Below are 115,343 nucleotides of genomic sequence, written 5' to 3'. Positions count from 1 at the left end.
CTGAAGTCACCGAACTTGTCTACCATCGCCGGCCACGACCCGGTTCACCACCTGCGATTTGCCGGCGTCCCGGTCAGCCCGTCCCGCGGTTCGCGTCATCGTCGAGCAGCCGCTGGTTTCGCGGCAACAGATCCCAGACGTGCTCGGTGGTGTTGACCGCGGCGACCGTCGCCTGACCGGACCGGGAGAACAACAGTCGCGTGACCGATGCATAGTCGACGGGAAAGGACAGCAGTCGCGCCGTCCCGAGGATCTCGTGCAGCAGCACGTTGATCACCCCGCCGTGGCTGAACACCGCGACCGTGTCTTCGGGTTCGGCGCTCGCGACGAGGCCGTCGACCGCGGCACGTACCCGGGCACGAAACGCATCCTCGTCGACCGCGCTGGGCAAATGCCCCTGCGCCAGGCGCGCCCACTCCTCGGGCATCTCCGCGCGGATCTGCTCGACGGGGATGTACACCGGAAGGTCGCGGTCATACTCGGCGAAGCGGTCGTCGATCTCGACGGTCAGCCCCCGATCCGCCGCGACCGGTTCGGCGGTCTGGATGGCCCGGCGCTGCGGGCTGCTCACCACCCGCGAGATGGGAAACCTGGCGAGCCCCTTGGGCAGTCGCTCGATTTGGGCCAACCCCTCCGCCGACAGGTCCGGATCGGAACCTTGGCCGTGTTCGCTGCGCAGCGGCAGGGCGTGCCGGACCAGAAGCACTTGCATATTTCTTCCTGTCGTTCGAAGGTGGCAGCGCCAGTTTCTCATCGCGTCCGTGCCGCCGATCCCCAGGAGGATTCTTTATGACCCAACCGGATCGGGATTGGGACGCCGCCTACCGGCAGGCGGCGCCGCCCCCGTGGAGCATCGGCCGGCCCCAACCGGAGCTGGCGCGCCTCATCGATCAGGGCCTTGTCCGAAGCGAGGTGCTGGACTCCGGCTGCGGCCATGCCGCACTTTCGCTGGCGCTCGCGGCGCGCGGCTACACCGTCGTCGGCCTCGACGCGAGCGCGACCGCGGTCCAGGCGGCGGCCGCCGCGGCCGCCGAGCAGGGTCTGAGCACCGCGAGCTTCGCGCAGGCCGACGTCACCACCTTTCGTGGCTATGACGGCCGCTTCTCCACCATCCTGGACAGCGGCCTTTTCCACGCGCTGGCGCCGGAACGGCGCCAGGATTACGTGCAGTCCATCTTTCGGGCCGCGGCGCCCGGGGCGGCGTTGTACATCCTGGCCTTCGCCGCGGGGGCGTTGGACCAGGCCCACCCGGACCGGCCGGGCCCGCCGGGCTTCACCGAAACCGAATTGCACGACGCCGTCTCGACGCTGTGGCGGGTCGATGACATTCGCGTGGCCAAGGTCTACGGCAAGGACGAGTCTTCGGACGGCTCGCTGGCACACCTCGAACACGACGACGAGGGCCACTTCATGGCGCCCGGCTTCCTGCTGAGCGCTCACAAACCCGGCTGAGCCTTGCCGCCACCGTGGAGAATGCTATTCTCCCTACGGAGATTGGGGTGTGCAGCGATGGCCGAGCGCGTGACTGAATCGGGGCTGGATGCGGACGTCCTCGCCCGCTGGCTGGACGCGAACGACGCACCCGGTGGTGGCGAACGGCCGCGGCTGACCCAGCTGAAGGGCGGCTCGCAGAACACCCTCTATCTGGTGGAGCGGGGCGGGCAGCGGATGGTGTTGCGGATGCCCGGCGCCCGGGCCGACGCCGCGCGCATCGACGGCCTGCTGCGCGAGATCCGGCTGGTGCGGGCGCTGTCCGGTACCGATGTGCCGCACGCGGCGCTGATCGCCGCCGACGACACCGGCAGCGTGCTCGGCATGCCCTTCTACGTCATGCAGGCGATCGAGGGGTGGAGCCCGATGGACGGCGGCTGGGCCCCGCCGTTCGACATCGATCTCGCCGCCCGCCGCGGCCTGGCGTTCCAACTCGTCGAGGGCGCCGCCAGGTTGGGCCGGGTGGACTGGCGCGCGCAGGGGCTCGAGGGCTTCGGCCGCCCCGACGGATTCCACGAGCGGCAGGTCGATCGCTGGCTGGCGTTCCTCGACGCTTACAAGGTGCGGGAGCTGCCGGGCCTCGACGAGGCCTCGGACTGGTTGCGCCGCAACCGCCCGGCGCATTACCGGGCGGGCATCATGCACGGCGACTACCAGTTCGCCAACGTGATGTTCGCCCACGGTTCGCCGGCCCGCCTGGCGGCGATCGTGGACTGGGAGATGACGACCGTGGGCGACCCGCTGCTCGACCTGGCGTGGTGCCTGCTGGGTTATGACGGTGAAAACCCGCGCGAGGACGGGTTTTATCTCGACATGCGCGGCATGCCCTCGCGCAGCGAGCTGTTGGAGCACTACGAAACCGTCAGCGGGTTGGCGACCGAGAACATCGACTACTACCTGGTGCTGGCCAACTGGAAGCTCGGCATCGTGCTAGAGAAGACGTATGCGGCCGGCGTGCGCACCGGACCCCAAAAAGGAGGGGTCGACCCCAAGATCACCGACGCGTTCGGGCCGATGATCCTTTCGCTCATCGCCACCGCGGCCGACCTCGCCCGATCGCTGACGACCTAGGGGATGCTGAGATGGGTTATGCCGACCAGCTTTTCGATCTGACCGGCCGGGTCGTCCTGATCACCGGCGGCAGCCGCGGGCTGGGACGTGAGATGGCGTTCGGCGCGGCCCGCTGCGGCGCGGACGTGGTGATCGCCAGCCGCAACCTCGACAACTGTGTCGCCACGGCCAAGGAGATCGAGGCCGAGACCGGCCGTTCCGCGATGCCGTATCAGGTGCACGTGGGACGCTGGGACCAGCTCGACGGGTTGGTCGACGCGACATACGAGCGGTTCGGCAAGGTCGACACGCTGATCAACAACGCGGGCATGTCGCCGCTGTACGACAAGCTCACCGACGTGACCGAGAAGCTGTTCGACGCCGTGGTCAACCTGAATCTCAAGGGCCCATTCCGCTTGTCCGCGTTGGTCGGTGAGCGCATGGTGGCGGCGGGCCGGGGGTCGATCATCAACGTGAGCACGGCCGGATCGCTGCGTCCGACGCCGGACATCATTCCCTACGCCGCGTCCAAGGCCGGGCTCAACGCCATGACCGAGGCGCTGGCGAAGGGTTTCGGGCCGGCGGTGCGGGTCAACACGCTGATGGCCGGGCCGTTTCTCACCGACGTGAGCAAGGCGTGGAATCTCGACCAGGCGACGGAGAAGCCCTTCAGGCATCTCGCGTTGGAGCGCGCCGGCGATCCGCGCGAAATCGTCGGTGCCGCGGTGTTTCTCGCCTCGGACGCCTCGAGCTTCACCACCGGATCGATATTGCGCGCCGACGGCGGCATTCCTTAACACGTGGCGATCACAAGCGCGGCGAGGCCGGGCGCAGTGGGTCGCCACCAATGAACGAGTAGGAGCATTCGATGTCTTGGGACTTTTCCACCGAACCGGAATTCGAAAAGAAGCTGGAGTGGATCCGCGAGTTCGTGCGCGAGGAAGTGGAGCCGCTGGAGGTGTTGTTCCCCGGCTGCGAATTCCTGCCGCTCAACGACGAGCGGCGCAAGATCGTCGACCCGCTCAAGCAGCAGGTCCGCGACAAGGGTCTGTGGGCGCCGCATCTGGGGCCCGAGCTCGGCGGGCAGGGCTTCGGCGCGGTCAAGCTGACGTTGATCAACGAGATCCTAGGCCGCAGCCCGTGGGCCCCGATCGTGTTCGGAACGCAGGCCCCCGACACCGGCAACGCCGAAATCATCGCCCGCTTCGGAACCCAGGAGCAGAAGGACCGCTACCTGTCGGGGCTGCTGTCGGGTGAGATCTTCTCCTGCTTCTCGATGACCGAGCCGCAAGGCGGTGCCGACCCGCGGGTCTTCACCACCCGCGCGGTCCGGGACGGTGACGACTGGGTGATCACCGGCCGGAAGTACTTCTCCTCCAACGCCTCCGTCGCCTCCTTCTTCATCGTCGTCGCGATCACCGATCCCGACGTGCCGGTGCACACCGGCGCATCGACGTTCCTCATCCCGGCCGGCACCGAGGGACTGGTCCTGGAAGCCAACCACCACCTGGTCGGCGCGGATCCGCACGAGCCCGGGCATTCCCTGGTGCACTACAACGACGTGCGCGTGCCCGCCGACGCCCTGCTGGGCGAGCCCGGTCAGGGCTTCCTGATCCTGCAGACCCGGCTGGCCGGCGGGAGGCTGCATCACGCGATGCGGTCCATCGGGATGGCCCAGCGTGCTGTCGAGATCATGTCACGGCGGGCGAAAAGCCGCTTCACGCAAGGCAGTCTGCTGGCCGACAAGCAACTCGTGCAGGAGTTCGTCGCCGATTCCTACACCGAGTTGATCCCGTTCCGGCTGACGGTGTTGCACGCCGCCTGGCTGATCGACCAGGGCGACGAGCGCGGCGCGCGGGCGGAGATCGCCGCCTGCAAGATCCTGGCCTCCCAGGTGCTCAAATCGATTGCCCTGCGCGCCATCCAGGTGCACGGCGCGCTGGGGCTCACCGACCAGCTGCCCCTGGTCAACGTGTTGCTCGGCGGCATCGCGCTCGGCCTGGCGGACGGCCCTACCGAGGCGCACAAGGTCAACCTGGCGCGGATGCTGCTCAAGGGGTACGAGGCCGAAGAAGGCGACTGGCCCAGCGAGATGCTCGACGTGCGGCGGGCGGCCGCCCGCTCCAAATACGGTGAGCTCGTTGACCTCTAACCGGGTCGCCGCGGCCGTCGAGCGGGCGCTGGACGACCGCCAGCGGGAAGCCACCGAGGAGGTGGAACGCATCCTGGCGGCGGCGGTGCGCGTCATGGAACGCGTGGCGCCCGAGCCGCCCCGGGTCAGCGACATCGTCGCCGAGGCGGGTTCGTCGAACAAGGCGTTCTACCGCTATTTCGCCGGCAAGGACGATCTCATCCTGGCCGTCATGGAACGCGGGGTGGCCATCGTCGTGTCCTACCTCGAACATCAGATGGCCAAGGAGTCCGAGCCCCGCGACAAGGTCGCGCGGTGGATCGAGGGCACGCTGGCGCAGGTGGCCGACCCGCATCTGATCAGCATGACCCGAGCGGCGGCCGGACAGATGTCGGCCGGCACGGGTTGGCGCGCCGCCGACCAGGAAATGATGCGGCCGCTTCGCGCGCTGCTCGTCGAACCCGTTGCGGCGCTGGGTAGTAGCGACGTCGAACGCGACGTCGAGGCGGTGTTCAGCTGCACGGCGGCGACCCTGCGCCGCTACGTGGGCTCGGCCGACGAGCCGGGGCCCGACGACATCGCACACGTGGTGCGGTTCTGTTTGCGTGGACTGGGGGCCAATTGATGCGCGCGGTGATCTGCCGTTCCTACGGCACGCCTGAGGACCTGGTGATCGACGACGTGGCCGACCCCGTTCCGGGGCCCGGCCAGCTGCTGGTGCGGGTGCGCGCGGCCGCGGTCAACTTCCCCGACGTGCTGTTCATCGCCGGCAAGTACCAGGTGAAGATCCCGCCGCCGTTCATCCCCGGCAACGAGATCGCCGGCGAAGTCATCGCCGCCGGCGACGGCGCGCCGTTCCGTCCGGGACAGCGCGTGTCCGGGACCACCTTCGGGGCGTTCGCCGAGCTGGCGCTGCTCGATGCGAGCCAGGCCGAGCCCGTGCCGGACGACGCCGACTTCGCGTCGGCCGCCGCCTTCGGGGTGACCTACCGCACCGCCCATCACGCGCTGCGCTCGACCGCCGCTGTCGCGGAAGGAGATTGGGTCGTCGTGCTCGGCGCCGCGGGCGGCGTGGGCCTGGCCGCCGTCGATCTGGCCGTGGCGATGAAGGCGCGGGTGCTGGCCGCGGCGTCGAGTCCGGAAAAGCTGGAGCTGTGCCGGCGGCGCGGCGCCGAGGCGACCGTCGACTACGACCGGGAGGACCTGAAGTCGCGGATCCGTGAACTCACCGGCGACAGCGCCCGGGTCGTCCTGGACCCGGTCGGTGGATCGTATTCGGAACCGGCGCTGCGCGGGCTCGCGCGTGGCGGCACCTTCGTCACGCTGGGATACGCGGCGGGCGCGATCCCGGCCATACCGCTCAATCTCATTCTGCTCAAAGACATCTGCGTGCGGGGCATGGAGATCCGCACCTTCATGAGCGATTACCCCGACAATGCCGTCCGCGACATCAAGGAGCTGTCGCGGATGTTCGCCGCCGGCACGGTCCGGCCATACATCGGCGCGCGATTCCCGCTGTCCGAGACCGCCGCCGCGCTGCGGCACGTCGCCGACCGCAAGGTGCTGGGCAAGGTAGTGATCGACGTCGGGTGACGCCGTGTCACGGTGTGACGATGTTGAAACTCGGGTCCGGCCCGTCGAGCACATCCAGCAAGGCCTGCAGCGCGCCCCGGTCACCGGATAGCTCCAGACCGGCTGAGGCGAAGTCACCCGCCGCCAGGCTCAGGAGCCGAATCTTGCCGGGCAGCTTGACCGTAACGGATGCCGTCGCGGGGTCGGGCGCCGCCTTGCGGTGGACGAGCACCCCGTTGCGCAGCGCGAGCCGATAGTTGACCGCCGTGTCGGCCAAGGTGACGTCGACGGCGACGTCGAGATCCCAGCTGCGCGGGCCGTTGACCCGGATGGACAGGCTGTCGAAGATCTGCTCCGGGGTCAGCTGGGTCAGCATGGACGACGACGTTGTGGTGGTGGCCGTGCCGACGTTGCCGTCGCGCAGCTCCATCGCCCCGCTCAGGAAGAAATTGCGCCAGGTCGCGTTTTCGGCACCGTAGGCGAGTTGCTCGAGCGTGTCCGAGTACAGCGCACGGGCGCCGGCATGCGCGCTGTCGGTGAAGACCGCATGATCCAACAATGTTGCGGCCCAACGGTAGTCACCGAAGTCGAATGCCTTTTGCGCAAGGTCGACGACCCGGTCGATGCCGCCCATCGCCTCGACATACCGGGGCGCGAGCGCCTCGGGAGGGTGGGGCCACAGCCGGGCCGGGTTGCCGTCGAACCAGCCCATGTAGCGCTGATAGACGGCCCTGACGTTGTGGCTCACCGAACCGTAGTAGCCGTGCGTGTGCCAGGCACGCTCGAGTGCCGGTGGCATCTGGAACATTTCGGCGATCTCGACGCCGGTGTAACCCTGGTTCAGCAACCTCAGCGTCTGATCGTGCAGATATGCATACAGATCGCGCTGCAAGGACAGGAACTCGACGATGCTGTCGCGCCCCCAGGTCGGCCAGTGGTGGGAGGCGAATACGACGTCGGCGCGGTCGGCGAAGGCGTCGATCGCCTCGGTGAGATAACCGGACCAGGCGTGCGGGTCGCGCACCACCGCGCCGCGCAGGGTCAGCAGGTTGTGCAGGTTGTGGGTCGCGTTCTCGGCCATGCACAGCGCGCAGAAACGCGGGAAATAGAAGTGCATTTCGGCGGGCGCCTCGGTGCCGGGCGCCATCTGGAACTCGATCTCCACGCCGTCGATCGTGTGCGTTTCACCGGTAGTTGCGATGTCGACGGTGGGGACGATGACGGCGACCTCGCCGGTGGACGGCGCCTGGCCGAGCCCGCAGCCGACCTGACCCATCGGCCCGCGCGGCAGCAGGGTGCCGTACATGTAGGTTGCCCGCCGCGTCATTGCCGGTCCGGCGTAGACGTTTTCGGAGACCGCGTGCTCGATGAAGCCTTCCGGCGCCAGCACCGCCACCGTGCCCGCATCCACGTCGGCCTGCGAGGTGACGCCCAGGACGCCGCCGAAGTGATCGACATGGCTGTGGGTGTAGATCACCGCGACGACGGGCCGGTCGCCGCCGCGATGCTCGTGGTAGAGCGCCAGTGCCGCCGCGGCGACCTCGGTGGAAATCAGGGGGTCGATGACGATGATGCCGTTGTCGGTTTCCACGAACGTCACGTTGGAGATGTCCAACCCGCGGACCTGGTAGATGCCCGGCACCACTTCGTAGAGGCCTTGTTTGGCGGCCAGCGTCGACTGCCGCCACAGGCTGGGATGCACCGACGTCGGCGCGGGTCCGTCCAGGAAGGCGTAGGCATCGTTGTCCCAGACGATTCGGCCGTCTGCCGCCCGAATCACGCACGGCGACAAGGCCGCAATGAATCCGCGGTCCGCGGCGCGGAAATCGGCGTCGTCCTGGAAAGGCAGGACCTGTCCGCGGTGGGCGGACTCGATGACGGGAGTGGGAGGCTTGTGATCCACCTTCTCCACCTTGCCATTGATGCTGCAGGCCCCGAAAGCATTTCACCGACGAATAATGAATACAGCAACAATTTCTCGGGGTTCTGGATTCTCGGTCCAGTTAACCCGCATACTGCCCAGACGGCCCTCAATGCCGAGGACCGCAACTATCGGGCAAAAAGGAGAACAGGTGAAGCGTCAATTGACGGTCGCGGTGGCCGGGGCGGCGATTCTCGCCGCGGGCATTTCCGGATGTTCGGGTGGTAACAAGTCGGGAACGAGCGCGAGCAGTTCCGCCAGTAGCTCGGGTACGAGCGCGTCGGCTAGCACCGGCGGCGCCGCCGGCACGAAGGTCACGATCGACGGCAAGGACCAGAACGTGTCCGGTTCGGTCGTGTGCACAAATGCGGGTGGCACCATCAACATCGCGATCGGTGGCGCAGCGACCGGCATCGCCGCCGTGCTCAGCGACGGCAACCCCCCGCAGGTGAAATCCGTTGGGCTGGGCAATGTCAACGGCGTGACGCTGGGCTATACCTCGGGCACCGGGCAGGGCAATGCAACCGCCAGCAAGGATGGCAACAGCTACAAGATCAGCGGCACCGCCACCGGGGTGGACATGGCCAACCCCATGCAGCCGGTGAACAAGCCGTTCGAAATCAATGTGACCTGTAACAGCTAGCTAGGCCGATGCGGGCGGTTGCCATCCGTTGGGTGGCAACCGCACCGTGAACTCGGTGCGGCCCGGTGAGCTGTCGACCGCGATCGTCCCGTTGTGCGCCCTCACCACGGCCGAGACGATCGCCAATCCCAGCCCGGTGCTGCCTCCCTTGCGCGAGCGCGAGGAATCACCGCGGGCGAACCGTTCGAAGACCTCCGACTGCAGCGCCGCGGGAATGCCGGGCCCGTTGTCGATGACCTGCAGCACGGTGTGCGACGGCTCGGTGCTCAACCGCGTCGTCACCACGGTGCCCGCGCCGGTGTGGACGCGGGCGTTGGCAAGCAGATTCGTCAGGACCTGGTGGAGCCGCGCCGCGTCGCCGGTGACGACCACCGGTTCTTCGGGGAGGTCGAGTTCCCACTGATGATCCGGTCCCGCGACGTGCGCGTCGTTGACCGCATCCACCGCCAACCGCGACAGATCGACCGATTCGCGTTCCAGCGGCCGGCCGGAATCCAGGCGGGCCAGCAGCAGCAGGTCCTCGACGAGCCGCGTCATCCGCTCGGTCTCGGACGCCACTCGGCTCATCGCCTGCGCCACCGCCTCGCGGTCGTCGCCCATCCGTTGCGTCAGTTCGGTATAACCGCGGATCGCGGCCAGGGGCGTGCGCAGTTCATGGCTGGCGTCGGCGACGAACTGGCGAACGCGAGTCTCGCTGGCCTGGCGCGCCGACAGCGCTTCCGCGATGTGGTCGAGCATCCGGTTGAGCGAGGCACCGAGCTGTCCCACCTCGGTGGAGGGGTTCGCGTCGGATTCGCGTACGCGCACAGGCAATTCGACCTCGCCGCGCGACAGCGGCAGATCGGCGACCTGGCCCGCGGTTTGGGCGACGCGGCGCAACGGCGCCAGCGCCCGCCTGATGATCACGACCCCGGCGATCGTCGCGGCCGCCAGCGCAACCGCGGTGACGATCCCGAAGATGACGAGCATCCGGATCAGGGTGGCGTCGATGTTGGACATCGACAGGCCGGTGACGATGATGTCGCTGCCGTTTCGGCTCGGCGCCGCGACGACGCGGTAGCGGCCGAGGCCGTCCAGGTTCAGCGTGACCGGCGCGCGGTTGCCGGCGATCTGTTCCAGTTGGGTCTGGGCGGTCGGGGTCAGGTCATCCCTGGTGCCGCTGCTGGTCAGGTAGCCGGCGTCAACCGTCTTGCCGTGGCTGACCACCGCCGCCACCATGCCCGCCGGCTGACCCGGGGCGTCCAGGAACCGCGGGCCGGGGCCCGGCCTCGGATAGTAGGAGTGCTGGTGGTGGTGCCATCCCGGGTGGTTCGGCTCGGGGTACATCAGCGCCGAGCGGAACGAGGTCCCGGCGAGTTGGCCGTCGAGCTGCTTGACCAGGTGATGGTTGAGCGCCAGTTCGGTCACCGCGGTGATGCCGACGCAGACGATCGCCAGGACGACGATCTGGCCGACCAACAGCCGCAGCCGAAGGGACCAGACCCTTCGCGGGTCAGCGGGCCGGCTTGAGGACATAACCCGCGCCGCGCAGTGTGTGGATCATCGGATCGCGACCGTTGTCGATCTTCTTGCGCAGGTAGGAAATGTAGAGCTCGACGATGTTGGAGCGGCCGCCGAAGTCGTAACTCCATACCCTGTCCAGGATCTGGGCCTTGCTCAGCACCCGCTTGGAGTTGCGCATCATGAACCGCAACAGCTCAAATTCGGTCGAGGTCAACGAGATTGGCTCCCCGGCGCGGGTGACCTCGTGGCTGTCCTCGTCGAGCACCAAATCCCCGACCACCAGCTGTGCGCCGCTGTCCACGGTCGTCACCCCGGTGCGGCGCAACAGCGCCCGCAACCGCAGCACGACCTCTTCGATGCTGAACGGCTTGGTGACGTAGTCGTCGCCGCCGGCGGTCAGGCCGGCGATGCGATCCTCCACCGCATCCTTGGCCGTCAACAGCAGCACCGGCAGCTGTGGGATCTCCCCGCGCAGTTTGTGCAGGACGTCGAGGCCGCTCATGTCGGGCAGCATCACGTCGAGGACGACGACGTCCGGACGCTGGTTGCGGGCGGCCGCGATGGCCGATTCCCCGTCCCCGGCGGTGGAGATGTTCCAGCCCTCGTACCGCAGCGCCATCGACACCATTTCGGCCAGGACGGGTTCGTCGTCTACGACCAGCACGTTGATGGGGTTGCCGTCCGCTCGGCACATGACAACCCGCTCTACAGAGGCTCGGGGCTGCGTCACAAGCTCCAGTATCCGTCACCGACTGAGCCCAGACTATGACGAACCTATGCGCGCCCTGTGAAACGAAACGCGCGACTGCCGGAGCAGTCGCGCGATCGTGGTGTTCGGCCGTAGCGGTTAATACCAGTAGCGCCGGCCGGCGACCGGACGGCCGATCGAGCCCAGAATCCAGAGGATCGCGCCGATCACCAGCAGCACGATTCCCAGCGTGGTCAGCACGGGTACGTGGAAGAAATACCCGAGAACAAGCAGGACAATTCCTAAGATAACCATTTCGACTTCCTTCGGGTGAGGGTTAGAGGTTGACCGATTGCATTGAACTTGGTTGCGGCAGATGGCAATCCGTGACTTTCGGGTTGACCCCGAAGTAATTCAGGGGTCCGGCGATCACGGTCACCGCAACCGTGCCCGCGGAGGCGCATGTCGTCTGGTCGTTTTTGAAGTAATCCCGTTGCCACGCCGCGAAGGCTCCGATCAGCAACCACACCAAAGCAACCGTTCCGATGATCCCGCTGCCACGCATCGTGACCTCCATTGTGAGCGAGAAGAAGTTTTCTCGTGGTGCTGAAGTTACCCATTCGACTTATGCCTAAACATGCAATGGGTTATGCGGCAGCGCTTGTCGGCACATCCCGGCACGTCAGAGGCGGTCGAAGCGGCGGCCGGCGACCCGCGCTCCCACGGCCGGGAGGGCCGTGCCCGCTGGATTAGCTCAGCTAACTCGAGGACCCGCCCCGATTCGAGGCGTTCCTATCGAAATGGCGTGCCTGAGCCGCTAAATTAGCAGCGGCACTTTCGATCTCGGCGTTCGGTCAGCCCGGCCGCCGCTGTGCGGACACATAGAGGGTGGGCGGCATCGAATCCTCCGCACCCTGCGGGATCCGGCGGTCATACCGGGCCATCAACTCGGCGAACGTCGCGGTCGTGACGTCCCAGCCGCGGCCGCGCAGCCAGCCGTCGACGGGCGTGCGCTCCTCCGGGTACCACAGGTCGTCGAAGTCGGTGATCTCGGCGTTGACCAGCTTGGCTGCCGCCGCCCGCATGCGCCGCATGTCCTCGCGCTGGCGTTGCACACGGTCGGGGTCGGTGAAACCCGATTCGGGCACGTTGGACGCCAGCCAGCTGCCCTCGGCGCTCAGCGAATCGATCCGCTCGAACAGCAAGTCCTGGGCCTGCGCCGGTAGATAGCGAACGAGCCCTTCGGCCGACCACACCGCAGGTCGCGAAGCATCAAACCCCGCTTCCCGCAACGCTTTCGGCCAATCCTGGCGCAGGTCGATCGGCACGTTGACCAGCTGCGCGGTCGGCTCCGCGCCGTGTTCGCGCAGCGTGTTGGATTTGAATTCCAGCACCTTGGGCTGGTCGAGCTCGTAGACGACCGTGCCGTCGGGCCACGGCAGCCGCCAGCTGCGCGCGTCCAGTCCGGCCGCCAGGATCACCACCTGGCGCACGCCGGCGTCGGCCGCGCCCAGGAAGAACTCGTCGAAGAATGCCGTCCGGGTGGCCATGAAGTCGACCATCAGCTGCAGCCGCGCCCGCAGATCGGGCTCGATGTCGGCCGCCTTGGCCAGCAACGCCGGGTTGGCATAGATGCTCCACATCCCCTCGCCCGCGGCGTCGACGAACACCCGCGCGAACGGGTCCTTGATCAGCGGGTTGTCACTCTCGGTCTCCGCGGCGCGAGCTGCGGCGACGCCGAGCGCGGTGGCGCCGACGCTTTGGGTGATTTCCCAGGAATCGTTGTCGGTCCGCGGCATGGGCAGTTCCCTTCCCCAGAAAGTAAGTTATGCACACTATTCTTCCAGCCGCCGCCACCGGCCGCCTCCCGTCGCCCCTGCCCTAGTCTTTTTCCCAGACGGTCCACAGGTTGCAAGGGAGTGCCATGACGCCCACCCCGTCGCGTACGCCGCAGGAAGTGTTCGCCCACCACGGCGCCGCGCTGGCCGCGGGAGACCTTGACGAAATCCTCACCGACTACGCCGAGGACTCCGTGCTGATCACGCCCGCCGGCGTCGCGCGCGGCAGGCAGGCCATCCGCCGGGTCTTCGCGCAACTGCTCGCCGATATCCCGGATGCCAACTGGGACTTGAAGACCCAGCTCTTCGACGGCGATGTGCTGTTCCTGGAATGGGCCGCCGATTCGGCGGCCAGCCGGGTCGACGACGGCGTTGACACCTTCGTGTTCCGCGACGGCGTGATCGCGGCGCAGACCGTCCGATACACGCCACACCCGAAGGGCTGAGCAGTGGACTCCGTGAATCTTCAAGCCGTAGCGGAATGGATGTCCGGGCAGGGGCTCGGCGAGGGCCCGCTGGAAGGCGTCTCCAACGTCACCGGCGGAACGCAGAACGTCATGCTGCGGTTCAGCAGGGCCGGGCGGCCCTACGTGCTGCGGCGCGGGCCCCGGCACCTGCGTCCGCGCAGCAACAGCGTGATCCTGCGGGAAACGAAAGTCCTTGCGGCGCTGGCAGGTTCCGATGTGCCGCATCCGCACCTGATCGCCGTCTGCGAGGACCCCGCCGTGCTGGGCGACGCGGTCTTCTACCTCATGGATCCCGTCGACGGATTCAACGCCGGCGAGGGTCTGCCGCCTTTGCACGCGGGCGACGCGAAGGTGCGACACGGCATGGGGCTGTCGATGGCCGACGCGTTGGCCAAGCTCGGTGCCGTCGACCATGTCGCCGTCGGCCTCGCCGAATTCGGTAAGCCGGAGGGCTTTTTGGAGCGCCAGGTGCCGCGCTGGCTTTCCGAGCTCGAGTCCTACAACGACTACGAGGGTTATCCCGGGCCGCAGATCCCCGGCATCGAGGAGGTGTCGACCTGGTTGGACCGGCACCGGCCGGCGCACTGGACGCCGGGCATCATGCACGGCGACTACCACGCGGCCAACGTGATGTTCTCCCGCACCGGGCCGGAGGTGGTCGCGATCGTCGACTGGGAGATGTGCACGATCGGCGATCCGCTGCTGGACCTGGGCTGGCTGCTGGCCACCTGGCGCCAGCCCGACGGCTCCAGCGTGTTCAGCCACGCCCTGGGCGGCCAGGACGGATTGGCCAGTACCGACGAGCTTTTCCAGCGCTACGCCGCCAACACCACCCGCGACCTGTCACACATCACCTGGTACACCGTGCTGGCCTGCTTCAAGCTGGGGATCGTGATCGAGGGGACGCTGGCCCGGGCCTGCGCGGGAAAGGCGGAGAGGGAGGTAGGCGACCAATTGCACGCCGCCACCGTGCATCTGTTCGAGCGGGCGCTGCGCCTCATCGACAACGAGGGCTGACCTACTAGCATTCGTCTCGTGCCGCCCTATCCCGAGGAACCGGATTACTACTCCGAGCCCACCGCGGCCGCGCGGTACGGCGGCGGCTATTACGACGCCGCGCCGGAGCCGCCCGAGCCCCCGACGCCCTGGTACCGCCGCCCGGCGGCGCTGGTCGCAGCAGGCGCCATAGGGGCGCTCCTGCTCGGCGCGGTCGTCTTCGCGGCGGTCAAGCTCGCGAGCAATTCGCCGGCGCCCAGCCCGGCAACCACGACGACGCCGGCGCCGTCCACCACCGCGCCGGTGACCACCACGACGACGGAGCCACCCCGGCACCACGGCGGCGGCGGTGGCGGCCCGACCGAGACGGTCACCGAGACCGTCCCGCCACCGAGCACCGACACTCCCACGACGACCGTCTCGCCCAGCACGGTCACCGTGACGCCGAGCACCGAGACCAGCACCGTCACCCAAACGGTGACCGAGCCGCCCCGTCGGGGGCCATTCGGCGGACCGTTCGGCGGACGCTAGCGGTCGGCGCGGGTGTGCCCGGGTTCCGTCAAACCCGAGGGCACAACATAATTCGGCCGCTTACAACAAGGTGCAAGTGGTGACACCTGCTGCGCTTGTACTGCAACCGCATGCAGACGTCAGCAGGGCGCTGGAGGCGATTACCAGGGCGGCGAGGATTTTGGTGACACGGGACATGACTCAACTCCGATGTTCGCACGGAACTGAACTGAGGCCCGAGGCCGATGATATTACGCGCAGACCGCGCTGCCTGTGACACGTTTGACGCACGAAAAATGGCTGAGCGCGCCCGAAGGGATTCGAACCCCTAACCTTCTGATCCGTAGTCAGATGCTCTATCCGTTGAGCTACGGGCGCCTGTTCTTCAGTTGTCGTTCCGTGTTCCGTTCAGGACCCAGCGGAGGCGAGAGGATTTGAACCTCCGGTCCCCTTTGAGGGGGACAACTCATTAGCAGTGAGCCCCATTCGGCCGCTCTGGCACGCCTCCCTTTTGGACTTTCTGAGGGTACCGACCCCTTTCCGGTCTCGCGGAACCGGCCATACTGTACACAGTTGAGACATAAACTGTCGAAGTGACCGCCCGTCTACGCTCCGAACTGGCCGGACTGCCAGTGTATGTGCCCGGCAAGAACGTGCCGGGCTCGATCAAGCTGGCCAGCAACGAGACCGTTTACGGCCCGCTACCCAGCGTGCACGCGGCGATCGAGCGGGCCATCGCCGTCGTCAACCGCTACCCGGACAACGCCAGCGTGGACCTCAAGGCGGCGCTGGCCATGCACCTGGGTTCCGACGTCGCCCCCGAGCACATCGCGGTCGGCAGCGGTTCGGTCACCTTGTGCCAGCAGCTCGTTCAGATCACCGCCGCGGCCGGCGACGAGGTGATGATCGGCTGGCGCAGCTTCGAGTGCTACCTGCCCATCATTCAGGTGTCCGGCGCGACGACCGTGCGGGTGCCGCTGACCGATCACACGCATGACCTCGACGCGATGCTCGCGGCGATCACCGACCGCACCCGGCTGATCTTCGTCTGCAACCCCAACAACCCGACGTCCACGGTCGTCGACCCGGACGCGCTGGCCCGATTCGTGGACGCCATTCCGTCGCACATCCTCGTCGCCCTCGACGAGGCCTATGTCGAGTACGTCCGCGACGGCATGCTGCCCAACAGCCTCGAGCTGGCCCTCACCCGCAGCAATGTCGTTGTGCTGCGGACCTTTTCGAAGGCGTACGGGTTGGCGGGCCTGCGGGTCGGCTATGCGGTCGCCCACCCCGACCTGATCACCGCCCTGGACAAGGTCGTCATGCCGTTTGCGGTGACGAACGTCGCGCAGTCGGCCGCCATCGCGTCGCTGGACGCCTCGGCCGAGTTGATGGCCCGCACCGACGCACTGGTCGGCGAGCGCACCCGCGTGAGTGACGCCCTGCGCGACGCCGGGTTCGAGCTGCCGCCGTCGCAGTCGAACTTCGTCTGGCTACCACTGGGGTCGCGCACCATGGACTTCACGGAGCAGGCCGCCGAAGCGCACCTGGTGGTGCGGCCGTTCGCGGACGAAGGCGTTCGTGTCACCATTGGTGCTCCGGACGAAAATGACGCTCTGCTGCGTTTCGCCCGCGATTGGATAGCCCGCACCGAATCCTGAGGAGAGCCGTGGACCTCGCCCGAAAGAAGTTCACCGAATTCAAAGAGCGCAGCGGCGACATCGCGGATTCCGAGCTCGACGAATTCTGGGCCGAGCTTTCGCCCGCGACCCTCGACGGGATGCTCGGCGAGTGGAAGGGCGGCGAGTTCCAGACCGGCCACAAGATGAACGGCCAACTGGAAAAAGCCGGGTGGTACGGCAAGACCTTCAAATCCGTCAGCGACGTGCAGCCGCTCGTCTGCCTGGACGCCGACGGCAACAAGTTCTCGAACGTGGAAATGGGCAAGGGCGAGGCCAGCCTGTGGCTGGAGGACTTCCGCGGGGAGGTCACCGCCACCATGGTCTACGACGGCCAGCCGGTGCACGATCACTTCAAGAAGATCGACGACAACGCCGTGATGGGGATCATGAACGGCAAGGGCGTTCGGGACAACGGCAAGTACTACTACTTCTACCTCGAGCGCGTCTAGCGTCTCGACCGGCGAGCCGTCGAGTGTGAACTGGCGGCTTTGATTGTGCGTCCACGCCGACGACACGCCGCGCGGACCCGACGCGGCTTCACACCCAAAGCCCACGCTTCACACTCGACGGGCGAGAGCTGAAGGGCGGGCTACCGCGCCGGGTTGCGGCCGGTGAACGCGACCAGCTGCTCGAGGGCGCCGGCGTCCTCGGGCACATCGACCGGGTCGTCGAATCCGGCGCCGCCGCGTAGCTCCGGCCTGATGATGTGGCGGGCCAGGCCCAGCACGTATTCGGACAGCGGCTCGGGGGCGTCGACCTCGCGCTTCGTCGCGGCCGCGTAATCCCAGGCGTGCACCAGGAATTCGATCGACAGGACGGCGCACGCGCTCTTGGCGGGCATCTCGCCCTTGCCGAACGGCACCGTCCCGCCCAGCCCGTGCCGGTGCCAGGCGTCCAGCGCCGGCCGCGCCGCGGCCACCACCTGGCGCTCCACCGAATCGCCTTCGGCGGGTTCGGGAACGTCGGCGCCCACCATGCCCCCGAGGGCTTTGATCGAATTCAGCAGGTGCCCGGTCAGCTGCGCGACGTCGAAATCCGCGCAGGGCGTCGGCCGCGACAGGTCGTCGTCGGCGATGGTGTGCAGGACCCGCTGCAGCACCCCCAGGGTGTCCTCGGCGCTGTGCAGCTCGTCGGTCGGCGGTGAATGCGGGCCGGGTCGCAAGTCAGGAGCCATATTCGCCACGCTACGGTCTCGATATGGCGCAAGCATACGAATCCGTCACCGTGGAGAAGAAAGACCATGTCGCGCAGGTGACGCTGATCGGGCCCGGCAAGGGCAATGCGATGGGGCCCGCCTTCTGGTCCGAGCTGCCCGAGCTGTTTCCGGAGTTGGACGCCGACCCCGAGGTGCGGGCCATCGTGCTCACCGGTTCGGGCCGCAACTTCAGCTACGGCCTGGACCTCGCCGCGATGGGCGGGACGCTGTCCGGGGTGCTGGGTGAGGGCGCCTCGGCGCGGCCGCGTGCCGAATTTCACCGAACGGTGCTGCGCATGCAGGGCGCGATCAACGCGGTCGCCGACTGCCGCACCCCCACCATCGCCGCGGTGCACGGCTGGTGCATCGGCGGCGGCGTCGACCTGATCTCGGCGGTGGACATCCGCTACGCCAGCGCCGACGCCAAGTTCTCGGTGCGCGAGGTCAAACTCGCCATCGTCGCCGACGTCGGGAGCCTGGCCCGCCTCCCGCTGATCCTCAACGACGGGCACCTGCGTGAGCTGGCGCTCACCGGCAAGGACATCGACGCGGCCCGCGCCGAGAAGATCGGGCTGGTCAACGACGTGTACGCCGACGCCGAGGCCACGCTGGCCGCGGCCCACGCCACCGCCACGGAGATCGCCGCCAATCCCCCGCTGACCGTCCACGGCGTCAAGGACGTCCTCGACCAGCAGCGCATCGCGGCGGTCTCCGAAAGCCTGCGGTACGTGGCGGCCTGGAACGCGGCGTTCCTGCCGTCCAAGGACCTGACCGAGGGCATCACGGCGACCTTCGAGAAGCGCCCACCGCAGTTCACCGGGGAGTAGTCCGGCGGCACGTACCCTCGCTGAGGTGACTCCTGACGGCAAGATCCGCGTCCCGGCCGACCTGGACGCGGTGACGACGATCGGTGCGGAAGACCACTCCGAAATCGACAGCGCCGCCATCGACCGGATCTGGCAGGCGGCGCGGCATTGGTACCGGGCCGGGTTCCAACCGGCGATCCAGTTGTGCCTGCGGCAGCACGGGCGCGTGGTGCTCAACCGCGCGATCGGCCACGGCTGGGGCAACGCCCCGAGCGACCCACCGGACGCCGAGCGGATCCCCGTCACGCCCGATACCCCGTTTTGCGTGTACTCGGCGGCCAAGGGGATGGCGGCGACCGTGGTACACATGCTCGCCGAGCGCGGCGTCTTCTCACTCGACGACCGGGTCTGCGACTACATCCCCACCTTCACCAGCCACGGCAAGCATCGGATCACCATCCGGCACGTGATGACGCACAGCGCCGGCCTGCCGTTCCCGACCGGCCCGCGGCCGGACGTCACGCGCGCCGACGACCACGAGTACGCGCAACGCAAGCTCGGCGAATTGCGGCCCCTGTACCGTCCCGGGCTGTTCCACATGTACCACGCGCTGACCTGGGGTCCGCTGGTGCGCGAGATCGTGTATGCGGCCACCGGCAAGGAAATTCGCGAAATCCTGGGCACCGAGATCCTCGACCCGCTCGGCTTCCGCTGGACCAACTTCGGCGTCGCCGAGAAGGACGTGGCGCTGGTGGCGCCGAGCCACGCCACCGGGCGGACGCTACCGCCGGTGGTCGCCCAGATCTTCCGCAAGGCGATCGGCGGAACCGTGCACGAGATCATTCCGTACACGAACTCCAAGTTGTTCTTGACCACCATCATCCCGTCGTCCAACACGGTGTCGAACGCACAGGAGATGTCGCGGTTCGCCGAGATCTGGCGTCGCGGAGGCGAACTCGACGGTGTGCGGGTCATCAGACCGGAGACCATGTATGGCGCGATAGCCGAATGCCGAAGGCTGCGACCGGATTTCGCGGTCGGGCTACAACCGGCCCGCTGGGGCACCGGCTACATCCTCGGCACCAACCGGTGGGGACCCTTCGGGCGCAACGCGCCGCACGCCTTCGGGAACCTCGGCCTGGTCAACATCGCGATCTGGGCCGACCCCGCGCGCGGGCTGGCGGCCGGCGTGGTGAGCAGCGGCAAACCCGGGCGGGATCCCGAAGCCCGCCGGTACACGGCCCTGATGGACACGATCGCCGCCGAAATCCCCACCGGTTAACGGCCACGGCAGTGGGAACCCTGCCGGCATGGCTACCTATCGAGTGCTCAATCCGAAAGGCGAGGTCGTCGCGACGAAAGACATCGACAGCGCCGACGACGCACACGCATGGTTCGTCGACAACAAGGCCGACAACAGCGAGCTCGGCTGGCGCATGGAAGTCGAGCACGACGGCGACTGGCATTTCTTCGACGACAGCGAGGGCGATCGAAGCTGACGGTGTTTGTGCTCCGGCTCGCGGGGCAACCAACAAGGCATGGACTCGCAACGCTTCCGCAAGCTGCTGGACGCACCGGGGCCGTTCGTTTCGGTGTATTTCGACGACTCGCACGACACCCATGACGCCGAGGCTCAACTTGAGCTCAAGTGGCGGGCGATCAAAGAAGACCTCGAACGCGCACACGCCGACGCCGCGGTGATCGCCGCGATCGAGGACGCGGCCATGAACCTGCGTCCCCCGATCGGCCGAAGTGGACGGGCGGTGATCGCCAGCGCCGACGGTGTGGTGATCAACGAGCACCTGGCCCGCGGCCCCGCCGCGAGCGTGGTCCGGGTGTCCGAATTGCCTTACCTGGTACCGATTCTGGAGCAGAGCTTCGATCACCCGGACTATGTCCTGGTGGTCGTCGACCACAGCGGCGCCGACATCACGACCCACCTCGGCGGGACGCTGCGCACCGAGACGGTCGACGGCGGCGGCTACCCCGTGCACAAGGCCGCGGGGGCCGAGACCGCCGGATACGGCGACCCCCAGCTGCGCACCGACGAGGCCGCCCGCAAGAACGTGCGGGCGGTCGCCGATCGCGTCGCCGAACTCGCCGACGACAAGGCGATCGAGGTGATCTTCGTGGTCGGTGAGGTGCGGTCGCGCTCCGACCTGCTGGCCGCGCTGCCGGAACGACTGCACGACCGCGCGGTGGCCCTCGAGGTCGGGGCGCGGCACAGCGGGCATGACTTCGGCGAGATCGAGCAGGCCATCGAGGACGAGTTCGTCAAACGCCAGCTGCGCACGATCGACGATGCGGCGCAACGGTTTACCGCCGAGATCGGGCGGCAGTCCGGGCTGGCGGCCGAGGGGCTCGGTCCGGTGTGCTCGGCGCTGCGCCAGGGCGCGGTGGAGACGTTGATCATCGGTGACATCGGCGACGCCACCGTGGTGGCCGACGAGAACCTGACGACCGTCGCCCCCGATGAGAACGTGTTGTCCGAGCAGGGCGCCGCTCCCGCCAAGACGCTGCGGGCCGACGAGGCGTTGCCGGTATCGGCGATTTCGGTCGGCGCGGCCCTGGTGCGCACCGACGAGCGGATCTCGCCGGCCGACGGGATCGGTGCGGTGCTGCGCTACGCGCCGACGCTGCACCAGAGCGTCGAGTAACTTCAGGGCGGTGGCGGAGGGATTTGAACCCCCGGACGGTTTTAGCCGTCTCTCGCTTTCAAGGCGAGTGCATTAGGCCGCTCTGCCACGCCACCACGGACAAGGGTAACGGGGGCCGGTAGCGTGGCCGCCATGCGAGCCATCGTCGCCGAATCCTCCGATCAACTGTCCTGGCAAGAAGTGGCCGACGTGTCCGCTCGGCCCGGCGAGGTCGTGGTCAAGGTGGCCGCCGCCGGTGTGAATCGCGCCGACGTGCTGCAGGCCGCCGGTAAGTACCCGCCGCCGCCCGGCGCGAGCGAGATCATCGGCATGGAGGTGTCCGGTGTCATCACCGAAGTCGGCGACGGTGTCACGGAATGGTCTGCGGGCCAAGAGGTTTGCGCGTTGCTGGCGGGCGGGGGGTACGCCGAGTACGTCGCCGTTTCCGCCGGCCAGGTGCTGCCGATTCCGTCCGGTGTGGATCTCGTCGACGCGGCCGGGCTGCCGGAGGTGGCCTGCACGGTGTGGTCGAACGTGGTGCTCATCGCGGGCCTGAGCGGGGGCCAGCTACTACTCGCGCACGGCGGGGCCAGCGGCATCGGCAGCCACGCGATCCAGATCGCGCGCGCGCTCGGGGCCCGGGTGGCGGTCACCGCCGGCTCGGCGGAGAAGCTCGACTTCTGCCGCGACCTGGGCGCCGACATCACCATCAACTACCACGACGAAGACTTCGTCGCGCGGCTACAGGAGTCCGGCGGTGCCGACGTGATCCTCGACATCATGGGCGCGGCCTACCTGGATCGCAACATCGACGCCCTGGCCAGCGACGGGCAGCTCGTCATCATCGGCATGCAGGGCGGCGTCAAGGGCGAGCTCAACATCGGCAAACTGCTCGCCAAGCGGGCGCGGGTCATCGGCACCACGCTGCGGGGCCGTCCGGCCACCGGGCCGAACAGCAAAAGCGACATCGTGCAGGCGGTGACGGCCTCGGTGTGGCCCATGGTGGCCGACGGACGGGTGCGGCCGATCATCGGCGCCCGCTTGCCCATTCAGCAAGCCGGCGACGCGCACCAGCGACTGGTGGACGGCAAGGTGACCGGGAAGATCGTCCTGACGGTCTAGCCCAGGGAGGCCAGCGCGCGCACCAACTGGTCGACCTCGGCCGTCGTCGAATAGTGCGCCAGCCCGACGGTGACCGCGCCGCCGATGTCGTTGACGCCCAGCACGTCGAGCGCGCGGGAGCTTTCGTTGGTGACGGCCAGAATCCCGTTGTCCGCCAACCGTTGCACCACCCGTTCGGCGGGCACGCCGTTCAAAACGAAGCTGACCACCGGGATCCGCACCTCCGGGCGGCCGATGACCATCACCAACGGCAACGAGCGCAACGACACCATCAGGTAGTCGTAGATTCGATTCAGGTACGAGGTGGCGGACTGCATCGACACCGCCAGGCGTTCGCGCCGGGTGCCGCGGGCGGATTCGTCGAGCGACGCCAGGTACTCGATGCTGGCGACCACCCCGGCCAGCAGCCCGAACTGGTGCGCACCGATCTCCAGGCGCGCCGCACCCGTGGCCTTGGGGTCGGCCGAGATGGAATGGAACGAGTTGAGTAGCACCGGATCGCGGAACACGATCGCGCCGATCGGCGGGCCGCCCCATGCGGCGGCGTTCACCGCCACCACGTCGGCGTCGGTTTCCCTCATGTCGAGCAGCCGGTAGGGCGCCGCGGCGGAATGGTCGACCACCACCAGGCCGCCGACGTCGTGCACCAGCTTGGTCATCGCCCGCAGGTCGGTGACCGTGCCCATCGTCGCGGACGCCGAGGCGACGGCGACCAGCCGAGTCGACTTCCCGATCAGGCCCTCCCACTGCCACGTCGGCAGCTCGCCCGTCTCGATGTCGATCTCGGCCCACTTGACCTTGGCCCCGTACCGGTGCGCCGCCCGCAGCCACGGGGCGATGTTGGCTTCCTCGTCCAGGCGGCTGACGATGACCTCGTAGCCCAGGCCGGCGCGCGACGACGACGCCTCGGCCAGCGCGGACAGCAGGATCGCGCGATCGGCGCCCAGCACGACGCCGGCGGGTTCGACGTTGAACAGATCGGCCACGGCCGCCCGGGCCGCCTCCAAGATGGCGGCGCTGCGCTGCGCCGAGGGGTGCGCCCCCACGGTGGTGGGCGCAGACCTGCGGAAAGCCGTCGACACCGTCGTCGCGACGGAGTCGGGAATCAGCATCCCGGCGGGAGCGTCGAAGTGCACCCACCCGTCACCCAGCGACGGATGCAGTCCGCGCACCCGGGCGACGTCGTATGCCATGTGGGCCACCTTAAAGCTTTCGCGTTTTTGCGAAACTGCGACGGTAGCGGGTGCCTTGAAAGGGTCCAAGCCGTTCCGGCCAGTCGGTGGCCTCCCGAGCCAGGGCACCCGGCCAGCCATACTAGTCGAGTGGGGCTCTGGTTCGGAACGCTCATTGCATTGTTTTTGCTGATAGCGCCCGGGGCGATCATCGCACGTATCAGTCAGTTGACTTGGCCGGTCGCTGTTGCGGTGGGCCCGGCGCTGACCTACGGCGTGGTTGCGCTCGCCATTATTCCGTTTGGTGCCATCGGAATACCGTGGAACGGCTGGACCGCGCTGGCCGCGTTGGTCGTCATGTGCCTGGTGATGACCGGTTTCCAACTGCTGCTCGGCCGCTACCGCGACCGCGACGCCGAGACCCGCAGGATCGGCCGCTGGCCGGCGATCACGGTGGCGGCCGGGGTGGCGCTGGGGGCCCTGCTCATCATGTGGGCCGCCTACCGCGGCCTGGACGGTCATTGGCAGACCATCCCGAGCACCTGGGATGCGGTGTGGCACGCCAACGAGGTGCGGTTCATCCTCGACACCGGCCAGGCGTCCTCCACCCACATGGGCGAGCTGCGCAACGTCGAGACGCACCACACGCTGTACTACCCGTCGGTGTTCCACGCGCTGACCGCGGTGTTCTGCCAGCTGACCGGGGCGGCGCCGACCACGGGTTACACGTTGAGCTCGGTCGCCGCATCGGTGTGGCTGTTTCCGACCGGCGCGGCGATGCTGACCTGGCGGGTGCTGCGCCCTAGCTGGGGCGAATGGCGCAGCGCGGGGGCCGCGGCGACCGCAGCCACGCTGGCCGCGTCGTTCACGGCGGTCCCCTACGTGGAGTTCGCCGTCGCCGCGATGCCCAACCTGGCCGCCTACGGCGCCGCGGTGCCGGCGTTCGTGCTGATCACCTCCACGTTGCGGCACCGCGACCGCATCCCCGCGGCCGTGCTGGCGCTGGTGGGTGTCATGTCGGTGCACATCACCGGCGGTGTGATCGTGCTGCTGTTGCTGCTGGCCTGGTGGCTCCTCGATGCGCTGTGGCGTCCCGTGCGCGGCAGGCTGGCCGATGTGGCGGCCCTGGCGTGCGTCGCGGTGGTGTCGGGGTTGATCCTGTTGCCGCAGTTCATCAGCGTGCAGGAACAGGAAGACATCATCGCCGGGCACTCGTTCCTCACCTACCTCAGCAAGAAGCGGGGGCTGTTCGACGCCGTCTTCCAGCACTCCCGCCACCTCAACGACTTCCCGGTCCAATACGGGCTGATCGCGCTGGCCGCCATCGGCGGCGTCATCCTGCTGGTCAAACGGATCTGGTGGCCGCTGGCCTTGTGGCTGCTGCTGATCGTGGTGAACGTCGACGCAGGAAATCCGATCGGTGGCCCGGTCGGCGCGGTGGCCGGGATGTTCGGCGAGTTCTTCTACAAGGATCCGCGCCGGATCGCGGCCGCCACCACCCTGCTGCTGGAGCCGATGGCCGGCATCGCGTTGTTCGCGATCGTGATGGGCGTCGTGGCCGGGGCCCGACGGCTGTCGGACCGGTTCAAACCGCTGCCCGCCCCGGTCTGGGTGTCGGTCACCGCGGTGCTGCTGGTGGCGACCACGGTGCTCAGCGCGCGCCACTACCTCTATCGGCACCTGTGGTTGTTCGGCGACAAATACGACTCGGTGATGATCGACCAACGCGATCTGATGGCCATGGCGTATCTGGCCAAGCTCCCCGGGGCCCGCGAGACCCTGATCGGCAACGCCAACACCGACGGCACCGCGTGGATGTACGCCGTCGCCGATCTGCACCCGCTCTGGACGCACTACGACTACCCGCAACAGATGGGGCCCGGTCCCAACCGCTACATCTTCTGGACCTCGGCGCGCCGGGGCGATTCCGATCCGAGGGTCCTCGAAGCGATCAAGGCGCTCAATATCCGGTACATCTACACGAGTGCGCCGACTGTCCGGGGGTTCGCCGTACCCGACGGACTAGTGTCGTTGGATAAGTCGAAGTCGTGGGCGCTGATCTACGACAATGGCGGCGCCCGAATTTATGAATGGCGACCAAGCGGCACGACGCCACACCCATAGTCCACGAAGGATGGTGAAGTTTTGAGTACCCGCAACGATGACGACGACGTCGAAATCATCGGCGGCGTCGACCCGCGGATGATGGCGATCACCGACGATGACTCCGACGAGCGCTCCCTGACCGATCTGGTCGAGCAGCCGGCAAAGGTGATGCGGATCGGGACCATGATCAAGCAACTGCTCGAGGAAGTGCGCGCAGCGCCGCTGGATGACGCCAGCCGCAACCGGCTGCGCGAGATCCACGCCACCAGCATCCGGGAACTGGAAGAGGGCCTGGCGCCGGAACTGCGTGAGGAACTCGACCGCCTCACCCTGCCCTTCAACGAGGACGCCGCGCCGTCGGACGCCGAATTGCGCATCGCCCAAGCGCAGTTGGTGGGCTGGCTGGAGGGGCTGTTCCACGGCATCCAGACCGCGCTGTTCGCCCAGCAGATGGCCGCCCGCGCCCAGCTGGAAAAGATGCGCCAGGGCGCGCTCCCCCCGGGCGTCGGCAAGGCGGGCGGCGCGCCCGGGCACGGCCAGTACCTGTAAGCGACCTCGAGTAGTTCACGGTGTCGGGTCCTCACATCAAGACGCACAACGCGTGGGTCGAATTTCCCATCTTCGACGCCAAGTCGCGTTCGTTGAAGAAGGCCTTCTTGGGCAAGGCGGGCGGCACGATCGGACGCAACAACTCCAACGTGGTCGTCGTCGAAGCGTTGCGGGACATCACCATGTCCCTCGAGCTGGGCGACCGGGTCGGCCTGGTCGGCCACAATGGAGCGGGGAAATCGACTCTGCTGCGCCTACTTTCGGGCATCTATGAGCCCACCCGGGGCTGGGCGCAGGTCACCGGGCGGGTGGCGCCGATCTTCGACCTCGGCGTCGGGATGGACCCCGAGATCTCCGGCTACGAGAACATCATCATCCGCGGCCTGTTCCTCGGGCAGACCCGAAAGCAGATGCAGTCCAAGGTCGACGAGATCGCCGAGTTCACCGAGCTGGGTGACTACCTGTCGATGCCGCTGCGCACGTATTCCACCGGCATGCGGGTCCGGCTGGCGATGGGCGTGGTCACCAGCATCGATCCCGAGATCCTGTTGCTCGACGAGGGATTGGGCGCGGTGGACGCCGACTTCATGAAGAAGGCGCAGTCGCGGTTGCAGGGGCTGGTGGAGCGGTCCGGAATCCTGGTGTTCGCCAGCCACTCCAACGAATTCCTGGCCCGGCTGTGCAAGACGGCGATGTGGATCGACCACGGTGTGATCCGCATGACCGGCGGCATCGAGGACGTCGTGCGGGCGTACGAGGGGGAGGATGCGGCCCGGCACGTGCGCGAGGTGCTGGCCGAGACGGCCGGACAGCCATGAGCGACACCGTCGTCGCCGTCGTCGTCACCCACCGGCGCCCCGACGAGCTGGCCAAGTCCCTCGATGTGCTGAGCACGCAAACGCGGCTGCCCGACCACCTCATCGTCGTGGACAACGATTTCTCCGGTGACGGCCGTGTCCGCGAACTGGTTGCGGGACAACCCATTCCGACGACCTATCTGGGATCGCGACGCAACCTCGGCGGAGCCGGCGGTTTCGCGTTGGGCATGCTGCACGCGTTGGCCCTGGGCGCCGATTGGGTGTGGCTGGCCGACGACGACGGGCGCCCGCAGGATTCGCATGTCCTTGCCACCCTGCTGGCGTGCGCGGACAAGCACGGCCTGGCCGAGGTGTCACCCATGGTGTGCAACATGGACGATGCCGAGCGGTTGGCGTTTCCGTTGCGCCGCGGCCTGGTATGGCGCAGGCGCGCAAGCGAATTGCGCACCGAAACCGGGCAGGACCTGTTGCGCGGCATCGCCTCGTTGTTCAACGGCGCGCTGTTCCGGGCCGCCACGCTGGAATCGGTCGGCGTCCCGGATCTGCGGCTGTTCATCCGGGGCGACGAGGTCGAAATACACCGGCGGCTGGTGCGTTCCGGCCTGCCGTTCGGAACCTGCCTGGACGCGGTCTACCTGCACCCGTGCGGATCCGACGAGTTCCGCCCGATTCTCGGCGGCCGGATGCACACCCAATATCCCGACAACCCCACCAAGCGGTTCTTCACCTACCGCAACCGCGGCTACCTGCAGTCACAGCCGGGGCTGCGCAAGCTGGTGGTTCAGGAATGGGTCCGGTTCGGCTGGTTCTTTCTGGTGACCCGTCGCGACCCCCGTGGCCTGGCCGAGTGGATCCGGTTGCGGCGCTTGGGGCGTCGTGAACAGTTCGGCCGGCCTAGTGGCGATCGCGAGCGCGGCGGAGCCGGGCGAAGCGGGTCGCCACCATCGATACCTAGTGGCGATCGCGAGCGCGGCGGAGCCGGGCGAAGCGGGTCGCCACCATCGATACCGAGTGGCGATCGCGAGCGCGGCGGAGCCGGGCGAAGCGGGTCGCCACCATCGATACCTAGTGGGGATCGCGAGCGCGGCGGAGCCGGGCGAAGCGGGTCGCCACCATCCAGACCGGGAGGAGCCCGATGACGTTCCTTGACGCGGCGGCGCAGTCGCGGACATTCACCCGGGCCCGCCGCGACCTGGTCGACGGTTTCCGTCGTCACGAGCTCTGGCTGCATCTGGGCTGGCAGGACATCAAGCAGCGTTACCGGCGCTCGGTGCTGGGGCCGTTCTGGATCACCATCGCGACGGGCACCACCGCCGTGGCCATGGGTGGCCTGTACTCCAAGCTGTTTCACCTCGAGCTGTCCGTGCATCTGCCGTACGTGACGCTGGGCCTGATCATCTGGAACCTGATCAACGCCGCCATCCTGGAGGGCGCCGACGTGTTCGTCGCCAACGAGGGGTTGATCAAGCAGCTGCCCACCCCGCTGAGCGTGCATGTCTACCGACTGGTGTGGCGGCAGGTCATCCTGTTCGCGCACAACATCGTCATCTACGCGGTGATCGCGATGATCTATCCCAAGCCATGGTCGTGGGCCGACCTCGCGGTGCTCCCGGCGCTGGCGCTGATCGTGCTCAATTGCATTTGGGTGTCACTGTGTTTCGGCATCCTCGCGACCCGCTACCGCGACATCGGTCCGCTGCTGTTCTCCGTCGTGCAGTTGCTGTTCTTCATGACGCCGATCATCTGGAACGACGACACCTTGCGCCAGCAGGGCGCCGGGCGGTGGTCCCGCATCGTCGAACTCAACCCGCTGCTGCACTACCTCGACATCGTTCGCGCGCCGCTACTCGGGGCGCACCAGGAGCTGCGGCACTGGGCCGTGGTGCTGGTGTTGACGGCCGTCGGTTGGGTGTTCGCGGCCTTCGCGATGCGCCAGTACCGCGCCCGGGTGCCCTACTGGGTTTAGCGTTTCCCTGACTTGTCACAGGGCGGCGCTATCATCGAACGTATGTTCGAAGCAGTGCCGCGTGACCTGGCGTTTCAGGGCGTCGACGACGCCGGTGTGCTGGACCGCGTCACCGCGGCGGCCCGGGCGCGGAACGCGCACTGCGCGCGCGAGTTGGCGGCGATCGGCGAGCTGTATGCGCGTCGGGCGCCGGACGACGACGCCGACCGTTTCAATTGGGCGGTCGACGGACACGAGAACGTGGTCGCCGAGGTGGCGGCCGCGCTGGGAATCAGTCGGGGCCGCGCGTCCGGGCGCTTGCACTATGCGATCGCGTTGCGCGAGCGGCTGCCCCGGGTCGCTGAGGTCTTCGCCCAGGGCCACATCGATTTCCGGTTGATGGCGGCGGTGGTGTACCGCACCGAGCTGATCGAGGACCCCGAGTTGATCGCCCGGCTAGACGCCGCGGTCGCCCGGCACGCCCCGAAATGGATGCGGCTGTCGGGGCCGAAAATGGCCGAGCGCATTGACATGTGGGTGGCGCGCATCGATCCCGTAGGGGTGCGCGTGCCGGGGATGCGCAGTCAAGATCGCCGTGTCGAGATCGGGCCCCTCAGCCCGGGGCTGGCCGAGATCTCGGCGAGGGTGCGTCCCACCGATGCCGCCGCGGTGGACCGCGCGCTCGACGCGTTGGCCGATTCGGTGTGCCGGAACGATTCCCGCACCAAGGCGCAGCGTCGCGCCGATGCGATGGGCGCGATGGCCGCCGGGCAGACCGTCTTGCGCTGTGACTGTGGCAGCCCGGATTGCCCTGCGGCGCAGCGGCCCCCGGGAACCAATGTCGTGGTCCATGTGCTGGCCGAGCCGGCTGCGGTCGGCGGCGAGGCGCGCGCGCCGGCGCTGCTGCCGGGGTTCGGTCCATTGCCGACGGGCTCGCTGCGCGAGTTGGCCGGTGTCGCGAAGACCAAGCCGCTCTCGCCGGCGCCGGACCGGGCGGAGCCCGGGTACCGGCCGTCGACCGCGCTGGCCGAATTCGTCCGCTTCCGCGACCTGACATGCCGATTCCCCGGCTGCGACGCTCCGGCCGACGTCTGCGACATCGACCACACGGTGCCGTTTCCGCTCGGCCCCACCCATCCGTCCAACCTCAAGCTGCTCTGCCGCCACCATCACCTGCTCAAGACGTTCTATACGGGCCCCGACGGCTGGCGGGATCGCCAGCTGCCCGACGGCACCGTGGTGTGGACGTCGCCGACGGGACATACGTACATCACCAAACCTGGTGGCAGCCTGTACTTTCCGGCGCTGGCGGTCCCGACCGGGACGCTGACACTGCCGGCCGTCGCGCCCGCACCCTCGCAGAACCGGGGGGTCATGATGCCCGTCCGGCAGCGAACCCGCGCCGAGGATCGCGCCGCCCGGGTCCGCTGGGAGCGCGGCATCAACGAGGCCCGCATCAGCGCCGAGGCGGCGCGTCCCGCCGAGCGGTCGGCGCCCCACAACAACGACCCGCCGCCCTTCTGATGTCCGGTTCTCCCGCAGATGGTGGCGGGTCGCTCATCGTGGTGTCACACTGGTACGCCACCTGAGCACACCGGGCGAAAGGTCCACGGACGTGAGCAAGAAAGCCCCATCGGCAGCGGACGCCGCGCGGAACAACCTCGAAGCCGAGCTGGACCGGCTGCGGCAGCGGCGCGACCGCCTCGAGGCCGAAGTCAAGAACGACCGCGGGATGGTGGGCGATCACGGCGACGCGGCCGAGGCGATCCAGCGCGCCGACGAACTCGTGGTGCTTTCCGACCGGATCAACGAACTGGACCGGCGTCTGCGGGCCGGGCCGCCGGACTCGGACTCCTCGGCGACGCTGCCCGGCGGCACCGAGGTGACACTGCGGTTCGCCGACGGCGAAGTGGTCACCATGCACGTGATCTCGATCGTCGAGGAGACGCCCGTCGGCCGGGAGGCCGAGACGCTGACCGCGCGCAGCCCGCTGGCCCAGGCCCTGGCCGGGCGCAAGCCGGGCGACACGGTGACGTACTCGACGCCCCAGGGCGAGAACCAGGTCGAGTTGATCGCGGTCAAACTGCCCCGCTGACGCTGCCCGCCGGTGCCCGGCGGTCCCGTTAGACTCCCCCAATGCTTCCCCCCGAGTCCCCGGCCGCGCCGGCGCGCCTGAGTCTGACGACACAGGTCACGCGCTTCGTCGTCACCGGCGGCCTGGCGGGGATCGTGGACTTCGGGCTCTACGTGCTGCTGTTCAAAGCGGCGCACGTACAGGTCGACGTGGCCAAGTCCATCAGCTTCATCGTCGGCACCATCACCGCCTACCTGATCAACCGCCGGTGGACCTTCCAGGCGCCCCCCAGCACCGCCCGGTTCGTCGCGGTCATGGTCCTCTACGCCATCACCTTCGCCGTGCAGGTCGGGCTGAACCACCTGTGCCTGGCGTTTCTGCACTACCAAGCGTGGGCGATCCCTGTCGCGTTCGTGATCGCGCAGGGCACCGCGACGGTGATCAACTTCGTCGTGCAGCGGGCCGTGATCTTCCGCATCCACTGAGCCGCCTCCGGCCCAGCCCGGATCGCCCGCCTCCTCAGCGGGGCGCCTGCGTCCCGCATCGCCGCCGGAGCAGGCGGTACCCTCTTTGACGATGTCGAGCACCGATCCCGTGACCAAGCCCACCCGGCTGATGGGCTTTGGGCGCACCGCACCGTCGGTGGCCCAGGTGCTGTCCACCCGTGATCCGGAGGTGATCGCCAAGGCGGTGGCCCGGGCGGCCGGCTCGGGCGGCCGGGGCGTGATCGCCCGCGGGCTGGGCCGCTCCTACGGCGACAACGCGCAAAACGGCGGCGGCCTGGTGATCGACATGACCGCGCTCAACCGCATTCACTCGATCAGCGCCGACACCCGGCTGGTCGATGTCGACGCCGGGGTCAGCCTGGACCAATTGATGAAGGCGGCGCTGCCGTTCGGGCTCTGGGTCCCGGTGCTGCCGGGCACCCGCCAGGTCACCGTCGGCGGGGCGATCGCCTGCGACATCCACGGCAAGAACCATCACAGCGCGGGCAGCTTCGGCAACCACGTGCGGTCGATGGACCTGCTCATGGCCGACGGCTCCGTGCGCACCATCACCCCCGACGGCGACGACGCCGAGCTGTTCTGGGCCACCGTCGGGGGCAACGGCCTGACCGGGATCGTGCTGCGCGCCACCATCGCCATGACGCCCACGGAGACGGCCTATTTCATCGCCGACGGCGTGGCCACCAAGGATCTCGACGAGACGGTGGCCGTGCACCTGGACGGCAGCGAAGCCAACTACACCTACTCCAGCGCGTGGTTCGACCTGATCAGTCCGCCCCCGAAGCTCGGCCGGGCCGCGGTCAGCCGCGGCAGCCTGGCGAAGCTGGACCAATTGCCGAAGAAGCTCGCCAAGAACCCGCTGAAATTCGATGCGCCGCAGCTGCTGACGGTGCCGAACGTGTTTCCGGTGAGCGCGATGAACAAGCTGTCGTTCATGGCCATCGGCGAGACGTATTACCGGCTGGGCGGAACCTACTCGGGCAAGATCCAGAACCTGTCGCAGTTCTACCACATGCTGGATCTGGTCAGCGGCTGGAATAACGCCTACGGCCCAAGGGGTTTCGCCCAGCATCAGTTCCTGGTCCCGCCGAACGCGATGGACGAATTCAAGGACATCATCCGCTGGATCCAAACCACGGGCCACTACTCGGCGCTGAACGTGTTCAAGCTTTTCGGCCCGGGCAACCGCGCACCACTGAGTTTCCCGATGGCCGGTTGGAACGTCGCGATGGACTTCCCCAACAAGCCCGGGATCAACGAGTTCCTCAACGAACTCGACCGGCGCGCACTGGAATTCGGCGGACGGGTCTACACCGCCAAGGACTCCCGTGTCAGCGCAGAAACCTTCCACGCCATGTATCCGCGCATCGACGAATGGATCGCGGTACGCCGCAAGGTCGACCCCTTACGGGTGTTCGCCTCGGACATGGCCCGACGTTTGGAGCTGCTCTAGATGGTGCGCCAATGGTTTTAGACGCCGTGGGGAATCCGCAGACGATCCTGCTGCTCGGCGGCACCTCCGAGATCGGGCTGGCCATTTGCGAGCGCTACCTGCAGAACGCGCACGCGCGAATCGTGCTGGCCGCCATGCCCAACGACCCGGGCCGCGACGCCGCCGTGGCGCAGATGAAGGCCGCCGGTGCGCGGTCGGTGGAGCTGATCGATTTCGAGGCCACCGACCCCGACACCCACCCGAAGATGATCGATCAGGCGTTCGCCAACGGTGATGTCGATGTGGCCATCGTCGCCTTCGGCATCCTCGGTGACGCCGAGGAGCTGTGGCAAAACCAGCACAAGGCCGTGCTGGCCGCCGAAATCAACTACACCGCAGCGGTTTCGGTGGGCGTGCTGTTGGCCGAGAAGATGCGGGCGCAGGGCTTCGGCCAGATCATCGCGATGAGTTCGGCGGCCGGTGAGCGGGTGCGACGGTCCAACTTCGTCTACGGCTCCACCAAGGCGGGCCTGGACGGCTTCTACCTGGGGCTAGGAGAAGCGTTGCGCGAGTTCGGGGTTCGTGTCCTGGTGATTCGCCCCGGCCAGGTGCGTACCCGGATGAGCGCGCACGTCAAGGAAGCGCCGCTGACCGTCGACAAGGAGTACGTCGCCAACCTCGCGGTCACCGCGGCCGCAAAGGGTAAGGAATTGGTTTGGGCACCAGCAGCATTCCGTTACGTGATGATGGTGTTGCGACACGTCCCGCGTCCCATCTTCCGCAAGCTGCCAATCTGATCATGCGCAACGCGCTGGCCACCCTCGGCCAGATGGCCTTGGCGGCGCTGGTTGCGGTGGCCGTCGCGGTGGTGTCGCTGATCGCCATCTCTGGCGTGCAGTGGCCGGCCTTTCCGTCGTCCAACCAACTGCACGCGCTGACCACCGTCGGGCAGGTCGGCTGCCTGGCCGGCCTGGTCGCCACCGGATGGGTGTGGCGGCGCGGGCACCGGCTGATCGCCCAGCTGGGCGGGCTGGTGTTCGTGTCCGCGTTCACCGTCGTCACCCTGGGCATGCCGCTGGGGGCCACCAAGCTGTATCTGTTCGGCATCTCCGTCGACCAGCAGTTCCGCACCGAATACGTCACCCGGCTCGCCGACAGCCCCGCCCTGCGCGACATGACCTACCTTGGGCTGCCGCCGTTCTACCCGCCCGGCTGGTTCTGGATCGGCGGGCGCGCGGCGGCGCTGTCCGGGACGCCGGCGTGGGAGGTCTTCAAACCGTGGGCCATCACCTCGATCGCCGTCGCGGTCGCGGTCGCGCTGGTGCTGTGGTGGCGGATGGTCCGGTTCGAGTACGCGCTGATCGTCACCGCCGCGACGGCCGCGGTCACGCTGGCGTACGGCTCGCCCGAGCCCTACTCGGCAATGATCACCGTGCTGTTGCCGCCGGTGCTGGTGCTGACCTGGTCGGGGCTGCGGGCCGCGGACCGTCCGGACGCGGGCCGGCGCGCGGGCTGGGGCGCGGTGATCGGCGCAGGGATTTTCCTGGGGTGGACGGCCACCTGGTACACGCTGCTGTTCGGGTTCAGCGCGTTCGCGATCGGGCTGATGGCGCTGTGGCTGGCCGGGGTGCGGTGGCACCGGGACGGCGTGAAGGCCGCGCTCGATCCGCTGCGACGCCTGGCGGTCATCGCCGGCATCGCCGTGGTGATCGGCTGCACGACCTGGTTGCCGTTCCTGGTGCGAGCGGCGCGCAGTCCGATCAGCAACACCGGGGGCGCCGCCCACTACCTGCCGGCCGACGGGGCCGAGCTCACCTTCCCGATGCTGCAGTTCACGCTGCTCGGTGTGGTCGCCATGATCGGCACCCTGTGGCTGGTGGTGCGGGCGCGCTCCTCGGTGCGGGCCGGTGCGCTGGCCATCGGCGTGGTGGCGATCTACCTGTGGTCGCTGTTGTCGATGCTCACCACGCTGGCGCGCGTCACTCTGTTGTCGTTCCGGCTGCAGCCGACGCTGAGCGTGCTGCTGGTGGCCGCCGGGGCCTTCGGTTTCCTCGAGGCGACGCTGGCCCTCAAGCCGCGCGGCCGCGCGATCGTCCCGGTGGCCGGCGCCATCGGCCTAACCGCCGCGATCGCGTTCAGCCAGGACATCCCCGACGTGCTACGCCCCGACCTCACCATCGCCTACACCGACACCGACGGCAACGGGCAGCGCGGCGACCGGCGGCCGCCCAGCACCGAAAAGTTCTACGCGACAATCGATCACGACATCACGCAGGTGACCGGCAAGCCGCGCGACCAGACCGTGGTGATGACGGCCGATTACAGCTTCCTGTCGTTCTACCCCTACTGGGGATTCCAGGGGCTCACCTCGCACTACGCCAACCCGCTCGCGCAATTCGACCTGCGGGCCGCGCAGATCGACAAGTGGTCCAAACTCAAGACCGCCGACGAGCTGATCCACGCCCTGGATGCCTGCCCCTGGCCACCTCCGACGGTCTTTTTGATGCGCCGCGGTGCTAACGGCAACTACACCCTGCGGCTGGCCGAGGACGTCTACCCCAACCAGCCCAACGTGCGCCGCTACACCGTCGATCTGCGCGGCGCCCTGTTCGACAGCCCGCGCTTCGACGTCCGCAGCGTCGGCCCCTTCGTGCTGGCCATCCGCAAACCGGGGCGTAACCACCGATGAGCACCGAGACCACGCCTCAAACGGGGCCGCACACCGCGGAAGAACTAGCATCTAGCACCGTGTCAGCCACGGAAACCAATCACCGGATCGCCCGGCTGGTTGCTTCCGTCGCCGGGCTGCTCGGCGTGCTGCTGGCGATCGCCACCCCGCTGCTGCCGGTCGACCAGACCACCGCCCAGCTGAACTGGCCACAGAACGGGACCTTCGGCAGCGTCGAGGCGCCCCTGATCGGTTACGTGGCCACCGATTTGAACATCACCGTCCCGTGTCAGGCCGCCGCCGGGCTGACCGGCGGGGGTAACGCCGGCAAGACGGTGTTGCTGTCGACGGTGCCCAAGCAGGCGCCCAAGGCCGTCGACCGGGGCCTGCTGATCGTGCGGGCCAACGACGAGCTGGTGCTGGTGGTGCGCAACGTCCCGGTGGTGAGCGCGCCGCTGAGCCAGGTGCTCGGCCCGGCCTGCCAGCGGCTGACGTTCACCGCGCACGCCGACCGGGTGACCGCCGAGTTCGTCGGGCTGACCCAGGGACGCAATTCCGAGCATCCCGGCTCGCCGCTGCGGGGGGAGAAGAGCGGCTACGACTTCCGGCCGCAGATCGTCGGCGTCTTCACCGATCTCAGCGGGCCGACGCCGCCCGGGCTGAGCTTCGCGGCGACCGTCGACACCCGCTACAGCAGCAGCCCCACCCCGCTGAAGATGGCGGCGATGATCCTGGGGCTGGTGCTGACCGCCGCCTCCCTGGTCGCGCTGCACCGGCTCGACACCGCCGACGGAACCCGGCACCGCCGCTTCCTGCCGGCGCGGTGGTGGTCCATCGGCGCGCTGGACGCCCTGGTGATCGCGGTGCTGGTGTGGTGGCATTTCGTCGGCGCCAACACCTCCGACGACGGCTACATCCTGACCATGGCCCGGGTGTCCGAGCACGCCGGCTACATGGCCAACTACTACCGCTGGTTCGGCACGCCCGAGGCACCGTTCGGCTGGTACTACGACCTGCTGGCGCTGTGGGCCCACGTGAGCACCACCAGCATCTGGATGCGGTTGCCGACCCTGGTGATGGCGCTGACGTGCTGGTGGGTGATCAGCCGGGAGGTCATGCCCCGCCTGGGCCATGCGGTCAAGCAGAACCGCGCGGCGGCCTGGACCGCGGCGGGCACGTTCCTGGCGGTCTGGCTCCCGCTCGACAACGGGCTGCGCCCCGAGCCGATCATCGCCCTGGGCATCCTGCTGACGTGGTGTTCGGTGGAGCGCGCGGTGGCCACCAGCCGGCTGCTGCCGGTGGCGATCGCGTGCATCATCGGCGCGCTGACCCTCTTTTCCGGACCGACGGGCATCGCCTCGATCGGCGCCCTGCTGGTCGCCATCGGGCCGCTGCGCACCATCCTGCACCGCAGGATCACCCGGTTCGGTGCGCTGCCGCTGGTGCTGCCGTTGCTGGCCGCGGTCACCGTCACCGGCATCCTGATCTTCCGCGACCAGACGCTGGCCGGCGAGGTCCAGGCCACCATGCTCAAGCGGGCCGTCGGCCCCAGCCTGAGTTGGTTCGACGAACACATCCGCTACGAGCGGCTGTTCATGGCCAGCCCCGACGGGTCGGTCGCCCGCCGCTTCGCCGTGCTGGCGCTGGTGCTCGCGCTCGGGGTCACGGTCGCAATGTCGTTGCGCAAGGGCCGGATTCCGGGCACCGCCGCCGGGCCGAGCCGCCGCATCGTCGGGATCACCATCATCTCGTTCGTCGCGATGATGTTCACCCCCACCAAGTGGACCCACCACTTCGGCGTGTTCGCCGGGCTCGCCGGGCCGCTGGGCGCGCTCGCCGCGGTCGCGGTGACCGCGGTGGCCATGCGGTCACGGCGCAACCGCACCGTGTACGCCGCCGTGGTGCTGTTCCTGGTGGCGCTGTCGTTCGCCAGCGTCAACGGCTGGTGGTACGTCTCGAATTTCGGTGTGCCCTGGTCGAATGCGTTCCCGGCGTGGCATTACGCGTTCGCCACCGCCCTGCTCGGGCTGACCGTGGTGGTGCTGCTGGCGGCGGCGTGGTTCCACTTCGTCGCCCCCGAGAACGGGCCACCCAAGACCCGTCTGGGCGCACGCGTGGCGGGAATCATCCAGTCCCCGTTGGCAATTGCGACGTGGGTGCTAGTGGTGTTCGAGGTGGCGTCGCTGACCCTGGCGATGACCGACCAGTATCCGGCCTGGTCGGTCGGCCGCTCCAACCTGCAGGCGCTGACCGGCAAGACGTGCGGGCTGGCCGAGGACGTGCTGGTGGAGCAGGACCCGAACGCGGGCATGCTCTCGCCGGTGGGCGCCTCGGCGGCGGACGCCCTCGGCGCCGGCCTGTCGGAAGCCTTCACGCCCAACGGAATTCCCGCCGACGTCCGCGCCGACCCGGTGATGGAACGGCCGGGTGACCGCAGCTTCGTCAACGACGAGGAGAAGACCGGCAGCAACCAGGCGGGAACCGAGGGCGGCACCACCCCCGCGCCGGGGATCAACGGATCGTCGGCCCAGCTGCCCTTCAACCTCGACCCCGCGCGCACACCGGTGCTCGGCAGCTGGCGCTCGGGCATCCAGATTCCCGCGCACCTGCGGTCCGGGTGGTATCGCCTGCCCGCGCGCGACAAGGCGGGACCGCTGCTGGTGGTGAGCGCGGCCGGGCGTTTCGACCCCCGTGAGGTCCAGGTGCAGTGGGCCACCGACGAGCAGGCGGCCGGCGGGCACCCCGGCGGCTCGTTCCAATTCGCCGACGTGGGCGCGTCCCCGGCCTGGCGCAACCTGCGCCTGGCGCTGTCGGCGATCCCCGACTCCGCCACCCAGATTCGGTTGGTCGCCGACGACGAAGACCTGGCGCCGCAGCACTGGATCGCCCTGACACCGCCGCGCATTCCGCGGCTGCGCACCCTGCAGGACGTGGTGGGCTCCGCCGACCCCGTGTTCCTGGACTGGCTCGTCGGGCTGGCCTTCCCGTGTCAGCGACCGTTCGGCCATCAGAACGGCGTCGACGAGACACCGAAGTGGCGCATCCTGCCCGACCGGTTCGGCGCCGAGGCCAACTCGCCCGTGATGGACAACAACGGCGGCGGCCCGTTGGGCGTCACCGAACTCCTGGTGAAAGCCACCACGATGGCCACCTATCTCAAGGACGACTGGTCCCGCGACTGGGGCTCGCTGCAGCGGCTGACGCCGTATTACCCCGGCGCGCAACCCGCCGACCTACTGCTGGGAACGGCGACGCGCAGCGGTCTGTGGAACCCGGCGCCGCTGCGCAAGACGTAGGCGCCGTCGCGGGCCCTTGAACGCGGATATCCGTAAGCCTATGCTTACGGTTCGTGACCACTTACCAAACCGCTGACGCGTGGCTGGCGTTGGCGGACGGGACGCGGCGGGCCATCGTGGAACGGCTCGCGCACGGCCCGTCGGCGGTCGGTGAGTTGGCGCGCGACCTGCCGGTCAGCAGACCCGCCGTGTCGCAACACCTCAAGGTGCTCAAGTCCGCCGGGCTGGTGCGCGACCGGGCCGCGGGAACCCGTCGCGTCTATCAGCTCGACCCCACCGGTCTCGAGGCGCTCCGCGCCGACCTCGACCGGTTCTGGACCCAGGCGCTCGCCGGCTATGCGCGGGCCATCGACGAGACCAACGAAGGATCGACATGACATCCCAGCGGACGCCCAACGTCACCCACCACGTCGTCGTCAACGCCCCCATCGAGCGCGCGTTCACGGTCTTCACGCAGCAGTTCGGCGCGTTCAAGCCGCGCGAGCACAATCTCTTGGCGGTCCCCATCGCCGAGACCGTGTTCGAGCCCCGCGTCGGCGGCCACATCTACGACCGCGGCGTCGACGGAAGCGTGTGCCGGTGGGCGCGGATCCTGGTCTACGAGCCGCCGCATCGCGTGGTGTTCAGCTGGGACATCGGCCCGACGTGGCAGCTGGAAGCCGACCCGGCCAAGACCAGCGAGGTCGACGTCCGCTTCACCGCCCAGGCCGACCGACGCACCCGGGTGGACCTCGAACACCGCCATCTCGACCGCCACGGGCCGGGCTGGCCCTCGGTGGCCGACGGGGTCGACGGCGATGCGGGATGGCCCCTCTACCTGGCCCGCTACGCCGACGTGCTGAGGGGCGGTGACCCGCGATGACCGCCGACCTGATGCCCATGGCCCGCGCCGAACGGGCCGACCTGGCGGACTTTTTGGCCACCCTGGCGCCGCGGGACTGGGAGGCGCCCAGCCTGTGCGCGCGATGGAGCGTGAAAGACGTTGTCGCGCATGTGATCAGCTACGAGGAGCTCGGCGCCCTGGGGCTGGTGAAGCGATTCGCGAAGGGCCTGGTGGTGCGGGCCAACCAGGTGGGCGTCGATGAATTCTCGCACCTGACCCCGCAACAATTGCTGGAGTTTCTGCGCAACCACCTCGAACCACGCGGATTGACAGCGGGTTTCGGGGGAATGATCGCCCTCGTCGACGGCACGATCCATCACCAGGACATCCGCCGCGCGCTGGACCGGCCGCGCGAGATCCCGCCCGACCGCCTGGAGCGGGTCCTCTCCCTGGTGCCCGGCAACCCCAGGATCGGCGCGGGACGGCGGATCAGGGGTCTGCGCCTGCGCGCCACCGACGTCGAGTGGACGCACGGCGACGGGCCCGAGGTGACCGGCCCCGGCGAGGCGCTGCTCATGGCGATGTCCGGGCGCCCGGCCGCGCTCGCCGACCTCGACGGTCCCGGGCACGCGACCCTGGCGGCCCGGCTCGGCGGATAGCAGCGCCCCGCTGCGCGGCCCCGCGTCCAGATGGCACAAAGCCGCGTCGCTTACGATCGAGCCTCGTGCCCCACGACCGTAATGAGCGATCGCAGCGCATCCCACGATCGGTGGCCGCGGTCGCGGGAATCGCGGGGCTGTTGTTGTGCCTCCTCGTCCCGGTGCTTCCGGCGAAACAGACCACGGCGACGGTGCTGTGGCCGCAGGGCACGGTGGACGGGCACGTCAGCCAGATCACCGCGCCCCTGGTGTCGGGGGCGCCCCGCGCGCTGGACATCTCCATTCCCTGCCCGGACATCGCGACCCTACCCGCCAGCGGGGGTTTGGTGGTCTCGACGCTGCCGCCCGGCGGGATGGACGCCGGGAAGAACGGGCTGTTCGTGCGCGCGAACAAGGACGTCGTCGTCGTGGCGTTCCGCGACACCGTCGCGGCGGTGGCGCAGCGCTCGGCCATCGCCGCCGGGGCCTGCAGCGTGCTGCACGCCTGGGCCGGCGTCGGGGCGGCCGGCGCCGAGTTCGTCGGCATACCCGGCGCCACCGGCGTCCTGCCGGCCGAAAAGAAGCCCCAGGTCGGCGGGATCTTCACCGATCTGAAGGTGCCCGCGGGGCCGGGGCTTTCGGCCCGGGTCGACATCGACACCCGATTCATCACCGCGCCCACCGCGGTCAAGAAGATTGTGATGGCGCTGGGCGTCCTGTCCGTGCTGACGGCCATCGTGGCGCTCGCGGTGCTGGACCGCCGCAGCCGGGGCGGCGGCACGCTGCTCAACTGGCGCTCCCCCATCGCCTGGCTGTCCCGGTACCGGCCCGGCACGCACCTGGCGAACTGGCGGCGCGTCGGGCTGGCGACGTGGATCGCCGACGCCGGGGTGATCGCAACCCTGTTGCTGTGGCACATCATTGGCGCCACCACATCGGACGACGGCTACAACCTGACCGTCGCCCGCGTCGCTCCGCGCGCCGGTTACGTCGCCAACTACTACCGCTACTTCGGTACCACCGACGCCCCCTTCGACTGGTATCTCGGGGTGCTGTCGAAGCTCGCCTCGGTGAGCACGGCGGGCGTCTGGATGCGGCTGCCCGCCACGCTGGCCGGGATCGGCTGCTGGCTGATCATCGGCCATTGGATGCTGCGCCGGCTGGGCCCCGGCAGGGATGGACTGGCGGCCAACCGCGTCGCGGTCTTCACCGCGGGCGCGGTTTTCGTCGCGGCCTGGCTGCCGTTCAACAACGGGCTGCGGCCCGAACCACTGATCGCCCTCGGCGTGCTGGTCACCTGGATGCTGGTGGAACGCGCGATCGCCCTGCGGCGGCTCGCCCCGGCCGCGGTGGCCATCATCGTGGCGCTGCTGAGCGCGACGCTGGCGCCGCAGGGTCTGATCGCCGTGGCCGCGCTGCTGACCGGGGCGCGGGCCGTCGCCCAGACGATCCGGCGCCGCCGGGCGACCGACGGGCTGCTGGCGCCGCTGGCGGTGCTGGGCGCGTCGCTCTCGGTGATCCTCGTGGTGGTGTTCCGCAGCCAGACGCTGGCCACGGTGCTGGAGTCCGCCCGCATCAAATACAAGGTCGGGCCGACGATCGCCTGGTACCAGGACTGGCTGCGCTACTACTTCCTCACGGTCGAGTCCAACCCCGACGGATCGATGGCGCGGCGGTTCGCGGTGCTGATCCTGCTGCTGTGCCTGTTCGGGATGCCGGTCATCCTGCTGCGCCGCGGCCACGTTCCCGGCGTGGCCAGCGGCCCGGCCTGGCGGCTGATCGGCACCACCGCGATCGGCCTGCTGCTCGTCACGTTCACCCCGACGAAGTGGGCGATCCAGTTCGGTGCCTTCGCGGGACTGGCCGGGGCGCTGGGCGCGGTCACCGCGTTCGCCTGCTCGCGGATCGGCCTGCACAACCGCCGCAACCTGACCCTGTACGTCACCGCGCTGCTGTTCGTGCTGGCGTGGGCCACCTCCGGCATCAACGGCTGGTTCTACGTCGGCAACTACGGGGTGCCGTGGTACGACATCCAACCGGTCGTCGCCAGCCACCCGGTGACGTCGATGTTCCTGACGTTGTCGATCATCACCGGACTGCTGGCCGCCTGGCAGCACTTCCGGATGGACTACGCCGGCCACACCGAGGTCAAGGACAACCGGCGCAACCGCGTCCTGGCGTCGACCCCGCTGCTGGTGGTCGCGACCATCATGGTCGTCGGCGAGGTCGCCTCGCTGACCAAGGGCGCGGTGTTCCGCTACCCGCTCTACACCACCGGCAAGGCCAACCTCGCCGCGATCACTTCGGGCCTGTCCGCCACCAGCTGCGCCATGGCCGACGACGTGCTGGCCGAGCCCGACCCCAACGCGGGCATGCTGGCCCCGGCACCGGGCCAGACCTTCGGGCCCGACGGGCCGCTCGGGGGCGTCAATCCGGTGGGCTTCAAACCCGAAGGCGTGGGCGAGGACCTGCAATCCGACCCGGTGGTGACCAAGCCGGGACTGGTCAACTCCGACGCCTCCCCGAACAAGCCGAACGTCGCCTACAGCGACTCGGCGGGCACCGCCGGCGGCAAGGGCCCGGTCGGGGTCAACGGCTCCCACGCGGCGCTGCCGTTCGGGCTGGACCCGGCCCGCACCCCGGTGATGGGCAGCTACGGCGAGAACACGCTGGCCGCCACCGCCACCTCGGCCTGGTACCAGCTGCCCGCGCGCACCCCCGACCGGCCCCTGGTGGTCGTCTCCGCCGCCGGCGCGATCTGGTCCTACAAGGAGGACGGCACCTTCACCTACGGGCAATCGCTGAAGCTGCAATGGGGCGTCACCCGCCCGGACGGCACCACCCAGCCGCTGGCCGAGGTGCAGCCGATCGACATCGGCCCGCAGCCGGCGTGGCGCAACCTGCGTTTCCCGCTGGCGTGGGCGCCGCCGGAGGCGAACGTGGCGCGCATCGTCGCCTACGACCCGAACCTGAGCTCCGAGCAGTGGTTCGCGTTCACGCCGCCGCGGGTGCCGGTGCTGGAAACCCTGCAGCAACTGGTCGGGTCGCAGACGCCGGTGCTGATGGACATCGCGACCGCCGCCAACTTCCCGTGCCAGCGGCCGTTCTCCGAACACCTTGGCGTTGCCGAACTTCCGGGGTACCGCATCCTTCCCGACCGCAAGCAGACGGCGGCGTCGTCGAACCTGTGGCAGTCCAGCGAGGCCGGCGGGCCCTTCCTGTTCGCCCAGGCGCTGCTGCGCACGTCGACGATCTCGACGTATCTGCGCGGCGATTGGTATCGCGACTGGGGATCCGTGGAGCAGTACTTCCGGTTGGTGCCGGCTGATTTGGCGCCGGACGCCGCGATTGAACAGGGTGTGATGACAGTGCACGGCTGGAGCCGGCAGGGACCGATTCGGGCGTTGCCATGAGCGCGCCGAGGATGCGCGACGACGTGCGAACGACGCGTTGGGTGGCGACCATCGCCGGCCTGATCGGGTTCGTGCTGTCCGTCGCCACCCCGCTGCTGCCCGTCGTGCAGACGACCGCGACGCTGAACTGGCCCCAGAACGGACAGCTGAACAGCGTTACGGCACCGTTGATTTCGCTGACCCCGGTCGACATGACCGCCACCGTTCCCTGCTCGCTGGTGCGCGACCTGCCACCGGAGGGCGGGGTGGTGGTCGGCACCGGGCCCAAGAAGGGCAAGGACGCCGCGCTCAACGCGCTGTTCGTCGTCGTCAACGGCAAGCGCGTCGACGTCACCGACCGCAATGTGGTGATCGCCAGCGTGTCCCGGGACCAGGCGATGTCGCCACAGTGCCAGCGCATCGAGATCACCTCGACGAAGGCCGGCACGTTCGCCACCTTTGTCGGGCTCAATGATTCGGCGGGCAAACCGATCGGTGGCGGATTCCCCGACCCGAACCTGCGACCGCAGATCGTCGGTGTGTTCACCGACCTGACCGGTCCGGCCCCGGCCGGCTTGACGCTGTCGGCGACCATCGACACCCGGTTCTCCACCACCCCAACCACTTTGAAACTGGTCGCGATGGTGTTGGCGATCGTGGCGACCATCGTTGCGCTGGTCGCGTTGTGGCGACTCGACCAGCTGGACGGGCGGCGGATGCGCCGGCTCATTCCGGCGAATTGGCGCACGTTCACCCTCGCCGACGTCGCGGTGATCTTCGGGTTCGTGCTCTGGCACGTGATCGGGGCGAACTCGTCCGACGACGGCTACATCCTCGGCATGGCGCGGGTGGCCGATCGCGCCGGCTACATGTCGAACTACTTCCGCTGGTTCGGCAGCCCCGAGGACCCCTTCGGCTGGTACTACAACCTGCTGGCGCTGATGACCCACGTCAGCGACGCCAGCCTGTGGATGCGACTGCCGGACCTGTTCGCCGGAATCGTGTGCTGGCTGTTGCTGTCTCGCGAGGTGCTGCCCCGGCTGGGGCCTGCGGTGGCCGCCAGCAAGCCGGCGAACTGGGCGGCGGGCATGGTGTTGCTGACGGCGTGGATGCCGTTCGACAACGGTCTGCGCCCCGAGCCGATCATCGCGCTCGGTTCGCTGGTCACCTACGTGCTGATCGAACGTTCCATGCGGTACAGCCGGCTGACTCCCGCGGCGCTGGCGGTCATCACCGCCGCGTTCACGCTCGGTGTGCAGCCCACCGGCCTGATCGCCGTGGCCGCCTTGGTCGCCGGTGGCCGTCCGATCCTGCGCATCCTGGTCCGCCGTCATCGCCTGGTGGGCACGTGGCCGCTGGTGGCGCCCATGCTGGCCGCCGGCACGGTCATCCTGACCGTGGTGTTCGCCGACCAGACGCTGCGGGCGGTGTTGGAAGCCACCAGGATTCGGACCGCGATCGGGCCGAGCCAGGCGTGGTACACCGAGAACCTGCGCTACTACTACCTGATCCTGCCCACCGTCGACGGTTCGCTGTCGCGCCGCTTCGGCTTCCTGATCACCGCGCTGTGCCTGTTCACCGCCGTGTTCATCATGTTGCGGCGCAAGCGGGTTCCGGGTGTGGCCCGCGGCCCGGCGTGGCGGCTGATGGGCGTCATCTTCGGCACCATGTTCTTCCTGATGTTCACGCCCACCAAGTGGGTGCACCACTTCGGCCTGTTCGCCGCGGTGGGGGCGGCGATGGCCGCGCTGACCACGGTGCTGGTGTCGCCCGCGGTGCTGCGGTGGTCGCGGAACAGGATGGCGTTCCTGGCGGCGGTGCTGTTCCTGATGGCGCTGTGCTTCGCCACCACCAACGGCTGGTGGTACGTCTCCAGCTACGGCGTCCCGTTCAACAGCACCATGCCGAAGATCGGCGGAATCTCGGTCAGCACAATCTTTTTCGCGCTGTTCGTGCTGGCCGTGCTGTACGCGATCTGGTTGCACTTCGCGTCCCGCGACCGCGGCGAAGGCCGGGTCGCGCGGGCGCTGACGGCCGCACCGGTGCCCATCGCGGCGGGATTCATGGCGCTGGTGTTCATCGCGTCGATGGTGGCCGGCATCGTGCGCCAGTACCCCACCTACTCCAACGCCTGGGACAACCTGCGCGAGTTCAGCGGGGGCTGCGGCCTGGCCGACGACGTGCTCGTCGAGCCGGACAGCAACGTCGGCTACATGGCGCCGCTACCGGGCAACTACGGGCCGCTGGGGCCGCTGGGCGGGGAGCACCCGGTGGGATTCAGTCCCAACGGTGTGCCCGAACACATTGTCGCCGAAGCCATTCGGATCACCCCGAATCAACCCGGAACCGACTACGACTGGGACGCGCCGACCAAGCTGAGCGCGCCGGGCATCAACGGCTCGACGGTGCCGCTGCCCTACGGCCTGGATCCCGATCGGGTTCCGCTGGCCGGCAGCTACACCACCGCGGCGCAGCAGCAGAGCAGGCTCACCTCGGCGTGGTACCGGTTGCCCAAACCCGATGCCGGCCATCCGCTCGTGGTGGTGTCCGCCGCCGGCAAGATCGACGGCAACAGCGTGCTGCACCACCACACCGACGGCCAGAAGGTGGTGCTCGAGTACGGGCGGCCCGGGCCCGCGGGTGACACCGGGGCCGGCATCGTGCCCGCCGGGCGGCTGGTGCCCTACGACCTGAACGGCGAGCAGCCAAAGGCCTGGCGCAACCTGCGTTTCGCCCGCTCCGACATGCCGGCGGACGCGGTCGCCGTGCGGGTGGTGGCCGAGGACCTGTCCCTGACGCCTGAGGACTGGATCGCGGTGACCCCGCCGCGGGTGCCGGAGATGCGTTCGCTGCAGGAGTACGTGGGCTCGACGCAGCCGGTGCTGATGGACTGGGCGGTCGGGTTGGCCTTCCCCTGCCAGCAGCCGATGCTGCACGTCAACGGCGTCACCGAGATCCCCAAATTCCGCATCACCCCGGACTACACGGCCAAGAAGATGGACACCGACACCTGGGAGGACGGAACCAACGGGGGGCTGCTGGGCATCACCGACCTGCTGCTGCGGGCCCACGTGATGTCGACGTACCTGTCCCACGACTGGGGCCGCGACTGGGGGTCGCTGCGCAAATTCGACACCATCGCCGACGCGCATCCCGCGCAGCTCGATCTCGGAACCGCCACCCGCACCGGGTGGTGGTCGCCGGGCCCGATCCGCATCAAGCCGTAACCGCGGCGGAAAAGCGTGAATTATCGGCGTGTCTAAATGGCGTGCCGCGGCCACAATTCCTCCGCGGAATAACGCACCGAATTAACGCCTGAGTAATTGCTGGGCGAGGGTTTGAATCGGCCAATCGCGGGACAATACTCATTCCGATGTGATCCAGTTCACACGACGGGAAGGGGTAGTCCCGATGCGCACGCAGTCACGCCTGAAAACCCCCGCGGCCGCGCTCACGGTGCTGGTTTTGCCGGCCACGACATTCGCCATCGGCACGGCGGGGGCCGAGGGCGCCGGCACCACCGTCGTTTTCGACGCCAAACTTCGGCGTTGCGATTTCAGCCTGGTGAGTTTTGCGGTGCAGATGCCGCACCCCTCGCTGGGGACGGGGTACGCCGTCGTGCGCACGGCAGGGTCGAGGGTGGTCGCGGACGTCCATTTGGTGAACCCGCCGGAGCCCGGCACCCATTTCGACGTGGGACTGATCCAGGTGCCCCGCCCCTCCTCCGCGCCGTGCGGGCCCGGCGACCCCGGGACCGCCTTCGCCGGCCTGGACACCGACGGGGCGGGCAGCGGGAACACGACCGTCCAGGACAGCATCCGGCCCGGCACGACCGGCGTGTGGGTGATCATCGAGCAACCGAACGCCCACGCGCAGAGCCCGGCGGAGTTCTACACCTCCGAGTTCGTCGTGCCGGTGAGGGCGTAGGGCAGATGAGAGGCGAAAGTGTCCGCATCCCAACGGGACACACGACAGCAGCGAATCGCGGCCGATGACGCCACCGGCGACCTGTCCGCGGTCCGGGGCTCCGCGTTGCCTGCGGACGGTGTCCCCGAGGAGATCGACACGTCGTCGGCGGCGGCCGAGGCGGCGGCGCTGGAGCGCGGCTCGGCCATGCTCGTGGTCAAACGGGGACCCAACGTCGGATCGCACTTCGTCCTGAACCAGCCCGTCATGACCGCCGGACGCCACCCGGCCAGCGACATCTATCTCGACGACATCACGGTCAGCCGACGGCATGCCGAATTCCGCAGCGAGAACGGCGAATTCCGCGTCGTCGACCTCGGCAGCCTCAACGGCACCTATCGCAACCGCGAAGCCGTCGACTCCGCGGCGCTGGCCAACGGCGACGTGCTGCAGATCGGCAATTTCCGGCTGGTGTTCCTCGCCGCCCAGACGCCGTGATGCGACGATGTACACCTGCGAATTCCGGCCCGGCCAAACGATCTTCGCCCAGGGCGACCCGGGTGACCGGCTCTATCTGATCGCCGAAGGCACGGTGACGATCAGCCTCCGCGACCCCGCGGGCCGCACCGGCGTGCGGGCCATCCTGGGACCCGCGGACATCTTCGGCGAGCTGGCGGTGTTCGACCCCGCCCCTCGCGCGTGCACCGCCACCGCACTCACCGAGGTGCGAGCCCTGTGGCTGGACCGCGCCTCCCTGCGCGCGTCGATGGCGCGGGATCCGGCGCTCGCCGAACAGCTGCTGCGGGCGCTGACCCGGCGAGTGCGGGCCGCCGAACGACAACTCGTCGAAATGGTTTCCAGCGATGTGAACGCCCGCGTCGCCCGCCAGCTGTTGGCGCTGGGCAGGCGGTTCGGCACCCGCGAGGGCGGCGCGCTGCGGGTCGCGCATGAACTCAGCCAGGACGAGCTGGCCCAGCTGGTGGGCGCCGACCGGGTGTCGGTGAACAAGGCATTGGGCAGCTTCACGACACGCGGCTGGATCTCGTTGAGAGGCAAGACCGTTGTGATCATCAACCCCGACGCGCTGGCAAGACGCGCCGGGGACGTCGGGGGCGCCGACGGCACCCGCTACGCCCTACCCCACGACGATCGGCTCGGCGCGTAGCGTCTGTCCCATGAGCGACTACGCCGTGGAGGCGGTGGACAGGCTGCCGTTCTCCACCGAGGAAAAATCGCAGCGCTACGCGACGGAGAACTACGGCGGGGCCGTCGGTCTCAATTGGTACAGCACCGATCCCACGCTGCAGTTCACCATGGCCTACTACCTGCAGCCCGACGAGCTGAGGCTGGCCGAGCGCCATCTGACGCGCATCGGCGAGCTGATGGGGGGCCCGGTGGCGCGGTGGGCCGAGGAGACCGACCGCAACCCGCCGCGGCTTCAGCGCTACGACCGGTGGGGCCACGACGTCAGCGAGGTGGTCATGCCGACGTCGTTCACCCAGTCCAAGCGGGCCGTCCTGGATGCCCAGCGGGCGCTGCGGACCGAGGCGCGCGAGGCGAAGATGAGCTCGTCGCTGACGCTGTTCGCGTCGAATTATCTGCTCAATCAAGCCGATATCGGCATGGGCTGCGCGCTGGGCACCGGCGGCGGCATGGTGCAGTCGCTGGTGGCGGCCTACGCGCCGGCCGACGTGGCCGAACACGTGCTGGCCAAATTCGCCTCCGGCGAGTGGGCCGGGGAGACGGCCCAGCTGCTCACCGAGCGCACCGGCGGCTCCGACCTGGGCGCCCTCGAGACGACCGCCACCCGTCACGGCGACTCGTGGCTGCTGAACGGGTTCAAGTGGTTTGCGTCCAACTGCGCCGGGGAGGCGTTCGTCGTCCTGGCCAAACCCGAAGGCGCACCGGACTCTTCGCGGGGCGTCGCCAATTTCCTGGTGCTGCGCACCCGCCGCGACGGCTCCCGCAACGGGGTGCGGGTCCGGCGCCTGAAGGACAAGCTCGGCACCCGTTCGGTGGCCTCGGGCGAGGTCGAGTTCGTCGACGCCGAGGCGTTCCTGCTGTCGGGCGAACCCACCGCCGAGTCCGGCCCCGCCGACGGCAAGGGGCTGGGCCGCATGATGGAGCTGACCAACGCCGCGCGGCTGGGCATCGCGTTGTTCGGGCTCGGCAATGCGCGGCGCGCCCTGGTGGAGTCGCTGTGCTACGCGCGGCAGCGGCGCGCCTTCGGCGGGGCGCTGATCGACAAGCCGTTGATGCGGCGCAAGCTCGCCGAGATGATCGTCGATGTCGAGGCCGCCCAGGCGCTGGTGTTCGACGGCACCGGCGCCACCAACCATCGCCAGCCGCGCAGCCTGCGACAGCGCATCGCGGTGCCGGTCACCAAGCTGAAGGTGTGCCGGCTGGGGATCACCGCGGCGTCGGACGCGATCGAGATCCACGGCGGCAACGGCTACATCGAGACCTGGCCGGTGGCAAGGCTTTTGCGTGACGCGCAGGTCAACACCATTTGGGAGGGCCCGGACAACATCCTGTGCCTGGACGTGCGCCGCGGGATCGAGCAGACCCGCGCGCACGAGACGCTGCTGGCCCGGCTGCGCGACGCCGTGTCGGTCGCCGACGACGACGAAGCCACTAGGCTGGTCGCCGGCCGGATCGAGGATCTCGACGCGGCGATCACCGCGTGGTCCAAACTTGACCGGGAGCTGGCCGAGGCGCGGCTGTTCGGACTGGCGCAATTCATGGGCGACGTCTACGGCGGCGCGTTGCTCATCGAGCAGGCCGCCTGGGAGCGCGCCACCCGCGGCGGCGGGCGCAAGGCGCTGGTCGCGCGGCTCTACGCGCAGCGGTATCTGGCCGATCGCGGGGCGCTGCGCGGTATCGACGCCGACTCCGACGAGGCGCTGGAGCGCTTCGACGAACTTCTGGACGGTGCGCTGCGGCTCGAGGGCTAGGGGTTTCGGACGGGCCGGTAGACAAGGATCGCCAGGCCGTCACCCACTCTGCGGGTCGCGACGAGGCGCATGTCTTTCTTGCCGCTGGTGGCGCCGAAGAGGCGATCGCCGGCGCCGAGCACGAACGGGAAGACCATCATCCGCAACTCGTCGACGAGGTCGTGTTCTACCAGCGTGTGCACCAACCGGGAGCTCCCGTAGACGACTATGCGCCCGTTGACCTTTCGGCGCAAAGTGGTTATCTCGCGTACTACATCTCCCGCCAGTACAGTCGTGTTGTTCCAATCCGGGTCGTGCAGGGTCGTCGATACCACGTACTTGGGCAAGCTGTTCAATCGGTCCGCCCACCGGCCGCTGCGGAACGGCCACCGGGCCGCGAAGAATTCGTAGGTCCGCCGCCCCAGCAGCAGGGCCTCCGCGCCCAGCGCCTCGTCGAGCCCGACCGCCGCCCAATCTTCATGGTCCCTAGTCCCTATCTGGCCGAACCAGCCACCGACCCTGAACCCCTCGTCCCCGGTCGGGTCCTGCACGACTCCGTCGAGCGAGACATTCTCGCTGATAATGATCGTTCCCATCCGTGCTCTCCTTACGGTGGCGTTGTCAGCACCTACCACTAATGGAGACACCGCCCCGTGTGCCCATGGGCCGGTGTCCATACGGGAAGGAGGTGACGAGGGTGACAGCGGGCGATCTGATGTGCCGGGCGCGCGCCGGGGACGGCGAAGCCTTCCGGGAGTTGGTCGAACCGTACCGCCGGGAGCTCCAGGTGCACTGCTACCGGATGCTCGGATCCTTGCAGGACGCCGAAGACACCTTGCAAGACGCGATGCTGGCCGCGTGGCAAGGGCTCGAGGGGTTCGAGGGACGCGCCTCACTGCGCACCTGGCTCTACCGCATCGCCACGAATCGCTGCCTGAACGCCCGTCGCTCAGCAAGCCGACGCGCGGGCAAGGAGTGGGACGTGCCTGATGTCGAACCGCCCCACCCCACCCGACTCGGTGAAGTGGTTTGGCTCGAGCCCTTTCCGGACTCCCTCATGCCGGAAGCTCGCTACGAGCGGACCGAATCCATCGCACTGGCTTTCGTTGCCGCCCTTCAGGTTCTGCCGCCTCGGCAGATCGCAGTACTCGTGCTGCGCGACGTCCTCGGATTCCGCACCGACGAGGTGGCCGACATGCTCGACTCGACAGTCGAATCGGTCAGGAGCGCCCTCAAACGGGCGCGCAACGGCCTGCGGCGTCACCGCGCCACTGTCGACGACCGGGAACCCCCACCGGCGCGCGACTCGCCTGCCGAAGTGGCGATCGTGGCGAAGTTCGTGCAGGCGTGGGAGTCCGCCGATCTCGATGCGCTGGTGGCCCTGTTGACCGACGACATCTTCATGTCGATGCCACCGATGCCGTTCGAATACGAGGGCCGCGAAGTTGTGGCCCGCTTCTGCCGGTCTCTCTTCCGTGCGGGCCGCAGGTTCGACCTCGTGGCGACCCGCGCCAATGGTCAGCCGGCATTCGGCGCCTATCTGCGCACGCCCACCGGCGTCAGCCACGGGGTCGGCCTGTATGTCCTCGACCTCAGTGGCGACCGCATCTGCGCCATGACCCGCTTCGACAACAGCGTGCTGTCGTGGTTCGGGCTCCCACGGTCGCTGGCGCCCGGCTAGATCGGGATGAGCCCGTGCTTGCGGGCCGTGCGGAACCACAACTGCTTGTCCCGCAACAGCTTCATCGACTTGCGCAGCAGCAGCCTGGTCTGGTGCGGGTCGATGACCGCGTCGATGAAGCCGCGTTCGGCGGCGGTCCACGGGATCGCCATGTTGAGGTTGTAGCCCTCGATGAAGTCCTTCTTGATCTGCTGCGCCTCGGGGGTGGTCGGGTCGGGGAACCGCTTCATCAGCAGCTGCGCGGCCCCTTCGGCGCCGATCACCGCGATCCGCGCGGTGGGCCAGGCGAAGTTGAAGTCGGCGGTCAGCTGCCGCGAGCCCATCACCGCGTAGGCGCCGCCGTAGGACTTGCGCACGGTGATCGTCACCTTGGGCACGTCGGCCTCGACCACGGAGTAGAGGAATCGCCCGCCGCGCTTGATGATTCCCCGCTTCTCCTCCTCGGCGCCCGGGAGGAACCCGGGGGTGTCCACCACGAAAACCAGCGGGATGTTGAACGCGTCGCAGAACCGGATGAACCGCGCCGCCTTGTCGGAGGCCTCGTTGTCGATCGACCCGGACATGTACATGGGCTGGTTGGCGATCACGCCCACGGGGTGGCCGTCGACCCGGGCGTAGCCGGTGATGATGGCCGGCCCGTGCTGCGCGGCGACGTCGAGGAAGTCGCCGTCGTCGAAGATCCGCAGCAGGATCTCGTGCATGTCGTAGGCCATGTTGTCCGAGTCGGGCACGATCGAGTCGAGCTCGAGGTCGGTCGGGGTGATCTCCGGCTCCAGGCCGGGGTTGACCACCGGCGGCTTGCCGAAGGTGCTCGACGGCAGGAACGACAGGAAGTCGCGCACGTACTGAAACGCCTCGGCCTCGGAGTTCACCACCTGGTGGATGTTGCCGTAGCGGGCCTGCGCGTCGGAGCCACCCAGCTCGTCGAGGGTGACCTCCTCGCCGGTGACCTCGCGGATCACGTCGGGGCCGGTGACGAAGAAGTAGCCCTGGTCGCGCACCGAGACCAGCAGGTCGTCCTGGATCGGCGAATACACCGCTCCCCCAGCGCATTTGCCGAAGATCAGGGAGATCTGGGGCACCAGGCCGGACAGCGCCTCGTGCCGGCGGCCCAGCTCGGCGTACCACGCCAGCGAGGTGACCGCGTCCTGGATCCGGGCGCCACCGGAGTCCTGGATGCCGATGATCGGGCACCCGATCATCGCGCACCACTCCATCAACCGGGCGACCTTGCGGCCGAACATCTCGCCGACGGTGCCCTGGAAGACCGTCTGGTCGTGGGAGAACACCCCGACCGGGCGGCCGTCGATCATGGCGTGCCCGGTGACGCACCCGTCGCCGTAGAGCGCGTTCGGGTCGTTCGGCGTCTTGGCCAGCGCCCCGGTCTCCAGGAAGGTGCCCGGGTCGACCAGCGCGTGCACGCGGGCGCGGGCGCTGGGGATGCCCTTCTTGTCGCGCTTGGCGACGGCCTTCTCACCGCCGGGCTCCTGGGCCAGTTCCAGGCGGCGATGGAGCTCGGCCAGCTTCTCGGCGGTGGTGTGCTGGATGGGGGCCGGCGCCATCTCCGTCACTACTTGCCTACCTCACTTGTCTGGGTGCTTTCCGCGTCCACCTTATTCAGCACCTCGGTCAGGTGTGCGCCTACCTTGCCGATGATCGGCTCGTCGATGGCCTGGATGTGCTCGCCGCCGATGGGGACCACCTCCAGGTCCGCCACGTACTCACCCCAGCCGCCGTCGGGCTGGCGGATCGCATAGCGCGGCTCGAACTCGATGACGTCGTCGTGGTAGCGATCGGCCATGTAGAGGGTCACGTGGCCGTCGTAGGGCTCGATCACGACGGTCTCGAGCGCCCGGTTGTCCAGGTACGAGGTCCGCTGGTGCTCGACGATGCCGCCCGGGATCTGCACGCCGCTCTGCTGGACGATGTCGAGGACGAACTTGACCTGCCCCTCGTCGTCGAGCTCTTCGAGCTGCTCGTAGGGGATCGCGGGGATCTCGACGTTGAAGGTGCGCTCCGCGAATCTGGCGTAGCGGTCCCAGCGCTTGCGGGTCTCCTCCTTGGTCTGGGGGATCTCCTCGCCGGGGCGCACCGTGTCGATCATCCCGACGAACCGCACGTCGGCGCCGGCCCGCTTCAGCCCGATCGCGCACGCGTACGCCAGGGCGCCGCCGAGCGACCAGCCGGCCAGGATGAACGGCTTGCCGTCGTTCATCTCCAGCAGCTTGGGCACATACTGGGCGGCCCGCTCCTGGATGGTGCCCTCCACGCGCTCGAGCCCGTACATCGGGGTGCCCGCCGGCAGCCGGTTGAGCAGCGGCTCGTAGACCACGGTCGACCCGCCGGCCGGGTGGAACACGAACACCGGTATCTGCGAGTCGTTCTCCGGGGCCCGGATGGTGCGGACGAAGCCGTCGATCTGACCGGCCTCCAGGTACTGGCGGACCTTTTCGGCCAGCTCCTCAATGGTCTCCGACGTCAGCACGTCCTCGGCGGTGATCGTGCCGTCGGCACGCTCCGAGAGGCGCTGCGCCATCTTGGCCGCGGTGTCCTCGTCGAGCTTGGGCAGCGGGTTGAAGATGCCGCCCGGCGACTTGCCGGTGACGATCGCCCAGGTGGCGAAGGTGACCCGCTCGGCGGCGTCACGCGGGGGCACATCGGAATTGAGCGCCTTGGACACCGCTTCCTGGCTGAGCGCTCCCGCCAGGTTCGCCGTGGCGCCGTTGCCCGACGGTCCCGACGGATCCGTCGGCGGCGGCGGAATCGGCGCGTCCGACGACGGCGGTGCCGGCTGGGTCTGCGGCTCGGCCTGCGGGTCGGGCGCCGGCGCGGTCACCGAGTCGACCGTCGCGCCGCTGAGCAACCGCGCCTGTTCCTGCGCGATCTCGTCGGCGGTCAGCGTCTTCTGGTGCTCGTGCAGCTGCTCGACCTCGTCGCGGTGCTCGACCGCGTACTGGATCAGCGTCTCGATGTTGTACAGGTTGGCGTCGCGCACCGCGGTCAACTGGATGGGCGGCAGGTCGAAGTCGTATTCGACGCGGTTCTTGATCCGCACCGCCATCAGCGAGTCCAGGCCGAGCTCGATCAGCGGCACCTCCCACGGCAGGTCCTCGGGCTCGTAGCCCATGGCCGCCGAGACGATCAGGCCCAGCCGCTCGCCGATGGTCTCGCCGGAGTCCGGCGACCACCTGCCCACGCTCGACGGCAGGTAGCGGTTGGTCAGGCTGTCCGACAGCGTCTCGGCGTCGGTCTCCTCGGCGGGGGCTTCCGCCACCGGCCCGTCGGTCACCGGGGCCGCAATCGCCGCGCCGGCGCCCACCGCGGTCGGCAGCGCGGCAACGCTCTGGCCGGCCCGCGACACCAGCGCGTCGTAGACCAGGGTGAAGGACTCGTCGATGCGGGCGTGCACCTGAACCGAGGCGCCACCCGGGTGCCGGGTCATGGTCGTCACCAACCGGGCGCCGGCGCCGGGCACCGCGCGCTGCTCGGACGCCACCAACTGGGCATCCGAAAGCACCTGTGTCGCGGCCGATCTCACCAACGCAGCCAGGTCGGTCTCGCCGTTGCGCGGCGCGTACTCCCAGACGTGCCGGCCGTCCGGCAGTGCGACGTGGGTGCCGGGCATGATCACCGAGCCGTCGCCGGAGAAGTGCACGTCCAGCCAGTGCTCTTTGCGCTTGAACCTCGTCGGCGGGATGTTCGCGTAGTCCTCGGGGCCTTGCGCGCGGGTGAACAGCGTCCGGATGTCCAGCTCGTGGCCGTGCACGTAGAGCTGGGCCATCGCCGAGATCATCGACTCGACGTCGTCCTGCTTTTTGGCCAGCGTCGGAATCAGTTGGGCGTCATGCAAACCCGCGGCCGCGGTGGTCAAACCGATCTGCATCAGCGCCACCGGGTTGGGCGCCAGCTCCAGGAACGTGGTGTGGCCGCTGTCGACGGCGTTGCGCACGCCGTGGGTGAAGTAGACCGAATGCCGCATTCCCTTGACCCAGTAAGCGACGTCGTGGATCGGCTCGCCGCCGGGCTTGATGTAGCTGCCCTCGTGCACCGTCGAGAAGATCCCGACGGTGGGGCTCATCGGCTTGATGCCCTGCAGTTCCGCGGAGAACTCACCGAGCAGCGGATCCATCTGCGAGGTGTGGCCGGCGCCCTTGGTCTGCAGCTTTCGAGCGAAGCGACCCTCGGACTCGGCGCGGGCGACGATGGCGTCGATCTGCTCGGGCGGACCGCCGATCACGGTCTGGCTGGGCGCGGCGTAGACGCACACCTCCAGGCCGGGGAAGTCGGCGAACACCGTCTTGAGCTCGTCGGCGGAGTACTCGACGAGCGCCATGAACCGGATGTACTCGCCGAACAGCATGGCCTCGCCCTCACCCATCAGGTGCGAGCGCGAGGCGATCACGCGGGCGGCGTCGCGCAGCGACAGCCCGCCGGCGAAGTACGCCGACGCGGGCTCACCCAGCGACTGACCCACCACCGCAGCGGGTTTCGCGCCGTGATGCTTGAGCAGCTCGCCCAGCGCGATCTGGATGGCGAAGATGACGACGTTGGAGGTTTCGATGCCGTACTCGTGGGAGTCGTCGAGGATCAGCTCGAGCACCGAGTAGCCGCGCTCGTCCTGAATCAGCGCGTCGACCTTCTCGATCCACTCGGCGAAGACCGCGTTGCGCAGGTACAGGTTTTTGCCCATCTTGCGGTGCTGCGCACCGAAACCGGCCATCGCCCAGACCGGGCCGCTGGTCACCGGGCCGTCGACGCTGAACACGTTCGGCCGCTGCTTGCCCTCGGCGACCGCCCGCAGGCCCTTGACGGCCTCCTCGTGATCGTGGGCCAGCACCACCGCGCGCGAGCGGCCGTGGTTGCGCCGCGACAGCGCCCGGCCGATCGATTCCAGCGACGACGCCTGCCCCTCCGGGCTTTCCATCCAGTCCGCGAGCTCGGCGGCCGCGGCCTTCTTGCGCGAGGTCAAAAAGCCCGACACCGCGAGCGGGATCAGCGGCCTGGTCGGCTCCGCCTCCTCTTGCGCGGCAAGCTCTTCCAGCGCGATCGCCTTGAGGCGCAGCGCCTCTTCGGTCACGCCCGGCAGCTCGTAGTCTTCCTCTTCGTCCGGCGCCTCGGCGTCGGGGATGATGTTGCCGAAGTCGTCGAACCGCAGCGAGTGGGCCTCGAGCGTGGGGGCCTCGGCCGCCTCGGCGGCTGCGGCGGCCTCTGCCTGGGGGGCGGGCTCGGGCTCGCGCTCCACCACGTCGCGCGGCAAGACCTCGCGCACCACCAGGTGCGCGTTGGCCCCGCCGAAGCCAAAGCTGGACACCCCGGCCAGCGCGTAACCGCCGTAGCGCGGCCAATCAGTCGCGCTGTCAACGACTTTCAGGTGCATGCCGTCGAAGTCGATGTAGGGGCTGGGGCCGGCGAAGTTGATCGACGGCGGCAGCTTGTCGTGCTGCAGCGCCAGCACCACCTTGGCCAGGCTCGCCGCGCCGGCGGCCGACTCCAGGTGTCCCACATTGGTTTTCACCGCACCCAGCAGCGCAGGGCGGTCGGCGGGGCGGCCGCGGCCGACGATGCGGCCCAGCGCCTCGGCCTCGATCGGGTCACCCAGGACGGTGCCGGTGCCGTGCGCCTCGATGTAGTCCACGGTGCGCGGGTCGATCCCGGCGTCCTTGTAGGCCCGTCGCAACACCTCGGCCTGGGCGTCCTGGTTGGGGGCGATCAAGCCGTTGGAGCGGCCGTCGTGGTTGACCGCGCTGCCGGCGATCACGGCCAGGATCTGGTCGCCGTCGCGGCGGGCGTCGTCGACCCGCTTGAGCACGAACATGCCGCCACCCTCGGAGCGGGTGTAGCCGTCGGCGTCCGACGAGAACGACTTGATCCGGCCGTCGGGGGAAAGCACCTGACCGATCTCGTCGAAACCGAGTGTGACCAACGGCGTCAGCAGCGCGTTGACGCCACCGGCGACCGCGACGTCGCACTCGCCGTTGCGCAGCGCCTGCACCGCCTGGTGCGTCGCCACCAGCGAGCTCGAGCAGGCGGTGTCCAGCGCGACCGACGGGCCGCGGAAGTCGTAGAAGTAGGACACCCGGTTGGCGATGATCGAGCTGGCGGTGCCGGTGATCGCGTACGGGTGGGCGACGGTCGGGTCGGAGACCGCCAGGAATTGGTAGTCGTTGTTGGAGAAGCCGACGTACACGCCGACGGCCTCGCCGCGCAGGCTCGACGCCGGGATGCGAGCGTGCTCGAGCGCCTCCCAGGTCAGCTCCAGCGCCATCCGCTGCTGCGGGTCGATGTTGTCGGCCTCGGTCTTGGCGACCGCGAAGAACTCCGAGTCGAAGCCCTTGATGTCCTTCAGGTAGCCGCCGCGGGTGCGGGCGGCGCCGACGCGCGCCGCGATGCGCGGTTCGTCGAGGAACTCCGACCAGCGGCCCTCGGGCAGGTCGGTGATGGCGTCGCGGCCCTCCATGAGCGCTTGCCAGGTTTCGTCGGGGCTGTTCATGTCGCCGGGTAGCCGGGTGGACAGCCCCACGATCGCGATGTCGACGCGCTCGGCCGGGCCGGTGCGGGTCCAGTCCATAGCGTCGTCGGCGGCGGTGTCTATTTCGGGCTCGCCCTCGACGATGCGGGTGGCCAGCGACTCGATCGTCGGATGCTGGAAGGCCACCGCGACCGACAGCGTGACTCCGGTCATGTCCTCGATGTCGGCGGCCATCGCCACCGCGTCGCGCGACGACAGGCCCAGCTCGACCATCGGCACCGACTCGTCGATGTCGTCCGGTGACCGGCCGACCGCCTTGCCCACCCAATTGCGCAGCCACTGGCGCATCTCGGGGACGGTCATGTCGGTCCCCTTGGCGGCGGGCGGGTGATCGGTGCTTTCGGGGTGCTCGGTGTCAGCCATGGTCCTGTAGCTCAGTCGGTGGAATTGGCGAACGCGGTCGGGGATCCGACGCCGCTTCGCAGACTGCCGTCGAGGTAGGCGGCGCGGCACGCGCGGTGCCCGATCTTGCCGCTGGAGGTCCGCGGGATCGTGCCCGACTGCACCAGCAGCAGGTCGCGGACCGTGACGCCGTGGCGCACGGCGATCGCCGCCCGGATGTCGTCGGCGATGGGCTGGTAGTCCAGCTTGTGCGAGCCCGCGGCCCGCTCGGCGACGATCACCAGCTGCTCGGAGCTGTCATCCGGGTCGTACTTGAGGCCGGTGTGCGGGTTGTCGAACACTTCCTTCGGCAGCTGGTTCGCCGGCACCGAGAAGGCGGCGACGTAGCCGGTGCGCAGCGCCTTGCTGGCTTCCTGCGCCGAGTACTCGAGGTCCTGCGGGTAGTGGTTGCGGCCGTCGATGATGACCAGGTCCTTGATGCGGCCCGCGATATAGAGGTGGCCCTTGTAGTAGGTGCCGTAGTCGCCGGTCTTGACCCACATGCCGTCGTCGGGGGCGCCCTCGGCGTGCGACTGGCTGATCCGCGACTTGAGGATGTTGCGGAAGATGTCGTTGGTCTCCTGCTCCCGGCCCCAGTAGCCGGTGCCCAGGTTGTTGCCGTGCAGCCAGATCTCGCCGATCTGACCGTCCGGCAGCTCGCTCGCCGTCTCGGGGTCGACGATGACGGCCCACTCGTCGACACCGATGGTGCCGGCCGAGACCTGCGGAACGGCCTTCGGCGAATCGGCGGGCACCTCGACGAAGCGCTGCTTGTTCAGCTCGTCACGGTCGACGTGGATGACCGTGGGCGCCTGGTCCATCGGCGTGGTGGAGACGAACAGCGTCGCCTCGGCCAGGCCGTAGGACGGCTTGATCGCGGTCTCCCGCAGACCGTAGGGCGAAAACGCCTCGTAGAACTTGCGCATCGACGCCGGGGACACCGGTTCGCTGCCGTTGAGGATCGCCTTGACGTTGCTCAGGTCCAGCGGCGGCTCACCCTCCTTGGGCACCCCGCGCACCGCCGCGTGCTCGAAGGCGAAGTTCGGGGCGACGGTGAAGACCTCGCTGTCGGGAGCGTCCTCGGGCTTGCGCGCCATCTCGCGGATCCACCGGCCCGGCCGGCGTACGAAGGCGGCCGGCGTCATGAAGGTGAAGTTGTGGCCGAGCACCGGCGACAGCAGCGCCGTGATCAGCCCCATGTCGTGGAAGAACGGCAACCAGCTCAGCCCGCGGTCGCCCTCCTTGCCCTCCAGGCCGTTGAGCACCTGCAGCACGTTGGTGGGCAGGTTGAGGTGGGTGATCTGCACGCCCGTCGGGGTCCGGGTGGAGCCGGACGTGTACTGCAGGTAGGCGATGGTGTTCTCGTCGGCCTCGGGCGGCTCCCAGGTGGACGCGACCTCGTTGGGGACCGCGTCGACGGCGATGACGCGGGGCCGCTCCTTGGCCGAACGGGCGCGGATGAACTTGCGGACGCCTTCGGCGGCGTCGGTGGTGGTCAGGATCGTCGAGGGGGAGCAGTCGTCGAGGACGGCGTGCAGGCGGCCGACGTGACCCGGCTCGGCCGGGTCGAACAGCGGCACCGCGATCCGGCCGGCGTACAGCGCGCCGAAGAACGCGATGAGGTAGTCGAGGTTCTGCGGGCACAGCACGGCGATGCGGTCGCCCGGCTGGGTGACCTGCTGCAGGCGGGCGCCCACGGCCCGGTTGCGGGCGCTGAAGTCGCTCCACACGATGTCGCGGTACTCGCCGTCGCGTTCGGTGGAGAAGTCGACAAACCGGTAGGCGAGCTTGTCGCCACGCACCCGCGCCCACTTCTCAACGTGCTTGACCAAGTTCGTGTTGTCGGGGAACTTGATCTTTCCATTCACGATGAACGGGTTGTGGTACGCCATGCCGCTCTCCTGTCACACCTGTATCTAGGTCGGCTCCGCCGACGTTTGTTATCTCGGTCGGCTCCGCCGACGTTTCGGTCCTAGCTCTGGCCGGCTACCGCCGACCGTTACATGTCTACGCGCGGGCCAGAACGGCGGTCACGTGCCAGTCCCAGCCGGCATCGACCCCGACCCGGGTCCGCGACAAAGTCTGGTAGCTCTTAAGTTCCTCTTAATGTTACGGGCCTGCCCACGGCAGACCAAATCACAAGGTACCGCTGATAGCCACCGGCAACCGCTACCTAAAGCCTGTGTCCCACCGCCCCGGTCATCCGTGTTTCGGTTGTGGCGCATTTGCAATCAGCCCGTGAGCCCAGTTCAACGTCCAGTCGGTCGCCGGGGCCCCGTCGACGCTCCAGCACTGGGTCGTCGCGTACAGCGCGTGGACCGGTTGGGCGGCCCCCCCGGCCAACGTGTTCAGCGTGCTCGGCAGGTTGGCGATGCTGAAGGCCTCTTCCGGTGCGGCGCAGATGAGGTCGCCCGGGGCGCAGATCTCGTTGGTCCTGCCGTTGAGGTCACCGAAGCCGCCCGGGCGGGCGCCGGTCATGGTGAGACCCAGCCCGGACAAGATCGGCACCTCGTGCAGCGTGACCTCGGCGCCCTGGCCCGGCGGGTTGGGCCCGATGTCGTTACCCACCCCGAGCTGACGACGCCCGTCGGCGATCAACGTCACACCCAGCACCAGGTCTTCGTCGACGGGCCCGCGGCCGTTGCCGATATCGCTGGCGATGTCGCCCATGATCACCGCGCCCTGCGAAAAGCCCATCAGCACATAGCTGGTCAGCGGGCACTTGGTGTTCATGTCGGTCATCGCCGCCACGGTGGCGCGGGTGCCTTCGGCGCGGCTGGCGTTGTAGGACATCTGCGTGTCGCCGCTCAGCGGATTGTGGAACTGAGCGGTGTACGGGGTGGTGTACGCCTGCACCCGCGACGCGGGGAAGTCCTGGGTGAGGCTCGCGGTCACCTTGTGCAGCAACGCGTTCGGGAACTGCAGCGGGTTGGCGGGGTCGTCCTGGGGGGCGGACTCCCACGTGCCGGGAACGTTGACCAGCAGCACGTCGGGACACGAGGCGTCCTGGGATGCGGGGCGCGGCTTGTGCGGGTGAGATGTCGTCGACGACGGCGGCAAGACCCCGGGCGGCACCGCGCTGGGCTGCGACTCGCGCCCGCGCAGCACGGTGACGACGGCCACGATGACCAACAGGACGACACCGGCGACCGAAAGGGCGGCAACCCAGGCGAGGGTGCGGCGACGCTTACGCCGGGCGCTGTTAGCCATGTTCTCCTGCCAGCAGAGTCGGTGGATTCGCAGCTCGGATCCGGGCAAGCGGCCCTCGCGACCCCTGCTGCACTCCTACACGGTACCGGCTCTGCGGCTAGGCCAATCCGGGCCGCGACCCGCCGCGGCTGCTAGCGGATGGCGCCGACGATGTCGCCCGACATGGCCCCCAGTTGCCCCGACCACGAGCCCCAGCCGTTGTCGCCGCCGCCCGGGAAGTCGAAGTGGCCGTTGTGCCCGCCGTTGCTGCGGTACTGCTGGTAGAACTCCCGGGAACTGCCCATCGCCGCGGACGCCTGGCCGATCATGGCCGCGTCGTCGCCGCCCATATTGGTCGGGCTGTACACCCAGACCCGCGTGTTGTTCTGCGCCAGCAGCGCCGAGTGCACGTACGGGTCGTGCCACTTCCACCGGCCCAGCTGCGGCGCACCCCACATGCCGTTGCCGTCCACGCCGCCGAACTGCTGCAGCCCGGCCAGGATCGCGCCGTTGTAGTTGGTGCTCGACGGGTACAGGAAGCCCGACAGCGAGCCGGCGAAGCCGAAGCGGTCGGGGTGGAAGGCGGCCAGCGCCATCGCGCCGTAGCCGCCCTGGGAGGCGCCGACGGCGGCGTGGCCACCGGGCGCGAGGCCCTTGTTGGCGGCCAGCCAATCGGGCAGCTCGCTGGACAGGAACGTGTCCCACTGCTTGCTGCCGTCCTGCTCCCAGTTGGTGTACATGCTCCACGCGCCGCCGGCCGGGGCCACCACCGAGATGCCCTTGCCGCTCAGCGTGTTCATCGCGTTGCCGGCGGTGACCCAGTTGCTCACGTCGGGCGCCGCGTTGAAGGCGTCCAACAGGTACACCGCGTGCGGGCCGCCGGCGAGGAAGGCCACCGGGATGTCCCGGCCCATGGCCGCCGACGGAACCATCAGGCTTTCGTAGCCCGCGGCCCTGGCCTTGCCGACGGCCCCGACCGCCGGTGAGACAAAGGCCAGCCCGACCGCTAGCGCGGCCAAGCAGAACGCCCGAAGAAGCGCTGGCACACCCCGCACGACCGTCATGTCCACCCTCCATCGTCTAGTCGCTGAATGCACATTAGCCAGCGGGCCGGCCCCCGCGCTCGCCGGGTAGTGAAACACGTCACACGTGCCGCGAACGACTAACGGCGGAAACCCCGAAGGGTTCCCGCCGCGAGTCGTGGTGCTTGGCGTGTTTTAGGTGCCCTGGCCGGTTCCGTTACCGGCAGCCGAGGCCGTGGCCGGGCCCGCGCCCGGGGTGGCGCCCAGAACCGACTGCATGTCAGGCTTCATCGCCTGCAGCTGCGCGCCCCAGTAGGGCCAGTCGTGGGTGCCGTTGGCGTCGAAGTTCCAGAACGCGTTGTGGCCGCCCGCGGCGTTGTAGGCGTCTTGGAACTTCAGGTTGCTGGTCCGCACGAAGCCCTCGAGGAACTTCGCGGGCAGGTTGTCGCCACCGAGGTCGGACGGCTTGCCGTTACCGCAGTACACCCAGATGCGGGTGTTGTTGGCGACGAGCTTGCCCACCTGAAGCGACGGGTCGTTGCGCGCCCAGGCCGGGTCTTCCTTCGGGCCCCACATGTCAGCGGCCTTGTAGCCACCGGCGTCACCCATGGCCAGACCGATCAGCGACGGGCCCATGCCCTGGGACGGGTCCAGCAGCGCCGACAGCGATCCGGCGTAGACGAACTGCTCGGGGTGGTAGGCGGCCAGGATCAGCGCCGACGATCCGGCCATCGACAGCCCGACGACGGCGCTGCCGGTCGGCTTGACCTGCTTCTGGCTCTGCAGGTACGCGGGGAGCTCGCTGGTCAGGAAGGTCTCCCACTTGTAGGTGGTGCAGCCGGCCTTGCCGCAGGCGGGCTTGTACCAGTCGGAGTAGAAGCTGGACTGGCCACCCACCGGCATGGCGACCGAGATGCCCGACTGGTTGTACCACTCGAACGCCGGGGTGTTGATGTCCCAGCCGTTGAAGTCGTCCTGCGCACGCATGCCGTCGAGCAGGTACAGAGCCGGCGAGTTCGCGCCGCCGCTTTGGAACTGAACCTTGATGTCGCGGCCCATCCCGGCGGACGGAACCTGCAGGTACTCCACCGGCAGACCCGGGCGCGAGAAGGCACCGGCGGTCGCCGAGCCCCCGACGGCGCCAATCAGGCCCGTCAGCAGCGCCGCACTGGCGGCCCCCACCACGAGCCGGCGCGGCATACTCGCCACGGCGCCGCGCAATCTGTCGACAAGCGTCATCCTTGCTTCCTCATCCTTCTTGCGGCCTCCCGGCGCATTCGTCCGTTTGGGCGCTTTCCTGATTGGGTCGAACTGCCTGCGCGTACCCACTTGCACGGCTCCTCGTCGAACCGGTCGGCCCGCATCGTCACCGCGCGAAGCGCAGGAGTGCCCGTGTAGTCAACCACACCTTGCCCCATTCGTTCGCATCGAGGCGGGCCCCCGAACCGGCGAGCGGCCCACCTACCCAGCGGTTTTCATGTCAAACACGTGTAGAAAAGGCGAGTATTGCGCATGTGCTTGACCGCCATTGCCAGCTGGTGAGAGGCCAAATGTGATGTTGCTGCCATTTTTTCGTGACGGGCCGGCCGTAATCGTGGTGAAATCTGCCGAAATTTCTTCTGCGCAGCGCTTACTCGCGAGGCGGCGGGGGCGATTGTTCGGGTATCGGAAGCCCGCACCGCGCCAGCTCGTAGAGCGGGACCCGGTCGATGCGGTACTTGGTGAACTGGAAGGAGTGCAGCACGTTGGACAGGAACCGATGCGGGTTCATCGGCGCGCGCACCGAGCCGAGCACCGCCTGGGTGTCGGGGCATTTCAGCGCCGCGACCGCGTCGGCGACCCACTGCGCGTCCAGGTAGCCCGGGATTCCCGGGTACACCTTCACCCAGGGGCCGTCGGCGATCACCCAGTCCGGGAAGAGGTTCTTGTCATGCCCGATGCGGCCGTGCTTGAGCCGCTCGGTGTGTTGGGCCAGTGGATTCGCCAGCCCGATCTGGTCGATGACCCGGACGTCGAGCCCGACGTTCATGCCGACCATGCCGAGGTTGGTGAAAAACACCGCGTGCTGCGGCTTTTGCGGTTTGTCGCCCGGCGCGGGCTGGGCCTGCGGCACCAGGTCCCATTGGATGTAGTTGCCCGACGGCAGCAGCAGCGCGCCGTCGGGGGTGTCGTTCAGGGCCGTCAGGATGGCGGCCATCCGCGGGTAGCCCAGGTAGTCCGCGGCGGTCAGCGGATGTGCGTGACCGGTGGCCTGGGCGTAGAAGCGCCGTTCGTCGACGATGCCGGAGTACGTGACGTGGGTGGCGTCGTCGCCCATGCCGGGTGAATTCGCGGCCCACAGCGACCAGCCAGCCACCCCCAGCCACAGCGCGGCGGCCGCGCCGGCCACCCAGTTACCGGTCTCACGCGAATAGTCCTGGCCGTCGGGGATGGCGACCGGGACGACGGCCACGGGGGCCAGCAGGCAGAACACGGGCGCCAGCAGCACCCGCGCGTGCATGAAGTCGCCGCCCTGCCGAATCCAGTACAGGGCCTGCAGCAGGCCGCTGATCAGGACCCACGCCACCACCGCCGGCGGGCTGTGCACGGCCCGGGCCACCCGCCCGTAGTCGGGCGCCAGCGCGGGCCGCAGGAACGAGGGCCGGCGCCGGGCTGCGAACAGCAGCACGCCCAGCGGCACGAGCAGGACCACGGGTATCCACACCGCGTACGGGGCGTCGAAGTTCGAGAGGTAGATCATGCCCTGGGACCACTTGTCCCCGGCCGCATCCTTGGCCAGGGCGGTGCCCGGCACCAGCAGGCCGTAGTAGCCCATCCGGAAGATCTCGTAGCCGACCGGCAGGAGACCGCCGGCCGCCACGATCAGCGCGCGGCGCCGCCAGGTCCGGGCGGCGATCAGCATCATGATCAGCGCCAGCCCACCCATGAGCGCCAGCTCGGGCCGGACCAGGACGCTGAACCCGGCGACGAACGCCAGCGCGCCGACGAACACGTTCTTGTCCGGGCGGTTGCGCACGGGCTGCGCCCAGCAGACCATCATCCACCACAGCAGCCCGAGGTAGGCCAGCGCCAAACCGCTTTCCAGGCCCGAGGTGGCGAAGTCGCGCGCCGGCGGCAGCGCGATGTACACCAGTGCGCCGGCGGGCAACATGATCGCTTTGCGCCCGCGCAGGCTGGGCGCGTACAGCCGCGCGGCGCCCAGCATCAGCAGCGCCACACCGAGCACCGAAAGCACCAGCGCCAGAGCCAAAGCCACGTACTCCATGCGCAGCGGGCCGCCGACCCAGCTGCCGGCGTACATCAGGTACGTCCAGGCGGTGGAGGTGTTGGCCTCCACCCGCTCGCCCTGGTTGAAGACCGGCCCGTTGCCGGCGAGCAGGTTGCGCACGGTGCGCAACACGATGAGCCCGTCGTCGGCGATCCACCGCCGCTGCCAGGCGCCCCAACCGAACAGGACGGCGACGACCGCGACGCCGATCCACAGGCTGGTCCGCACCATGGTCGTGTATGGGAACACCGGCCAGCCGGGCCGCCTGATCACCGGCCGGCTGCGCATCATGCGCGCCTTGAGCGCCTGCAGCTCGGGGCTAACCGAAGGCAACGGCGGCTCCAATGGTCGCGATCCACGCCACCGCCAGCAGCTGCAACACCCGGTCCCGCAACGCGATGTCTTCGGGCTCCCCGGCCAGACCGCCGTCCACGTCGACCGCGTAGCGCAGGATCGCGATGGTGAACGGGACCATGGAGACCGCGAACCAGGACCCCGAATGGTGGTCGCGCTCGAACGCCCACAAGCCGTAACAGACCACCACCGCGGTGGCGGACATGGTCCAGACGAACCTCAGGTACGTGCTGGTGTAGCTCTCCAACGACTTGCGGATCTTGGCGCCGGTGCGTTCGGCCAATTGCAGTTCGGCGTAACGCTTGCCGGCCACCATGAACAGCGACGCGAACGCCGCCGAGAGCAAAAACCATTGTGACAGCGGGATTTCGGTGGCCACGCCGCCGGCGATGGCGCGCAGCAGGTACGCCGATGACACGATGCAGATGTCAAGCACCGCTTGGTGTTTGAGTCCGAAGCAGTACGCCAGCTGCATGCCGAGGTAGACGGCCATCACCAAGGCCAGGTTCGGCGTCACCATCCAGGCGATGCCCAGCGAAGCCGCACCCAGCAGCACCGCCAGGGCGTAGGCCAGCCACTCGGGCACCACCCCCGCCGCGATCGGGCGGAACCTCTTGGTGGGGTGTTCGCGGTCGGCCTCGACGTCGCGCACGTCGTTGACCAGATAGATCGACGACGCCGCCAGGCTGAACACCACGAACGCCAACCCGACCTGAGTGAGCATCTGCCCGTAGTCGTATCGAATCCCGCTGCCCAGCCCGGCCACCGGCGCGGCCAGCACCAAGACGTTCTTCACCCACTGGCGCGGGCGGAGCGCCTTGATCACCCCGGCGACCAGGTTGCTGGGCGGCCCGGCCACCACTTCCTCGGTTTCCTCGGTCATGCGTTACCTCTTACAACCTCTTGCACCTGTCCGGCGCGGCGCGCGATCGCCGCGACGACGGCACCCAGGGCGATGCCGCAGGCCACGTCGCTGGGGTAGTGCACGCCCAGCAACATTCGCGACAACGCCATCGGGGGCACCAGGACCGCCGGCAGCGGCAGGCCGGTGGTCCGGCCCATCAGGATGGCGGCGGCGGTGGTGGAAGTGGCATGCGCGGAGGGAAAACTCAACTGGCTGGGCGTGCCGACGTTCACCACGACGGCGGGATCGTGCGGCCGCTTGCGCCGCACGATCCGCTTGACGACCACGGCGGCGGCGTGGGCGACGAAGGCGCCGGCCCCGGCGATCAGCCAGTCCCCGCGCCGCTTCGGCGACAGGACCGCGCCGAGCAGGGCGACGGCCACCCACCCGACGCTGTGCTCGCCGAAGTGGGACAGCGCGCGCGCCACCGATAGCACTCCGGGCCGATCGCCCAGCGCCGCCTGGACGGCGACCAGCGCGGCCACCTCACCGCGCGGGGCCTGCGCAGCAGAGGCCTCAGGCATGTTCCGCAGCTGGCAGCAACGCCGTCTCCCACTTCTGCTTGCTGGACAACACCGGCAGTGCGTCGCGATAGACCCTGCGCATCTCGTCGAACCGGCTGAGCAGCTGACGCTGCCGGCGCAACGATTTGAACAACAGCGAGAACATCTTTCGGCGGTCCCGCTGTCGGTAGACCACGCCGCATCCGTCGGCCGTCGTGACCGTCACGCCGTCGACGGTGCACAAGCGGAACCAGCGCGCGTCCTGGGTCGGCACGTTGTACTCCGGGGTCCGGTGCGCCTCGGTGTCGGCCTTGGTCGCGTTGTGCAGGATCCCGCGGGCCAGCCGGTAACCGATCGACACCGGGTTGACCGGCGGGTTCATCACCCTGCTCTGGTAGCGCGGTTGCGGTAGCTCGCTGGCCGCCGGCAGCACCACCGCGTCCGGGTATTCCTTGCGCAGGCGATGCACCTCCGGCAGCGCGGATTCCAGGATCGAGAAGATGTGCTCGGGCCCGGCGAGGAAGTCGTCGATGGCCCTGTTCTGGATCGCCACCGTCGAATACTCAAGGCAGGCAAGGTGTTTCAGCGTCGCCTTGAGGTGGCTGCGGACCAGCCCGGTGATGTCACCGCCCCAGTGCAGCGCCGCGACCACCAGCCGGTTGCGCAGGTGGAAGTAGGCCTGCCAGTCGATGGCGTCGTCCTTGTCGCTCCAGGCCATGTGCCAGATGGCGGCGCCGGGCAGGGTGACGGTCGGATAGCCGTGCTCGCCGGCGCGCAGGCCGTATTCGGCGTCGTCCCATTTGATGAACAGCGGCAGCGGCTGGCCCAGTTCCTCGGCGACCTGCCGGGGGATCATGCACGTCCACCAGCCGTTGAAGTCGACGTCGATGCGCCGGTGCAGCAGTGCGCTGCGAGGGTTCTTGTCGTTCAACGGAAATTGCGCGAAGTCGTGGTCGTATTCGGCGTGCGGCGCGGCGGTCCACATGAAGTTCGACTGGTCGACGACCTCGCCCATGATGTGCAGGTGGGACGGCTCCTGCAGGTTCAGCATCTGGCCGCCGATGAGCATCGGTGTCTTGGCGAAGCGGTGCAGAGCCAGCACCCGCAGGATCGTGTCCGGCTCGATGCGGATGTCGTCGTCCATGAACAGGATCTGTTGGCAGTCGGTGTTTTTCAGCGCCTCGTACATCACCCGGCTGTAGCCGCCGGAGCCGCCGAGGTTGGGCTGGTCGTGGATGGACAACCGATCGCCCAGGCCGGCGGCCGCCGCCGGGAAGTCCGGGTGTTCGCGCACCTTGCGGGTGCCCTGGTCCGGAACGATCACCGCGCCGATCACCTTGTCCACCAACGGGTCTGCGGTGAGGTCGGCCAGCGCGTTGACGCAGTCGGCGGGGCGGTTGAAGGTGGGGATGCCGACGGCGATGTTGGCCGTGCCCGGGGCCGGCTCGGTCGCATACCAGCCGCCGCTGATCAGGTTGACCTCGGTGTCGGTGGTGATGTCGAACCAGATCCAGCCGCCGTCCTCGAACGGCCGCAGGGCCACCTCGATCTCGACGACGGCCGGCTGCTCGTCGGTGCCGACGAATTGGCGGCCCTCCACCGAGATTCGCACCCCGGTGGCCTTGGTCCGGTAGACGTCGACGCGTCCGGTCCCGGTCAGCTCGACGCGCAACACGACCGAACTGCAGATCGACCAGCGCCGCCAGTAGCTCGCGGGGAACGCGTTGAAGTAGGTGGCGAACGACACCTCGGACTCTTTGCCGATCTCCAGCGAGGTGCGGCTGGTGGCATGCGCACGCCGGGCGTTGGTCGTCGACTCCTCCAGGTACAGCTTGCGCACGTCGAGCGGCTCGCCGGGACGCGGCAGGATGATTCGGGACAACAGGCTTACGGCAGTCATCAGGCGCCACTCCTCCTCATCGCTTCGCTCTGCATCGTCGTAGCACGCATCAGGCGCCACTCCTCCTCATCGCTTCGCTCTGCATCGTCGTAGCACGCATCAGGCGCCACTCCCCCTCATCGCTTCGCTCTGCATCGTCGGGGCACGCATCAGTCGCTCTCCCCCACTAGAGCTTTGCCGTCGCGCAGGTGCGGCGCGAGGACGTTGTCGTACATGTTCAGTGCGCTGGCGATGGCCATGTGCATGTCCAGATACTGATAGGTGCCCAACCGCCCGCCGAAAAGCACCTTCGCCGAAGCGGTTTCGGACTTGGCCCTGGCCCGGTAGGCGGCCAGCACGGCGCGATCGGCCTCGGTGTTGATCGGGTAGTAGGGCTCGTCGTCGTCCTCGGCGAACCGCGAATATTCGCGCATGATCACGGTCTTGTCGGCCGGATAGTCGCGCTCGGTGTGGAAGTGCCGGAACTCGTGGATGCGGGTGTAGGGCACGTCGGCGTCGTTGTAGTTCATCACCGGTGTGCCCTGGAAATCCCCGATCGGAAGCACTTCCAGCTCGAAGTCCAGCGTGCGCCAGCCCAGCCGGCCCTCGGCGTAGTCGAAGTAGCGGTCCAGCGGGCCGGTGTAGACGACCGGCGCGTCGGGGCTGTCCGCGCGCAGTTGGTCGCGCACGTCGAACCAGTCGGTGTCCAGCCGGACCTCGATGCGGTCGTCGGCGGCCATGTTCTGCAGCCACGCCGTGTACCCGTCGACCGGCAGGCCCTCGTAGGTGTCGGAAAAGTAGCGGTTGTCGAACGTGTAGCGCACCGGCAGCCGGGTGATGTTCGACGCCGGCAGCTCCTTGGGGTCGGTCTGCCACTGCTTGGCGGTGTAGTTCTTGAGGAAGGCCTCATAGAGCGGCCGGCCGACCAGGGAGATGGCCTTCTCCTCGAAGTTCTGCGCGTCCTCGGTTTTGATCTCGGCGGCCTGCTCGGCGATGAGCTTGCGCGCCTCGTCGGGGGTGAAGTACTTGCCGAAGAACTGCGACACCAGGCCCAGCCCCATCGGGAATTGGTAGGCCTGCCCGTTGTGCATGGCGAAGACCCGGTGCCGGTAGTCGGTGAACTCGGTGAACTGCCGCACGTAGTCCCAGACCCTCTTGTTAGAGGTGTGGAACAGGTGGGCGCCGTACTTGTGCACCTCGATGCCGGTGTGCGGCTCGGCTTCCGAATAGGCGTTGCCACCGATGTGCGGACGGCGGTCCACCACGAGTACACGCTTCTGAAGCTGGGTAGCCACGCGCTCGGCAATGGTCAGTCCGAAGAATCCAGAGCCGACGACGAAAAGATCGAAACGAGCTGTCATCGGTTGCTTAGGGTATCCGACCGCGGGGCCCTAACCCATTTGGCGAGGCCACGGAGAGGGCCGGCCGTTTGACGGGCGCCGTCGCGGGGGCCTTCGCGGCGGCCGGTGGGAGGTCCCGGGCTCGCGATCACAGTCCTGGTCGCAATTGCCTCACGATTCAATATCACCACTCTAGTAACAGGGTCCCCACTCGTACCATCGACTGTGTGTGATTCCAGCCAGATAGGACCGGCGGGACCGCCGACACAACACATAGTCAGATAGAGGAGACTTCCGTGCCGAACCGACGCCGACGCAAGCTCTCGACAGCCATGAGCGCGGTTGCCGCCCTGGCAGTGGCGAGTCCGTGCGCATACTTCCTTGTTTACGAATCGACGGCCGACAACAAGGCGCCCGAGCATCACGAGTTCAAGCAGGCCGCGGTGATGAGCGACCTGCCCGGCGAGCTGATGGGCGCGCTGTCCCAGGGGCTGTCGCAATTCGGGATCAACATGCCTCCGGTTCCCGCCCTGAGCGGGGGCGCGACCACACCCGGTCTCGCCAGTCCCGGCCTGGGCACTCCGGGCCTCGGGTCCCCCGGGCTGGGGACGCCGGGCCTGACCAATCCCGGCCTGACGAGCCCTGGTTTGACCAGCCCCGGCCTGACGAGCCCCGGTTTGACCAGCCCCGGGCTGGCGAGCCCGGGCCTCACGAACCCCGGCGCGGCTCCTACGACGCCCGGGCTCACCGCGCCCGGTGCGCTGCCGGCCACCCCGGGCGCGGGGATCGCGACCCCGGGCGCCGGGCTCAACCCCGCGCTGTCCAACCCCGGGCTGACCAGCCCGGCCGGGGTGGCGCCGGGGCTGGGCAGCCCGACCCTGTCGCCGAGCGAGGTACCCATCGACTCCGGGGCCGGCCTGGACCCGGGCGTCGGCGGCACCTACCCGATCCTCGGCGACCCGTCGACGTTCGGTAACGCTTCGCCCATCGGTGGCGGCACCGGCCTGGGCGGTGGCTCCGGATCCGGCGCCAGCGGCGGCCTGGTCAACGACGTCATGCAGGCGGCCAACCAGTTGGGCGCCGGTCAGGCGATCGACCTGCTCAAGGGCTTGGTGATGCCGGCCATCACGCAGGGCATGCAGGGCGGCGGGGCCGCGGGCGCCCTCCCGGGTGCCGCCGCGGGCGCTCTGCCGGGCGCCGCGGGTGCCTTGCCGGGCGCCGCGGGTGCCCTGCCCGGTGCCGCGGCGGGAGCACTCCCGGCCGCCGCGGGTGCCGCCGGTGCGCTGCCGGCGGCCGCGGGCGCGGTGCCGGCACTGCCCCCGGTCTGACCTTTACCCGAACCCTCCACCAGACGGCACCGCAGAATCATCTGCGGTGCCGTCGATTTTGGTCGAGATTCGGCCACGCCCAACCTCGTGTCGTCCCATAGATAACATTAGAAACACACGTAACATCGGCTGGTGTCTCGCAGTCGCGCGCCGACGATGATGCTCACCGCCATCGCGGCGACCGTCGTCATCGTCTCGTGGGTGGGGGACGCGACGCGCGGTCGCGTTGCCGCCGGCCCGGCGCCGGCGCGCGGCACCCAGCTCGTCGAGCAACCGCTGATCGGACTGGGCGCCGGAGTCACGGTTCGCGAAATCGGTCAGGACGCTCCGTTCTCGTTGGTGGCGCTGACCGGCGACCTGGCCGGCACGTCGACCCGGGTGCGCGCCAGACACCCCGACGGCTCGTGGGGCCCCTGGTATCAGACGGAGTACGAAACCGCAGCGCCCGACCCGGCGGGGGCCGCCCATCCGGCCGGCGTTGCGGAGGGGCCGCGCGGCACGGACCCGGTCTTCGTCGGCACCACGACCACCGTCCAGATCGCGGTGACCCGGCCGCTCGACGCGAAGGCGACGCAGCCGCCCCCGGCGTCCCCGACTGAAGCGAAGGATCTGGGGTACAAACCGGCGTCGAGGGAACAGCCGTTCGGGCAGAACATCTCCGCCGTCCTCATCTCCCCGCCCCAAGCGCCGGCCCAAACCCAGTGGACACCACCGTCCGGGGTGGTGATGCCCGGGCAGGCTCCCCCCATCATCAGCCGCGCGGAATGGGGTGCCGACGAATCGCTGCGATGCGGTAGCCCGCAGTACGACAACGGGATTCGCGCCGCGGTCATCCACCACACCGCGGGCAGTAACGACTATTCGCCGCTGGAATCGGCCGGGATCGTCAAGGCCATTTACACCTACCACAGCAAGACGCTGGGCTGGTGCGACATCGCCTACAACGCGCTGGTGGACAAGTACGGCCAGGTGTTCGAGGGCAGCGCCGGCGGGCTCACCAAGGCGGTCGAGGCCTTCCACACCGGCGGGTTCAACCGCAACACCTGGGGCGTGTCGATGATCGGCAACTTCGACGACGTGCCCCCGACACCGATCCAATTGCGCACCGTCGGCCGCCTCCTCGGTTGGCGGCTGGGCATCGACGGCGTCGACCCCAAGGGCACGGTGCAACTGGAGTCGGCCGGCAGCCACTACACCACCTTCCCGGCGGGTTCGGTCGCGACGCTGCCGACCATCTTCACCCACCGTGACGTCGGCAACACCGACTGCCCGGGCAACGCCGCCTACGCGCTGATGGACGAGATACGGGACATCGCAGCGCATTTCAACGACCCACCGGAGGAACTGATCAAGGCGCTGCAGGGCGGCGCGATCTACGATCACTGGCAGGCGATCGGCGGGATGAACAGCGTGCTGGGTGCGCCGACCGCGCCCGAGGACAGCGCGGCCGGTGACGCCCGCTTTGTCACCTTCGCCCGGGGCGCCATGTATTGGTCACCCGAGACCGGCCCCCAGCCGGTCACCGGCGCCATCTACGACGCCTGGGGATCGCAGAGCTACGAGCGCGGCCCACTCGGGTTGCCGACCAGCGCGGAAATACAAGAGCCGCTGCAGATTACGCAGAACTTCCAGCACGGGACGCTGAACTTCGAGCGGCTGACCGGAAACGTCACCGAGGTGGTGGACGGCATCACGACGCCGCTGGCCACCCAATTGCCAAGCGGCCCAACGGTGCCCGCCGAACACTTCTCGCTACCGGCGCACCCCGGCGCCACCTGAGGCGCGTTAAAGCCACCAACGTTCCAGCACCCGCCCCACGCCGTCGTCGTTGTTGGCGGCGGTCACCTCGTCGGCGGCGGCCTGCACGTCGGGATGGGCGTTGCCCATCGCCACGCCATGGCCCGCCCAGCGCAGGATCGGCAGGTCGTTGGGCATGTCGCCGAACGCCACCACCTCCTCACGGGCGATCTGCAGCGGCCTGGCGATCTCGTCCACCCCGGTGGCCTTGCTGATCCCCAGCGGCACGATCTCGACCAGGCCGTTGTCGGTGGAGTAGGTGATGTCGCCCTCGATGCCGACGTGCTTGGCCAGCTCGGCGGCCATGTCGGAGCTACGGGCCCCGGCCCGGCGAATGAGCAGCTTGATCGCCGGGGCGCTGAGCAGGTCCTCGATCGACACCTCGGTGTTGTCGGGGTTGAGCCAGGCATGCTCGTAGCCCGGCGAGCTGATGAACTGCGGGGTCGCCGTGTCGTGGGCGCGTTCGCCGATCCGCTCGACGGCCAGACCCGCGCCGGGTATGACGCGAGTCGCCAGCTCCGCCAACTCGGCCAGGGTGTCGACGGACAGCGTGCGCGTCGACATCACCCGGTCGGTGGCGGAGTCATAGATCACGGCGCCGTTGGCGCACACCGCAATTGGGGCGAAGCCCAGCGCGTCGACGACGGGACGTATCCACCGGGGCGGGCGCCCGGTCGCCACGACGAACTGCGCACCGGAGTCCACCGCGGCGCGAATGGCGTCGCGGGTGCGCGGGGTGATCTTTTCGTCGTCGTCGAACAGGGTGCCGTCGACGTCGCAGGCGATGAGCGTCGGCTTCATCGTCCTCGGGCCCGACCGCTCAATGCAATCCGCTTTGCGTCTGCCCCGGGCGCGTGACGCCGTCGGTCCCGTACTTCTGCATCCGCTCCTGCAATTCCGACAACCGGATGGCCCGGGAATCCTCCTGGGTGGGCGCGCCGCCCCCCAATCGGCGCGGCACCCAGAATTCGTCCTTCGGGTGCGGGTATTCCTCCTGCACCCGATACAGCAGGGCATTCATCGCCTCACGCAACACCGCGTTGAGCTGCTCGGGCGTGCCCCGCGGTGGCAGCGGGCGCCCGGCGACCACGGTGATCGGAACCTTGTTGCGCAGCACCTTTTTCGGATGGTCCTTGGGCCAGATCCGGTGGGCGCCCCACACGATCACCGGGACGATCGGCACCTGCGCTTCCAGCGCCATGCGCGCGGCCCCGGTCTTGAATTCCCGCAGCTCGAAACTGCGGCTGATGGTGGCCTCGGGGTGCGTCCCGATCAGCTCGCCCTCGCGCATGCGTTGCACCGCCGCGTCGAAGGCGTCGTGACCCGACCTGCGATCCACCGGGATCAGCCGGGCGTGCTTGATGACGTAGTTGACCGCCTTCACGTCGGCCATCTCGGCCTTGATCATGAAATACGCGCGGCGTCGGCGCTCCCGGACGGCCATCAGCGTGGGAAGCCAGTCCAAGTAACTGGTGTGGTTTTGGGCCAGCAGGGCGCCGCCGCGCTCGGGGATGTTCTCGAGGCCCTCATAGGTGAACTTGGTTCCCTGCATGGCGACCATCGGCGGGACGATCCACTCCGCCAGCCGGTAGAACCCCTCGGGCATGTTGTCTCCTTCGCCTACTGCGACGGGCGGTCGGCCCGGTTGGCCGCCTTCTTGGCCGATCGGGCCGCCGCCTCGTCGGCCTCGATGCGCGCGGCCTCCGCGCGGGTCGGGGCCGTCCCGCCCAGCCGGTGCGGCACCCAGTACGCCCCGGGCTCGTGCGGATAGTCCCGTTGCGCCTCGTGCAGCAACGTCGTCATCGAGTCGCGCAGGGCAGCGTCGGTCTGCGCAATGTCTTCGCGCACCTGCAACGGCGCGCCCACCTGCACGGTGACAGGAATTTTGGCCCGACCCAGTTTACGCGGGTGGTCCTTGGTCCAGATGCGCTGCGCCCCCCACACGATCACCGGGACGATCGGGACGTTCGCCTCCAGCGCCATCCGCGCGGCGCCCGTCTTGAACTCCTTGAGCTCGAAGCTGCGACTGATCGTCGCTTCGGGGTACACGCCCACCAGCTCACCCTCACGGAGCCGCTGCACGGCCACCGCGTAGGCGCCCGCGCCGGCGCCCCGGTCCACCGGGATCGTGCGGGTGTGCTTGATCAGGAAGTTGACCACCCTGACCTGCTGCATCTCCGCCTTGATCATGAACCGCAGGCGCCGCCCCCGGCGGTACACGGCCAGGCCAGCGGGCAAAAAGTCGACGTAGCTGGTGTGGTTGATCGCCACCACGGCCCCACCCCGCTCAGGGATGTGCTGCTCGCCGCGATAGGTGATTTTGGTGCCGGTGGCCGCCACCGCCAGTTGGGCCAGGAGCTCCAGCGCGCGGAAGGTCGGCTCCACCATCGATCACTGCTCCGGCGCCCCTGCGGGGCGCGCCCGGCGCGCCGCCCGGGCGGCCGCCTCCTCGGCTTCCAGCCGGGCCGCTTCCGCCAGCGACGGGGCGCCCCCGCCCAACCGGTGCGGCACCCAGAACTCCCCGGCGGGATGGGCGCCGTAGAGTTCCTGCGCGCGTTCGAGCAGGTGCTGCATCCGGGAATGCAGGAGGCCCTTCAATTCCTCGATGCCCAGCGTCGGCTCGATCGGTTCCCCGACCACCACGACGATCGGCACCTTCGGCCGCCAGAGCTTCTTCGGGTGGTCCTTGGTCCAGATGCGCTGGGCGCCCCAGACGATGTGCGGGACGATCGGCACCCCGGCCTCGACCGCCATGCGGGCCGCGCCCGATTTGAACTCCTTGATCTCGAAGCTGCGGCTGATGGTGGCCTCGGGGTAAACCCCGACCAGCTCACCGTCTTTCAGGTGCCGGACGGCGGCCTCGTAGGAGGCGGCGCCGTCCTGCCGATTCACCGAGATGTGGCGCAGGCTGCGCATGATGGGCCCGGTGACCTTGTGGTCGAAGACCTCCTGCTTGGCCATGAACCGCACCTTGCGGCCCAGGCCCTGCTTGTAGGCGGGCAACCCCGCGAACGTGAAGTCCAAATAGCCGGTGTGGTTGATCGCGATGACCGCACCGCCGCTCGTCGGGAGGTTCTCCACACCCGTGACCGTGATCTTCAGCCCCTGCGCGCGCCATACCAAGCGGGCTAGCTGGATGACAGTCCCGTAAACCGGTTCCACAGCTCATCAGCCTAGTGCTCCGGGCTGCGCGGCGCCCCCGGATGGCGCCTCGCGCTAAGCTCGGGGGCGCAAAAACCGTCACCGCCGGCCGACCCCGACTCGGTCCCCCAGCGCCCCCCGGAAAGGTATTAGTGCAGGTCACCAGCGTAGGCCACGCCGGATTTCTGATCGAGACCCAAGCGGGCAGCATCCTTTGCGACCCCTGGGTCAATCCGGCCTACTTCGCCTCCTGGTTCCCGTTCCCGGACAACAGCACGCTGGACTGGGACAAGCTGGGCGCCTGCGACTACCTGTACGTGTCGCACCTGCACAAGGACCACTTCGACGCGAAGAACCTGGCCGAGCACGTCAACAAGGACGCGACGGTCCTGCTGCCGGACTTTCCCGTGCCTGACCTGCGAAACGCGTTGCAGGAGTTGGGCTTTCACCGATTCTTCGAGACCAGCGATTCGGTGAAGCATCGGATCGACGGTCCCCGTGGCGGTCTGGACGTCATGATCATCGCCCTGCGGGCGCCCGCCGACGGCCCGATCGGCGATTCGGCGCTGCTGGTCTCCGACGGCGCCACAACGGTTTTCAACATGAACGACGCCCGGCCCGTCGACCTGGACGTGCTGGCCGCCGAGTTCGGGCACATCGATGTGCACCTGCTGCAGTACTCCGGGGCGATCTGGTACCCGATGGTCTACGACATGCCGGCGCGCGCCAAGGAGTCCTTCGGCGTCCAGAAGCGGCAACGGCAGATGGACCGCGCCCGCCAGTACCTCGCCCAGGTCGGGGCTACGTGGGTGGTCCCGTCCGCGGGGCCGCCGTGCTTCCTGGATCCCGAGTTGCGCCACCTCAACGACGACCACGCGGATCCGGCCAACATCTTTCCGGACCAGATGGTGTTCCTGGACCAGATGCGCACGCACGGCCACGACGGCGGCCTGCTGATGATGCCCGGGTCGACCGCCGACTTCACCGGGTCCACCCTGAATTCGCTGCGCCACCCGCTGCCCACCGACGAGGTCGAGGCCATCTTCACCACGGGCAAGGCCGACTACATCGCCGCGTACGCCGAGCGGATGGCGCCCGTCGTCGCCGCCGAGCGGGCGAGCTGGGCCCCCGCGGCCGGGGAACCCCTCCTGGAATCGCTGCGCGCGTTGTTCGAGCCGATCATGTCCCAAAGCGACGAGATCTGCGACGGGATCGGCTACCCCGTCGAACTGGTGCTCGGTCCCGAGACGGTGATCCTGGACTTCCCGAAACGCGCCGTGCGGGAACGGATTCCGGACGAGAAAGTCCGCTACGGATTCGAGATCGCACCGGAGCTGGTGCGCACCGTGCTGCGCGACCGCGAACCCGACTGGGTCAACACCATCTTCTTGTCCACCCGCTTTCGGGCGTGGCGGGTCGGCGGCTACAACGAGTACCTCTACACCTTCTTCAAGTGCCTGACCGACGAACGCATCGCCTACGCCGACGGCTGGTTCGCCGAAACCCACGACGACTCGGCGTCGGTCACGCTGGACGGCTGGGAGATCCAGCGCCGCTGTCCCCACCTCAAGGCCGATCTGTCGAAATTCGGTGTGGTAGAAGGGAACACGTTGACCTGCAACCTGCACGGGTGGCAGTGGCGATTGGACGACGGGCGGTGCCTGACCGCGCGGGGCCACCAGCTGCGGAGTCGCCGCGCGTGAACGACTCCCACCGCTCCTACGACTCCTACGACGATGGGCTGGTTCAGCTGGATCGCGCGGCGATCACGTTGCGCCGCTACCACTTTCCGTCGGGCACATCGAAGGTCATCGCGCTCGGCTCGATCCGCGGTTACAAAGCCGAAAGCCTGGGCCTGTTCACGCAGCGGCTCCGAATCTGGGGCAGCTCCGATTTCCGCCGCTGGCTTCCCCTGGACATCCGACGGCCGCTGCGGTCGACGCTGATCACCCTGGACGTACCAGGCACCTGGCCCAGCCCCGCGTTCACGCCGGCGCGTCCCGACGAGTTCACCGCGCTGCTCGACGAACTGCTGGCCGCCCGCGGCTAGCGTCCCCGGCCGGCGAGCGCCCGGCGTCGGGCCGCCGAACGTGCACTGATGGCGAATTCCGGCGTGATTTCTCGCACTGGTTACACGCTGGGTGAGGGTCAGCGCGCATCCAATGCCGCACGCGCCGCGTTGTAGCCGGGGATGAACGTGATGCCGGGTCCGCCGTGGCATCCCGCGCTGCCCAGGTACAGCCCCTCGATCGGGATCGGCTGGCCCAGAAACCCCCTGGGGCCCGGCCGGTTGGGGCCGACCTGATTCGCGTTCAACAGACCGTGGCAGTAGTCGCCGCCCGGGGCGCCGAACATCACCCCCATGTGCTTGGGCGTGAAGGTGGTGTGCCGGATGATGCTGCGTTCGAAATTCGGCGCGAGCCGGGTGATCTTGTCGATCACCCGCTGACCCATTTCGACCTTCGCCTGCCCATAATCCACGTCCCCCTCGATCGGGAAGAACAACGCGAACGCCGACGCGGCGTGCTTGCCCGCCGGGGCGAGGTCCGGGTCGTTCTGCGAGGGGATCTGCAGCACCACCGTGGGATCGGCCGGAACGACCCCGCGCCGCGCGTCCTCCCACTGCCGCTGGACCTCTTCCGGCGTGCAGAACAGGCCGATGGAGGCCTGCATGGCCGGTGCGTTGAGGGCCTCATACGGCGCGGCGAAGGCGGGGGCCTCGTCCAGCGCGAAGTGCATCTGCAGGTAGCTGCCGCGGTGGTCGATGCGCGCGTAGCGCGCCCGGATGTCGGCGGGCAGCGCGGCGGGATCGATCAGGTCGTTGAGCGTGGTGTCCGGGGCGATGCCCGAAACGACGATCGGAGCGTGCAGCGTCTCCCCCGCCTCGGTGCGCACCCCGGTCACCCGCCCGTCCGCGACGAGGATCTCGGTCACCTTGGTGCGCAGCCGAACCTCCCCGCCGTGGCTTTCCAGCACGTCGCACAGGTGCGAGGTGAGCGCGCCGATGCCGCCGCGCAGCTTCTTCATCTGCATCGTGTCGCCCTCGGGAACGCCGAGGCCGAAGGCGAGCGCGGCCGCGCTGCCGGGAGTGGCCGGGCCGCGGTACAGCGTGTTGACGGCCAGCACGGTCATCGAACCGCGCAGCGCGCCGTGTTTCTCGCGGTCGGGCAGGTAGCGGTCCAGCACGTCGGTGACCGAGCCGAACAGCATGTCGTCGATGGCCGCGCGCTCGAATTCGTTTGTGGCGCAGGCATACATCTCGTCGATGCTCTTGGGCGGGGTGCCGGCTTCGAAGCGGCCCAGCGCGCGGGTCGGGCCCTGGCTCCACGCCATCAGCCCCGCCATCCCGTTGACGGCGTCGGCCCCGTGCACCTCGTTGAGGTGGGTGAACAGCTTGACCGGGTCGCTGTATTGAACCAGCGGATCGTCGCCGACCCCGCGCACCGCCACCGACATCACGTCCAGGTCGATCGTCGGCAGGGTGTCCAGGCCCAGCTCGTCGACCACCACCTGTGACGTCGGGAACTGCACCGAGCCGGCGATCTCGAACTGATACCCGTCGAAAAGCTCGACGGTGGAAGCCATCCCGCCGGCGTAGAGCTTGGGATCCAGGCACACCGTCCGCAGCCCGGCCTTGGCCAGCAGCACCGCCGCGGTCAGACCGTTGTGCCCCGCACCGATGACGATCGCGTCATATCCAGTCATGTTCTTGCCCTCCGCAAAGGAGGCTCGCACGGCCCCAAAGTTTTGTCAATTATGACGAAACTTGCCCGGAGGTCGCGGTGAGCCAGGAGTCGGTGATCCCCGCCCGCAGCGACTCCAACGCCGCGTGGCACAGCCGCGCGAGTTCGCCCAAAGACCGCTCGTCGCCGACCATCCAGACCTCCATCGCGCCGAAGACGGCCGCCGCGATGCACCGCGCGGTCACCGCGGTGCGCACCCGCTGGTCGGCCGTCGGCTCCGCGTTACCGCGGCCACGCCGTCGCAGCTGTGCCGCAATGGCGTCGGCGAAGTCGGCCTGGACCTCCCGGATGTGGCGGACGATGCGGCCGGGGTCGAGCTCGTCCTGGCGCAGCGCGGCGATCTTGGTGACGGCGTCGACGTCGTACGGGAACGAGAAGATGGCCGACTGCACCGAGTCGATGATCGGTTCGTCGGCCGGCCTGGCGTCCAGGGCCGCGCGAAACCAGTGCAGCCCCGTGTAATCGGCGAACAACAGGTCGTGCTTCGAGCTGAAGTGGCGATAGAACGTCCTCAGCGACACCCCGGCGTCGGCGGCGATCTGTTCGGCCGACGTGTCCTCGACACCCTGGGCGAGGAAGCGCACCAGGGCGGCCTGGCGCAACGCTTCGCGGGTGCGCTCGCTGCGCGCCGTCTGAGCGGGCCTGACCATTGCAGCAAGATACCAACACTTCGGTTTGGCCATTCGGTTTGTTGTGTCAATATTGACAAAACTTTGCGGCGCGGGTGAGACTGCGCCCATGGTCTCGCTACTCACTCACGCGGTGCTCGGACTGGCGGTCATCGGTTGGATCGTCACGTCGAACTCGAAGGTCTTCGCCCGGCCGGCCAACGGCCCACTGTTTTCGCCGATGGAAATCGTCTACTACGTCGTCGGCATCGCGTCCGTGGCGCTCGGCTGGTATTTCAACATCACGTTCGTGCACGAGTACTCGCAGGGCTCCACCAATCCCCTGTGGGGCGAACACGGGAGCTGGGCCGAATACATCAAGCTGATGTTCACCAACCCCGCCGCGAGCTCGGCCAGCCAGGACTACACGATCGCGAATGTGATTCTGCTGCCGATCTTTACGATCGTGGACGGCTACCGGCGCGGGCTGCGCCACCCCTGGCTGTACTTCGTGTCCAGCCTGTTCACCAGCTTCGCGTTCGCGTTCGCCTTCTACTTCGCGACGATGGAACGGCAGCGCCGGCACGCGCAGGTCACCGGCGAGGCCGCGCCGAAGATCAGCGCCTAGCCCGGTTTGGTGGCCCGCCATCGCTGCCGGCCACGCTTGACGTCGGTGTCGATGTCGGTGAATCCCGCGGCGCGAAGCCGGCCGGGCAGGTCCTTCGGCGCGATGGGGTTGTAGGTGTCGGCAACGTGGATCAGTCGGAACGCCAGCGACGGGACACCGTCGCTACCGGCGAACACCCCGCCGGGCCGCAGCAGCCTGAACGCCTCGGCGAAGAGCTGATCCTGCAACGCGGCGGTGGGAACGTGGTGCAGCATCGTGAAGCACACCACCGACGTGAAATCGGCTGCGGGCAGGCCGGTTTCGGTGCCGCTCGCCTGGATGATCCGGGCCCGCTCGCCGTAGCGGCGCTGCAGGCGATCGGCCATCGCGCTGTCGAGTTCAACGGCCGTGAGTGATTCCGTGCGATCGAGCAGGGCGCGCAGTGTCGCGCCGTATCCGGGGCCGATTTCCACAGTGCGCGTGCCCAGTTCGACGCCGTGGAGCGCCCACGGCAGCAGCTGATCGGCCACCGCCCTTTCCCATGACGGGGAGCTGCAGCGCCGTCGGTGGATCAGATTCATCGCCATACCGCCCACGCTAGGCCGCGACGGCGGGTGCGTGCTTCCGATATCCTGCCGAGATATGTCGGAAGTCAGCCACCACGGACTGGTCACGTCGGCGCAGACGCTGCCGCCGGGCGCGCGGATCGAACGGCACCGCCATCCGCAACACCAGATCGTGTACCCGTCCTCGGGCGCGGTGTCGGTGACCACCCCGGCCGGAACGTGGATCACGCCGGCCAATCGCGCCATCTGGATACCGGCCGGATGCTGGCACGAACACAAGTTCCACGGCACGACGCAATTTCACGGCGTCGCACTGGATCCCGGCCGCTACCGCCGCGGCCCGCGGGCGCCGGCCGTGCTGGCGGTCAGCCCGCTGATGCGTGAACTGATCATCGCGTGTTCGCAGGCCGACGGCACCGAGACCGCCGAGCATCACCGGATGCTGGCCGTCCTGCACGACCAGGTGCGGGCGACCGGCGTCGCGGAGCCGCTGTGGATCCCCACGCCCGTCGACCCCCGGCTGCGCCGGGCGTGCGCACTGATCGCCGATAACCTGCGCGAGCCGTTGACGCTGCAGCAGATCGGCGATCGGGTCGGCGTCGGCCAACGCACGCTGAGCCGATTGTTCAGCGACGAGCTGGCCATGACGTTCCCGCAATGGCGCACGCAGGTCCGGCTGCAGCACGCCCTCGTGTTGCTCGCCGATCGGCGCGATGTCACGTCGGTGGCGGCCGAATGTGGTTGGGCCACGGCGAGTGCGTTCATCGACACCTACCGGCGGGCGTTCGGCCACACCCCGGGGCAGCTGGCCGGCGGGCGCTAGCTACCCACCCGGCTCGAGCACCTCGGCGCCGACGAACGGCACCAGCGCCTCGGGAACCCGCACACTGCCGTCGGGCCGCTGGTGGTTCTCCAGGATCGCCACCAGCCAGCGGGTGGTGCCCAGCGTGCCGTTGAGCGTGGCCGCGGTCTGGGGCTTGCCGTTCTCGTCGCGGTAGCGGGTCGACAGCCGGCGCGCCTGGAACGTGGTGCAGTTCGACGTCGACGTCAGCTCGCGATAGGTGCCCTGCGTGGGAACCCACGCCTCGCAGTCGAACTTGCGGGCGGCCGACGAGCCGAGATCGCCTGCGGCCACGTCGATCACCCGATACGGCACCTCGATGCGGGCCAGCATCTCGCGCTGCCAACCCAGCAGCCGCTGGTGTTCGGCCTCGGCGTCGGCGGGCGTGCAGTAGACGAAGCCTTCGACCTTGTCGAACTGATGCACCCGGATGATGCCGCGGGTGTCCTTGCCGTGGCTGCCGGCCTCGCGCCGGAAGCACGACGACCAGCCCGCATAGCGCAGCGGTCCGCCGGACAGGTCGAGGATCTCGTTGGCGTGGTAGCCGGCAAGCGGCACCTCGGACGTGCCGACGAGGTAAAGATCATCGGCGTCGAGGTGATACACCTCTTCTGCGTGGGCGCCGAGGAATCCGGTGCCCGACATCACTTCTGGACGCACCAGCACCGGCGGGATGATCAGGGTGAAACCGTTGCTGACTGCCAGCTGCGCCGCCAGCTGCAGCAGGCCGAGCTGCAGCAGCGCGCCCTGGCCGGTCAAAAAGTAGAACCGCGAGCCGGACACCTTGGCGCCGCGCTGCATGTCGATCAGGCCCAGCGACTCGCCCAGCTCGAGGTGGTCCTTGGGGTCGTCGAGCGCCGGGGGTTCGCCGACGGTGTCGAGGACGGCGAAGTCGTCCTCCCCGCCGGCCGGGACGCCGTCGATGACGACGTTCGAGATGGCCATGTGCGCCGCGGTGAACGCCGCCTCCGCCTCGGCCTGGGCGGCCTCGGCGGCCTTCACCTGCTCGGCCAGTTCCTTGGCGCGCGCGAGCAACGCGGGCCGCTCGTCGGGCGACGCGGCGCCGACGCTCTTGCTCGCGGACTTCTGGTCTGCGCGCAGCGCGTCGGCGGAGGAGATGGCGGCCCGGCGTGCGGCGTCGGCCGACAGCAGCGTGTCCACCAGCGTCGGGTCTTCACCGCGGCTGAGCTGGGAGCGGCGCACGGCGTCGGGGTCTTCCCGGAGCAGCTTCAGGTCGATCACGGCCCTGACACTACTTTCACCGGCACCGCCCGACCGGCACAGCGTCCCCGCCGGCCCGGCTCAGGACTCACATCAGTAACTTTTGTCACGCGCCTCAGGTCGTCCTGTCAGAATGGACCCGATGTCGCAAGCGCCCGAGAAGGAACGTTCGGAAGGCCCCGCCGTCGAGACGCCCGCCGCCTCGACCGGTGAGCCGTCCGGACAGCAGCCGTCGGCATTCTTGTGGCCGCGCAGCCTGCAGGCCCGGGCCACCCGGCGGGCGCTGCTGCTGACCGCGCTCGGGGGCCTGTTGATCGCCGGGCTGGTGACCGCGATCCCGGTCAGCACCGAATCGGGGCGACTCCTCGACAGCAGCCCCGTGCGCAGCACCGGGGCCAAGAGCGACGCCGCCCTCAACCGCGCCTCCCGCGGCGAATGCCTGATGTGGCCCGACGCCACGCCGGAGTCGGCGAAGATCGTCAACTGCGGCGACGACCACAAGTTCGAAGTGGCCGAATCCATTGACATGCGCACGTTCCCGGGCTCGGAGTACGGACCCAACGCCGCGCCCCCGACGCCCGCCCGCATCCAGCAGATCACCCAGGAGCAGTGCGAGGCGTCCGTCCGTAACTACCTCGGACTCAAGTTCGATCCGAACAGCAAGTTCACCGTCAGCCTGCTGTGGCCCGGCGACCGCGCGTGGCGTCAGTCCGGCGATCGCCGCATGCTGTGCGGCCTGCAACTGCCCGCCACGAACAACCAGCAGCAGGCGTTCAAGGGCAAGGTCGCCGACGTCGACCAGTCCAAGGTCTGGCCGGCCGGCACCTGCCTAGGCATCGATCCGGCGACCAACCAGCCGACCGATGTGCCGGTGGACTGCACGGCCCCGCACGCGATGGAGGTCACCGGCACGGTCAACCTGGCCGAGAGGTTCCCGGACGCCCTGCCCGCCGAGCCGGACCAGGACAGCTTCATCAAGGATTCGTGCACCAAGATGACCGACGCCTACCTGGCGCCGGTCAAGCTGCGCACCACCACGCTGACCCTGATCTACCCCACGGTGCCGCTGGCGAGCTGGACGGCCGGCAGCCGCGAGGTGGCCTGCAGCATCGGCGCGACGCTGGGCAACGGGGGCTGGGCCACCCTGCTGAACAGCGCCAAGGGTCAGCTGCTGATCAACGGCCAGCCCCCGGTGCCGCCGCCCGACATCCCCGAAGAGCGCCTGACCATGCCGCCGATTCCGCTGCAGGTCCCGGCGCAGGCGCCGTCCAACCAGTCCACCACGGCGCCGGAGATGCCGCCGAACAATCAGCACCTGCCGGGCCAGCAACCCGTGGTGACACAGCCCCAGCAGCCACCGCAACCCCAGCAGGCCCCCCAGCAGCAGCCTCCCGCGCCGCAAGCACCGCCCCCGCCGGCGGACAACGGCGCACCGCCCGCGAACCCGGCACCCGAGGCGCCCCCGCCGCCGGCCCCGCCCGCCGAGCCCCCACCGGGGGGCTAGCCGGGTGCCCGTGCGGATGGATCCGCGGCGCTTCGACGAACTGGTCTCCGACGCCCTCGATCTGATACCGCCCGAGCTGGCCGCCGCGATGGACAACGTCGTCGTGCTGGTCGAGGACCGCCATCCCGAGGACGCCGAACTGCTCGGGCTGTACGAAGGAGTGGCGCTGACCGAGCGCGACTCCGACTACGCCGGCGCGCTGCCCGACGCCATCACCATCTACCGCGAGGCGCTGCTGGACGTGTGCGAGTCCGAGGCCGAGGTCGTCGAGGAGGTGGCCATCACGGTGATCCACGAAATCGCGCACCACTTCGGCATCGACGACGACCGGCTGCACGAACTGGGCTGGGCCTGACTGGCGCGGCGTCCCGGATTTGTCCCCCGCGGGTGCTATGAACGCGTTATGAGCACTGACTGCCGCGACTGCCGGGCAGGCTTAGATCACTGTCACGGCACCATCATTCACCACGCGCTGCACCGGTCGGAGTGCACCGAGCCGGACTGCTTCAGCCCCGAACTGTTGCCGCACGCCTTCGTCATCGACTGCGAGGCCGTGGGCTGTGCCTGCACCGAAGTGATCGCGCTGGCCGTCTGATCGACGTCTCAACCCATCGGGTCGGTGCTTGATCGCACCGCGTCCGCGACCGGGGTGGCCTCGGCCTCCGGATAAAAGGGCGGGGTCAACGTCCCCCAGCGCACGCAACTCCACCGGCCGTCGGTGATCGGGGTCAAGGCCACCGATTGGGCGTTCTCGAGATGGTTGTCGAGCGCGAAGTCGGCCTCCACGCCGGCCAGGACCGCGGCGGCCAGCCGGATCGCGGCGCCGTGGCTGACGACCACGATGTCGCCGTGGAAGTCGTGGTTGTCGAGGTAGCGCAGGCGCAGGTCGGTGAGCACCGGCACGTAGCGGTCCAGCACGTCGTTGCCGGTCTCGCCGCCGGGCAGCGGCACGTCGAGCTCGCCGCGATGCCAGCGGTCGTAGATGGCGTTGAACTCCGCGACCGCCGCGTCGTCGTTGCGGTCTTCGAGCCGGCCGACCTGCACCTCGTGGATGCCGGGCACCTCGATGGCCGACATGGCGAGCTGGTCCGCGATCACCGCCGCGGTCTGCGATGCCCGGGTGGCGACCGAGTGCGCGAGCATCGCCGGGCGGCCCGAGCCGCGGGCGAACGCCCGGGCCTGGTCGCGGCCCAAGGGCGTCAGCTCCGCCCCGGGCGGGCGGGTGTCGAGCCGGCGCTCGACGTTGCCGTAGGACTGGCCGTGGCGCACCAGGATCAAGCGACCGCTCACCGCTGCGACCCCCCGGCAGGGTCTTCGGGCTTTCCGTCGCGGACCCGCGCCAGCCAGCGCAACGCCTCGTCGGCGGACGGCGGCAGGGCCCCGGCGGGCGAACCGGTGGGCCAAGATCCGAGATATCGCACATCGGCACAACGACGGTGCAGCGCCTTGAGTGCCTCGGCCACGGCGTCGTCGTCGATGTGTCCGACGCAATCGGCGAAAAACCGGTAGGTGCCGAGTCCGGTTCTGGTCGGCCGGGATTCGATCCGGGTCAGATCGATGCCGCGGACGGCGAATTCGGCGAGCGCCGCCAGCAGGGCGCCCGGCGCGTTGTCGATGCGCAGCACCACCGAGGTCCGATCGGCTCCGGTGCGGGCCGGCGGGCGGCCCGGCAGGCCGACCAAAACGAAGCGGGTGCGGGCATTGGGCTCGTCGACCACGCCGTCGGCCAGGGTGTCCAGGCCCCAGTGGGTGGCCGCCAGCGGCGAGGTCACGGCGGCGTCGACCCGCCCCTCGGCGACCTGCTGGGCGGCGTCGGCGTTGGAGTACGCCGGCCGCAGTTCGGCATCGGCCAGGTTCGCGGCCACCCACTGCCGCACCTGTGCCGCGGCCACCCCGAAGGCGGCCAACGTGCGCACGTCGGCGGCGCGGCATCCCCGTTTGACGACGATGCTGAACGCGACGTCCAGCGTCGTCTCGGCGAAGACCTGCAGCGGTGAGCCCATGGCCAAGCTGTCCAGGGTCGGCGTCACCGAACCGTCGATCGAGTTCTCGATCGGGACGCACGCGTAGTCCGCGGCGCCGTCGCGCACCGCGGCCAACGCCGCGGAGGTGCTGTCGAACGGCACCGACTGCACCCCGTCGGAGTGCGGGGCGGGAACCATGCCGGCGGCCGTGATCTGCCGCAGCGCCGCCTCGGTGAAGGTCCCTTCCGGACCGAGGTAAGCGATGCGGGCCACGTCCCAACCCTAGCGGCGCGCCGCACAGAAAACCCTTGCGACGCCAACCGGCGTAAGTTAACTTAGGCTTACCTAAGCATAAGGATGAGAATGGTATTACCGCTGAGCTGCCACGCCCCGACCACCGCCGAACGGATCCGCAGCGCGTGCGTGCGCGCCGGCGGCGCGCTCCTGGCGATCGAGCACGACGACCCGGTCCCCACGCCCGTGCACCACCTGATGGACGACGGCTCCTTCGCGCTGGCGCTGCCCGTCGAACAGCAACGCGGGCGGCCCATCGCGGGATCGCAAGCGCTGCTGGAGCTGACCGACTACGCGCCGCTTCCCCTGCGCGAACCGGTCCGTTCGCTGGTGTGGGTGCGCGGGCGCCTGCAGCAGGTGCCCCCGGCGGAGATCCTCTCCACGCTCGACGTGATCGCCGCCGAATGCCCGGATCCGGCGTTGCTGGGCGTCGACACGCCGAGGTGTGCGCCCCCCGGCGGGCAGGAGCAGCGGTACACGCTGCTGCGGCTCGAGATCGCCTCGGTCGTGGTCACCGACGCGACCGGCGCGGAGCCGGTGGCCGTCGACGACCTTCTCGCTGCCCGGCCCGACCCGTTCTGCGCGCTCGAGTCGAGCCTGCTGCGGCACCTGGACGCCGCCCACGGCGACGTCCTGGCGCGGCTGGTGTCCCGGCTGCCGGCGCCCCTGCGCCGCGGGCACGTGCGACCGCTGGGGCTCGACCGCTACGGCGTGCGGTTCCGCGTCGAGGGCGCCGACCAGGACCACGACGTCCGGCTTCCGTTCCACAAACCGGTGGACGACATGACCGGCCTGCGCCAGGCCATTCGGGTGCTGATGGGGTGCCCGTTCATCAATGGGCTGCGGGCGCGCGGCTAGCCAGTCCTGATCGCGGTGCGCCGCAGGGCACGTACGTTAGCCAGGTGAACCGCGACCGCGCACCGCAGCGTCGGCGGCCCGCTCCGCCGGGCCCGCCGGTCCCGCCGCGCCCCGAGCCGCCGCAGGTGATCCCCCGCGAGGGCGCCCCGCCGCCGTCGCCGACCGCGGAGACCCAACCCTTGCACCGCCCGGCGCCACCGGCCCCGGCGGCCGTCGCCCCGGCGCAGCGATCGCGCCCGCCCCGACCACGCGCGCCCCGCAAGCGGCGCCGCTGGATCCGAACCATGGTGTCGTTCTTGGTGGTGGCCGTGCTGCTGATCGGCGCGGGCCTGGTCGCCGGCGCCGTCTGGTTCGACACCAAACTGCACCGCGAGCAGGTGCTCGCCGACTATCCCGAACGCCCCGCGCCCGGCCGCGGCACCAACTGGCTCATCGTCGGCTCGGATAGCCGCCAGAGCCTGAGCGCCGCGCAGCAACAGGACTTGGCCACCGGCGGCGACATCGGGGACGGCCGCACCGACACGATCCTGCTGGTTCACGTGCCGGGCGTCGGGTCCAGCGTTCCCACGGCGCTGGTGTCGATACCCCGCGATTCTTTGGTGCCGATCCCGGATCACGGGAAGGACAAGGTCAACGCGGCGTTCTCGATGGGTGGCGCGCGGTTGTTGGTCCGCACCCTGGAACAGGCGACCGGATTGCGCATCGATCACTATGCCGAGATCGGCTTCGGCGGGTTCGCCGCGCTGGTCGACGCGCTCGGCGGGGTGACGGTGTGCCCGGCGACCCCGATCGATGACCCGCTGGCCGGCATCGACCTGCCGGCCGGCTGCCAGAGGCTCGACGGCCGGCAGGCGCTCGGATACGTCCGGACGCGCGACACCCCGCGGGCCGATCTGGACCGCATGGTCAATCAGCGTCAGTTCGTGGCCGAACTGCTGCATCGCGCCGGCAGCCCGGCGGTGTGGCTCGATCCCCGGCGCTGGTATTCGGTGCCGCGCGCGGCCGCCGACGCCCTGACCGTCGACCAGGACGACCACGCCTGGGACCTGGCCCGGCTGGGCTGGGCGTTGCACGGGCCCACCGCCACCATGACCGTCCCGATCGGGGAGTTCACCAGCGGTGACGCCGGCGCGGTGGTGGTGTGGAATCACGACGCGGCCGGCCGGTTGTTCGACGCGTTGGCCGCCGACGCGCCGCTGCCGCCCACCACGGCGGAGGGCCAGCAGTAGCGGACCGACCTAGATGCTGACCTGGCCGGCGGGATTGCCGCGGAGCCACGCCTTGGTGCGGCCCGGGTGGTGGGTGGCCAGCCAGGCCACGCCGACGTCGCGGCAGAAGTCGATGTCGTCGTACTCGTCGACGTTCCAGCAGTAGACCGCCCTGCCCTGGGCGATGGCGCGGTCCGCCAGTTGGGGATATTCCTTCAACGTCAGCAGCGAGGGCCCGACGGCGGTGGCGCCGACGGCGGTGGGCGCGCCGCTGGTCAGGTAGCGCGCCGTTTTGCCCAGCAGCACGGTGGGCAGCAGCGGCGCCGCCCGCCGGATCCGCCAGATCGCGGACGCCGAGAACGACATCACCACGGCGCGGGACCGATCGGCCGAGGCGGGCGCGGCGATGCCGAAACGGTGCAGCAACGCCAGGAGCTTGGTCTCCACCAGCGAGCCGTACCGGACGGGGTGCTTGGTTTCGATGAAGAGCTTTACCGGCCGATGCCAATCCAGCACCAGCGAAACCAGCGCGTCCAGGGTCAGCAGACTGGTGTCGCCGTGCGTGCCGTCCTCGCGCCAGCTGTCGTGCCACGCGCCGTACTCGAGCTCGCGCAGCTGAGCCAGCGTCATCGTGCTGACCAGGCCGGCTCCGGTCGAGGTGCGGTCCAGCCGGCGGTCGTGCACGCACACGAGATGGCCGTCGCGGGTCAACCGCACATCACATTCCACGCCGTCGGCGCCCTCTTTGAGCGCGAGATCGTAGGCGGCCAGCGTGTGTTCGGGACGCGCCGCCGAAGCACCGCGGTGGGCGACGACATACGGATGCCCGGCGAGCACCTCGTCGGCCCACGTCATATCCCTATGCTGCCGGTTCCTGCCCCTCTAACTCAACTGGGCCGGCCGAAGCCGGTGCGGGGGCGCCGTCGTCGGGAACCATGACCCACCGATGCGCGGGACGCGCGACGGGTTTGCGATGGAAGCCCTCGAAAATGCGGGTCGCGGCCGCCAGGGTGGCGGCCGCGAGCAGGTAGGCGACGACCATCAGGACGGTGTTGTTGGCGATGCCCTGCGCGTCGGTGGCGAAGCTGGTCACGATGGCAGCGATGGAGACGGCGTAGCTGCAGACCCACGCGATCCACCACTGCAGGACGGGTCCGCGTAGCCGCACCCAATGGTCTTCGAGCAGGGCCAGCTCGATCACGTAGACCGGGGCCCACAAGAGATTGGCCAGCGGCACGACGCAGCCGGCCCACAGTGCCCGCGGCGAGCGCGGCTCCGGCAGCCCGTGATGGGCGAACGCGGCGGCGCGCCGCGCGATCAGCCAACGGATCAGGAGCACGCCCGACGCGATCACCGCCGCGCCCGCCCCCACGCTGGCGAGCACGCCCAGCCAGTCGGCCGCGAGGGCCACCCACGAATTCAGCAGGGTGTTCCGGTTGATGACCAGCAGCACATAGCGGACGACGTAAACCAGGGCGGCGATGCTGAGGACCAGCACGCTCACGAATGAGGTGGTGCGGATGACCTGCCCCGTCGGCCCCGCCGCCGCGGGCGCTGCGCCGGCGGCGGGCGCCTGCTCGACGCGGTCCGCCAAACTCCAACGCGGTATCACCGTGTAGCGCGGCGTGGGCCCGAGGGGGCGCCGGGCGTGTCGGGCCGGCGGCGCGGCGCCGGGACGCACCGCGATCCAGCGATAGCCGGGCGGCAGCCGTGGCGGGGTGCGCTGCCACCCCGGAGACCGCTGGGGTCCGGCCGGGGGCGGGGCGCCCGCGGAGGCCCACCGCGGGTCGGCGGGCGGCGACTGAGGCGCCATGAGGGCGCCGCGGCAGCGGGGACACCACTCGCGTTGCCGGTCGCGCACGTTCCAGCGGGTGCCGCACTGGGAGCACACCTGGATCACCGGACCAGACTAGCGCCGCGACGATGCGCGCAGCGGAACGCGGGGCGCTGAGGAGCGGCGCTCGAGGGGGCGTGGGCAACGTAATCGGCCGCCGCGGACTATCCACAGTTTCCACAGGTTTATCCACATAGGCCCCCGGGGTATAGAGAACCATCGCTACTGCCTCTGGCGCCGAACTGTGGTGTAACTGTGGATAACATCGCGGTGTTGCACGCATGTCTTAAACAGTCCAAGCCGCCCGTGTGAGCGAAATGGATTGCCCCACTAAGCATCGGCGCGACGGCGCCCGCGCCGCCCCGGCTCCCGTCCCGACGTCTTGTAACCACCCACGTCCCGGTCCTCGCTAACCCGCAGCTCAGGGCGCTATTTTTTCAACTTCGCCGCAAAGCGCTATGATCGCGTTCTCGTAAGTGTTTGTGACTCACCTCACTCACCGTGAGGTGAACCGGGGGGTGGAAGGCGATTGATGGCCACGCATTCGTTCGGTCCGGGTTCACCGGCCGCGTCGAAGTCGTATTGCGGCTCGCCCGCGTGGAATCACAGCTACACCATCGCGGCGCTGCGCGCCGGACTGATCGCACTGGCCTTACTGGCCGTGCTCGCGGTCATCGTCTTGTTCTGAACTGACCCCGAGCGGGTATCCGCCCTGCGGCTCAGAGGGGTCATTCTTGCGGTGCGCGCGCTCATGGAGCAGGGTTGATAACGGTCGGCCGCCGCAAGGCGCCCCGTGACTGAGCGTCAAGACGATAATCGAAGAAAGGAACGCCGTGGCTGAATACACCCTGCCCGACTTGGACTGGGACTACGCAGCGTTGGAACCGCACATCTCAGGCCAGATCAACGAGATCCACCACAGTAAGCACCACGCCACCTACGTCAAAGGCGTGAACGACGCTCTGTCCAAGCTCGAAGAGGCCCGTGCCAACGAAGATCACGCTGCGATCTTCCTGAACGAAAAGAACCTGGCCTTTCACCTGGGCGGCCACGTCAACCACTCCATCTGGTGGAAGAACCTGTCGCCGGACGGCGGCGACAAGCCGACCGGCGAATTGGCCGCCGCGATCGACGACGCCTTCGGATCCTTCGACCGGTTCCGCGCGCAGTTCAGCGCGGCCGCCAACGGCCTGCAGGGGTCGGGCTGGGCGGTGCTGGGCTACGACACCCTCGGCAACCGGCTGCTGACCTTCCAGCTCTACGACCAGCAGGCCAACGTGCCGCTGGGCATCATTCCGCTGCTGCAGGTCGACATGTGGGAGCACGCTTTCTACCTGCAGTACAAGAACGTCAAGGCGGACTACGTCAAGGCGTTCTGGAACGTCGTCAACTGGGCCGATGTGCAGAAGCGCTACGCCGCGGCGACCTCGAAAACCCAGGGCCTGATTTTCGGCTGACTTTTATTTCGATCGGCGGGGGCGTCGCGCGGATTGCGCGGCGCCCCAGTCGTTTGTGTGGCCCCGCAGCGGGTCGATCTGAAGATCCGCGACGCTGACCGTGTCGTGTTGCACGGCGCCTAATCCGCAGGCATTCTTAATTATTCGGACTACCAGTGTGGTTATTCCCAACGGAGGCGTCGCGCGGAGGTCGGAGATGGAAACTGGGTCGGATCGACCGATCGGGGTCTCCCCGTTCCATTCTCGTGGGTCCCTGAAGGGGTTCCTGATCTCCGGCCGTTGGCCCGATTCGACGAAAGAATGGGCCCAGCTGCTCATGGTCGCGGTCCGGATCGCGTCGTTGCCCGGGTTGCTCTCCACCACAACGGTGTTCGGCGCCCGCGAAGAACTGCCCGACGAACCCGAACCGGACACGGTCGGCCTGGTGCTGGCCGAGGGCACGGTCTTTGGTGAATCGGCAATCCAGCCAGGCTATTTCGCCGACCATCAGCCCCCCGCGCTACTCATGCTGCATCCGCCGTCGGAAACCACGCCGTCGCTGCCCGAATGCACGGGGGCGGCATCGGGATGCGTATTGCTGCCCGGGTTGCCCTATCTCGGCCTGGAACACCGGGCGGCCTGGGTGGAGGCAGAAGCCGACGGCACCATCACGTCGATGGTGAGCCGGGTCGGCGTCGATCCGATCAGCCATCCCGACACGGCGATTTTGGCGATGCTGCTCGCCGCCTAGCGAGAACACGGCGGCGCGAATGGCGATTCGCCTTCCCGGCCGCGAGGAGGCGCTTCGCGCCCGCGGGGATCACGCGACCGGACCGCTCTGGCGACCGTCACGTCGGGCGGCGGTCAGCGGTGGACCGGTCGTGGATGAGCGCAACCCCGACGGCGCCCACTAAGTTAACGGCCCCTCGACCATCGGTGTCCACCATGCGGCCGGCGGGTTGCGGCGCGCCCTCGATGGCCAGGTTTCGGGCCCGGCAGCAAATGGCGTACCGGATCGGGCCAGCTTGCCGGTCCGTTGCGGTGCAATCGCCCAGCACGGCGCGGGCCCTCGCAACGGCCCCCACGAGGCGCCCGGCCCGCCACTTCGGGACGGGTGTCCGATTCTGCGGATAACCTGTGAGTTCCATGGATTTTGTGGACACCTCAGCGAATCAGTTAGACGCTCGTCAAGTGGGGAGTTGGTGGGCGTCGGCTGTGCCGCTCGGGAATCCTTCGGGGTTTGCACCTGGTTACCCTTACCAAGCCTCGCTACCATGATCAGCAAATACACCTAGGTAATAGTTCGCTTCTACAGCCCAGTGGAGGTCATATCAATGAGCACGACGTTCGCTGCTCGCCTGAACCGCCTGTTCGACACGGTGTATCCGCCTGGACGCGGTGCGCACACCTCCGCGGAAGTGATCGCGGCGCTCAAGGCGGAGGGCATAACGATGTCGGCTCCCTACTTGTCGCAGTTGCGTTCCGGCAACCGCACCAACCCGTCCTCGGCGACGATGGCCGCCCTGGCCAACTTCTTCCGCATCAAGCCGGCTTACTTCACCGACGACGAGTACTACGAGAAGCTCGACAAGGAATTGTCGTGGCTGGCCACGGCGCGCGACGACAACGTGCGCCGCATCGCGATGCGCACGGCCGAGCTCTCCCCCGAGGCCCAGCGCGAGGTCATGGAGCGCGTCAACGAGCTGCGCCGCGCGGAGCACCTGGACGCCTAGCGGCCTCGGCCAGCCCTGGGGGGCTGGCGCCCGCCCATTCCGATTAGGGTTGGCAAACGGATCGCGAACGCGAGAGCGTTAGACGACGATTGCCAGCGAGATACCGGGAGGCGGCCGGGAATGGCCCTGTTCGGCAAGCGAAAGAGCCGCGCGACGCGTCGCGCTGAAGCCCGCGCCATCAAGGCCCGCGCGAAGCTCGAGGCCAAGCTGGCCGCGAAAAACGAGGTGCGGCGCGCCAAGTCCGCCCAACGGGCGGAGAACAAGGCGCTCAGGGCCCAGATCAAGGCGCAGCGCGACAGTGACCGCAACGCGCTCAAAGTCGCTGAGGCCCAACTCAAGGCGGCGCGGGAGGGCAAGATCTTCTCCCCGACCCGGATCCGCCGCGTGCTGACGGTCTCGCGGCTGCTCGCACCGATCCTCACCCCGGTGATCTACCGGTTGGCCGTCTCGGCGCGCGCGCTGATCGATCAGCGCCGCGCGGACCGGCTCGGAATCCCGCTGGCTCAGATCGGCCAGTTCTCCGGCCCCGGCGCCCAGCTGTCGGCCCGCATCGCGGGGGCCGAGAGGTCGTTGCGGTCGGTGCAGGACAAGAAGCCCAAGGACGCCGAGACGAAGGCGTTCGTGGTCGCCATCACCGAGCGGCTCACCGATCTGTCGGCGGCCGTCACCGCCGCGGAGAATCTGCCCGCCGCGCGTCGCCGGGCGGCCCACGCCGCGATCTCGTCGCAGCTCGAAGGCATCGAGGCCGATCTGATGGCCCGCCTCGGGTTGAGCTGACCGACCCCACGAAAGGCAATCTCCTCCCATGTCAATCCACGGCAGGTGGATCCCGCGCATCCTGTTCGCGGCCGGCGCGGTCGTCGTCCTGGCCCTCGGGTCGGCGCTGCAGTCGCCGACGGCGTCGGCGCACGTCCACGCCAGCAGCGACAATCCGGTGCGCGGCGCCATGGCCCTGGTCACCTTCCAGGTGCCCAACGAATCGAACGTCGGGGCCGCCACCACCGCCTTGACCGTCGCCCTGCCCGGCGTCGCCTCGGCGCGCACCGAAAGCATGCCGGGCTGGACGGCCAGGCTCGACCGCGACGCGGCGTCCGGTGCCGTCCGCTCGGTGACATGGACGGCCGCCCCCGGCGGGGGGATCGCCGCTGACCAATTCGCGCTGTTCCGGTTATCCGTGAAGTTGCCCGACACCGACACCGTCAGCTTCCCGGCCACGCAGTCCTACGCCGACGGGACCGTCGTGAAGTGGGATCAGGCGCCGCTGCCCGACGGCGGCGAGCCCGAACACCCGGCGCCCATGCTCACCCTTGCCACCGGGCCGGCGGGGTCACACCACCACCATGGGACGCCCGACCAAGCGACCGAACCGGCGCGGCCCCACGCGGCCGACAACACCGCGCGATTGTTGGGCGGCGCCGCTCTGGTGGTCGCCGCGCTGGGCGTCGCGATCGCGTTGATCCGCCGCCGCCCGTGAAACGGCTGGCGTTCGGCGCGTGCGTGAGCGCCATGTTCGCGATGGCCACGCTCACCGCGCCGGTGTCGTCGGCGCACGCCACGCGGATCGCCACCGACCCCGCGGCCAACGCGGTGCTGGCCTCCGGCCCGCAGCGGGTCAGCGCGACCTTCAACGAGCAGTTGCAGACCACGTTCGCCGCGATGACGGTGGTCGGCCCGGACGGCAACGTGTGGTCCGCCGGCGAGCCCACCGTGGCCGGCGCGATGGTCAGCATCGCCCTGCGTCCACTGGGACCGTCCGGCACGTACACGGTGAACTACCGGGTGACCTCCGCGGACGGCCACGTGGTGTCCGGGTCCTGGTCGTTCCAGCTCACGGTGTCCGGCACCGGCACGCCCGGGCCACCGGTTGCCGGCGGCGGGGGCGGCGGCGGTGACGTCCCCGTCTGGCCGTTCGTGGCGGCCGCGTTGGCGCTCGTCGCGGGCGGCGCCTGGTGGGCGGTGCGGCACAGGCGGTGATCGAGGCGCCGTCACGCGTGCTGGCATGATGGGGTCGAGATCCCTGAGCTAGGGAAACGACGACAGAGGAAGCTCAAGGAGCGGCCGCATGGCAGACCCGCAGGACCCCACCAACAGCGCGCCCGACGGCGCCGGCACTCCGCCGGAGAAGAAACCGCCCGCCAAGGCGGCGAAAAAGACCGCGAAGGCGCCCGCCAAGAAGGCACCTGCGAAGAAGGCGCCCGCCAAAAAGGCGCCCGCCAAGAAAGCGCCCGCGAAGAAGGCGCCGGCCAAGAACGCCGAACCCGCACCCCCGGGGCCACCCGAGCCGCCGGCCGGCGTGCAGCAGCGGGCCGAAACCAATGGCGACCTCACGGCCGCCGCCAAAGACGCTGCCGCACAGGCGAAGTCCACCGTGGAAGCCGCCAACAACCCGGTCTCTCCCGCCGTCCCGGGCCCCGCGGTGGGCCAATCCCCGGTGCCGCTGATCGTCGCCGTGGCCGTCAGCCTGCTGGCCATCCTGCTCATCCGCCAGCTGCGCCGTCGCTGAGGGCGCGGGCGTTTACATGTCAGAAGTGACGGTGCCATTCCGGCCGACCGCCGACCTGGTCGACAGCATCGGCCCCGACGTGCGCAGCTGCGACACCCAATTCCGCCAGCTCGGCGGGCGCGCCGAGTTCGCCGGCCCGATCAGTACCGTGCGCTGCTTTCAGGACAATGCGCTGCTGAAGTCGGTGCTCTCGGAGCCCGGTGACGGCGGGATATTGGTGATCGACGGCGCCGGCTCGCTGCACACCGCGCTGGTGGGCGACGTCATCGCCGAGCTCGCGCGGTCCAACGGCTGGGCCGGGCTCATCATCAACGGCGCGGTGCGGGACTCCGCCGCGTTGCGGGGCATGAACATCGGCATCAAGGCGCTGGGCACCAATCCGCGCAAGAGCACCAAGACCGGCGCCGGCGAACGCGATGTCGAAATCACCCTGGGCGGTGTGACGTTCGTGCCCGGTGAGATCGCCTACAGCGACGACGACGGGATCGTCGTCGTCGCCACAGACTCCTAAACCGCCACCGGCGCAGGCTTTTTCGCGAACTTCAAGCCCTCGTCGTCGACCTTGCCGCGCCGGATCGTGCGCATGTCGAAGAAGTAGTTCTGCTTGAGCCGCCACGGCGCCCGCGATCCCGACTTGGGCAGCAGGTGCATCGACCGCCGGAAGTAGCCGGGAGTGAAGTCCATGAACGGCAACTCGTCCACGTCGTTGCCCGGATGCTGCGGCTCCACGAAGTCAAAACCCTTGGCGTCCATGTAGTTCAGCAGTCGGCAGACGAATTCGGAGACCAGGTCGGCCTTCAGCGTCCAGGACGCGTTGGTGTAGCCGAAGGTGATGGCGAAGTTCGGCACGCCGGAGAACATCAGGCCCTTGTAGGTCATCAGCGAGGTCAGGTCGATGTCCTCGCCGTTGCGGGTCGGCTTCACCCCGCCCAGCAACTGCATGTTCAATCCCGTTGCGGTGATGATGATGTCGGCCGCCAACTCCTCACCCGAGGTGAGCTTGATGCCGGTCTTGGTGAACCGGTCGATCGTGTCGGTGACGACGTCGGCCTTGCCGTGCCGGATGGTCCGGAAGAAGTCGCCGTCCGGCGCCAGGCACAGCCGCTCGTCCCAGACGTTATAGCGCGGCCCGAAGTGCTTCTCGACGTCGTAGCCCTGCGGCAGCCGTCGCTGCGCCATCGTCATCAACGTCTTGCGCATGTAGGCCGGGGCCTTGCGGGACAGCTGGTACTGGAAAGTGCTGAACGCGATGGCTTTCCAGCGGTTGGCCATGTGCGCGAGGCGCTCGGGCAGCAGCCGGTTGGCCTTCTCGGCGAAGGGGTCGACGCCGGGCAGCGACCCGATGTAGGTCGGCGAGCGCTGCAGCATCGTGACGTGACCGGCACCGGAGTTCACCAGGGCGGGGATCAGGGTGATCGCGGTCGCGCCGGATCCGATGACGACGATCCGCTTGCCCGCGTAGTCGAGGTCCTCCGGCCAGTGCTGCGGATGCACGATGGTGCCCCCGAAGTCGTCGGAGCCTTCGAAGGTGGGCGAGAACCCCTCGTCGTAGTTGTAGTAGCCGGTGCAGGCGAACAGCAACGAACAGGTCATCTCGCTGGTGCGGCCGTCGTTCTCGACCGTCAGCGTCCAGCGGTTGTCGACGTCGGACCAGTCGGCGGCCACCACCCGGTGGTTGTAGCGGATGTGCGGCTCGATCCGGTTCTCGACCGCGGCCTCCCTGATGTAGGCCTTGATCGACGCGCCGTCGGCGATCGACTTCGCCGAACGCCAGGGCTTGAACCGGAAGCCGAGGGTGAACATGTCCGAGTCCGATCGGATGCCCGGGTACTTGAAGAGGTCCCAGGTGCCGCCGAGGTCGGCGCGGCGCTCGAGGATGGCGTAGCTCTTGGTCGGGCAGCGTTCCTGCAGGTGCCAGGCCGCGCTCACACCGGAGATGCCGGCGCCCACGATGAGGACGTCAAGGTGCTCAGTCATACGGCCACGCTATCAACACGGTGTTGAATCGGTCAACACCGTGTCGAACTCTCGACGCCGTGTAAAGTAGCGGCCGTGACTACCGTCGGTTCCGCCCGCACCCACCGGGGCAGGCGCTCGGCGCGCCCGTCCGGCGACGACCGCGAACTGGCCATTTTGACCACCGCCGAACGGTTGCTGCAGGAACGCCCACTCGCCGACATCTCCGTCGACGACCTCGCCAAGGGGGCCGGGCTGTCCCGGCCGACGTTCTACTTCTATTTCCCGTCCAAGGACGCGGTGCTGTTCACCCTGTTCGAGCGGGTGATCATGGAGGCAGACTCCGCGCTGGAGTCGCTGGTCGCCAGCCCGCCCGCCGACCTGAAAGCGTTGTGGCGCATCGGGATCAACGTGTTTGTCGAGACCTTCGGCACGCATCGCGCGGTGTCGCTGGCCGCCGATGCCGCGCGCACCAACAAGGACGTCGGCGAGCTGTGGTCACGCTTCATGCAGAAATGGGTCGACCACATCACCACCGTGATCGAAGCCGAGCGCGCGCGCGGCGCCGCGCCGGTGACACTGCCGGCGCGCAACCTGTCCGCGGCACTGAACCTGCTCAACGAAAAGGTCATGCTCAGCGCGTTCGCCGGCGGGCGACCGTCGGTGCCCAGCGAGCAACTGCTCGACACGCTGGTGCACATCTGGGTCAGCAGCGTGTACGGCGAGGCCTGCTGAAACGGGTTTGTCGGCGCCTTGTGCGAACATATGTTCGTGCGGTGTGACCCGTCCATTCTGCACGCGGACCTGGATTCCTTCTACGCGTCCGTCGAACAGCGCGACGACCCGGCCCTGCGCGGGCGCCCGGTGATCGTCGGCGGCGGCGTGGTGCTGGCCGCGAGCTACGAGGCCAAGGCCTACGGCGTGCGCACGGCCATGGGCGGGGCGCAGGCGCGGCGGTTGTGCCCCGCCGCCGTGGTGGTGCCGCCGCGGATGAGCGCCTACAGCCGCGCCAGCGACGCCGTCTTCGAGGTATTCCGTGATTGCACCCCGATCGTGGAAGCGCTGTCGGTCGACGAGGCCTTCCTCGACGTCGGCGGGCTGCGCCGGGTCAGCGGCACGCCGGTGGCGATCGCCGAGCGGTTGCGCGCCGACGTGCGCGAGCGGGTCGGGCTGCCGATCACCGTCGGGATCGCCCGGACCAAGTTCCTTGCCAAGGTCGCCAGCCAGGAGGCCAAGCCCGACGGGCTGCTGCTGGTGCCCCCCGATCAGGAGTTGACGTTTTTGCGGCCGCTGCCGGTGCGCCGGCTGTGGGGCGTGGGCGCGGTGACCGCCGAGAAGCTGCATGCGCACGGCATCGTCACCGTGGCCGACGTCGCCGAGCTCAGCGAGTCGGCGCTGGGCTCGATGGTCGGTGGCGCGATGGGTCGTCAGCTCTATGCGCTGTCGCGCAACATCGACCGCCGGCGGGTCACCGCCGGCGTTGGTCGCCGCTCCGTCGGGGCGCAGCGAGCGCTGGGCCGCTCCGGTAATGCCATGTCGCCTAACGAGATCGACGCCGTGGTGGTGAACTTGATCGACCGCATCACCGGCCGCATGCGCGCCGCCGGGCGCACCGGCCGCACGGTGGTGCTGCGGCTGCGCTTCGACGACTTCACCAGGGCCACGCGCTCGCACACCCTGCCGTGGGCCACGTCGGCCACGGCGCCCATCCTGGCCGCCGCGCGGCGCCTGGTCGCGGGCGCGGCGCCGCTGATCGCGCAGCGCGGCCTGACGCTGGTCGGGTTCGCGGTGTCGGGCATCGACCGCAGCGGCGCCCAGCAGCTGATGCTGCCGTTCGGCGAAGCGAGCCGGCGCGCTGCCGGCGACGACATCGACGCCGCCATCGACCGGGTGCGCCGGCGCTATGGCAAGTCGGCGCTCACCCCCGCGGTGCTATTGGGGCGCGATCCGGGCTTCGAGATGCCGCACCTGCCCGACTGACGGGTCGTCGGTGTTTTCACTAATTATTCAATTACTCTTTGCCGCATGCCTTTTCGATGATTTGAGGTTGATTTGAATCAGCCTCGCGACCCCGCTTGTGCGGCGGCCCGCTTGTTAGGTTGGCGTAAACCCGACCTCGAAAGTGAGCAACTGAATCCGATGCCGCCGCACCAATCCCGCGACACCGGCCTGCCCCGCGAAGGTCTCCTGCTCGGTTACAGCGCGTTACTCGCCTTATCCGCGGGCTTCGTCAATGCCGTGGCGCTGCTGATCTTGGCGGTGCCCGTCGGCAATCTGACCGGGATCACCACCCAGCTGGGCATGCACACGGCCAACCCATGGCTGTACGAAGGCCACGTGCTCGGCGCAATCTTTCTGGGCTTCCTGATGGGAGCGGCCATAGCCGGGGCGATCCTCGCACCCACCGATGCCCTTGCGGGCCCACGCCACGCCGCCGTGCTGTACCTCGAGGCAGGCTTGCTCGTGCTCGCCGCGGCCGGGGGAGCGGAGACCGTCGTCAGGGCACAGATCAATGCCCTGGGCGTCGAGCAGACCGCGGTGCAGGCGCTGTTCGCCGCCGCGGCGCTCGGCCTGCAAAACGGGATGACATCGAGCTTTCGCGGGATGGCGATCCGCACCACGCACTTCACCGGAACCATCACCGACCTCGGGCTGATCCTCGGCCGCAGCCGGATACACGGCATCAAGAACTGGAAAACGGCGATACTGGCCGCCACCCTGGTGTTATTCCTCGGCGGCGGCGTGGCCGGGATCATGTTCGGGGCTCAGTTGGGGGGTTACGCGCTGCTCATCCCGGCCGCGATCTGCGCGACCGTCGGCGCCGCAAACCTGCTGCAGGGCACCGTCCGCAGCGCCGCACCGGTTCCCGAGCGCGCCGAACGGGTGCGGGTCTGAGCGGCCGCGAACAACTGGCCGCCGCCGTGAGGCCGGCCCGTCCCGCACCGACAATACGACTTTCATGCGCGTGCCTAACCCAGTCGCGGAGCAGGGCCTATCCTAGCACTAGGCAATAATTGCACTAGGCAAATTAATGGGGGTCTCGTGCTGAAAGAACTGGCGAGCGTGCCCGCAGGAATTCAGGCCCTGGAGGCGGTTGGGACGGTGACGACGCAGGATTACGACCGGGTGTTTGCGCCGCTGGTCGATCGGGTGCGCCGAACGAAGGGACGGATGCGGCTGCTCTACCAATTCGGCCCGGGCTTCGAGCGGATCACGCCGGGCGCATTGTGGGCGGACACCCGACTTGGGGTGGGCTACCTGGCCGCGCTCGATGGGTGTGCTGTCGTGAGCGACATCGAGTGGATTCGGGCGCCCGCGCGCGGCATCGGTGCGTGGATGCCGTGCCCGCTGCGGGTGTATGGCAACGCCGAGCGCGACGACGCGGTCGCCTGGCTGGCCTCGCTGCCCCGCGGCGCCGAGGTGTCGAAGCGGGGCATGGCCAAGGCCTTCATCGGTGGCACCCTCGCTGCGGTGGGAAGCCTTGCGGGACTGGTCATTTCCGCGGGCACCAACGGCGGTCACGGGAGTCGTTGATCGCGGGACATCCGGCTCGCGGTCAGTTCGACCCGGTCCACTCCAGCAGCCGGTCGGCCGGCCAGGTGTTCACGATCCGGTCGGGGGGAACGCCCGCGTCCAGGGCGCGCTGCGCGCCGTAACCGAGGAAGTCCAGCTGGCCCGGGGCGTGGGCATCGGTGTCGATGCTGAACACGCAACCGATCTCCAGCGCCAGGTTGAGCAGGCGGGTCGGCGGGTCGCGCCGCTCCGGCCGGGAGTTGATCTCCACCGCGGTGCCGGACTCGCGGCACGCCGTGAACACCGCCTCGGCGTCGAACTTGGATTCCGGCCGGATGCCGCGGTTGCCGGACACCAGCCGGCCAGTGCAGTGGCCGAGCACGTCGGCGTGCGGGTTTTCGACCGCGCGCAGCATGCGCCGGGTCATCGCGGCGGAATCCATCGATAACTTGGAGTGCACGCTGGCCACCACGACGTCGAGGCGTTCCAGCAGTTCGGGTTCCTGGTCCAGGCTGCCGTCGTCGAGGATGTCGACCTCGATCCCGGTGAGGATGCGCATGGGCGCGAACGTCTCCTGCAGCCGGTCGATCACGTCGAGCTGCTTGCGTAACCGCTCCGGCGACAGGCCGTTGGCGATGGTCAGCCGCGGCGAATGGTCGGTCAGCGCGCAGTATTCGTGGCCCAGCGCCGCCGCCGCGGCCATCATCTCCTCGATCGGAGCGGAGCCGTCCGACCAGTTGGAGTGCAGGTGCAGGTCGCCGCGCAGCGCGGCACGAATGTCACCGCCACCGAGATCTTCTGCGGTGGAACGCAATTCGACCAGCAGGTCGGGTTCTCGGCCGGACCACGCCTGGTCGATGACCTTGGCGGTTTTGGGGCCGATTCCCGGCAGCGACTGCCAGCTGTTGGCCTGGCCGTGGCGTTCGCGCGCCGCGTCGTCGAGGCCCTCGATGATGTCGGCCGCGTTGCGGTAGGCCATCACGCGTCTCGGGTCGTGACGGCTCCGGTCCTTGTAGTAGGCGATCTGCCGCAGGGCCGCTACCGGATCCATGACTCCAGTGTGCCCGCCAGACCTCGGCGAGTTACAGCAGTTGGCCGACCACGAACCCGGCGAGCAGCACGCCGAACCCGCCGATTTCCCCGACGATCAGCGCGGCCATCGCCAATTCGGTGCTGCGGTCGGCGTTTTCGAATTGGTTGACGGTGTCGCGCCGTGCCCCGTGGGTGATGTAGGCGGCGATGGCCGCCACGAAGAAGAAGACGACGACGCCGGCGGCCGTCAGGTTCACCCACACCGGCCAGGCGCTCAGTTGTACGAAAACCGCGAGCAGCAGCGTCGCGAACGAATACAGCAGCGCCGCGCGATGCGCGATGTCGACGTAGGGATGCGCGAGATGATTCTCGGAGGTCATCATCCCGCGGTATTTCCAGATCCCGAGAACGAGCGCGAGCAGGAAGATCAGGCCCGCCGCCAGCAGCGTGAGCTTGGTGTCGATTCCCAGGGAGCAACAAGGGCAAGTCATAGCGCGGTCGAGTTTAGTTGCCCTTCATAAACGCCGACTAACGTCGTTGACATGCGATTCGCCTTCAAGACTTCTCCGCAGAACACCACCTGGGCCCAGATGCTGGCCGTCTGGCAGGCCGCAGACGACATCGACGTCTACGAATCCGGGTGGACCTTCGACCACTTCTACCCGATCTTCTCCGACAGCAGCGGGCCCTGTCTGGAGGGGTGGACGACGCTGACGGCGCTGGCACAGGCCACCACGCGATTGCGGCTGGGCACCCTGGTCACCGGGATCCACTACCGCCACCCCGCGGTGCTGGCCAACATGGCGGCCGCCCTCGACATCATCTCCAACGGGCGCCTCGAGCTGGGGATCGGCGCCGGCTGGAACGAGGAGGAATCCGGCGCCTACGGCATCGAGCTGGGCAGCATGAAGGAACGCTTCGACCGCTTCGAGGAAGCCTGCGAGGTGTTGACCAGCCTTTTGACCACGGACTGCTCCGATTTTCAAGGCAGGTTCTATCAGCTCAAGGGTGCCCGCAACGAGCCCAAGGGGCCGCAGCGTCCGCACCCCCCGATCTGCATCGGCGGCAGCGGCGAGAAGCGCACGCTGCGGATCACCGCCCGCTACGCCCAGCACTGGAACTTCGTCGGCGGCCCGCCCGACGTTTTCGCCCACAAGCGTGACGTCCTCGCCGCACACTGCGCGGACATCGGCCGCGATCCGAAGGAGATCACCCTCTCGGCGAACCTGCGCCTCGAGCCGGACCTCGACTACGGGAAGGTCGTCGCGGACGCCGCCGGACTCGCCGCCGAAGGGCTCGACCTCGGGATCGTCTACCTACCCCCGCCACACGACCCCGCCGTGCTGGAACCGCTCGCCGAGGCGATCCGCGATTCGGGATTACTCGACGGATAGCACCGATTTTCGGGCCCCGCCCCTGGCGCTCAGGCGAAAATCCCGCCCGCCGGGCGCGGAGCAAACCCGCCGGGCGCCCGCAGGCGCGGCGGCAGAGTGGTCACGCGCCGAAGAGCAGTAGATCCTGGGCGGTGACCAACCGCTCGTGCTTGGCGGGGAACTCGCGACTTTTTACCGGGTGACGCAACCATGACCAGGCCATTCGCCCCATCCGCGTCCGGGGTACTGGGTGGATATGCACAAAAACCACTCCTGCAATCGGTCCGTCCATCCGGGAAACAGTGTGACCCCCCTGTGAGCGGGCTCACAGGGGATTATTAGACACCCACCTTCTGGCAAACTGCGGAAGACGCGCCGAACGAACCAGCGCGTGTTTCTGGTGTGACTGGTGTTACTACTGAAGCGGTACCGCGGTGGGCTTGATCGGCGCCGGCAGCGCGGTGGAACCCATCATGAACCGGTCCGCCGCCGCGGCGGCCGCCCTGCCCTCAGCAATCGCCCAAACGATCAATGACTGGCCGCGACCCATGTCCCCGGCTACGAAGACGCCCGGAACCGACGTCTCGAAGTCGGCGCCGCGCGCGACGTTGCCGCGCTCGGTGAGCTTGACTCCGAGCTCGGTGAGCAGGCCCTCCTTCTCGGGTCCGACGAATCCCATCGCCAGCAACACCAGGTCGGCCTCGAGTTCGAAATCGGAGCCGTCGACCTTGACGAACTTGCCGCCCTCCATGGTGACCTCGTGCGCCTTGAGCGCCGTGACGCGACCGTCCCGGCCGACGAACTGCTCGGTGTTGACGGAGAACACCCGCTCGCCGCCCTCTTCGTGCGCCGCGGAGACCCGGTACATCAGCGGGTAGGTCGGCCACGGGGTGGACGGGGCGCGCGTCTCCGGTGGGCGCGGCATGATCTCGAACTGGTGCACCTCGGTGGCGCCCTGCCGGTGCACGGTGCCCAGGCAGTCGGCGCCGGTGTCGCCGCCGCCGATGATGATGACCTTCTTGCCTTTGGCGGTGAGCGGCGGTTGCCCGTCGGCGTCCACCTCGCCTTCGCCCAGATCACCCAACGCTTGCCGGTTGCCCCAGGGCAGGAATTCCATCGCCTGGTGGATGCCGTCCAATTCCCGGCCGGGAACGGGCAGATCGCGCCAGGCGGTCGCACCGCCGGCCAGCACCACCGCGTCGAAGTCGGAGCGCAGCTGCTCGGCGCTGATGTCGACCCCGACGTTGACGCCCGCCCGGAACTCGGTTCCCTCGGCGCGCATCTGGTCCAACCGGCGGTCGAGCACGCGCTTTTCCATCTTGAATTCCGGGATGCCGTAGCGCAGCAAGCCGCCGATGCGGTCGGCCCGCTCGAAGACGGTGACGCTGTGGCCGGCGCGGGTCAGCTGCTGAGCGGCGGCCAGGCCCGCGGGTCCGGAACCGACCACGGCGACCTTTTTCCCGGTCAGCTTTTCCGGCGGAAGCGGCCGCACCCAGCCCTCGTCGAAGGCCTTGTCGATGATCTCCAGCTCGATCTGCTTGATCGTCACCGGATCCTGGTTGATGCCGAGCACACAGGCCGGCTCACACGGCGCCGGGCACAGCCGGCCGGTGAAGTCCGGGAAGTTGTTGGTGGCGTGCAGCCGTTCGATCGCGGCCTGCCACTGGTCCCTGCGGACCAGGTCATTCCACTCCGGAATCAGGTTGCCCAGCGGACAACCGTTGTGACAGAACGGAATACCGCAGTCCATGCAGCGGGTCGCCTGCTCGCGCAGGGTCTCGTTGTCGAAATCCTCGTAGACCTCGCGCCAGTCGCGCAACCGCAGCGGGACCGGCCGGCGCTTCGGCAATTCCCGGTGCGTGTATTTCAGGAAGCCGCTCGGATCAGCCATGGGCGGCCGCCATGATCGCCTTGTCGACATCGGCGCCGTCGCGTTCCGCGTCGGCGATGGCCTGCAGCACCCGCTTGAAGTCGCGCGGCATCACCTTGGCGAAATGCCGGCGCTCCTCCGGCCAGTCACCCAGAATGCGCTGACCCACAGCGGAATCGGTGGCATCAACGTGTGCCTGGATCATGCCGTGCAACCACTCGTCGTCATCCTCATCCAAGCTCTCGAGCTCGACCATCTCCGTGTTGAGATTTCCTGGCAATTCGCCGTGCGGGTCGTAGATGTACGCCACCCCGCCGGACATGCCGGCCGCGAAGTTGCGGCCGGTGCGACCGAGGACGACGACCTTGCCGCCGGTCATGTATTCACACCCGTGGTCCCCGACACCCTCGACGACGGCGTGCGCCCCGGAGTTGCGGACCGCGAACCGCTCGCCGACGACACCGCGCAGGTACGCCTCACCGCTGGTCGCGCCGAACAGGATCACGTTGCCGCCGATGATGTTGTCCTCGGCCACGTAGTCCTGCGGGGCGTCGTCCGACGGCCGAACCACGATCCGGCCACCGGACAGACCCTTGCCGACGTAGTCGTTGGCGTCGCCGTAGACGCGCAGGGTGATGCCGCGCGGCACGAACGCGCCGAAGCTGTTGCCCGCCGAGCCGTCGAAGGTGATGTCGATGGTCCCGTCCGGCAACCCTTGACCGCCATAGGCTTTGGTGACCTCGTGGCCGAGCATGGTGCCCACCGTGCGGTTGACGTTGCTGATCGTGGTCGAGAAACGCACCGGCGTACCGGAATCCAGTGCCTCGCGGCTCATCACGATCAACTGCTGGTCGAGCGCCTTGTCCAGGCCGTGGTCCTGACGCGAGGTGCAGTACAGGTCCTGGTTCATGAACGCCGATTCCGGCTCGTGCAGGACCGGGTCCAGGTCGAGCCGGTGCGCCTTCCAGTGGGCGCGCGCCAACGTGGTGTCGAGCGCCTTGACCTGCCCGATGGCCTCGTTGAGGGTGCGGAATCCCAACTGCGCCATGTATTCGCGGACCTCTTCGGCGATGAACATGAAGAAGTTCTCGACGAACTCGGGCTTGCCGGTGAAACGTTCGCGCAGCACCGGGTTCTGGGTGGCCACCCCGACGGGGCAGGTGTCGAGGTGGCAGACCCGCATCATGATGCAGCCGGACACCACCAGCGGCGCGGTGGCGAAGCCGAATTCCTCGGCGCCGAGCAGCGCCGCGATCATCACGTCGCGACCCGTCTTGAGCTGGCCGTCGACCTGGACCACGATCCGGTCGCGTAACCCGTTGAGCAGCAACGTCTGCTGCGTCTCGGCCAGCCCCAGCTCCCACGGCGCCCCGGCGTGCTTCATCGAGGTCATCGGCGTCGCGCCGGTGCCGCCGTCGTGCCCGGAGATCAGGACCACGTCGGCGTGGGCCTTGGACACGCCCGCCGCCACCGTGCCGACGCCGTTCTCGGAGACCAGCTTGACATGCACGCGCGCCGCCGGGTTGGCGTTCTTCAGGTCGTGGATCAGCTGTGCCAGGTCCTCGATGGAGTAGATGTCGTGGTGCGGCGGCGGTGAGATCAGGCCGACGCCGGGGGTGGAGTGGCGGACTTCGGCCACCCACGGGTACACCTTGTGCCCCGGAAGCTGGCCTCCCTCACCGGGTTTCGCGCCCTGGGCCATCTTGATCTGGATGTCGGTGCAGTTCGTCAGGTAGTGCGAGGTGACACCGAACCGGCCCGAGGCGACCTGCTTGATCGCGCTGCGCCGCCAGGCCCCGTCGGGGTCGCGGTCGAAGCGCTTGACGTCCTCGCCGCCCTCGCCGCTGTTGGACCGGCCGCCCAGCCGGTTCATCGCGATGGCCAGCGTCTCGTGGGCCTCCGCCGAGATCGAGCCGTAGCTCATCGCCCCGGTGGAGAAGCGTTTGACGATTTCGCTTGCGGGCTCGACCTCTTCGAGCGGGATCGGTTCCCGCACACCGGCGCGGAACTTGAGCAGGCCGCGCAGGGACGCCATGCGCTCGCTCTGGTCGTCGACCAGGCGGGTGTAGTCCTTGAACACCTTGTACTGGCCGGTGCGCGTGGCGTGCTGCAGCTTGAAGACGGTCTCGGGGTTGAACAGGTGGTACTCGCCCTCGCGGCGCCACTGGTATTCCCCGCCCACCTCGAGCTCGCGGTGGGCGCGTTCGCCCGGCCGGTCCAGGTAGGCCAGGGCGTGGCGGGCGGCGACGTCGGCGGCGATGTCGTCCAGGGTGATCCCGCCGATGGGACAGCTCAACCCGGTGAAGTATTCGTTGAGCACATCCTCGGAGATGCCGACCGCCTGGAACAACTGCGCACCGGTGTAGGAGGCGAGCGTCGAAATGCCCATCTTGGACATCACTTTCAGCACACCCTTGCCGGCCGCCTTGATGTAGTTGTTCAGCGCCGTCTTGCGGTCGATGCCCTCGATCACGCCCCGGTCGAGCATGTCCTCGATCGACTCGAACGCCAGGTACGGGTTGATCGCCGCGGCGCCGAAGCTGACCAGCGCCGCCATGTGGTGCACCTCGCGGGCGTCACCGGTCTCCACCACCAGACCCACGTGGGTGCGTGTCCGGTCGCGCACCAGGTGGTGGTGCACCCCCGCCACTGCGAGCAGCGACGGAATGGGCGCCATCCGTTCGTCGGATTCGCGGTCGGACAGGATGATCACCCGCGCGCCGTCGGCGATCGCCGCCGATGCCTGCGCGCGCACGTCCTCGAGGGCGGCGGCCAGCCCGGCGCCACCTTCGGCCACCGGGTAAAGGCAGCGAATCACCTTGGAACGCATGCCATGCGGGCGTCCGTTGACCTCGTCGTCCGGGTTGAGGTTGATCAGCTTCGCCAGCTCCCGGTTGCGCAGGATCGGCTGCGGCAGCGCGATCTGGTGACACGAGAGCTCGGTCGGGGTGAGCAGGTCACGCTCGCCGCCGGTGGTGCCCTGCAGGCTGGTCACCACCTCCTCGCGGATGGCGTCCAGCGGCGGGTTGGTCACCTGCGCGAACAGCTGCTGGAAGTAGTCGTAGAGCATCCGGGGCCGCTGGGAGAGCACCGCGACCGGGGTGTCGGTGCCCATCGACCCGATCGGCTCGGCGCCGCTGCGCACCATCGGCGCCACCAACAGGTTGAGTTCCTCGTAGGTGTAGCCAAATGTCTGCTGGCGCTTGACCAGTCGGTCATGCGGCATCCGCTTGTAGTGGCCCTGCGGCAGGTCGTCGAGGGGGACCAGGTTCTTGTCCAGCCACTCCTGGTAGGGGTGCTCGGCGGCCAGCTCCGCTTTGATCTCCTCGTCGGAGACGATGCGGCCCTGCGCGGTGTCCACCAGGAACATGCGGCCGGGCTGCAGCCGCATCCGACGCACCACCTTGGCCGGGTCCAGGTCCAGCACGCCGGCCTCGGACGCCATCACCACCAAACCGTCTTCGGTGACCCAGATCCGCGAGGGGCGCAAGCCATTACGGTCGAGCACCGCGCCGATGATCGTGCCGTCGGTGAAGGTGATCGACGCCGGTCCGTCCCACGGCTCCATCAGCGAGGCGTGGTAGCGGTAGAACGCGCGGCGCGCGGGGTCCATCGACTCGTTGCGCTCCCACGCCTCGGGAATCATCATCAGCACGGCGTGGGCCAGGCTGCGCCCGCCGAGGTGCAGCAGCTCGAGCGCCTCGTCGAAGCGCGCGGTGTCGGACGCGCCCGGCGTGCAGATCGGGAACAACTTCTCGACGTCGGCTTCCGAGCCGAACACGTCGGTCTTGATCAACGCCTCGCGGGCCCGCATCCAGTTCTCGTTGCCGGTGACGGTGTTGATCTCACCGTTGTGGGCGACGCGGCGGAACGGATGCGCCAGCGGCCACGACGGAAAAGTGTTGGTGGAGAACCGCGAGTGCACGATTCCCAGGGCGCTGGTCAACCGATTGTCTTGCAGGTCAAGGTAAAACGCCTTGAGCTGCGGGGTGGTCAGCATGCCCTTGTAGACCAGGGTCTGACCCGAAAGGCTCGGGAAGTAAACGGTTTCGCGGCCGGGGCCGTCTTGGCCCGGGCCCTTGGTGCCCAGTTCGTGCTCGGCGCGCTTGCGGACCACGTAGGCCCGGCGCTCCAGCGTCATACCGGACGCCCCCGCCATGAACACCTGCCGGAAGGTGGGCATCGCGTCGCGCGACAGCGCGCCCAGCGACGAGTCGTCGGTGGGGACGTTGCGCCAGCCCAGCACGGTCAGGCCCTCGGCTTCGGCGATCTTCTCCACCGCGGCGCACGCGGTCGCGGCGTCCTTGGACGATTGCGGCAGGAAGGCGATGCCGGTGGCGTAGCTGCCCGCCGGCGGCAACTCGAAGTCCACGACTTCGCGCAAGAAGGCATCGGGAACCTGAAGCATGATGCCGGCACCGTCGCCGCTGCGCGGCTCGGCGCCCTGGGCACCCCGGTGTTCGAGGTTGAGCAGCGCGGTGATTGCCTTATCGACGATGTCGCGGCTGCGGCGGCCGTGCATATCGACGACCATGGCTACCCCGCACGCGTCGTGCTCGAACGCGGGGTTGTATAACCCGACGCGCTTGGGCGTCATATGCACCTGACCCTTCACCTGAACGTTCTGCGCGGCCGTTACCAGCGGCCCCGATGAGATCGCACCCCGGACGTTGCGGGCGAATATCCCTTCGGTCTTGTCTCGATAGGCTGTGCCCCAGGCGGAGATGATCCTGTTCGGGATGTCCGTGCAGCTCTGAACGGTGGCCTGGAACCGGTCTCGACAAGTCGTAAAACGATATGACAATACCCGCCTGACATGCCAACTTCGTCAAGTCTAAACCGTCGGCGGGCACCCTCGTAAATTTCGCGGTTGCCGCTGATCGGCACTCGTGCGGCGCCGGGGTTCGGGCCGGTGATTTCCACCACCGCCGGCCTTCCACCGCGCGCTCGCGGCCTCGATCAACGGGCCGCGATAAGTTTGCTGCTGGCGCTTTGCGGTCCCGGTGGTAACGGCGCCCGCGCCGGGGATCGACGTGCTCAGTGCCGCGATCGCGGCGGCGCGCCGATCCCGCAGCGAACCGGGCCGGGTTTGCGGGTTCCCACGCCGCCCGCGTGAGGAGATACTGGACCGGTATTGGTCACGTCCGGCGTCGCACGCCGGACCGTGGCGCTTATCACGTAACACGGCGCGACGACCGACCGCCCGGCACCTGAGGAGCCCATGAACGAGCGCGACGAATTCCTGCGGGACCGTCTGCAGCCCGCGCGGAAAACCGCGGCGGCCCGCCCGCCTGGCCCCCCTGCGCACGGGCCCCACGCCGCCCCGCGGCCACCGGCCCCGGCCCCCGCCCCGCCCCGGCCGTCCGCTCCGCCGCAGGGCTGGGCATCGGCGCCCCCGCCTCCCGCCGCCGCCCCGTCCTTCCGGCCACCACCCGCCGTGGCGCCGCAGCAACCCGCCCCTGCGCCGCCGCCCTCGCAGGACCTCCCCGACCGCGGTTGGCGACGCGTCCTGCGGATCGCCACCTTCGGCCTGATCACCCTGGGCCCTTCCCCGGCCCAGCGGCAGGAGGCTCAATTCGAGGCGACCATCCAGACCCGCCTGCACGGCAACTACAAGGTCGGCGTGCTGGGCAAGGGCGGCGTGGGCAAGACCTCGGTGGCCGCCAGTGTCGGCTCGCTGTTCGCCCAACTCCGCCGGCAAGACCACGTCGTGGCGATCGACGCCGACACCGCCTTCGGGCGCCTCAGCAGCCGCATCGATCCGGGATCGACGCGCTCGTTCTGGGAGCTCACCGCCGACAAGAACCTGCGGTCCTTCGACGATGTGGTGGCGCGCCTGGGCCGCAATTCCGCGGGCCTGCACGTGCTCGGCGGCGAACCGGCGTCCGGACCGCGCCGCGTGCTCGATCCCGCGATCTACCGGGAGGCCGCGCTGCGGCTGGATCGCCATTTCACGATCTCGGTCATCGACTGCGGTTCGACGATGGACGCGCCGCTGACCCAGGAGGTGCTGCGCGATCTGGACGCGCTGATCGTGGTGTCCTCGCCCTGGGCCGACGGCGCGTCCGCCGCCGCGCGGACCATGGAATGGCTGGCGGATCAGGGCCTGACGACGCTGCTGCAGCACAGCATCGTGGTGCTCAACGATTCGGATGGCCACGCGGACAAACGCACCCGGGCGTTGCTGGCCCGCGAGTTCACCGATCACGGGCGGCCGGTCATCGAGGTGCCGTTCGACCCGCACCTGCGACCGGGCGGGGTCATCGACGTGGCCCGGGAAATGGCGCCGGCCACGCGGCGCAAGTTCCTCGAGATCACCGCGACCATCGCCGGCTACTTCGCGGCGCGCCCCGACCGCCCCGGCGAGCGCGGGGCGAAAGACCAACAGGCCTAGGCGTTCTCGGCAGCGTTGCCCGCCCGCGCCGACGGGTCGGCGATCGCCTCGATTTTGGTCACGCGCGCGCCGCGGATCGTCAGCACGATAACGGCGAACAATCGACGATCGCTGAAGGCCAGCAACACCGGCGCCCCAACCGGACCGCCGACCAGCGTCACGTCCGGCCACAGGTAGCGCAGCAGGTTGGTCGCCACCGCATCGGGCCCGTGGTTGACCTGTGGTGGCGGCGCCGGGTCGGCGAGAATCGTGCCCACACCCCAGACCGTCGGATCCAGGACGGCGGCCAGCGCGGCGAGATCGCCGTTGGCGCACGCGGTGATGAACTTCTCCGTGACGAGCTGATGCTCGGCCACGGCCACGTCATTCATATTCGGTTGCGCGGCAACGAATTTGGCCCGCGCCCGCCGCGCCAGCTGGCGGCAGGTGCCGACGGGACGGCCCACGGTTTCCGCGATCG

Annotated in this window: 103 protein-coding genes, 3 tRNA genes and 2 pseudogenes (2 of these 108 only partly in view); 65 read left to right on the top strand and 43 right to left on the bottom strand. The window is 68.8% G+C overall.

The genetic code is table 11. The features are described from left to right. Both OCU_RS26375 and OCU_RS26370 read right to left on the bottom strand, forming a co-directional pair. Window positions 1–10, bottom strand: partial view of a phosphotransferase family protein gene (locus OCU_RS26375; RefSeq protein WP_009956732.1) — the start only. The gene continues 1,043 nt to the left of window position 1, outside the view; the window shows 10 of its 1,053 coding nt (coding positions 1–10); the start codon lies at window positions 8–10; its stop codon lies off the left edge, out of view. Between the two features lie 63 nt (window positions 11–73). After that, window positions 74–712: a histidine phosphatase family protein gene (locus tag OCU_RS26370; protein ID WP_009956733.1), complete on the bottom strand. Its 639-nt coding sequence runs from the start codon at window positions 710–712 to the stop codon at window positions 74–76. Between the two features lie 77 nt (window positions 713–789). Here OCU_RS26370 and OCU_RS26365 point away from each other — a divergent pair, with 77 nt between their 5' ends. From OCU_RS26365 to OCU_RS26340, 6 genes are all read left to right on the top strand, one after another. After that, entirely contained in the window at window positions 790–1,452 is a 663-nt protein-coding gene (locus tag OCU_RS26365) for a class I SAM-dependent methyltransferase (RefSeq protein ID WP_009956735.1), read from the top strand. Between the two features lie 57 nt (window positions 1,453–1,509). After that, a complete protein-coding gene (locus OCU_RS26360; protein ID WP_009956736.1) occupies window positions 1,510–2,562 on the top strand; it encodes a phosphotransferase family protein in 1,053 nt (350 codons plus the stop codon). 11 nt (window positions 2,563–2,573) lie between these two features. Beyond that, window positions 2,574–3,338 (top strand): SDR family NAD(P)-dependent oxidoreductase, encoded by a 765-nt coding sequence (locus OCU_RS26355; protein ID WP_009956738.1) that lies wholly within the window; start codon window positions 2,574–2,576, stop codon window positions 3,336–3,338. 71 nt (window positions 3,339–3,409) lie between these two features. Beyond that, window positions 3,410–4,693 carry an acyl-CoA dehydrogenase family protein gene (locus OCU_RS26350; protein ID WP_009956739.1) on the top strand — a complete coding sequence of 428 codons (1,284 nt, stop codon included), beginning with the start codon at window positions 3,410–3,412 and terminating at the stop codon, window positions 4,691–4,693. Beyond that, entirely contained in the window at window positions 4,674–5,297 is a 624-nt protein-coding gene (locus tag OCU_RS26345) for a TetR/AcrR family transcriptional regulator (RefSeq protein ID WP_009956740.1), read from the top strand. Before OCU_RS26350 ends, OCU_RS26345 begins: the two co-directional genes overlap by 20 nt. Continuing rightward, the gene (locus tag OCU_RS26340) at window positions 5,297–6,265 is read left to right on the top strand and encodes an NADPH:quinone oxidoreductase family protein (protein WP_014378878.1); all 969 of its coding nucleotides are present in this window, start codon (window positions 5,297–5,299) and stop codon (window positions 6,263–6,265) included. Before OCU_RS26345 ends, OCU_RS26340 begins: the two co-directional genes overlap by 1 nt. A 7-nt stretch (window positions 6,266–6,272) precedes the next feature. Here OCU_RS26340 and OCU_RS26335 read toward each other — a convergent pair whose 3' ends face one another. Next, complete coding sequence (locus OCU_RS26335) at window positions 6,273–8,147, bottom strand: alkyl/aryl-sulfatase (RefSeq protein WP_009956742.1); 1,875 nt, start codon at window positions 8,145–8,147, stop codon at window positions 6,273–6,275. A 169-nt stretch (window positions 8,148–8,316) separates the two neighbouring features. Between OCU_RS26335 and OCU_RS26330 the strand changes: the two genes are divergently transcribed. Next, complete coding sequence (locus tag OCU_RS26330) at window positions 8,317–8,808, top strand: lipoprotein LpqH (protein ID WP_008263112.1); 492 nt, start codon at window positions 8,317–8,319, stop codon at window positions 8,806–8,808. On the opposite strand, the gene OCU_RS26325 is transcribed toward OCU_RS26330, so the two are convergent. From OCU_RS26325 to OCU_RS26310, 5 genes are all read right to left on the bottom strand, one after another. Next, a complete protein-coding gene (locus tag OCU_RS26325; RefSeq protein WP_014383651.1) occupies window positions 8,809–10,323 on the bottom strand; it encodes a sensor histidine kinase in 1,515 nt (504 codons plus the stop codon). Beyond that, the gene (gene tcrX / locus OCU_RS26320; RefSeq protein ID WP_008263107.1) at window positions 10,301–11,005 is read right to left on the bottom strand and encodes a two-component system response regulator TcrX; all 705 of its coding nucleotides are present in this window, start codon (window positions 11,003–11,005) and stop codon (window positions 10,301–10,303) included. The genes OCU_RS26325 and tcrX overlap by 23 nt, the downstream gene beginning before the upstream one ends. 153 nt (window positions 11,006–11,158) lie before the next feature. After that, a complete protein-coding gene (locus tag OCU_RS51360; RefSeq protein WP_008263106.1) occupies window positions 11,159–11,314 on the bottom strand; it encodes a DUF6131 family protein in 156 nt (51 codons plus the stop codon). 22 nt (window positions 11,315–11,336) lie between these two features. After that, the gene (locus tag OCU_RS26315; RefSeq protein ID WP_008263104.1) at window positions 11,337–11,576 is read right to left on the bottom strand and encodes a hypothetical protein; all 240 of its coding nucleotides are present in this window, start codon (window positions 11,574–11,576) and stop codon (window positions 11,337–11,339) included. Window positions 11,577–11,853: 277 nt separating this feature from the next. Beyond that, window positions 11,854–12,798, bottom strand: coding sequence for a class I SAM-dependent methyltransferase (locus OCU_RS26310; protein WP_009956747.1), 945 nt, complete (start codon window positions 12,796–12,798; stop codon window positions 11,854–11,856). Between the two features lie 125 nt (window positions 12,799–12,923). Here OCU_RS26310 and OCU_RS26305 point away from each other — a divergent pair, with 125 nt between their 5' ends. The 3 genes from OCU_RS26305 to OCU_RS26295 are packed head-to-tail and all read left to right on the top strand — an operon-like array spanning window position 12,924 to window position 14,831. After that, window positions 12,924–13,283, top strand: coding sequence for a nuclear transport factor 2 family protein (locus OCU_RS26305; RefSeq protein ID WP_009956748.1), 360 nt, complete (start codon window positions 12,924–12,926; stop codon window positions 13,281–13,283). 39 nt (window positions 13,284–13,322) lie between these two features. Next, window positions 13,323–14,321 carry a phosphotransferase family protein gene (locus tag OCU_RS26300; protein ID WP_009956749.1) on the top strand — a complete coding sequence of 333 codons (999 nt, stop codon included), beginning with the start codon at window positions 13,323–13,325 and terminating at the stop codon, window positions 14,319–14,321. Window positions 14,322–14,339: 18 nt separating this feature from the next. After that, window positions 14,340–14,831, top strand: coding sequence for a hypothetical protein (locus OCU_RS26295; RefSeq protein WP_008263097.1), 492 nt, complete (start codon window positions 14,340–14,342; stop codon window positions 14,829–14,831). A 284-nt stretch (window positions 14,832–15,115) separates the two neighbouring features. On the opposite strand, the gene OCU_RS26290 is transcribed toward OCU_RS26295, so the two are convergent. Together OCU_RS26290 and OCU_RS26285 are read right to left on the bottom strand one after the other, a co-directional pair. Further along, window positions 15,116–15,188, bottom strand: a tRNA-Arg gene (locus OCU_RS26290). Between the two features lie 41 nt (window positions 15,189–15,229). Beyond that, window positions 15,230–15,318, bottom strand: a tRNA-Ser gene (locus tag OCU_RS26285). Between the two features lie 85 nt (window positions 15,319–15,403). Here OCU_RS26285 and OCU_RS26280 point away from each other — a divergent pair. Then, a complete protein-coding gene (locus OCU_RS26280) occupies window positions 15,404–16,471 on the top strand; it encodes a pyridoxal phosphate-dependent aminotransferase (protein WP_014378874.1) in 1,068 nt (355 codons plus the stop codon). A gap of 8 nt (window positions 16,472–16,479) precedes the next feature. Next, on the top strand, window positions 16,480–16,941 hold the full coding sequence (locus OCU_RS26275; RefSeq protein WP_008263093.1) for a DUF4334 domain-containing protein: 462 nt from the start codon (window positions 16,480–16,482) through the stop codon (window positions 16,939–16,941). A gap of 140 nt (window positions 16,942–17,081) precedes the next feature. On the opposite strand, the gene OCU_RS26270 is transcribed toward OCU_RS26275, so the two are convergent. Next, on the bottom strand, window positions 17,082–17,666 hold the full coding sequence (locus OCU_RS26270; protein WP_080587906.1) for a TIGR03086 family metal-binding protein: 585 nt from the start codon (window positions 17,664–17,666) through the stop codon (window positions 17,082–17,084). A gap of 23 nt (window positions 17,667–17,689) precedes the next feature. On the opposite strand from OCU_RS26270, the gene OCU_RS26265 reads away from it, so the two are divergent. The 4 genes from OCU_RS26265 to OCU_RS26250 are packed head-to-tail and all read left to right on the top strand — an operon-like array spanning window position 17,690 to window position 21,150. Next, window positions 17,690–18,514, top strand: a complete 825-nt coding sequence (locus OCU_RS26265) for a crotonase/enoyl-CoA hydratase family protein (RefSeq protein ID WP_008263091.1) — start codon at window positions 17,690–17,692, stop codon at window positions 18,512–18,514. 25 nt (window positions 18,515–18,539) lie between these two features. After that, window positions 18,540–19,775, top strand: coding sequence for a lipase LipE (gene lipE / locus OCU_RS26260; protein WP_009956755.1), 1,236 nt, complete (start codon window positions 18,540–18,542; stop codon window positions 19,773–19,775). 28 nt (window positions 19,776–19,803) lie between these two features. After that, window positions 19,804–19,992 carry a hypothetical protein gene (locus OCU_RS26255; RefSeq protein ID WP_038534797.1) on the top strand — a complete coding sequence of 63 codons (189 nt, stop codon included), beginning with the start codon at window positions 19,804–19,806 and terminating at the stop codon, window positions 19,990–19,992. Between the two features lie 39 nt (window positions 19,993–20,031). Further along, window positions 20,032–21,150, top strand: a complete 1,119-nt coding sequence (locus OCU_RS26250) for an Rv2629 family ribosome hibernation factor (protein ID WP_014378871.1) — start codon at window positions 20,032–20,034, stop codon at window positions 21,148–21,150. Between the two features lie 8 nt (window positions 21,151–21,158). On the opposite strand, the gene OCU_RS26245 is transcribed toward OCU_RS26250, so the two are convergent. Next, window positions 21,159–21,245, bottom strand: a tRNA-Ser gene (locus OCU_RS26245). 37 nt (window positions 21,246–21,282) lie between these two features. Here OCU_RS26245 and OCU_RS26240 point away from each other — a divergent pair. After that, window positions 21,283–22,251 (top strand): NAD(P)H-quinone oxidoreductase, encoded by a 969-nt coding sequence (locus OCU_RS26240; RefSeq protein ID WP_041787156.1) that lies wholly within the window; start codon window positions 21,283–21,285, stop codon window positions 22,249–22,251. Here OCU_RS26240 and OCU_RS26235 read toward each other — a convergent pair. Further along, a complete protein-coding gene (locus OCU_RS26235) occupies window positions 22,248–23,444 on the bottom strand; it encodes a cysteine desulfurase-like protein (RefSeq protein ID WP_014378869.1) in 1,197 nt (398 codons plus the stop codon). The genes OCU_RS26240 and OCU_RS26235 overlap by 4 nt on opposite strands. A gap of 129 nt (window positions 23,445–23,573) precedes the next feature. On the opposite strand from OCU_RS26235, the gene OCU_RS26230 reads away from it, so the two are divergent. From OCU_RS26230 to OCU_RS26130, 21 genes and pseudogenes are all read left to right on the top strand, one after another. Continuing rightward, the gene (locus OCU_RS26230; protein ID WP_041786999.1) at window positions 23,574–25,547 is read left to right on the top strand and encodes a DUF6541 family protein; all 1,974 of its coding nucleotides are present in this window, start codon (window positions 23,574–23,576) and stop codon (window positions 25,545–25,547) included. Between the two features lie 78 nt (window positions 25,548–25,625). Beyond that, complete coding sequence (locus OCU_RS26225; RefSeq protein WP_225323837.1) at window positions 25,626–26,078, top strand: bacterial proteasome activator family protein; 453 nt, start codon at window positions 25,626–25,628, stop codon at window positions 26,076–26,078. A gap of 20 nt (window positions 26,079–26,098) precedes the next feature. Beyond that, window positions 26,099–26,896: a galactan export ABC transporter ATP-binding subunit Wzt/RfbE gene (gene wzt / locus OCU_RS26220; RefSeq protein ID WP_008263074.1), complete on the top strand. Its 798-nt coding sequence runs from the start codon at window positions 26,099–26,101 to the stop codon at window positions 26,894–26,896. Continuing rightward, a pseudogene (gene glfT1, locus OCU_RS26215) lies at window positions 26,893–27,798 on the top strand (galactofuranosyltransferase GlfT1); the annotation flags it as partial. The gene wzt and the pseudogene glfT1, both read left to right, overlap by 4 nt. Before the next feature lie 233 nt (window positions 27,799–28,031). Further along, on the top strand, window positions 28,032–28,862 hold the full coding sequence (gene wzm / locus OCU_RS26210) for a galactan export ABC transporter permease subunit Wzm/RfbD (RefSeq protein WP_008263070.1): 831 nt from the start codon (window positions 28,032–28,034) through the stop codon (window positions 28,860–28,862). Window positions 28,863–28,904: 42 nt separating this feature from the next. Continuing rightward, window positions 28,905–30,365: an HNH endonuclease signature motif containing protein gene (locus OCU_RS26205; RefSeq protein WP_014378867.1), complete on the top strand. Its 1,461-nt coding sequence runs from the start codon at window positions 28,905–28,907 to the stop codon at window positions 30,363–30,365. A 91-nt stretch (window positions 30,366–30,456) separates the two neighbouring features. After that, window positions 30,457–30,936, top strand: a complete 480-nt coding sequence (locus OCU_RS26200) for a GreA/GreB family elongation factor (RefSeq protein WP_008263067.1) — start codon at window positions 30,457–30,459, stop codon at window positions 30,934–30,936. A 41-nt stretch (window positions 30,937–30,977) separates the two neighbouring features. Then, a complete protein-coding gene (locus OCU_RS26195) occupies window positions 30,978–31,400 on the top strand; it encodes a GtrA family protein (RefSeq protein WP_008263066.1) in 423 nt (140 codons plus the stop codon). A gap of 91 nt (window positions 31,401–31,491) precedes the next feature. Further along, window positions 31,492–32,874, top strand: a complete 1,383-nt coding sequence (locus OCU_RS26190) for an FAD-binding oxidoreductase (protein ID WP_014378866.1) — start codon at window positions 31,492–31,494, stop codon at window positions 32,872–32,874. Between the two features lie 11 nt (window positions 32,875–32,885). Then, the gene (locus OCU_RS26185; protein WP_008263064.1) at window positions 32,886–33,650 is read left to right on the top strand and encodes a decaprenylphospho-beta-D-erythro-pentofuranosid-2-ulose 2-reductase; all 765 of its coding nucleotides are present in this window, start codon (window positions 32,886–32,888) and stop codon (window positions 33,648–33,650) included. Window positions 33,651–33,652: 2 nt separating this feature from the next. Beyond that, a complete protein-coding gene (locus tag OCU_RS26180; RefSeq protein WP_014378864.1) occupies window positions 33,653–35,542 on the top strand; it encodes a galactan 5-O-arabinofuranosyltransferase in 1,890 nt (629 codons plus the stop codon). Then, window positions 35,539–38,817, top strand: coding sequence for an arabinosyltransferase domain-containing protein (locus OCU_RS26175; RefSeq protein ID WP_085981082.1), 3,279 nt, complete (start codon window positions 35,539–35,541; stop codon window positions 38,815–38,817). The genes OCU_RS26180 and OCU_RS26175 overlap by 4 nt, the downstream gene beginning before the upstream one ends. 53 nt (window positions 38,818–38,870) lie before the next feature. Beyond that, window positions 38,871–39,194 carry an ArsR/SmtB family transcription factor gene (locus OCU_RS26170; protein WP_009956770.1) on the top strand — a complete coding sequence of 108 codons (324 nt, stop codon included), beginning with the start codon at window positions 38,871–38,873 and terminating at the stop codon, window positions 39,192–39,194. Then, window positions 39,191–39,679 carry an SRPBCC family protein gene (locus OCU_RS26165; RefSeq protein WP_014378862.1) on the top strand — a complete coding sequence of 163 codons (489 nt, stop codon included), beginning with the start codon at window positions 39,191–39,193 and terminating at the stop codon, window positions 39,677–39,679. The genes OCU_RS26170 and OCU_RS26165 overlap by 4 nt, the downstream gene beginning before the upstream one ends. Beyond that, window positions 39,676–40,299, top strand: a complete 624-nt coding sequence (locus OCU_RS26160; RefSeq protein WP_014378861.1) for a maleylpyruvate isomerase family mycothiol-dependent enzyme — start codon at window positions 39,676–39,678, stop codon at window positions 40,297–40,299. The genes OCU_RS26165 and OCU_RS26160 overlap by 4 nt, the downstream gene beginning before the upstream one ends. 65 nt (window positions 40,300–40,364) lie before the next feature. Beyond that, a complete protein-coding gene (locus OCU_RS26155; RefSeq protein ID WP_041786998.1) occupies window positions 40,365–43,691 on the top strand; it encodes an arabinosyltransferase domain-containing protein in 3,327 nt (1,108 codons plus the stop codon). Next, window positions 43,688–46,897 (top strand): arabinosyltransferase EmbB, encoded by a 3,210-nt coding sequence (embB, locus tag OCU_RS26150; protein WP_026071071.1) that lies wholly within the window; start codon window positions 43,688–43,690, stop codon window positions 46,895–46,897. Before OCU_RS26155 ends, embB begins: the two co-directional genes overlap by 4 nt. A gap of 184 nt (window positions 46,898–47,081) precedes the next feature. Next, window positions 47,082–47,597, top strand: a complete 516-nt coding sequence (locus OCU_RS26145) for a hypothetical protein (RefSeq protein WP_014378858.1) — start codon at window positions 47,082–47,084, stop codon at window positions 47,595–47,597. 18 nt (window positions 47,598–47,615) lie between these two features. Beyond that, window positions 47,616–48,074, top strand: a complete 459-nt coding sequence (locus OCU_RS26140; protein WP_008263040.1) for an FHA domain-containing protein — start codon at window positions 47,616–47,618, stop codon at window positions 48,072–48,074. Window positions 48,075–48,081: 7 nt separating this feature from the next. After that, window positions 48,082–48,741 carry a Crp/Fnr family transcriptional regulator gene (locus tag OCU_RS26135; RefSeq protein ID WP_009956775.1) on the top strand — a complete coding sequence of 220 codons (660 nt, stop codon included), beginning with the start codon at window positions 48,082–48,084 and terminating at the stop codon, window positions 48,739–48,741. A 10-nt stretch (window positions 48,742–48,751) separates the two neighbouring features. Beyond that, complete coding sequence (locus OCU_RS26130; RefSeq protein ID WP_014378857.1) at window positions 48,752–50,530, top strand: acyl-CoA dehydrogenase family protein; 1,779 nt, start codon at window positions 48,752–48,754, stop codon at window positions 50,528–50,530. On the opposite strand, the gene OCU_RS26125 is transcribed toward OCU_RS26130, so the two are convergent. Further along, window positions 50,527–51,105, bottom strand: coding sequence for a dihydrofolate reductase family protein (locus OCU_RS26125; RefSeq protein WP_014378856.1), 579 nt, complete (start codon window positions 51,103–51,105; stop codon window positions 50,527–50,529). The genes OCU_RS26130 and OCU_RS26125 overlap by 4 nt on opposite strands. 101 nt (window positions 51,106–51,206) lie before the next feature. On the opposite strand from OCU_RS26125, the gene OCU_RS26120 reads away from it, so the two are divergent. Further along, complete coding sequence (locus OCU_RS26120; protein WP_014378855.1) at window positions 51,207–52,190, top strand: sigma-70 family RNA polymerase sigma factor; 984 nt, start codon at window positions 51,207–51,209, stop codon at window positions 52,188–52,190. Here OCU_RS26120 and OCU_RS26115 read toward each other — a convergent pair. The 11 genes from OCU_RS26115 to glf form a co-directional block, all read right to left on the bottom strand. Continuing rightward, window positions 52,187–53,752, bottom strand: coding sequence for an acyl-CoA carboxylase subunit beta (locus OCU_RS26115; protein ID WP_014378854.1), 1,566 nt, complete (start codon window positions 53,750–53,752; stop codon window positions 52,187–52,189). The two genes, OCU_RS26120 and OCU_RS26115, sit on opposite strands and share 4 nt — an antisense overlap. Window positions 53,753–53,760: 8 nt before the next feature. Beyond that, window positions 53,761–59,082 (bottom strand): polyketide synthase Pks13, encoded by a 5,322-nt coding sequence (gene pks13 / locus OCU_RS26110; RefSeq protein WP_014378853.1) that lies wholly within the window; start codon window positions 59,080–59,082, stop codon window positions 53,761–53,763. An 11-nt stretch (window positions 59,083–59,093) separates the two neighbouring features. Continuing rightward, entirely contained in the window at window positions 59,094–60,992 is a 1,899-nt protein-coding gene (fadD32, locus tag OCU_RS26105) for a long-chain-fatty-acid--AMP ligase FadD32 (protein ID WP_009956782.1), read from the bottom strand. Between the two features lie 307 nt (window positions 60,993–61,299). Next, entirely contained in the window at window positions 61,300–62,310 is a 1,011-nt protein-coding gene (culp6, locus tag OCU_RS26100; protein WP_009956783.1) for a carboxylesterase Culp6, read from the bottom strand. A gap of 131 nt (window positions 62,311–62,441) precedes the next feature. After that, complete coding sequence (locus tag OCU_RS26095; RefSeq protein WP_008263024.1) at window positions 62,442–63,344, bottom strand: esterase family protein; 903 nt, start codon at window positions 63,342–63,344, stop codon at window positions 62,442–62,444. 162 nt (window positions 63,345–63,506) lie between these two features. After that, window positions 63,507–64,550 (bottom strand): diacylglycerol acyltransferase/mycolyltransferase Ag85A, encoded by a 1,044-nt coding sequence (gene ag85A, locus OCU_RS26090; RefSeq protein ID WP_020188359.1) that lies wholly within the window; start codon window positions 64,548–64,550, stop codon window positions 63,507–63,509. A 391-nt stretch (window positions 64,551–64,941) separates the two neighbouring features. Further along, on the bottom strand, window positions 64,942–66,912 hold the full coding sequence (gene aftB / locus OCU_RS26085; RefSeq protein WP_269744673.1) for a terminal beta-(1->2)-arabinofuranosyltransferase: 1,971 nt from the start codon (window positions 66,910–66,912) through the stop codon (window positions 64,942–64,944). Next, the gene (locus tag OCU_RS26080; RefSeq protein ID WP_008263021.1) at window positions 66,899–67,816 is read right to left on the bottom strand and encodes a decaprenyl-phosphate phosphoribosyltransferase; all 918 of its coding nucleotides are present in this window, start codon (window positions 67,814–67,816) and stop codon (window positions 66,899–66,901) included. The genes aftB and OCU_RS26080 overlap by 14 nt, the downstream gene beginning before the upstream one ends. Further along, entirely contained in the window at window positions 67,813–68,361 is a 549-nt protein-coding gene (locus OCU_RS26075) for a phosphatase PAP2 family protein (RefSeq protein WP_179300608.1), read from the bottom strand. The genes OCU_RS26080 and OCU_RS26075 overlap by 4 nt, the downstream gene beginning before the upstream one ends. After that, window positions 68,354–70,240 (bottom strand): glycosyltransferase, encoded by a 1,887-nt coding sequence (locus OCU_RS26070; protein ID WP_014378852.1) that lies wholly within the window; start codon window positions 70,238–70,240, stop codon window positions 68,354–68,356. The genes OCU_RS26075 and OCU_RS26070 overlap by 8 nt, the downstream gene beginning before the upstream one ends. A 149-nt stretch (window positions 70,241–70,389) precedes the next feature. Beyond that, the gene (gene glf, locus OCU_RS26065; RefSeq protein ID WP_008263005.1) at window positions 70,390–71,580 is read right to left on the bottom strand and encodes a UDP-galactopyranose mutase; all 1,191 of its coding nucleotides are present in this window, start codon (window positions 71,578–71,580) and stop codon (window positions 70,390–70,392) included. 275 nt (window positions 71,581–71,855) lie between these two features. On the opposite strand from glf, the gene OCU_RS26060 reads away from it, so the two are divergent. Both OCU_RS26060 and OCU_RS26055 read left to right on the top strand, forming a co-directional pair. Further along, window positions 71,856–72,887 (top strand): PirG, encoded by a 1,032-nt coding sequence (locus OCU_RS26060; protein WP_179300606.1) that lies wholly within the window; start codon window positions 71,856–71,858, stop codon window positions 72,885–72,887. 132 nt (window positions 72,888–73,019) lie between these two features. Then, the gene (locus tag OCU_RS26055; RefSeq protein ID WP_179300604.1) at window positions 73,020–74,666 is read left to right on the top strand and encodes an LGFP repeat-containing protein; all 1,647 of its coding nucleotides are present in this window, start codon (window positions 73,020–73,022) and stop codon (window positions 74,664–74,666) included. A 6-nt stretch (window positions 74,667–74,672) separates the two neighbouring features. Here the strand turns inward: OCU_RS26055 and OCU_RS26050 are convergent, their stop codons facing one another. The 4 genes from OCU_RS26050 to OCU_RS26035 are packed head-to-tail and all read right to left on the bottom strand — an operon-like array spanning window position 74,673 to window position 77,846. Then, entirely contained in the window at window positions 74,673–75,485 is an 813-nt protein-coding gene (locus OCU_RS26050) for a Cof-type HAD-IIB family hydrolase (RefSeq protein WP_008263000.1), read from the bottom strand. Between the two features lie 19 nt (window positions 75,486–75,504). Beyond that, window positions 75,505–76,290, bottom strand: coding sequence for a lysophospholipid acyltransferase family protein (locus tag OCU_RS26045; RefSeq protein WP_014378849.1), 786 nt, complete (start codon window positions 76,288–76,290; stop codon window positions 75,505–75,507). Window positions 76,291–76,304: 14 nt separating this feature from the next. Further along, window positions 76,305–77,072 carry a lysophospholipid acyltransferase family protein gene (locus OCU_RS26040; RefSeq protein WP_014378848.1) on the bottom strand — a complete coding sequence of 256 codons (768 nt, stop codon included), beginning with the start codon at window positions 77,070–77,072 and terminating at the stop codon, window positions 76,305–76,307. Between the two features lie 3 nt (window positions 77,073–77,075). After that, window positions 77,076–77,846 carry a lysophospholipid acyltransferase family protein gene (locus OCU_RS26035; protein ID WP_026071075.1) on the bottom strand — a complete coding sequence of 257 codons (771 nt, stop codon included), beginning with the start codon at window positions 77,844–77,846 and terminating at the stop codon, window positions 77,076–77,078. Window positions 77,847–77,977: 131 nt separating this feature from the next. On the opposite strand from OCU_RS26035, the gene OCU_RS26030 reads away from it, so the two are divergent. Both OCU_RS26030 and OCU_RS26025 read left to right on the top strand, forming a co-directional pair. After that, window positions 77,978–79,528 carry an MBL fold metallo-hydrolase gene (locus OCU_RS26030; RefSeq protein ID WP_009956951.1) on the top strand — a complete coding sequence of 517 codons (1,551 nt, stop codon included), beginning with the start codon at window positions 77,978–77,980 and terminating at the stop codon, window positions 79,526–79,528. Beyond that, entirely contained in the window at window positions 79,525–79,875 is a 351-nt protein-coding gene (locus tag OCU_RS26025; RefSeq protein WP_009956952.1) for a hypothetical protein, read from the top strand. Before OCU_RS26030 ends, OCU_RS26025 begins: the two co-directional genes overlap by 4 nt. 98 nt (window positions 79,876–79,973) lie before the next feature. Here OCU_RS26025 and OCU_RS26020 read toward each other — a convergent pair whose 3' ends face one another. Further along, window positions 79,974–81,530: a phytoene desaturase family protein gene (locus tag OCU_RS26020; RefSeq protein ID WP_009956954.1), complete on the bottom strand. Its 1,557-nt coding sequence runs from the start codon at window positions 81,528–81,530 to the stop codon at window positions 79,974–79,976. A 49-nt stretch (window positions 81,531–81,579) separates the two neighbouring features. Next, complete coding sequence (locus OCU_RS26015; protein WP_009956956.1) at window positions 81,580–82,218, bottom strand: TetR/AcrR family transcriptional regulator; 639 nt, start codon at window positions 82,216–82,218, stop codon at window positions 81,580–81,582. Window positions 82,219–82,306: 88 nt separating this feature from the next. Between OCU_RS26015 and OCU_RS26010 the strand changes: the two genes are divergently transcribed. Next, complete coding sequence (locus tag OCU_RS26010) at window positions 82,307–82,804, top strand: DUF2834 domain-containing protein (RefSeq protein WP_008262978.1); 498 nt, start codon at window positions 82,307–82,309, stop codon at window positions 82,802–82,804. Here the strand turns inward: OCU_RS26010 and OCU_RS26005 are convergent. Beyond that, window positions 82,801–83,370, bottom strand: a complete 570-nt coding sequence (locus OCU_RS26005; protein WP_009956957.1) for a class I SAM-dependent methyltransferase — start codon at window positions 83,368–83,370, stop codon at window positions 82,801–82,803. The two genes, OCU_RS26010 and OCU_RS26005, sit on opposite strands and share 4 nt — an antisense overlap. Window positions 83,371–83,425: 55 nt before the next feature. Between OCU_RS26005 and OCU_RS26000 the strand changes: the two genes are divergently transcribed. Further along, complete coding sequence (locus OCU_RS26000; RefSeq protein ID WP_009956958.1) at window positions 83,426–84,172, top strand: AraC family transcriptional regulator; 747 nt, start codon at window positions 83,426–83,428, stop codon at window positions 84,170–84,172. On the opposite strand, the gene serS is transcribed toward OCU_RS26000, so the two are convergent. Further along, window positions 84,173–85,432, bottom strand: coding sequence for a serine--tRNA ligase (serS, locus tag OCU_RS25995; RefSeq protein WP_008262975.1), 1,260 nt, complete (start codon window positions 85,430–85,432; stop codon window positions 84,173–84,175). It abuts the gene before it with no gap. Window positions 85,433–85,544: 112 nt separating this feature from the next. On the opposite strand from serS, the gene OCU_RS25990 reads away from it, so the two are divergent. From OCU_RS25990 to OCU_RS25980, 3 genes and pseudogenes are all read left to right on the top strand, one after another. Continuing rightward, window positions 85,545–86,915, top strand: a complete 1,371-nt coding sequence (locus OCU_RS25990; RefSeq protein WP_009956959.1) for a septum formation family protein — start codon at window positions 85,545–85,547, stop codon at window positions 86,913–86,915. 4 nt (window positions 86,916–86,919) lie between these two features. Further along, window positions 86,920–87,322: pseudogene (locus OCU_RS25985) on the top strand (metallopeptidase family protein). Beyond that, on the top strand, window positions 87,319–87,510 hold the full coding sequence (locus OCU_RS25980; protein WP_009956962.1) for a hypothetical protein: 192 nt from the start codon (window positions 87,319–87,321) through the stop codon (window positions 87,508–87,510). Before OCU_RS25985 ends, OCU_RS25980 begins: the two are co-directional and overlap by 4 nt. An 8-nt stretch (window positions 87,511–87,518) precedes the next feature. Here the strand turns inward: OCU_RS25980 and OCU_RS25975 are convergent, their stop codons facing one another. Further along, entirely contained in the window at window positions 87,519–88,205 is a 687-nt protein-coding gene (locus OCU_RS25975; protein ID WP_009956964.1) for a histidine phosphatase family protein, read from the bottom strand. Further along, window positions 88,202–89,152, bottom strand: coding sequence for a prephenate dehydratase (gene pheA, locus OCU_RS25970; RefSeq protein ID WP_009956965.1), 951 nt, complete (start codon window positions 89,150–89,152; stop codon window positions 88,202–88,204). Before pheA ends, OCU_RS25975 begins: the two co-directional genes overlap by 4 nt. 90 nt (window positions 89,153–89,242) lie before the next feature. Here pheA and OCU_RS25965 point away from each other — a divergent pair, with 90 nt between their 5' ends. Then, entirely contained in the window at window positions 89,243–90,031 is a 789-nt protein-coding gene (locus OCU_RS25965) for a DUF2470 domain-containing protein (RefSeq protein WP_014378844.1), read from the top strand. 44 nt (window positions 90,032–90,075) lie between these two features. Continuing rightward, the gene (locus OCU_RS25960) at window positions 90,076–91,260 is read left to right on the top strand and encodes an LCP family protein (protein WP_014378843.1); all 1,185 of its coding nucleotides are present in this window, start codon (window positions 90,076–90,078) and stop codon (window positions 91,258–91,260) included. Between the two features lie 9 nt (window positions 91,261–91,269). Here OCU_RS25960 and OCU_RS25955 read toward each other — a convergent pair whose 3' ends face one another. Beyond that, window positions 91,270–92,094, bottom strand: a complete 825-nt coding sequence (locus OCU_RS25955) for a glycerophosphodiester phosphodiesterase (protein ID WP_008262958.1) — start codon at window positions 92,092–92,094, stop codon at window positions 91,270–91,272. 4 nt (window positions 92,095–92,098) lie between these two features. Next, window positions 92,099–93,139, bottom strand: a complete 1,041-nt coding sequence (locus tag OCU_RS25950) for a DUF4328 domain-containing protein (protein WP_036457979.1) — start codon at window positions 93,137–93,139, stop codon at window positions 92,099–92,101. 466 nt (window positions 93,140–93,605) lie between these two features. Between OCU_RS25950 and OCU_RS51355 the strand changes: the two genes are divergently transcribed. The 9 genes from OCU_RS51355 to rraA all read left to right on the top strand — a co-directional run bounded on the left by OCU_RS51355 (window position 93,606) and on the right by rraA (window position 99,256). After that, window positions 93,606–93,761: a hypothetical protein gene (locus OCU_RS51355; protein ID WP_008262955.1), complete on the top strand. Its 156-nt coding sequence runs from the start codon at window positions 93,606–93,608 to the stop codon at window positions 93,759–93,761. A 145-nt stretch (window positions 93,762–93,906) separates the two neighbouring features. Next, complete coding sequence (locus OCU_RS25945) at window positions 93,907–94,530, top strand: superoxide dismutase (RefSeq protein WP_007771867.1); 624 nt, start codon at window positions 93,907–93,909, stop codon at window positions 94,528–94,530. A gap of 196 nt (window positions 94,531–94,726) precedes the next feature. Next, window positions 94,727–95,260 carry a hypothetical protein gene (locus OCU_RS25940; protein ID WP_008262953.1) on the top strand — a complete coding sequence of 178 codons (534 nt, stop codon included), beginning with the start codon at window positions 94,727–94,729 and terminating at the stop codon, window positions 95,258–95,260. Between the two features lie 583 nt (window positions 95,261–95,843). Then, entirely contained in the window at window positions 95,844–96,242 is a 399-nt protein-coding gene (locus OCU_RS25930; protein WP_008262950.1) for a secretion protein EspR, read from the top strand. Window positions 96,243–96,362: 120 nt separating this feature from the next. Continuing rightward, entirely contained in the window at window positions 96,363–97,019 is a 657-nt protein-coding gene (locus tag OCU_RS25925) for a DUF6474 family protein (RefSeq protein WP_014378840.1), read from the top strand. A 28-nt stretch (window positions 97,020–97,047) separates the two neighbouring features. Further along, on the top strand, window positions 97,048–97,716 hold the full coding sequence (locus OCU_RS25920) for a YcnI family copper-binding membrane protein (RefSeq protein WP_009955499.1): 669 nt from the start codon (window positions 97,048–97,050) through the stop codon (window positions 97,714–97,716). Further along, a complete protein-coding gene (locus tag OCU_RS25915; RefSeq protein ID WP_009955498.1) occupies window positions 97,713–98,216 on the top strand; it encodes a copper resistance CopC family protein in 504 nt (167 codons plus the stop codon). Before OCU_RS25920 ends, OCU_RS25915 begins: the two co-directional genes overlap by 4 nt. An 88-nt stretch (window positions 98,217–98,304) precedes the next feature. After that, entirely contained in the window at window positions 98,305–98,745 is a 441-nt protein-coding gene (locus tag OCU_RS25910) for an Rv3852 family protein (protein WP_009955496.1), read from the top strand. A gap of 25 nt (window positions 98,746–98,770) precedes the next feature. Beyond that, on the top strand, window positions 98,771–99,256 hold the full coding sequence (gene rraA, locus OCU_RS25905; protein ID WP_009955495.1) for a ribonuclease E activity regulator RraA: 486 nt from the start codon (window positions 98,771–98,773) through the stop codon (window positions 99,254–99,256). On the opposite strand, the gene OCU_RS25900 is transcribed toward rraA, so the two are convergent. Then, on the bottom strand, window positions 99,253–100,722 hold the full coding sequence (locus OCU_RS25900) for a flavin-containing monooxygenase (protein WP_014378839.1): 1,470 nt from the start codon (window positions 100,720–100,722) through the stop codon (window positions 99,253–99,255). The genes rraA and OCU_RS25900 overlap by 4 nt on opposite strands. Window positions 100,723–100,797: 75 nt before the next feature. Here OCU_RS25900 and OCU_RS25895 point away from each other — a divergent pair, with 75 nt between their 5' ends. The 4 genes from OCU_RS25895 to OCU_RS25880 all read left to right on the top strand — a co-directional run bounded on the left by OCU_RS25895 (window position 100,798) and on the right by OCU_RS25880 (window position 104,235). Beyond that, on the top strand, window positions 100,798–101,436 hold the full coding sequence (locus OCU_RS25895; protein ID WP_009955493.1) for a TetR/AcrR family transcriptional regulator: 639 nt from the start codon (window positions 100,798–100,800) through the stop codon (window positions 101,434–101,436). 30 nt (window positions 101,437–101,466) lie between these two features. Beyond that, on the top strand, window positions 101,467–102,681 hold the full coding sequence (gene dinB / locus OCU_RS25890) for a DNA polymerase IV (RefSeq protein WP_014378838.1): 1,215 nt from the start codon (window positions 101,467–101,469) through the stop codon (window positions 102,679–102,681). A 159-nt stretch (window positions 102,682–102,840) separates the two neighbouring features. Continuing rightward, window positions 102,841–103,596, top strand: a complete 756-nt coding sequence (locus OCU_RS25885) for a YoaK family protein (protein ID WP_008262924.1) — start codon at window positions 102,841–102,843, stop codon at window positions 103,594–103,596. A gap of 147 nt (window positions 103,597–103,743) precedes the next feature. Continuing rightward, complete coding sequence (locus OCU_RS25880; RefSeq protein WP_009956992.1) at window positions 103,744–104,235, top strand: SpoIIAA family protein; 492 nt, start codon at window positions 103,744–103,746, stop codon at window positions 104,233–104,235. Between the two features lie 22 nt (window positions 104,236–104,257). Here the strand turns inward: OCU_RS25880 and OCU_RS25875 are convergent, their stop codons facing one another. Continuing rightward, window positions 104,258–105,265, bottom strand: coding sequence for a PHP domain-containing protein (locus OCU_RS25875; protein ID WP_009956993.1), 1,008 nt, complete (start codon window positions 105,263–105,265; stop codon window positions 104,258–104,260). A gap of 31 nt (window positions 105,266–105,296) precedes the next feature. Next, window positions 105,297–105,737 carry a hypothetical protein gene (locus OCU_RS25870; RefSeq protein ID WP_008262917.1) on the bottom strand — a complete coding sequence of 147 codons (441 nt, stop codon included), beginning with the start codon at window positions 105,735–105,737 and terminating at the stop codon, window positions 105,297–105,299. Between the two features lie 51 nt (window positions 105,738–105,788). Between OCU_RS25870 and OCU_RS25865 the strand changes: the two genes are divergently transcribed. Then, on the top strand, window positions 105,789–106,640 hold the full coding sequence (locus OCU_RS25865) for an LLM class F420-dependent oxidoreductase (protein WP_009956994.1): 852 nt from the start codon (window positions 105,789–105,791) through the stop codon (window positions 106,638–106,640). A gap of 394 nt (window positions 106,641–107,034) precedes the next feature. On the opposite strand, the gene OCU_RS25860 is transcribed toward OCU_RS25865, so the two are convergent. Both OCU_RS25860 and gltB read right to left on the bottom strand, forming a co-directional pair. Next, window positions 107,035–108,510: a glutamate synthase subunit beta gene (locus OCU_RS25860; protein WP_008262914.1), complete on the bottom strand. Its 1,476-nt coding sequence runs from the start codon at window positions 108,508–108,510 to the stop codon at window positions 107,035–107,037. Beyond that, the gene (gltB, locus tag OCU_RS25855; protein WP_008262912.1) at window positions 108,503–113,086 is read right to left on the bottom strand and encodes a glutamate synthase large subunit; all 4,584 of its coding nucleotides are present in this window, start codon (window positions 113,084–113,086) and stop codon (window positions 108,503–108,505) included. The genes OCU_RS25860 and gltB overlap by 8 nt, the downstream gene beginning before the upstream one ends. 624 nt (window positions 113,087–113,710) lie before the next feature. On the opposite strand from gltB, the gene OCU_RS25850 reads away from it, so the two are divergent. Beyond that, entirely contained in the window at window positions 113,711–114,883 is a 1,173-nt protein-coding gene (locus tag OCU_RS25850) for a MinD/ParA family ATP-binding protein (protein ID WP_227958428.1), read from the top strand. Here OCU_RS25850 and sigI read toward each other — a convergent pair. Beyond that, window positions 114,880–115,343 carry the 3' portion of an RNA polymerase sigma factor SigI gene (sigI, locus tag OCU_RS25845; protein ID WP_009955998.1) on the bottom strand. Its footprint extends 415 nt past the window's final position, so only the last 464 of its 879 coding nucleotides appear in the window; its start codon lies beyond the right edge, outside the window; its stop codon occupies window positions 114,880–114,882. The two genes, OCU_RS25850 and sigI, sit on opposite strands and share 4 nt — an antisense overlap.

Origin of the sequence: Mycobacterium intracellulare ATCC 13950 (assembly GCF_000277125.1) — a bacterium.
GTDB lineage: Bacteria > Actinomycetota > Actinomycetes > Mycobacteriales > Mycobacteriaceae > Mycobacterium > Mycobacterium intracellulare.
Note: the sequence above shows the minus strand (reverse complement) of the source record. Positions and strands in the feature narration are given on the sequence as shown.

Excerpts from the sequence above, each read along its gene's own strand:
- OCU_RS26370 (WP_009956733.1), bottom strand. The coding sequence starts at position 712 with ATGCAAGTGCTTCTGGTCCGGCACGCCCTGCCGCTGCGCAGCGAACAC.
- OCU_RS26365 (WP_009956735.1), top strand. The coding sequence starts at position 790 with ATGACCCAACCGGATCGGGATTGGGACGCCGCCTACCGGCAGGCGGCG.
- OCU_RS26360 (WP_009956736.1), top strand. The coding sequence starts at position 1,510 with ATGGCCGAGCGCGTGACTGAATCGGGGCTGGATGCGGACGTCCTCGCC.
- OCU_RS26355 (WP_009956738.1), top strand. The coding sequence starts at position 2,574 with ATGGGTTATGCCGACCAGCTTTTCGATCTGACCGGCCGGGTCGTCCTG.
- OCU_RS26350 (WP_009956739.1), top strand. The coding sequence starts at position 3,410 with ATGTCTTGGGACTTTTCCACCGAACCGGAATTCGAAAAGAAGCTGGAG.
- OCU_RS26340 (WP_014378878.1), top strand. The coding sequence starts at position 5,297 with ATGCGCGCGGTGATCTGCCGTTCCTACGGCACGCCTGAGGACCTGGTG.
- OCU_RS26325 (WP_014383651.1), bottom strand. The coding sequence starts at position 10,323 with ATGTCCTCAAGCCGGCCCGCTGACCCGCGAAGGGTCTGGTCCCTTCGG.
- tcrX (WP_008263107.1), bottom strand. The coding sequence starts at position 11,005 with ATGTGCCGAGCGGACGGCAACCCCATCAACGTGCTGGTCGTAGACGAC.
- OCU_RS51360 (WP_008263106.1), bottom strand. The coding sequence starts at position 11,314 with ATGGTTATCTTAGGAATTGTCCTGCTTGTTCTCGGGTATTTCTTCCAC.
- OCU_RS26315 (WP_008263104.1), bottom strand. The coding sequence starts at position 11,576 with ATGGAGGTCACGATGCGTGGCAGCGGGATCATCGGAACGGTTGCTTTG.
- OCU_RS26310 (WP_009956747.1), bottom strand. The coding sequence starts at position 12,798 with ATGCCGCGGACCGACAACGATTCCTGGGAAATCACCCAAAGCGTCGGC.
- OCU_RS26305 (WP_009956748.1), top strand. The coding sequence starts at position 12,924 with ATGACGCCCACCCCGTCGCGTACGCCGCAGGAAGTGTTCGCCCACCAC.
- OCU_RS26300 (WP_009956749.1), top strand. The coding sequence starts at position 13,323 with ATGTCCGGGCAGGGGCTCGGCGAGGGCCCGCTGGAAGGCGTCTCCAAC.
- OCU_RS26270 (WP_080587906.1), bottom strand. The coding sequence starts at position 17,666 with ATGGCTCCTGACTTGCGACCCGGCCCGCATTCACCGCCGACCGACGAG.
- OCU_RS26265 (WP_008263091.1), top strand. The coding sequence starts at position 17,690 with ATGGCGCAAGCATACGAATCCGTCACCGTGGAGAAGAAAGACCATGTC.
- OCU_RS26255 (WP_038534797.1), top strand. The coding sequence starts at position 19,804 with ATGGCTACCTATCGAGTGCTCAATCCGAAAGGCGAGGTCGTCGCGACG.
- OCU_RS26250 (WP_014378871.1), top strand. The coding sequence starts at position 20,032 with ATGGACTCGCAACGCTTCCGCAAGCTGCTGGACGCACCGGGGCCGTTC.
- OCU_RS26240 (WP_041787156.1), top strand. The coding sequence starts at position 21,283 with ATGCGAGCCATCGTCGCCGAATCCTCCGATCAACTGTCCTGGCAAGAA.
- OCU_RS26235 (WP_014378869.1), bottom strand. The coding sequence starts at position 23,444 with ATGGCATACGACGTCGCCCGGGTGCGCGGACTGCATCCGTCGCTGGGT.
- OCU_RS26225 (WP_225323837.1), top strand. The coding sequence starts at position 25,626 with ATGATGGCGATCACCGACGATGACTCCGACGAGCGCTCCCTGACCGAT.
- wzm (WP_008263070.1), top strand. The coding sequence starts at position 28,032 with ATGACGTTCCTTGACGCGGCGGCGCAGTCGCGGACATTCACCCGGGCC.
- OCU_RS26205 (WP_014378867.1), top strand. The coding sequence starts at position 28,905 with ATGTTCGAAGCAGTGCCGCGTGACCTGGCGTTTCAGGGCGTCGACGAC.
- OCU_RS26195 (WP_008263066.1), top strand. The coding sequence starts at position 30,978 with ATGCTTCCCCCCGAGTCCCCGGCCGCGCCGGCGCGCCTGAGTCTGACG.
- OCU_RS26190 (WP_014378866.1), top strand. The coding sequence starts at position 31,492 with ATGTCGAGCACCGATCCCGTGACCAAGCCCACCCGGCTGATGGGCTTT.
- OCU_RS26185 (WP_008263064.1), top strand. The coding sequence starts at position 32,886 with ATGGTTTTAGACGCCGTGGGGAATCCGCAGACGATCCTGCTGCTCGGC.
- OCU_RS26180 (WP_014378864.1), top strand. The coding sequence starts at position 33,653 with ATGCGCAACGCGCTGGCCACCCTCGGCCAGATGGCCTTGGCGGCGCTG.
- OCU_RS26175 (WP_085981082.1), top strand. The coding sequence starts at position 35,539 with ATGAGCACCGAGACCACGCCTCAAACGGGGCCGCACACCGCGGAAGAA.
- OCU_RS26165 (WP_014378862.1), top strand. The coding sequence starts at position 39,191 with ATGACATCCCAGCGGACGCCCAACGTCACCCACCACGTCGTCGTCAAC.
- OCU_RS26160 (WP_014378861.1), top strand. The coding sequence starts at position 39,676 with ATGACCGCCGACCTGATGCCCATGGCCCGCGCCGAACGGGCCGACCTG.
- embB (WP_026071071.1), top strand. The coding sequence starts at position 43,688 with ATGAGCGCGCCGAGGATGCGCGACGACGTGCGAACGACGCGTTGGGTG.
- OCU_RS26145 (WP_014378858.1), top strand. The coding sequence starts at position 47,082 with ATGCGCACGCAGTCACGCCTGAAAACCCCCGCGGCCGCGCTCACGGTG.
- OCU_RS26135 (WP_009956775.1), top strand. The coding sequence starts at position 48,082 with ATGTACACCTGCGAATTCCGGCCCGGCCAAACGATCTTCGCCCAGGGC.
- OCU_RS26130 (WP_014378857.1), top strand. The coding sequence starts at position 48,752 with ATGAGCGACTACGCCGTGGAGGCGGTGGACAGGCTGCCGTTCTCCACC.
- OCU_RS26125 (WP_014378856.1), bottom strand. The coding sequence starts at position 51,105 with ATGGGAACGATCATTATCAGCGAGAATGTCTCGCTCGACGGAGTCGTG.
- OCU_RS26115 (WP_014378854.1), bottom strand. The coding sequence starts at position 53,752 with ATGGCGCCGGCCCCCATCCAGCACACCACCGCCGAGAAGCTGGCCGAG.
- pks13 (WP_014378853.1), bottom strand. The coding sequence starts at position 59,082 with ATGGCTGACACCGAGCACCCCGAAAGCACCGATCACCCGCCCGCCGCC.
- fadD32 (WP_009956782.1), bottom strand. The coding sequence starts at position 60,992 with ATGGCGTACCACAACCCGTTCATCGTGAATGGAAAGATCAAGTTCCCC.
- culp6 (WP_009956783.1), bottom strand. The coding sequence starts at position 62,310 with ATGGCTAACAGCGCCCGGCGTAAGCGTCGCCGCACCCTCGCCTGGGTT.
- ag85A (WP_020188359.1), bottom strand. The coding sequence starts at position 64,550 with ATGACGCTTGTCGACAGATTGCGCGGCGCCGTGGCGAGTATGCCGCGC.
- OCU_RS26080 (WP_008263021.1), bottom strand. The coding sequence starts at position 67,816 with ATGACCGAGGAAACCGAGGAAGTGGTGGCCGGGCCGCCCAGCAACCTG.
- OCU_RS26075 (WP_179300608.1), bottom strand. The coding sequence starts at position 68,361 with ATGCCTGAGGCCTCTGCTGCGCAGGCCCCGCGCGGTGAGGTGGCCGCG.
- OCU_RS26070 (WP_014378852.1), bottom strand. The coding sequence starts at position 70,240 with ATGACTGCCGTAAGCCTGTTGTCCCGAATCATCCTGCCGCGTCCCGGC.
- glf (WP_008263005.1), bottom strand. The coding sequence starts at position 71,580 with ATGACAGCTCGTTTCGATCTTTTCGTCGTCGGCTCTGGATTCTTCGGA.
- OCU_RS26050 (WP_008263000.1), bottom strand. The coding sequence starts at position 75,485 with ATGAAGCCGACGCTCATCGCCTGCGACGTCGACGGCACCCTGTTCGAC.
- OCU_RS26045 (WP_014378849.1), bottom strand. The coding sequence starts at position 76,290 with ATGCCCGAGGGGTTCTACCGGCTGGCGGAGTGGATCGTCCCGCCGATG.
- OCU_RS26040 (WP_014378848.1), bottom strand. The coding sequence starts at position 77,072 with ATGGTGGAGCCGACCTTCCGCGCGCTGGAGCTCCTGGCCCAACTGGCG.
- OCU_RS26020 (WP_009956954.1), bottom strand. The coding sequence starts at position 81,530 with ATGACTGGATATGACGCGATCGTCATCGGTGCGGGGCACAACGGTCTG.
- OCU_RS26015 (WP_009956956.1), bottom strand. The coding sequence starts at position 82,218 with ATGGTCAGGCCCGCTCAGACGGCGCGCAGCGAGCGCACCCGCGAAGCG.
- OCU_RS26010 (WP_008262978.1), top strand. The coding sequence starts at position 82,307 with ATGGTCTCGCTACTCACTCACGCGGTGCTCGGACTGGCGGTCATCGGT.
- OCU_RS26005 (WP_009956957.1), bottom strand. The coding sequence starts at position 83,370 with ATGGCGATGAATCTGATCCACCGACGGCGCTGCAGCTCCCCGTCATGG.
- OCU_RS26000 (WP_009956958.1), top strand. The coding sequence starts at position 83,426 with ATGTCGGAAGTCAGCCACCACGGACTGGTCACGTCGGCGCAGACGCTG.
- OCU_RS25990 (WP_009956959.1), top strand. The coding sequence starts at position 85,545 with ATGGACCCGATGTCGCAAGCGCCCGAGAAGGAACGTTCGGAAGGCCCC.
- OCU_RS25980 (WP_009956962.1), top strand. The coding sequence starts at position 87,319 with ATGAGCACTGACTGCCGCGACTGCCGGGCAGGCTTAGATCACTGTCAC.
- OCU_RS25965 (WP_014378844.1), top strand. The coding sequence starts at position 89,243 with ATGGTATTACCGCTGAGCTGCCACGCCCCGACCACCGCCGAACGGATC.
- OCU_RS25955 (WP_008262958.1), bottom strand. The coding sequence starts at position 92,094 with ATGACGTGGGCCGACGAGGTGCTCGCCGGGCATCCGTATGTCGTCGCC.
- OCU_RS51355 (WP_008262955.1), top strand. The coding sequence starts at position 93,606 with ATGGCCACGCATTCGTTCGGTCCGGGTTCACCGGCCGCGTCGAAGTCG.
- OCU_RS25940 (WP_008262953.1), top strand. The coding sequence starts at position 94,727 with ATGGAAACTGGGTCGGATCGACCGATCGGGGTCTCCCCGTTCCATTCT.
- OCU_RS25930 (WP_008262950.1), top strand. The coding sequence starts at position 95,844 with ATGAGCACGACGTTCGCTGCTCGCCTGAACCGCCTGTTCGACACGGTG.
- OCU_RS25925 (WP_014378840.1), top strand. The coding sequence starts at position 96,363 with ATGGCCCTGTTCGGCAAGCGAAAGAGCCGCGCGACGCGTCGCGCTGAA.
- OCU_RS25920 (WP_009955499.1), top strand. The coding sequence starts at position 97,048 with ATGTCAATCCACGGCAGGTGGATCCCGCGCATCCTGTTCGCGGCCGGC.
- OCU_RS25910 (WP_009955496.1), top strand. The coding sequence starts at position 98,305 with ATGGCAGACCCGCAGGACCCCACCAACAGCGCGCCCGACGGCGCCGGC.
- OCU_RS25900 (WP_014378839.1), bottom strand. The coding sequence starts at position 100,722 with ATGACTGAGCACCTTGACGTCCTCATCGTGGGCGCCGGCATCTCCGGT.
- dinB (WP_014378838.1), top strand. The coding sequence starts at position 101,467 with ATGTTCGTGCGGTGTGACCCGTCCATTCTGCACGCGGACCTGGATTCC.
- OCU_RS25885 (WP_008262924.1), top strand. The coding sequence starts at position 102,841 with ATGCCGCCGCACCAATCCCGCGACACCGGCCTGCCCCGCGAAGGTCTC.
- OCU_RS25875 (WP_009956993.1), bottom strand. The coding sequence starts at position 105,265 with ATGGATCCGGTAGCGGCCCTGCGGCAGATCGCCTACTACAAGGACCGG.
- OCU_RS25870 (WP_008262917.1), bottom strand. The coding sequence starts at position 105,737 with ATGACTTGCCCTTGTTGCTCCCTGGGAATCGACACCAAGCTCACGCTG.
- OCU_RS25865 (WP_009956994.1), top strand. The coding sequence starts at position 105,789 with ATGCGATTCGCCTTCAAGACTTCTCCGCAGAACACCACCTGGGCCCAG.
- OCU_RS25860 (WP_008262914.1), bottom strand. The coding sequence starts at position 108,510 with ATGGCTGATCCGAGCGGCTTCCTGAAATACACGCACCGGGAATTGCCG.
- gltB (WP_008262912.1), bottom strand. The coding sequence starts at position 113,086 with ATGACGCCCAAGCGCGTCGGGTTATACAACCCCGCGTTCGAGCACGAC.
- OCU_RS25850 (WP_227958428.1), top strand. The coding sequence starts at position 113,711 with ATGAACGAGCGCGACGAATTCCTGCGGGACCGTCTGCAGCCCGCGCGG.